General features: G+C 61.1%; 117 protein-coding genes, 1 tRNA gene and 4 pseudogenes (2 of these 122 running past the window's edge). 75 read left to right on the forward strand and 47 right to left on the reverse strand.

Going from position 1 to position 111,782, the window contains the following annotated elements:
- The 3 genes in view from BM234_RS14820 to BM234_RS14830 are tightly spaced (at most 2 nt apart) and all read left to right on the forward strand, a layout consistent with a single transcriptional unit that may run on beyond the window.
- Positions 1-220, forward strand: partial view of a glycosyltransferase family 2 protein gene (locus BM234_RS14820; protein WP_092066372.1) — the 3' end only. It extends 791 nt beyond the left edge of the window; only the last 220 of its 1,011 coding nucleotides appear in the window; its start codon lies off the left edge, out of view; it ends in the stop codon at positions 218-220.
- On the forward strand, positions 217-1,917 hold the full coding sequence (locus BM234_RS14825) for a DUF5927 domain-containing protein (RefSeq protein ID WP_092066374.1): 1,701 nt from the start codon (positions 217-219) through the stop codon (positions 1,915-1,917). The genes BM234_RS14820 and BM234_RS14825 overlap by 4 nt, the downstream gene beginning before the upstream one ends.
- A 2-nt stretch (positions 1,918-1,919) precedes the next feature.
- On the forward strand, positions 1,920-3,323 hold the full coding sequence (locus BM234_RS14830) for a hypothetical protein (RefSeq protein ID WP_092066376.1): 1,404 nt from the start codon (positions 1,920-1,922) through the stop codon (positions 3,321-3,323).
- A gap of 2 nt (positions 3,324-3,325) precedes the next feature.
- Here the strand turns inward: BM234_RS14830 and BM234_RS14835 are convergent, their stop codons facing one another.
- The 11 genes from BM234_RS14835 to BM234_RS17760 form a co-directional block, all read right to left on the reverse strand.
- Entirely contained in the window at positions 3,326-3,790 is a 465-nt protein-coding gene (locus BM234_RS14835) for a PTS sugar transporter subunit IIA (protein WP_092066378.1), read from the reverse strand.
- A gap of 33 nt (positions 3,791-3,823) precedes the next feature.
- A complete protein-coding gene (gene hpf, locus BM234_RS14840) occupies positions 3,824-4,396 on the reverse strand; it encodes a ribosome hibernation-promoting factor, HPF/YfiA family (protein ID WP_092066380.1) in 573 nt (190 codons plus the stop codon).
- Between the two features lie 222 nt (positions 4,397-4,618).
- Positions 4,619-5,371 (reverse strand): LPS export ABC transporter ATP-binding protein, encoded by a 753-nt coding sequence (gene lptB / locus BM234_RS14845; RefSeq protein WP_092066382.1) that lies wholly within the window; start codon positions 5,369-5,371, stop codon positions 4,619-4,621.
- Positions 5,371-5,859 carry a lipopolysaccharide transport periplasmic protein LptA gene (gene lptA / locus BM234_RS14850; protein WP_342714732.1) on the reverse strand — a complete coding sequence of 163 codons (489 nt, stop codon included), beginning with the start codon at positions 5,857-5,859 and terminating at the stop codon, positions 5,371-5,373. Before lptA ends, lptB begins: the two co-directional genes overlap by 1 nt.
- Positions 5,856-6,500, reverse strand: coding sequence for an LPS export ABC transporter periplasmic protein LptC (gene lptC / locus BM234_RS14855; RefSeq protein ID WP_175501287.1), 645 nt, complete (start codon positions 6,498-6,500; stop codon positions 5,856-5,858). The genes lptA and lptC overlap by 4 nt, the downstream gene beginning before the upstream one ends.
- A gap of 67 nt (positions 6,501-6,567) precedes the next feature.
- Positions 6,568-7,179, reverse strand: a complete 612-nt coding sequence (locus tag BM234_RS14860; protein ID WP_092066386.1) for a ribonuclease D — start codon at positions 7,177-7,179, stop codon at positions 6,568-6,570.
- Between the two features lie 71 nt (positions 7,180-7,250).
- Complete coding sequence (locus tag BM234_RS14865; RefSeq protein WP_092066388.1) at positions 7,251-8,003, reverse strand: ABC transporter permease; 753 nt, start codon at positions 8,001-8,003, stop codon at positions 7,251-7,253.
- A 3-nt stretch (positions 8,004-8,006) separates the two neighbouring features.
- The gene (locus BM234_RS14870) at positions 8,007-8,804 is read right to left on the reverse strand and encodes an ABC transporter ATP-binding protein (RefSeq protein WP_092066390.1); all 798 of its coding nucleotides are present in this window, start codon (positions 8,802-8,804) and stop codon (positions 8,007-8,009) included.
- Entirely contained in the window at positions 8,791-9,549 is a 759-nt protein-coding gene (locus tag BM234_RS14875) for an ABC transporter permease (protein ID WP_092066392.1), read from the reverse strand. The genes BM234_RS14870 and BM234_RS14875 overlap by 14 nt, the downstream gene beginning before the upstream one ends.
- A 58-nt stretch (positions 9,550-9,607) precedes the next feature.
- Entirely contained in the window at positions 9,608-10,582 is a 975-nt protein-coding gene (locus tag BM234_RS14880; RefSeq protein ID WP_217645984.1) for an ABC transporter substrate-binding protein, read from the reverse strand.
- Between the two features lie 66 nt (positions 10,583-10,648).
- Positions 10,649-11,338: a FadR/GntR family transcriptional regulator gene (locus tag BM234_RS17760; protein WP_092066394.1), complete on the reverse strand. Its 690-nt coding sequence runs from the start codon at positions 11,336-11,338 to the stop codon at positions 10,649-10,651.
- Positions 11,339-11,506: 168 nt separating this feature from the next.
- Between BM234_RS17760 and BM234_RS14890 the strand changes: the two genes are divergently transcribed.
- Together BM234_RS14890 and BM234_RS14895 are read left to right on the forward strand one after the other, a co-directional pair.
- Positions 11,507-12,193 carry a fumarylacetoacetate hydrolase family protein gene (locus BM234_RS14890; protein ID WP_092066396.1) on the forward strand — a complete coding sequence of 229 codons (687 nt, stop codon included), beginning with the start codon at positions 11,507-11,509 and terminating at the stop codon, positions 12,191-12,193.
- Positions 12,194-12,214: 21 nt separating this feature from the next.
- Positions 12,215-12,817 (forward strand): hypothetical protein, encoded by a 603-nt coding sequence (locus BM234_RS14895; RefSeq protein WP_217645985.1) that lies wholly within the window; start codon positions 12,215-12,217, stop codon positions 12,815-12,817.
- Positions 12,818-12,888: 71 nt separating this feature from the next.
- Here the strand turns inward: BM234_RS14895 and BM234_RS14900 are convergent, their stop codons facing one another.
- Positions 12,889-13,704: a response regulator gene (locus BM234_RS14900; protein ID WP_092066699.1), complete on the reverse strand. Its 816-nt coding sequence runs from the start codon at positions 13,702-13,704 to the stop codon at positions 12,889-12,891.
- A gap of 102 nt (positions 13,705-13,806) precedes the next feature.
- Here BM234_RS14900 and BM234_RS17295 point away from each other — a divergent pair, with 102 nt between their 5' ends.
- From BM234_RS17295 to BM234_RS14920, 5 genes are read left to right on the forward strand one after another with little or no spacing between them, the layout of a single operon-like run.
- Positions 13,807-13,986 carry a NepR family anti-sigma factor gene (locus tag BM234_RS17295; RefSeq protein ID WP_139226811.1) on the forward strand — a complete coding sequence of 60 codons (180 nt, stop codon included), beginning with the start codon at positions 13,807-13,809 and terminating at the stop codon, positions 13,984-13,986.
- Positions 13,983-14,534 (forward strand): RNA polymerase sigma factor, encoded by a 552-nt coding sequence (locus BM234_RS14905; protein ID WP_092066400.1) that lies wholly within the window; start codon positions 13,983-13,985, stop codon positions 14,532-14,534. Before BM234_RS17295 ends, BM234_RS14905 begins: the two co-directional genes overlap by 4 nt.
- A gap of 2 nt (positions 14,535-14,536) precedes the next feature.
- The gene (locus tag BM234_RS14910) at positions 14,537-16,288 is read left to right on the forward strand and encodes a sensor histidine kinase (RefSeq protein ID WP_092066401.1); all 1,752 of its coding nucleotides are present in this window, start codon (positions 14,537-14,539) and stop codon (positions 16,286-16,288) included.
- Positions 16,281-17,783, forward strand: a complete 1,503-nt coding sequence (locus tag BM234_RS14915) for a phospholipase D family protein (protein WP_092066403.1) — start codon at positions 16,281-16,283, stop codon at positions 17,781-17,783. Before BM234_RS14910 ends, BM234_RS14915 begins: the two co-directional genes overlap by 8 nt.
- Positions 17,761-18,441, forward strand: coding sequence for a DUF1045 domain-containing protein (locus BM234_RS14920; RefSeq protein ID WP_175501289.1), 681 nt, complete (start codon positions 17,761-17,763; stop codon positions 18,439-18,441). Before BM234_RS14915 ends, BM234_RS14920 begins: the two co-directional genes overlap by 23 nt.
- 4 nt (positions 18,442-18,445) lie before the next feature.
- Here BM234_RS14920 and BM234_RS14925 read toward each other — a convergent pair whose 3' ends face one another.
- Positions 18,446-18,649, reverse strand: coding sequence for a hypothetical protein (locus tag BM234_RS14925; RefSeq protein WP_092066407.1), 204 nt, complete (start codon positions 18,647-18,649; stop codon positions 18,446-18,448).
- A gap of 221 nt (positions 18,650-18,870) precedes the next feature.
- Between BM234_RS14925 and BM234_RS14930 the strand changes: the two genes are divergently transcribed.
- The 21 genes from BM234_RS14930 (at position 18,871) to BM234_RS15030 (ending at position 37,414) form a co-directional block, all read left to right on the forward strand.
- Entirely contained in the window at positions 18,871-20,409 is a 1,539-nt protein-coding gene (locus BM234_RS14930; protein ID WP_245752673.1) for a sensor histidine kinase, read from the forward strand.
- A 9-nt stretch (positions 20,410-20,418) separates the two neighbouring features.
- Positions 20,419-21,099: a response regulator transcription factor gene (locus BM234_RS14935; RefSeq protein WP_092066409.1), complete on the forward strand. Its 681-nt coding sequence runs from the start codon at positions 20,419-20,421 to the stop codon at positions 21,097-21,099.
- Positions 21,100-21,215: 116 nt separating this feature from the next.
- The gene (pqqA, locus tag BM234_RS14940; RefSeq protein ID WP_092066411.1) at positions 21,216-21,311 is read left to right on the forward strand and encodes a pyrroloquinoline quinone precursor peptide PqqA; all 96 of its coding nucleotides are present in this window, start codon (positions 21,216-21,218) and stop codon (positions 21,309-21,311) included.
- Positions 21,312-21,333: 22 nt separating this feature from the next.
- Positions 21,334-22,230, forward strand: coding sequence for a pyrroloquinoline quinone biosynthesis protein PqqB (gene pqqB, locus BM234_RS14945; RefSeq protein WP_092066413.1), 897 nt, complete (start codon positions 21,334-21,336; stop codon positions 22,228-22,230).
- A complete protein-coding gene (gene pqqC / locus BM234_RS14950; protein ID WP_092066415.1) occupies positions 22,227-22,976 on the forward strand; it encodes a pyrroloquinoline-quinone synthase PqqC in 750 nt (249 codons plus the stop codon). The genes pqqB and pqqC overlap by 4 nt, the downstream gene beginning before the upstream one ends.
- Positions 22,973-23,251: a pyrroloquinoline quinone biosynthesis peptide chaperone PqqD gene (gene pqqD / locus BM234_RS14955; protein ID WP_092066417.1), complete on the forward strand. Its 279-nt coding sequence runs from the start codon at positions 22,973-22,975 to the stop codon at positions 23,249-23,251. The genes pqqC and pqqD overlap by 4 nt, the downstream gene beginning before the upstream one ends.
- Positions 23,248-24,357, forward strand: coding sequence for a pyrroloquinoline quinone biosynthesis protein PqqE (gene pqqE / locus BM234_RS14960; protein WP_092066419.1), 1,110 nt, complete (start codon positions 23,248-23,250; stop codon positions 24,355-24,357). Before pqqD ends, pqqE begins: the two co-directional genes overlap by 4 nt.
- A gap of 67 nt (positions 24,358-24,424) precedes the next feature.
- The gene (locus tag BM234_RS14965; RefSeq protein WP_092066421.1) at positions 24,425-25,345 is read left to right on the forward strand and encodes a hypothetical protein; all 921 of its coding nucleotides are present in this window, start codon (positions 24,425-24,427) and stop codon (positions 25,343-25,345) included.
- Between the two features lie 94 nt (positions 25,346-25,439).
- Positions 25,440-26,387 (forward strand): AAA family ATPase, encoded by a 948-nt coding sequence (locus BM234_RS14970; protein ID WP_175501294.1) that lies wholly within the window; start codon positions 25,440-25,442, stop codon positions 26,385-26,387.
- Positions 26,384-27,286 carry a DUF58 domain-containing protein gene (locus tag BM234_RS14975; protein ID WP_092066425.1) on the forward strand — a complete coding sequence of 301 codons (903 nt, stop codon included), beginning with the start codon at positions 26,384-26,386 and terminating at the stop codon, positions 27,284-27,286. The genes BM234_RS14970 and BM234_RS14975 overlap by 4 nt, the downstream gene beginning before the upstream one ends.
- Positions 27,287-27,288: 2 nt before the next feature.
- Positions 27,289-27,660 (forward strand): hypothetical protein, encoded by a 372-nt coding sequence (locus tag BM234_RS14980; protein ID WP_092066427.1) that lies wholly within the window; start codon positions 27,289-27,291, stop codon positions 27,658-27,660.
- Entirely contained in the window at positions 27,653-28,606 is a 954-nt protein-coding gene (locus tag BM234_RS14985; RefSeq protein WP_092066429.1) for a VWA domain-containing protein, read from the forward strand. Before BM234_RS14980 ends, BM234_RS14985 begins: the two co-directional genes overlap by 8 nt.
- Positions 28,603-29,496 (forward strand): VWA domain-containing protein, encoded by an 894-nt coding sequence (locus BM234_RS14990; RefSeq protein ID WP_092066431.1) that lies wholly within the window; start codon positions 28,603-28,605, stop codon positions 29,494-29,496. Before BM234_RS14985 ends, BM234_RS14990 begins: the two co-directional genes overlap by 4 nt.
- Positions 29,493-30,185: a tetratricopeptide repeat protein gene (locus BM234_RS14995; RefSeq protein WP_092066433.1), complete on the forward strand. Its 693-nt coding sequence runs from the start codon at positions 29,493-29,495 to the stop codon at positions 30,183-30,185. The genes BM234_RS14990 and BM234_RS14995 overlap by 4 nt, the downstream gene beginning before the upstream one ends.
- Positions 30,182-31,384 carry a BatD family protein gene (locus BM234_RS15000; protein ID WP_092066435.1) on the forward strand — a complete coding sequence of 401 codons (1,203 nt, stop codon included), beginning with the start codon at positions 30,182-30,184 and terminating at the stop codon, positions 31,382-31,384. The genes BM234_RS14995 and BM234_RS15000 overlap by 4 nt, the downstream gene beginning before the upstream one ends.
- 81 nt (positions 31,385-31,465) lie before the next feature.
- Positions 31,466-32,110, forward strand: coding sequence for an S-(hydroxymethyl)glutathione synthase (gene gfa, locus BM234_RS15005; protein WP_092066437.1), 645 nt, complete (start codon positions 31,466-31,468; stop codon positions 32,108-32,110).
- A 104-nt stretch (positions 32,111-32,214) separates the two neighbouring features.
- Positions 32,215-32,940: a LuxR C-terminal-related transcriptional regulator gene (locus BM234_RS15010; RefSeq protein WP_092066439.1), complete on the forward strand. Its 726-nt coding sequence runs from the start codon at positions 32,215-32,217 to the stop codon at positions 32,938-32,940.
- Between the two features lie 4 nt (positions 32,941-32,944).
- Positions 32,945-34,108, forward strand: coding sequence for an FIST N-terminal domain-containing protein (locus tag BM234_RS15015; RefSeq protein WP_092066441.1), 1,164 nt, complete (start codon positions 32,945-32,947; stop codon positions 34,106-34,108).
- Positions 34,105-36,360 (forward strand): ATP-binding response regulator, encoded by a 2,256-nt coding sequence (locus BM234_RS15020; RefSeq protein ID WP_092066443.1) that lies wholly within the window; start codon positions 34,105-34,107, stop codon positions 36,358-36,360. Before BM234_RS15015 ends, BM234_RS15020 begins: the two co-directional genes overlap by 4 nt.
- A gap of 44 nt (positions 36,361-36,404) precedes the next feature.
- Complete coding sequence (locus BM234_RS15025; RefSeq protein WP_092066445.1) at positions 36,405-37,073, forward strand: hypothetical protein; 669 nt, start codon at positions 36,405-36,407, stop codon at positions 37,071-37,073.
- The gene (locus BM234_RS15030) at positions 37,070-37,414 is read left to right on the forward strand and encodes a hypothetical protein (protein ID WP_092066447.1); all 345 of its coding nucleotides are present in this window, start codon (positions 37,070-37,072) and stop codon (positions 37,412-37,414) included. The genes BM234_RS15025 and BM234_RS15030 overlap by 4 nt, the downstream gene beginning before the upstream one ends.
- Here BM234_RS15030 and BM234_RS15035 read toward each other — a convergent pair.
- Entirely contained in the window at positions 37,411-38,214 is an 804-nt protein-coding gene (locus BM234_RS15035) for a quinoprotein dehydrogenase-associated SoxYZ-like carrier (protein ID WP_092066449.1), read from the reverse strand. The genes BM234_RS15030 and BM234_RS15035 overlap by 4 nt on opposite strands.
- A 130-nt stretch (positions 38,215-38,344) precedes the next feature.
- Here BM234_RS15035 and BM234_RS15040 point away from each other — a divergent pair, with 130 nt between their 5' ends.
- Positions 38,345-39,373 carry a quinoprotein relay system zinc metallohydrolase 2 gene (locus tag BM234_RS15040; protein WP_092066451.1) on the forward strand — a complete coding sequence of 343 codons (1,029 nt, stop codon included), beginning with the start codon at positions 38,345-38,347 and terminating at the stop codon, positions 39,371-39,373.
- On the opposite strand, the gene BM234_RS15045 is transcribed toward BM234_RS15040, so the two are convergent.
- A complete protein-coding gene (locus tag BM234_RS15045; protein ID WP_092066453.1) occupies positions 39,374-39,982 on the reverse strand; it encodes a hypothetical protein in 609 nt (202 codons plus the stop codon).
- Positions 39,983-40,137: 155 nt separating this feature from the next.
- Between BM234_RS15045 and BM234_RS15050 the strand changes: the two genes are divergently transcribed.
- The 7 genes from BM234_RS15050 (at position 40,138) to BM234_RS15080 (ending at position 46,422) form a co-directional block, all read left to right on the forward strand.
- The gene (locus BM234_RS15050; RefSeq protein WP_092066455.1) at positions 40,138-41,265 is read left to right on the forward strand and encodes an S-(hydroxymethyl)glutathione dehydrogenase/class III alcohol dehydrogenase; all 1,128 of its coding nucleotides are present in this window, start codon (positions 40,138-40,140) and stop codon (positions 41,263-41,265) included.
- Entirely contained in the window at positions 41,259-42,104 is an 846-nt protein-coding gene (gene fghA, locus BM234_RS15055) for an S-formylglutathione hydrolase (protein WP_217645990.1), read from the forward strand. Before BM234_RS15050 ends, fghA begins: the two co-directional genes overlap by 7 nt.
- An 11-nt stretch (positions 42,105-42,115) precedes the next feature.
- Positions 42,116-42,517, forward strand: coding sequence for a c-type cytochrome (locus BM234_RS15060; protein WP_092066458.1), 402 nt, complete (start codon positions 42,116-42,118; stop codon positions 42,515-42,517).
- 122 nt (positions 42,518-42,639) lie between these two features.
- Positions 42,640-44,442, forward strand: a complete 1,803-nt coding sequence (locus tag BM234_RS15065; RefSeq protein ID WP_092066460.1) for a methanol/ethanol family PQQ-dependent dehydrogenase — start codon at positions 42,640-42,642, stop codon at positions 44,440-44,442.
- Between the two features lie 84 nt (positions 44,443-44,526).
- Positions 44,527-45,063 (forward strand): c-type cytochrome, methanol metabolism-related, encoded by a 537-nt coding sequence (locus BM234_RS15070; RefSeq protein WP_092066462.1) that lies wholly within the window; start codon positions 44,527-44,529, stop codon positions 45,061-45,063.
- Positions 45,047-45,889, forward strand: coding sequence for a substrate-binding domain-containing protein (locus BM234_RS15075; protein ID WP_092066464.1), 843 nt, complete (start codon positions 45,047-45,049; stop codon positions 45,887-45,889). The genes BM234_RS15070 and BM234_RS15075 overlap by 17 nt, the downstream gene beginning before the upstream one ends.
- Positions 45,886-46,422 (forward strand): PQQ-dependent catabolism-associated CXXCW motif protein, encoded by a 537-nt coding sequence (locus tag BM234_RS15080; RefSeq protein ID WP_092066466.1) that lies wholly within the window; start codon positions 45,886-45,888, stop codon positions 46,420-46,422. The genes BM234_RS15075 and BM234_RS15080 overlap by 4 nt, the downstream gene beginning before the upstream one ends.
- 81 nt (positions 46,423-46,503) lie before the next feature.
- Here BM234_RS15080 and BM234_RS15085 read toward each other — a convergent pair whose 3' ends face one another.
- From BM234_RS15085 to BM234_RS15095, 3 genes are read right to left on the reverse strand one after another with little or no spacing between them, the layout of a single operon-like run.
- The gene (locus tag BM234_RS15085; protein ID WP_092066468.1) at positions 46,504-47,313 is read right to left on the reverse strand and encodes a quinoprotein dehydrogenase-associated SoxYZ-like carrier; all 810 of its coding nucleotides are present in this window, start codon (positions 47,311-47,313) and stop codon (positions 46,504-46,506) included.
- On the reverse strand, positions 47,310-48,239 hold the full coding sequence (locus BM234_RS15090; protein WP_342714733.1) for a YncE family protein: 930 nt from the start codon (positions 48,237-48,239) through the stop codon (positions 47,310-47,312). The genes BM234_RS15085 and BM234_RS15090 overlap by 4 nt, the downstream gene beginning before the upstream one ends.
- Entirely contained in the window at positions 48,235-48,771 is a 537-nt protein-coding gene (locus tag BM234_RS15095; RefSeq protein ID WP_092066471.1) for an SRPBCC family protein, read from the reverse strand. The genes BM234_RS15090 and BM234_RS15095 overlap by 5 nt, the downstream gene beginning before the upstream one ends.
- 310 nt (positions 48,772-49,081) lie before the next feature.
- On the opposite strand from BM234_RS15095, the gene BM234_RS15105 reads away from it, so the two are divergent.
- From BM234_RS15105 to mnmH, 15 genes are all read left to right on the forward strand, one after another.
- Complete coding sequence (locus BM234_RS15105) at positions 49,082-50,284, forward strand: ABC transporter substrate-binding protein (protein WP_092066473.1); 1,203 nt, start codon at positions 49,082-49,084, stop codon at positions 50,282-50,284.
- An 11-nt stretch (positions 50,285-50,295) separates the two neighbouring features.
- Positions 50,296-51,267: a YVTN family beta-propeller repeat protein gene (locus BM234_RS15110; protein WP_092066474.1), complete on the forward strand. Its 972-nt coding sequence runs from the start codon at positions 50,296-50,298 to the stop codon at positions 51,265-51,267.
- An 11-nt stretch (positions 51,268-51,278) separates the two neighbouring features.
- Positions 51,279-52,244 (forward strand): ABC transporter substrate-binding protein, encoded by a 966-nt coding sequence (locus tag BM234_RS15115; RefSeq protein WP_092066475.1) that lies wholly within the window; start codon positions 51,279-51,281, stop codon positions 52,242-52,244.
- A 9-nt stretch (positions 52,245-52,253) separates the two neighbouring features.
- Positions 52,254-53,003 carry an ABC transporter permease gene (locus tag BM234_RS15120; protein ID WP_092066476.1) on the forward strand — a complete coding sequence of 250 codons (750 nt, stop codon included), beginning with the start codon at positions 52,254-52,256 and terminating at the stop codon, positions 53,001-53,003.
- Positions 53,000-53,590 (forward strand): ABC transporter ATP-binding protein, encoded by a 591-nt coding sequence (locus BM234_RS15125; RefSeq protein WP_092066705.1) that lies wholly within the window; start codon positions 53,000-53,002, stop codon positions 53,588-53,590. Before BM234_RS15120 ends, BM234_RS15125 begins: the two co-directional genes overlap by 4 nt.
- A gap of 55 nt (positions 53,591-53,645) precedes the next feature.
- Positions 53,646-54,371: an ABC transporter ATP-binding protein gene (locus BM234_RS15130; RefSeq protein ID WP_092066477.1), complete on the forward strand. Its 726-nt coding sequence runs from the start codon at positions 53,646-53,648 to the stop codon at positions 54,369-54,371.
- Positions 54,368-55,165, forward strand: coding sequence for an ABC transporter permease (locus BM234_RS15135; protein ID WP_092066478.1), 798 nt, complete (start codon positions 54,368-54,370; stop codon positions 55,163-55,165). Before BM234_RS15130 ends, BM234_RS15135 begins: the two co-directional genes overlap by 4 nt.
- A 107-nt stretch (positions 55,166-55,272) precedes the next feature.
- Entirely contained in the window at positions 55,273-55,446 is a 174-nt protein-coding gene (locus tag BM234_RS17515; protein WP_175501290.1) for a hypothetical protein, read from the forward strand.
- A gap of 2 nt (positions 55,447-55,448) precedes the next feature.
- Positions 55,449-56,708 carry an imelysin family protein gene (locus tag BM234_RS15140; protein WP_245752677.1) on the forward strand — a complete coding sequence of 420 codons (1,260 nt, stop codon included), beginning with the start codon at positions 55,449-55,451 and terminating at the stop codon, positions 56,706-56,708.
- Between the two features lie 55 nt (positions 56,709-56,763).
- Positions 56,764-57,006 carry a (2Fe-2S)-binding protein gene (locus tag BM234_RS15145; protein WP_092066480.1) on the forward strand — a complete coding sequence of 81 codons (243 nt, stop codon included), beginning with the start codon at positions 56,764-56,766 and terminating at the stop codon, positions 57,004-57,006.
- 3 nt (positions 57,007-57,009) lie between these two features.
- Positions 57,010-57,501, forward strand: a complete 492-nt coding sequence (gene bfr, locus BM234_RS15150; protein WP_092066481.1) for a bacterioferritin — start codon at positions 57,010-57,012, stop codon at positions 57,499-57,501.
- Positions 57,502-57,578: 77 nt separating this feature from the next.
- A complete protein-coding gene (locus BM234_RS15155; protein ID WP_092066707.1) occupies positions 57,579-59,081 on the forward strand; it encodes a di-heme oxidoreductase family protein in 1,503 nt (500 codons plus the stop codon).
- Positions 59,081-60,064 (forward strand): imelysin family protein, encoded by a 984-nt coding sequence (locus BM234_RS15160; RefSeq protein ID WP_092066482.1) that lies wholly within the window; start codon positions 59,081-59,083, stop codon positions 60,062-60,064. The genes BM234_RS15155 and BM234_RS15160 overlap by 1 nt, the downstream gene beginning before the upstream one ends.
- A gap of 1 nt (position 60,065) precedes the next feature.
- Positions 60,066-61,136 (forward strand): DUF1513 domain-containing protein, encoded by a 1,071-nt coding sequence (locus tag BM234_RS15165; protein WP_092066484.1) that lies wholly within the window; start codon positions 60,066-60,068, stop codon positions 61,134-61,136.
- Positions 61,136-62,203, forward strand: coding sequence for a tRNA 2-selenouridine(34) synthase MnmH (mnmH, locus tag BM234_RS15170; RefSeq protein ID WP_092066487.1), 1,068 nt, complete (start codon positions 61,136-61,138; stop codon positions 62,201-62,203). The genes BM234_RS15165 and mnmH overlap by 1 nt, the downstream gene beginning before the upstream one ends.
- On the opposite strand, the gene selD is transcribed toward mnmH, so the two are convergent.
- Together selD and BM234_RS15180 are read right to left on the reverse strand one after the other, a co-directional pair.
- The gene (selD, locus tag BM234_RS15175; RefSeq protein ID WP_092066709.1) at positions 62,185-64,344 is read right to left on the reverse strand and encodes a selenide, water dikinase SelD; all 2,160 of its coding nucleotides are present in this window, start codon (positions 64,342-64,344) and stop codon (positions 62,185-62,187) included. The two genes, mnmH and selD, sit on opposite strands and share 19 nt — an antisense overlap.
- A gap of 78 nt (positions 64,345-64,422) precedes the next feature.
- A complete protein-coding gene (locus tag BM234_RS15180) occupies positions 64,423-64,995 on the reverse strand; it encodes an SH3 domain-containing protein (protein ID WP_092066489.1) in 573 nt (190 codons plus the stop codon).
- Positions 64,996-65,098: 103 nt separating this feature from the next.
- Here BM234_RS15180 and BM234_RS15185 point away from each other — a divergent pair, with 103 nt between their 5' ends.
- Positions 65,099-66,085, forward strand: coding sequence for a 2-hydroxyacid dehydrogenase (locus BM234_RS15185; RefSeq protein WP_092066491.1), 987 nt, complete (start codon positions 65,099-65,101; stop codon positions 66,083-66,085).
- A gap of 152 nt (positions 66,086-66,237) precedes the next feature.
- Here BM234_RS15185 and BM234_RS15190 read toward each other — a convergent pair.
- Positions 66,238-66,311 (reverse strand) — tRNA-Gly (locus BM234_RS15190).
- 216 nt (positions 66,312-66,527) lie between these two features.
- On the opposite strand from BM234_RS15190, the pseudogene BM234_RS17300 reads away from it, so the two are divergent.
- A pseudogene (locus BM234_RS17300) lies at positions 66,528-66,671 on the forward strand (IS5/IS1182 family transposase); the annotation flags it as partial.
- Here BM234_RS17300 and BM234_RS15195 read toward each other — a convergent pair.
- Complete coding sequence (locus BM234_RS15195) at positions 66,628-67,173, reverse strand: recombinase family protein (RefSeq protein ID WP_092066493.1); 546 nt, start codon at positions 67,171-67,173, stop codon at positions 66,628-66,630. The pseudogene BM234_RS17300 and the gene BM234_RS15195 overlap by 44 nt on opposite strands.
- Positions 67,174-67,368: 195 nt before the next feature.
- On the opposite strand from BM234_RS15195, the gene BM234_RS15200 reads away from it, so the two are divergent.
- The 4 genes from BM234_RS15200 (at position 67,369) to BM234_RS15210 (ending at position 71,362) form a co-directional block, all read left to right on the forward strand.
- Positions 67,369-68,295: a transposase gene (locus tag BM234_RS15200; protein WP_092066495.1), complete on the forward strand. Its 927-nt coding sequence runs from the start codon at positions 67,369-67,371 to the stop codon at positions 68,293-68,295.
- Positions 68,296-68,635: 340 nt separating this feature from the next.
- On the forward strand, positions 68,636-68,833 hold the full coding sequence (locus tag BM234_RS17305) for a hypothetical protein (protein ID WP_139226812.1): 198 nt from the start codon (positions 68,636-68,638) through the stop codon (positions 68,831-68,833).
- Between the two features lie 179 nt (positions 68,834-69,012).
- Positions 69,013-70,290 (forward strand): pentapeptide repeat-containing protein, encoded by a 1,278-nt coding sequence (locus tag BM234_RS15205; protein ID WP_217645986.1) that lies wholly within the window; start codon positions 69,013-69,015, stop codon positions 70,288-70,290.
- A gap of 145 nt (positions 70,291-70,435) precedes the next feature.
- Positions 70,436-71,362, forward strand: coding sequence for a transposase (locus tag BM234_RS15210; protein ID WP_092066499.1), 927 nt, complete (start codon positions 70,436-70,438; stop codon positions 71,360-71,362).
- 614 nt (positions 71,363-71,976) lie between these two features.
- Here BM234_RS15210 and BM234_RS17310 read toward each other — a convergent pair.
- Positions 71,977-72,129, reverse strand: a pseudogene (locus BM234_RS17310) (IS5/IS1182 family transposase); the annotation flags it as partial.
- A gap of 150 nt (positions 72,130-72,279) precedes the next feature.
- On the opposite strand from BM234_RS17310, the gene BM234_RS15220 reads away from it, so the two are divergent.
- A protein-coding gene (locus tag BM234_RS15220) for an IS3 family transposase (protein WP_245752697.1) occupies positions 72,280-73,414 on the forward strand; the annotation gives its coding sequence in 2 pieces (ribosomal slippage) (positions 72,280-72,503 and positions 72,502-73,414; 1,137 coding nt in all).
- A gap of 120 nt (positions 73,415-73,534) precedes the next feature.
- Here BM234_RS15220 and BM234_RS15225 read toward each other — a convergent pair.
- Positions 73,535-74,755 carry a hypothetical protein gene (locus BM234_RS15225; protein ID WP_092066503.1) on the reverse strand — a complete coding sequence of 407 codons (1,221 nt, stop codon included), beginning with the start codon at positions 74,753-74,755 and terminating at the stop codon, positions 73,535-73,537.
- A 454-nt stretch (positions 74,756-75,209) separates the two neighbouring features.
- Between BM234_RS15225 and BM234_RS15230 the strand changes: the two genes are divergently transcribed.
- Complete coding sequence (locus tag BM234_RS15230; protein WP_092066505.1) at positions 75,210-76,397, forward strand: hypothetical protein; 1,188 nt, start codon at positions 75,210-75,212, stop codon at positions 76,395-76,397.
- A gap of 94 nt (positions 76,398-76,491) precedes the next feature.
- Here the strand turns inward: BM234_RS15230 and BM234_RS15235 are convergent.
- From BM234_RS15235 to BM234_RS15270, 8 genes and pseudogenes are all read right to left on the reverse strand, one after another.
- A pseudogene (locus BM234_RS15235) lies at positions 76,492-77,256 on the reverse strand (helix-turn-helix domain-containing protein); the annotation flags it as partial.
- Between the two features lie 280 nt (positions 77,257-77,536).
- Entirely contained in the window at positions 77,537-78,184 is a 648-nt protein-coding gene (locus BM234_RS15240; RefSeq protein ID WP_092066509.1) for a helix-turn-helix domain-containing protein, read from the reverse strand.
- Positions 78,184-78,381 carry a helix-turn-helix transcriptional regulator gene (locus BM234_RS15245; protein WP_092066511.1) on the reverse strand — a complete coding sequence of 66 codons (198 nt, stop codon included), beginning with the start codon at positions 78,379-78,381 and terminating at the stop codon, positions 78,184-78,186. The genes BM234_RS15240 and BM234_RS15245 overlap by 1 nt, the downstream gene beginning before the upstream one ends.
- Before the next feature lie 166 nt (positions 78,382-78,547).
- Positions 78,548-79,606 (reverse strand): hypothetical protein, encoded by a 1,059-nt coding sequence (locus BM234_RS15250; protein ID WP_092066513.1) that lies wholly within the window; start codon positions 79,604-79,606, stop codon positions 78,548-78,550.
- A pseudogene (locus BM234_RS15255) lies at positions 79,599-80,690 on the reverse strand (tyrosine-type recombinase/integrase). Before BM234_RS15255 ends, BM234_RS15250 begins: the two are co-directional and overlap by 8 nt.
- A gap of 246 nt (positions 80,691-80,936) precedes the next feature.
- Positions 80,937-82,010 carry a tricarballylate utilization 4Fe-4S protein TcuB gene (gene tcuB / locus BM234_RS15260; RefSeq protein WP_092066515.1) on the reverse strand — a complete coding sequence of 358 codons (1,074 nt, stop codon included), beginning with the start codon at positions 82,008-82,010 and terminating at the stop codon, positions 80,937-80,939.
- Positions 82,000-83,394 carry an FAD-dependent tricarballylate dehydrogenase TcuA gene (tcuA, locus tag BM234_RS15265; protein ID WP_092066517.1) on the reverse strand — a complete coding sequence of 465 codons (1,395 nt, stop codon included), beginning with the start codon at positions 83,392-83,394 and terminating at the stop codon, positions 82,000-82,002. The genes tcuB and tcuA overlap by 11 nt, the downstream gene beginning before the upstream one ends.
- Complete coding sequence (locus BM234_RS15270) at positions 83,387-84,079, reverse strand: GntR family transcriptional regulator (RefSeq protein WP_092066711.1); 693 nt, start codon at positions 84,077-84,079, stop codon at positions 83,387-83,389. Before BM234_RS15270 ends, tcuA begins: the two co-directional genes overlap by 8 nt.
- A gap of 105 nt (positions 84,080-84,184) precedes the next feature.
- Here BM234_RS15270 and BM234_RS15275 point away from each other — a divergent pair, with 105 nt between their 5' ends.
- Positions 84,185-85,219 carry an AbrB family transcriptional regulator gene (locus BM234_RS15275; RefSeq protein ID WP_092066713.1) on the forward strand — a complete coding sequence of 345 codons (1,035 nt, stop codon included), beginning with the start codon at positions 84,185-84,187 and terminating at the stop codon, positions 85,217-85,219.
- Here the strand turns inward: BM234_RS15275 and BM234_RS15280 are convergent.
- The 4 genes from BM234_RS15280 to BM234_RS15295 all read right to left on the reverse strand — a co-directional run bounded on the left by BM234_RS15280 (position 85,188) and on the right by BM234_RS15295 (position 90,454).
- A complete protein-coding gene (locus BM234_RS15280) occupies positions 85,188-86,168 on the reverse strand; it encodes a D-2-hydroxyacid dehydrogenase family protein (RefSeq protein WP_092066519.1) in 981 nt (326 codons plus the stop codon). The genes BM234_RS15275 and BM234_RS15280 overlap by 32 nt on opposite strands.
- On the reverse strand, positions 86,165-87,253 hold the full coding sequence (locus BM234_RS15285) for a 4-oxalomesaconate tautomerase (protein ID WP_092066521.1): 1,089 nt from the start codon (positions 87,251-87,253) through the stop codon (positions 86,165-86,167). The genes BM234_RS15280 and BM234_RS15285 overlap by 4 nt, the downstream gene beginning before the upstream one ends.
- Positions 87,254-87,263: 10 nt before the next feature.
- Complete coding sequence (locus tag BM234_RS15290; protein WP_092066523.1) at positions 87,264-89,294, reverse strand: tripartite tricarboxylate transporter permease; 2,031 nt, start codon at positions 89,292-89,294, stop codon at positions 87,264-87,266.
- Positions 89,295-89,365: 71 nt separating this feature from the next.
- Entirely contained in the window at positions 89,366-90,454 is a 1,089-nt protein-coding gene (locus tag BM234_RS15295; protein WP_092066525.1) for a type 2 periplasmic-binding domain-containing protein, read from the reverse strand.
- Positions 90,455-90,606: 152 nt separating this feature from the next.
- Between BM234_RS15295 and BM234_RS15300 the strand changes: the two genes are divergently transcribed.
- The 5 genes from BM234_RS15300 to adh all read left to right on the forward strand — a co-directional run bounded on the left by BM234_RS15300 (position 90,607) and on the right by adh (position 96,189).
- A complete protein-coding gene (locus BM234_RS15300; protein WP_092066715.1) occupies positions 90,607-91,278 on the forward strand; it encodes a response regulator transcription factor in 672 nt (223 codons plus the stop codon).
- A gap of 11 nt (positions 91,279-91,289) precedes the next feature.
- Complete coding sequence (locus BM234_RS15305; protein WP_245752679.1) at positions 91,290-92,678, forward strand: sensor histidine kinase; 1,389 nt, start codon at positions 91,290-91,292, stop codon at positions 92,676-92,678.
- Positions 92,669-93,502: a Rossmann-like and DUF2520 domain-containing protein gene (locus BM234_RS15310; RefSeq protein WP_092066529.1), complete on the forward strand. Its 834-nt coding sequence runs from the start codon at positions 92,669-92,671 to the stop codon at positions 93,500-93,502. Before BM234_RS15305 ends, BM234_RS15310 begins: the two co-directional genes overlap by 10 nt.
- A gap of 75 nt (positions 93,503-93,577) precedes the next feature.
- Complete coding sequence (locus BM234_RS15315; RefSeq protein WP_425439246.1) at positions 93,578-94,534, forward strand: GAF domain-containing protein; 957 nt, start codon at positions 93,578-93,580, stop codon at positions 94,532-94,534.
- A gap of 134 nt (positions 94,535-94,668) precedes the next feature.
- Entirely contained in the window at positions 94,669-96,189 is a 1,521-nt protein-coding gene (gene adh / locus BM234_RS15320; protein ID WP_092066531.1) for an aldehyde dehydrogenase, read from the forward strand.
- Between the two features lie 54 nt (positions 96,190-96,243).
- Here adh and BM234_RS15325 read toward each other — a convergent pair whose 3' ends face one another.
- Positions 96,244-96,699, reverse strand: a complete 456-nt coding sequence (locus BM234_RS15325) for an ion channel (RefSeq protein WP_092066533.1) — start codon at positions 96,697-96,699, stop codon at positions 96,244-96,246.
- 175 nt (positions 96,700-96,874) lie between these two features.
- Between BM234_RS15325 and BM234_RS15330 the strand changes: the two genes are divergently transcribed.
- The 4 genes from BM234_RS15330 to BM234_RS15345 are packed head-to-tail and all read left to right on the forward strand — an operon-like array spanning position 96,875 to position 100,405.
- On the forward strand, positions 96,875-97,588 hold the full coding sequence (locus BM234_RS15330) for a GntR family transcriptional regulator (RefSeq protein WP_092066535.1): 714 nt from the start codon (positions 96,875-96,877) through the stop codon (positions 97,586-97,588).
- 2 nt (positions 97,589-97,590) lie between these two features.
- On the forward strand, positions 97,591-98,565 hold the full coding sequence (locus BM234_RS15335; protein ID WP_092066537.1) for a C4-dicarboxylate TRAP transporter substrate-binding protein: 975 nt from the start codon (positions 97,591-97,593) through the stop codon (positions 98,563-98,565).
- A 54-nt stretch (positions 98,566-98,619) separates the two neighbouring features.
- Positions 98,620-99,123, forward strand: coding sequence for a TRAP transporter small permease (locus BM234_RS15340; protein ID WP_245752680.1), 504 nt, complete (start codon positions 98,620-98,622; stop codon positions 99,121-99,123).
- Between the two features lies 1 nt (position 99,124).
- Positions 99,125-100,405, forward strand: a complete 1,281-nt coding sequence (locus BM234_RS15345; RefSeq protein WP_092066540.1) for a TRAP transporter large permease — start codon at positions 99,125-99,127, stop codon at positions 100,403-100,405.
- Here BM234_RS15345 and BM234_RS15350 read toward each other — a convergent pair.
- Complete coding sequence (locus tag BM234_RS15350; RefSeq protein ID WP_092066542.1) at positions 100,371-100,775, reverse strand: DUF4112 domain-containing protein; 405 nt, start codon at positions 100,773-100,775, stop codon at positions 100,371-100,373. The two genes, BM234_RS15345 and BM234_RS15350, sit on opposite strands and share 35 nt — an antisense overlap.
- Positions 100,772-100,930, reverse strand: a complete 159-nt coding sequence (locus BM234_RS15355; RefSeq protein WP_092066544.1) for a YqaE/Pmp3 family membrane protein — start codon at positions 100,928-100,930, stop codon at positions 100,772-100,774. The genes BM234_RS15350 and BM234_RS15355 overlap by 4 nt, the downstream gene beginning before the upstream one ends.
- 252 nt (positions 100,931-101,182) lie before the next feature.
- Between BM234_RS15355 and BM234_RS15360 the strand changes: the two genes are divergently transcribed.
- Entirely contained in the window at positions 101,183-103,156 is a 1,974-nt protein-coding gene (locus BM234_RS15360; protein WP_092066546.1) for an HWE histidine kinase domain-containing protein, read from the forward strand.
- A gap of 15 nt (positions 103,157-103,171) precedes the next feature.
- Here the strand turns inward: BM234_RS15360 and BM234_RS15365 are convergent, their stop codons facing one another.
- On the reverse strand, positions 103,172-104,005 hold the full coding sequence (locus BM234_RS15365; protein WP_092066548.1) for a DUF6473 family protein: 834 nt from the start codon (positions 104,003-104,005) through the stop codon (positions 103,172-103,174).
- 149 nt (positions 104,006-104,154) lie between these two features.
- On the opposite strand from BM234_RS15365, the gene BM234_RS15370 reads away from it, so the two are divergent.
- Positions 104,155-105,030: a 3-hydroxybutyryl-CoA dehydrogenase gene (locus BM234_RS15370; RefSeq protein WP_092066550.1), complete on the forward strand. Its 876-nt coding sequence runs from the start codon at positions 104,155-104,157 to the stop codon at positions 105,028-105,030.
- Here BM234_RS15370 and BM234_RS15375 read toward each other — a convergent pair.
- Genes BM234_RS15375 through BM234_RS15405 form a run of 7 tightly spaced genes read right to left on the reverse strand, consistent with a single transcriptional unit; the run spans position 105,027 to position 110,389 of the window.
- Positions 105,027-105,923 (reverse strand): lysophospholipid acyltransferase family protein, encoded by an 897-nt coding sequence (locus BM234_RS15375; protein WP_425439247.1) that lies wholly within the window; start codon positions 105,921-105,923, stop codon positions 105,027-105,029. The genes BM234_RS15370 and BM234_RS15375 overlap by 4 nt on opposite strands.
- 28 nt (positions 105,924-105,951) lie before the next feature.
- Positions 105,952-106,221 (reverse strand): HPr family phosphocarrier protein, encoded by a 270-nt coding sequence (locus tag BM234_RS15380; protein WP_092066721.1) that lies wholly within the window; start codon positions 106,219-106,221, stop codon positions 105,952-105,954.
- 40 nt (positions 106,222-106,261) lie between these two features.
- Positions 106,262-106,654 carry a PTS sugar transporter subunit IIA gene (locus BM234_RS15385; protein WP_092066555.1) on the reverse strand — a complete coding sequence of 131 codons (393 nt, stop codon included), beginning with the start codon at positions 106,652-106,654 and terminating at the stop codon, positions 106,262-106,264.
- Complete coding sequence (rapZ, locus tag BM234_RS15390) at positions 106,651-107,580, reverse strand: RNase adapter RapZ (RefSeq protein ID WP_245752681.1); 930 nt, start codon at positions 107,578-107,580, stop codon at positions 106,651-106,653. The genes BM234_RS15385 and rapZ overlap by 4 nt, the downstream gene beginning before the upstream one ends.
- Entirely contained in the window at positions 107,577-107,996 is a 420-nt protein-coding gene (locus BM234_RS15395; protein ID WP_092066557.1) for an HPr kinase/phosphorylase, read from the reverse strand. The genes rapZ and BM234_RS15395 overlap by 4 nt, the downstream gene beginning before the upstream one ends.
- Positions 107,996-109,633 carry a sensor histidine kinase gene (locus BM234_RS15400; protein WP_092066559.1) on the reverse strand — a complete coding sequence of 546 codons (1,638 nt, stop codon included), beginning with the start codon at positions 109,631-109,633 and terminating at the stop codon, positions 107,996-107,998. The genes BM234_RS15395 and BM234_RS15400 overlap by 1 nt, the downstream gene beginning before the upstream one ends.
- Before the next feature lie 54 nt (positions 109,634-109,687).
- Positions 109,688-110,389 (reverse strand): response regulator transcription factor, encoded by a 702-nt coding sequence (locus tag BM234_RS15405; RefSeq protein ID WP_092066561.1) that lies wholly within the window; start codon positions 110,387-110,389, stop codon positions 109,688-109,690.
- Positions 110,390-110,721: 332 nt separating this feature from the next.
- On the opposite strand from BM234_RS15405, the gene BM234_RS15410 reads away from it, so the two are divergent.
- A protein-coding gene (locus BM234_RS15410) for a phosphoenolpyruvate carboxykinase (protein ID WP_092066563.1) crosses the window boundary here: on the forward strand, positions 110,722-111,782 show its 5' portion. Its footprint extends 538 nt past the window's final position; the window shows 1,061 of its 1,599 coding nt (coding positions 1-1,061); it begins with the start codon at positions 110,722-110,724; the stop codon falls past the right edge of the window.

Consider the following 111,782-nt stretch of genomic DNA (forward strand, 5'->3'; position numbering starts at 1 on the left):
GAGTGGCGTGTTGCTGCACCCGAAATTTCTCGACAGCTTTGATCGCAAGGCCGCAGAGGAATTGTCGCGGAGCGAACATTATGCCGATGGGCGTGAGTATAAGGCCTACGTTGCGGACGGTACCGAAAACCGATCGCTTTGGTGCCGGTTCTCGGAGCATTACTCAGGTTGGCGGCAGCTTGATGACCTCGGTCTTCTCTCGACGGGGAACTGGGCATGACCGTCGGATTTGTCATGCTGGCGCATACAGCGCTTGATCGCGCGGCTCAGGTTGCACGGCACTGGGCCCGAAACGGCAGCCCTGTTGTGATCCACCTTGATCGAAAGGTTTCCGATCAGGCGGCGGCACGGTTCAGGTTGGGACTGCAGGACGAAGATCGCATTGTGTTCTGCGAGCGGCGTCATTGCGAATGGGGCTCTTGGAGCCTCGTAGAAGCTGCGCAGGCCGCTTCGGAACTCATGCTGGAGCGGTTTCCGGACATCGGGCACGTCATGCTTGTGTCGGGCTCTTGCCTGCCGATCCGGCCGGCGCAGGATCTGTGCGATTTCCTCGAGAACCGTCCCGGGACGGATTTCATCGAAAGCGCCACGACGCAGGATGTTCCATGGACCGTAGATGGTTTGAACATGGAACGGTTTACGCTGCGGTTCCCATTCTCATGGCGCAGACAAAGGGGGCTGTTTGATCGCTGGGTTTCCGTGCAACGCCGGCTCGGCCTGCGGCGCCGCCTCCCCGGGGGGCTGGTTCCACATCTTGGGAGTCAGTGGTGGTGCCTCTCCCGTCGGACCCTTTCAGGCATTTTGAACGACCCGAGGCGCAAGGAATACGATCAGTTCTTCCGCAAGGCCTGGATCCCAGACGAGAGTTATTTCCAAAGTCTCGCCCGCAAGCATTCCCGGCGCATTGAAAGCCGATCCCTGACGCTCAGCAAGTTCGACTTTCAGGGGCGGCCACACATCTTTTATGATGACCACCTCAGCGTCTTGGAGGCGTCGGATTGTTTTGTCGCGCGCAAGATTTGGCCACGGGCGCACGGGTTATACTCGGCCTTCCTCACTCGTCCCAACTTCGCGAGAGGCGTAGACGAATTCCGCCCGCTGCAAGTTACACGTAAATTCACCGCAGCGCGCCACCGCCGCACGCTTGGTCGAACTGGGCTTTATATGCAGAGCCGCTTTCCCCATACCCATTGGGAGAACGGTATCACTGCGCGTGATTATTCCATCTTCAGCGGGTTCGCCGACCTCTTTCCCGGGTTTCACGAGTGGCTGGAACGTTCGGCAGGCGTCCGTGCGCATGGTCGTCTCTATGCGCCAGATGGCGCCCAATTCTCAGGTGGTGCGCAGATGGTCGATGGCGCACTTAGCGCATCGCCGACCTTGCGGGACCATGACCCGCGCGCCTTTTTGACCAACCTCGTGTGGAGTGCGCGAAATACGCGCCAAACCTTTGACTTCACACCAGCGGACTCACAGGCTATCGCTCCCATTGTGGCTGCCGATCCGGGGGCGCAGATTTCGGTAATCACCGGTGCGTGGGCGATTCCGCTGTTCCTCGGGGGAGGGGGGCCGAGCGATATTCGTCATCTCGCGGCGGACCTGCAGCGCAAAGAGGCGGCCTTCGTCAATACGCTGCGCGAACCTTGGGCAAAAGCGCGCATACGGATCTGGAGTCTTGCTGACTTCGTCGAGGCGCCGATCGAACACCTGCAGGAAGTGGTAGACGAAATGGCGGCGCCGCACGCACGGCGGCTGCGAGAGGTCCCCCAAATGCGAGATCTGGACGGGTTTGGCAGCTTCCTGCAAGGGCTGCGCGATACCGGCATGCACCCTTATCTCACGGGCGATTTTGCCAATACCTATCAACAGACCCAATTTTCCGAGTTGGCATGCAGGACGGTGGTCGATAAATTCTGACCATGTCCGGCTCCGTGTCGTCTTTTGTAATTTTCGCAGAAATGCGGACGGGCTCAAACTATCTTGAGTCCAATCTCAACACCGTTCCCGGAGTCGTCTGCCACGGTGAGGCGTTCAACCCACATTTCATCGGCTATCCCAAGCGTTCTGAGCTTTTGCAGGTCACCCAAACGGACCGTGACGCCACGCCGGAGCGCCTTCTCGCCCGGATCCGCGGTGGCGAGGGGTTAAACGGCTTCCGCTACTTTCACGACCATGATGCGCGGATATACAAAGCGGTTCTGGAGGATCGAACCTGCGCAAAGATCCTGCTGCGCCGGCATCCTGTCCAAAGCTATGTGTCGTGGAAGATCGCGCAGGCGACAGGGCAGTGGAAGCTTACGGATCACCGCAGGAGAAAAAGTGCGCGGATCAGGTTCGACGGCACCGAGTATCATCATCGAACCAACATCATCGCTGAGTTTCAGGCCCGACTGCTGCGCGACATCCGCGAAGCGGGGCAGAGCGTTTTTCAGATCGACTATTCGGAGTTGAACGATCTGGACCTTATGAACGGTTTACTTGCGTGGCTAGGGATTGATCAGAGGCTGGAGTCCTTGGCCAATTCACTCAAGGTCCAGAATCCCGAGCCGTTGTCCGACAAGGTCGAGAACTACGAGGATCTGGTCCAAGCGGTCGGTACCGAGTTGCCGGAGGCGGCCCATTGGGAGACTGATCGCGGTGCTTCCGCGCGCGACTATCTCACTGCGGCACGTGCGCCGTTGGCCTTCATGCCAATTCCGTCTGGGCCAGAGGGGCCAGTGCGCCACTGGTTGGCCGCTCTGGACGGCGTGAGCGACGCAGAGCTCGGCACTGGCCTGTCGCAAAAGGATCTGCGGCGATGGCGCCGCAAGATGGGCCCCAGCCGAGCATTCACCGTACTGCGTCATCCCCTGCTCAGGGCGCACCATGCGTTTTTGACGGGTGTCCTTGCTGGGGTTGGGGGAACAGGCATGCCCGGTGTTCGCGCGGCGCTGGCGCGGCATAGCGGTGTCACGCTTCCGAGTGTCGACGAGATGTCTCCGGATGAGTACCGATCCGCGTTCCTGGCTTTTCTGGGTTGGCTGCGGGCAAACTTGGCGGGGCAAACCCCACAGGGGGTTTCTCCGATCTGGGCGAGCCAGTCGCAGATCATTTCGGGATTCGGGAAATTCTGGCCTCCCGACCTTATCGCGCGCGAAGATCGCCTCCCCGAGGCGCTCGACTTCCTGTGCCATGAGGTCGGCGCGGTGCCCACGCCCGCGGTTCTGCCCGAAGCGCCCTTACCGATTTCGCTGGAAAGCATTTATGACGCTGAACTCGAAGCCGCAGCCCGCGCCGCATACACGCGAGACTATGTGTTCTTCGGCTTCTCTGACTATCGCTGACGCTAGGCCGCCTGCGTAGCGGGGCCCTCGGTCAAGATAGCATGGAGCGCAGCGGGATCGGTGTTCGAGCGCAGCTTGGCACAAACTGCCTTGTCACGCAGTGTGCGCGAAACCAAGGCCAGCGCCTTGAGATGCTCCACCCCGGAATCCTCCGGCGCGAAGAGGGCAAAGATAAGATCGACAGGCTGCCGATCGACCGAACCGAAGTCCACCGGCCGCTCAAGGCGCAGGAAGACACCGCGGACCTGATCGCACACACCGAGCCGCGCATGGGGAAGCGCGACCCCATGGCCCACGCCCGTTGGCCCGAGGGATTCACGCTCCATCAATGCCTCAACGGCTTGGGAGCATTTCAGCCCGTAACAGTCCTGGGCGATATCGCCCAGGTCCTGAAACAGACGTTTCTTGCTTGAGGCAGCGTGGATCACCTTGACCGCATCACTGCCGAGTAGCCCGGAAAGCTCCATGATATCCTGTTCGATCGCTCCGGTTCGGCCTCTTCAGGCGCTTGCCGCGTCGATCCATCCTATGTTGCCATCATCCCGGCGATAGACCACGCTGACGCTACGGCTTGCTTCGTTCTTGAATACCAGAACGGGCGCGCCCGCCAACTCCATCTGCATTACCGCCTCACCCACGGACAAAGACGGAATGTTATGCTCCATCTCGGCGACGATGATTGGTTGCAGACTGTCAGGCTCGATCCCCTCGGATTCGTTTTCAGAGGCGAGGATATAGGAGGCTGCGCCGGAGACTTCAACCGGTTGTGAACGATCGCGATGATGGTCTTTCAACCGGCGCTTGTAGCGGCGCAGTTGTTTTTCCATCTTTTGGCAGGCGCTGTCGAAGCTGGCATAGATTTCATGGGCATGGCCCTTGGCCTGCGAGGTCAGTCCGGTGGAAAGGTGAACCACGGCTTCGCAGACGAACTCCGCGCCGCTTTTGGAGAATATGACTGTCGCGTCAGTGGGTCTTTCTGCGTATTTGTTTATCACTTCATTCAGTTCCGATTTCACGTGCGACTGAAGCGCGGTGCCGATGTCGATCTGTTTACCACTGATTTGATAGCGCATGCGTCTCCCTTTCCTGGAAGCCTTCGATGCCCGTCAGGACGTCCGACGGGCGGACCGAATTGTTTGGTAGAATGAAATGCTTGCGGCCTTTCCCGAACCGTCATCGGTGCGGGGGAAGGAGTTCAACGAACGGTAGGCCGCGGATTCCATTTGTCCATTTGGCGACGAGTCGATGGTGTCTGTCAACAAGAACCGCTTGGAGGCGCAACGGCCCGGCAAGTCTTAACCAATGCGGAAGTCCTGCCCCAGATATACTCGGCGGACATTGTCGTCGCGCACGACTTCTTCGGGGCTGCCGCTCATGAGGACGTGACCGTCATGCAGGATATAGGCGCGGTCGACGATTTCCAGCGTTTCCCGAACGTTGTGGTCGGTGATCAAGACCCCGAGGCCGCGCGTCTTGAGATCGGCAACGAGATGACGGATGTCGCCCACGCTGATGGGATCGACACCCGCGAAGGGTTCATCGAGCAAGAGGTATTTCGGATCGGCGGCAAGACAGCGTGCGATTTCAACCCGTCGCCGTTCCCCTCCGGAAAGGGCAAGCGCCGGTGCGCGCCGAAGATGCTCTATCGAGAAATCAGAGAGCAGTTCCTCAAGCCGTTCGCGCCGGCGATGGGGGTCGCCTTGGGTCACTTCCAGGATGGCGGTGATGTTGTCCTCGACCGAGAGACCGCGAAAGATCGACATTTCCTGCGGCAGGTAGCCGATACCAAGGCGCGCACGGCGGTACATCGGCAAGGTCGTGGCATCCACACCGTCGATAAGCACCTGCCCAGCATCGGGCCGCACCAAGCCGGCGATGGCGTAAAAGCTCGTCGTCTTGCCCGAACCGTTCGGACCGAGCAAGCCGACGACTTCCCCACGAGCGAGGCTCATGGAAACGTCGCGGATCACCAGTTTCTTGCGATAGCTCTTGCGCAGATTCGAAATCTGTAGCCCCGCGCTGCCGTCTGTAACGCTCCAGTCCGCCATCACTCGCGTCCGGGTTGCAGCACTGTTCGTACGCGTCCGTCCATCTGGGCGGTGCCGGCCTCCAGATCGAGGCGCATCCGGTCCGAAACAAGTGTGTTGGCGGTTTGCGTCAGCAGCACATCGCCGGTCATGATGACAATCCCGGCCTCTACGTCATAGTCGGCTTCCTGCGCCTCGGCGGCGTCTTCACCGCTCACAAGCGTCACACCGCCAGAGGCCAGAAGACGGGAGATTCCGCTTTGGTCGGCCGTATAGATGACTTCGACGCGAGGAGCGGACAAACGCATATCGTTCTGGCCGATCACGACATTCCCGGTGAAAATGGCGGTATCGTCCGCATCGCTCACTGCAAGCTGATCGGCGGTTACTTCTACGGGCGCGTCGCGATCACCCTCCATCCCGCCAAAAGGCACGGACGTCCCCTGTGCAAAGGCTGCACCGGCGATCAGGAAAAAGAAGAGAGCTATCGAATTGCGCAAATGGATCACCGGTCGTCCGTTGATGACGGGCGGTATATCAGCCTTACCCCGTCCTTGAAAACCATAACTGAGGCATTTGTCACGTCTTCGGTGCGCACCTCCATACGTCCGGCATTGATTTCACCCAAGGGACCGTCAGCGTCGACCTCGGCGCGGGTCGTCAAGCGCGTCATGCCGAGTTCGGCGGTCATTTCCTCGGTGCGAAGCCGATAGCCCAACGACGTGGTAATATCGACATTGCCCCGGAGAATGGCGATCTCATTGCCCTCAATACGCCCTTCCTCGGCGACGGCGTTATATTCGATGCCTTCGCTGGTCTGAATGCGTGCCCAGACCTTGCGCGCGGTGGCCTGATCCTCGCTCGCCGGGTCGGGCGTCGCGGTATCGGCGGAGACGGTAATGGTGGCACCATCGCGCGTCACGGCGGCGTAGAGCGGCGCGGTAACACGCGGTTCGCGGGCGAGCGCCTCTACATCGGTTTTCGCAAATGGAATGGATTTGGCGGGGTCGGCCTGACGCGCCACGAGAAAGACCGTCGACAGAAGCGCGAGCGAGGCTAGTGGCAACAGGATCTTGGCCCATGCCACAAAGCGGGAATAGCCGCTCAGCGGCTGTGTCCTGGATTGTGTGGCATGGAGGCGTGTGCGCATGTGACGACCATAGGGCAGGGCGCATGGCCCCGCCATATGCCAGCCGCCCGCGTTGGCGAGGCTTCGCCTAGTGGGAGAAGATGTCGATCTCCGGCCAGCCTTCGAGGTCGAGGCGGGCACGGGTCGGCAGAAACTCGAAGCAGGATTGAGCGAGGTCCATGCGTCCTTCGCGCTTCAGGCGCTTGTCGAGCGCTTCACGCAGCTGATGCAGATAGAGGACGTCGGAGGCGGCATAGTCGAGCTGCGCCGGGGTCAGGGACTCTGCGCCCCAGTCGCTCATCTGTTGCTGCTTGGAGATATCGACGTCGAGCAATTCCTGAAGCAGGTTCTTGAGCCCGTGGCGATCCGTATAGGTGCGGATCAGTTTGCTGGCGATCTTGGTGCAATAGACGGGGGCGGTGAGAGTGCCAAAGGCATTGTACATCGCGGCGATGTCGAAACGCCCAAAGTGGAACAGTTTGAGGACATCGGGATCGGCAAGCATGCGGCAGAGGTTGGGAGCCTCGGTCTGGCCCTTGGCGACCTGTACCATGTGGGCATTGCCGTCGCCGCCGGACATCTGGATCACGCAAAGACGGTCTCGATGCGGGTTGAGACCCATCGTTTCGCAATCAATGGCCACGATGGGCCCAAGATCGAGATCGGCAGGGATGTCGTTCTGATAGAGGTGATTGGCCACGGGGCGGGTCCTTGGGCTGAAACTGCGTCGCTCCCCCGCATATGCGGAGGAGCGTGCGGTTTCAACGCTGCTCAGCGGCTTGCGGCATAGTAATCCACGCGGCGCTCCAGATAGGCGAGGAATTCCGAGATCGAAAAGGCCAGAGCAAAGAGCACAATCAAGACCGCCCAGAAATGCGACATCATGAAGTTGGCGGAGTAGAGTTCGAAGAGCGCGCCGAAGCCCACGATCGAAATCAGCAGTTGGCCGATGATGACCCCCTTTACCGCCCGGATCACGCCGATGCGTACACCGCCAAGAATTTCTGGAAGCGCCGCCCAGAAGTAGATCTTGACCAGCGCGTCCATTTGCGATGCGCCGAAGCTGCGCGACATCTCGATGAGCGATCGGTTGATCTGCATGACGCCTGCGCGGCTATTGAGGATGATGATCCAGATGGCAAAGAGCGTCGTGGTGATGATGATCGTCTTGGTCCCGAATCCGAAGAGCACCATAAGTACCGGCACAAGCGCCGTGAGCGGCGCGCTCAGGAAAATGTTGACCCAAGGCAGAAGCAACTCATCCAGCAGGCGCGATTTACCCATCAGAATGCCCACTGGGATGCCGATCACCACCGCAAAGAAAACCCCGGCGAGGAAGGCATATGCCGTGTCATAGAGCGCCGTCTGGAATGCGCGGGTGGGCAGCACGCCGAACAAGGTGACGATGACTTCGGACAGGGGGGGGACGAAGAAGGTCAGTCCCAGTTGCCCGATGATCTCCCACAGCAGCGCCCACACAAGGAGCGACGCCATCATGGGCAGGCGAAATCCAAAAACGACCATGACTTACTCCACGTAGGACCGAAGCGAGGCCCAGATTTGATCCACGATATCGAGGTATTCGGGATCCCGGCGGAGCATGTCGACATCCTTGTCGCGCAAACCCGTGGGGCGAATGATCTCCGACACGCGGCTGGGTCGCGGCAGAAGGATGGCGATCTGGTCCGAGACATAGACGGCTTCTTCGATCGAGTGGGTGACGAAGATGAAGGTCTTGTTCTCGTGTTTCACGAGGTTGAGCAGGTCTTCCTGAAACTTGCGGCGCGTCTGTTCGTCCACCGCCGAGAAAGGCTCATCCATCAACAAGACATCGGCATCGACCGATAGCGCGCGGGCAAGACCGACACGTTGGCGCATGCCGCCGGACAGCTCATGTGGGAAGCTCTTTTCGAAGCCTGCGAGGCCCACTTCCTTGATGTACTTCTCGGCAATGTCCTCCCGCTCGGATTTCGCGACGCCGCGCAATTCCAGCCCGAAAGCCACGTTGCGCAGGACGTTGGCCCACGGCAGCAGGGCAAAGTCCTGGAAGACGAAGGCGCGGTCCGGGCCGGGGCCCTTCACGGGCTTGCCGTTGACGACGATCTCCCCCGATGTGGGTTCCAGAAGTCCTGCGATGATCTTGAGCAGGGTCGTCTTGCCGCAGCCCGAAGGCCCCAGCAACGATGTCAGTTGGCCGCGCGGAAACTCCAGGCTGAGGTTCTTGAGTGCTTCGACCTCGCCATAGGTTTTGGAGATATTGCGGGCGGAAACCGCGACCTCGGCCGGAACGGCATCGGTGCGGAAGGCGGCATCAGTCTGAGGCATAACCACGAACGTTTCCTTCGAATAGAGTGATTTCGATTTTTTCGAGCAGGTTCAAGAAGAGCACGGCCAGCAGGATGATCGAGAAGATCGCAGCATACATGCTTGGATAGTCGGCGATGGATCGGCTGAAGGTGATGATGTCACCCACGCCGGTGGGCGTGATCTTCAACTCCGACAGGATCGCGCCGATGAAGCCGGCAGAAACACCCAGCCGCAGCCCCGAGAAGATCAGGGGGGAGGCCGCCGGGATGATGACCTTGAGCAGCACATCGCGATCTGTGGCGAGAAAGGAATGGCTCATGGCCTTGAGGTTCTGCGGCGTGTTGCGCACCGCTCCGGCGGTGTTGAGCACGATGACCGGCATCGCCATGATGCACACGACGAACACTTTGGACGTGAGCCCGATCCCGTAGGCCATCACCAAGAGGGGGATGAGTGCTGCAAGAGGGGCCGCCTGCATCACCACGAAGATCGGTGAAAAGAGCCAGTCGAACCAGGAACTAAGGCCAATCCACAGACCAAGCGCGATGCCGATGAAGGCAGAGATCGCGACACCCAGAACGAGCGGCTTGAGGGTTTCGGCATAGGCCACGAAAAGAGAGCCGTCGAAGGCCATCCGGAAGAGCGCGCTCATCGAGTCGAAGAACGTCGGGAACGCATAGCTTACGGGGATGCGCCCGGCGATCTCCCACGCGCCAAAGACCAGCAGCGCGGAAAGCAGTTTGAGGGCGAAGGAACGTGTCATAGGGGTTCCATTGTCTTGAGGGAAGTGGGGCGGACAAGAGATTGCCCGCCCGCCGGGATTACTTCTCTAGCGCTGCGTCGAGCGGAGCGAAGTACCAGAAATCGTCGAGGTTGAGCTCTGCGGGATCCCCTTCGAGCTGACCGGCCTCGGCATACCATTCCATGTCGGCCTTGGCGGCGGTACGGCCCCCGCCATTTGCGGAATAGAGGCCCCCCTCGACGGCTTCAGCATAGAACTTGTCCAAGCCAGCAATCAGTTCCGGTGGAAGCTGTCCGATCGGACCGTCGGGGTCGGTTTCCCTGGCGATGATCGTGGGATCTTCACTCATGTCTTGCCAAGTGCTCAGCAGAGCGTCGACGAAAATCTGTACGTCCTCATCGTTTTCCTGAATCCAGTTCAGGTTGGCGAAGAGAGCTTCGTCGGAGGCTTCGACCTCAAACATCGGCAGGACGTTGAACTTGTCAGGGTGCTGGGCAACGATCTTGTTCTTGTTGGACAGATCGATGATCGTCGCATCGGCTTGGCCAGACACGAGCGCGACCACCCGGTTCGAAGAGCCGGGCACATAGGAGCGTTTCCCGAACTTGATGCCGACTTTCTCTTCGATGACATTGGCGATCGAGTCAGTGCCGCCCCCGCGGGAGTGCAGCAGGATCGGAGCGTCGTTCATATCCTCAAGCGACTCGTACTTCTTGGTGGTTACCGGGAAGAATTTGAGCTTGGACAGCTGGAAGATGATTCGGATTGGCGCTTTTGATCGCTGCATCGCCGCGTAAGGCGTGCCGAAGCCGATATCCATCTGGCCGGAAAGAACGGCCTGAATGGCCAGTTCCTCATCCGAGAATGCCGTCCATTCATAATCGAGGCCGTTGGCCTTGGCGCGGTCGAGGGCCACGAAGAATGCGGCCAGTTCATCCGATGGTGTTTCAGCCAGTGCGATGCGCAGCGTATCGGCGTGTGCCGCTGTGGCAAGGCCGACCACGAGGGGCAGGGCGGTCATTGCCGCGATGCCTCGCTTGAGCAGGTGTTTCATGTCTTTCCTCCCTTGGGTGTCGTTGTCCGGCGGGTTGTTCCGCTCTTCTGGATGGGCTGTTCGGGGTCAGTACTCCCCGAACAGCCGGGCCGAGACGGAGCTCAGATGCGCACGCATGGCGTTCTGGGCCTCGGCCGGATTGCGGGCCTCTATGGCGGCGACCAGCCGCTCATGTTCGGCGAAACTTGTATGGTCGCGGGGCGGGCGGTGCGAATGGCGGATCACGCTGTTCCACGCGACGGCCCTGCGCACCTGATTGAGTTGGTCAAAGAGCGACACGAGAAGCACATTGTCGCTCGCCTCCGCGATGGCGCGGTGCAGCAGATCATCCTGCGCCTCGTAATCGTCCCAGTTCTCGGCCTCCAGGGCGAGTTGTTCGGCGCGCTTGATGCGGACCAAGGCTTCTGCCGAGGCATGCAGCGCGGCTTCGCGGGTGATCGCGGGTTCCACCGCGAGACGGGCGCGCATCAGTTGGACGGGTGTGACCTGCTGGGCCAGCGCGGCAAGGCTCCCCTCCCCGGTCGCCCCCCCGTGCGCAGCGACGAACGTGCCCTTGCCGACGTGCCGCCAGATGCGCCCTTCGCGCTCAAGCGTATCGAGCGCCTTGCGCAGGGTGGTCCGAGACATTCCCAGATTACCGATCAATTCCCGCTCAGGGGGCAGACGATCACCGGGATGATAGCCGCCCTCGGCAATAAAGGCAGTCAGCGCTGTGAGCGCATCGTCGGTTTGGGTCGTCTCGGTTCTGATCTGCACAGTTTAATCCGAATATTGGTTGATCAATCGTCGCTGATTGGTCTATCTATCGCCTTGTTGGCCCGTTTTGGCAACACAAATTCGATCAAAACCAAAATTGGTTGTGATTGGTCTGCAAATCAAACCGGCCTTAGAGCGCCGGAAACATGAACAACCACGGAGGACTCCATGCCCGAATACGCCATTGAACAACCGCCTGTCGTCGGCTTGCCCGTCGCAGGTAGCGACGCGCTGTTTCCGGTGCGCCGCGTCTACTGCATCGGGCGCAACTATGCCGCTCATACCGTCGAGATGGGCGGTGACCCGGATCGCGAGCCTCCGTTCTTCTTTCAGAAAAACCCTGACAACCTCGATGCGACGGGCGAGTTTCCTTATCCCGACAAGTCGAGCGACGTGCACCACGAGGTGGAGCTTTCGGTCATGCTCAAATCGGGTGGAACGAACATCTCGATCGATAAGGCCCTCGACCACGTTTATGGCTATGCACTCTCGATCGACATGACGCGGCGCGACCTTCAGGGTGAGGCAAAGCAGCTTCGCCGCCCGTGGGAAATCGGCAAGGCCTTTGAGCGGTCCGGCCCCGTTGGTCCCATCCATCCTGCTTCGGAAATCGGCCACCCCGATCACGGGCGAATCGCGCTGACCGTGAATGGCGAGCCCCGGCAGGAAGGTGACCTCAACCAGATGATCTGGAAGGTGCCGGAGATGATTTCCTACCTCTCCGACTATTTTGAGCTCGCGCCAGGCGATGTGATCATGTCCGGCACGCCCGCCGGTGTTGGTCCGGTCGAACGCGGCGATGTCATGGAAGTGACCTGCGACGGCTTGGGCAGCATGACCGTCACCGTCATCTGAACTACTTATCCGGGGGCGGAGTTGATCCGCCCCCGTGTACGGGGTGGTCAGTTGCCGTGCTTTGACGCACTCTGCTCGGCAATGAACACGCCTGCACATATGGCCCTCGGCCTCGCTCTCCTGGGCCGAAAGGCAAACCGACGGGAATGGGCTTTCATTCTTTGCGGGGCGGTGCTTCCCGATCTCTTTCTCTACATCCGTCATCTCGGGGGGAGCACCGGCGAGATACTTGTACCCCTGTTCAACGGCGTGCCGCTTTATGGTCTCAGCCTGCTGGTGGGGCTTGGGTTCGGAATGCGCTGGTTGACCCTGTTGTCGGGTTCAGCACTCCTGCATATCTTCACGGATTTGCCGCTGCATGCGGAAGATGCCCGCCGGCATTTCTTTCCGCTCTCGGACTGGACATATCGCAGCCCGGTTTCCTTTTGGAACGTGAATCACCACGGCAAGGTTTTCGGAATCCTCGAAGGCGCGCTTTTCCTGCTCTGTTGGGTGCTGATCTGGCGAAGACTGGAAACCCAGTGGGGAAGGCTCCTCATGGTAGGGTTCCTTGGGATCTACCTGCTTACTTTCACCCATTTCTGGGGTCATGCCTTTGCCAACGCCCATTGGGCGCCCTGGTAGGATTGCGCCATACAAAAACGCGCCCCGGACGTGTCCGGGACGCGCTGATACGTCTAGCCGTGACGATGCCGTTATGCGTGCAGCGTCTCGGTCGAGGAGAAGAACATTGCCTGACTTACGGCGGAGCGGACCTGTTCCTCGGTATAGGGCTTGGAAATCAGATAGACCGGCTCGCGGCGTTCACCGGTCAGAAGGCGCTCGGGGAAGGCCGTGATGAAGATCACGGGAATATCGCCGTGCTTTGACAAAATGCGACCCACCGCGTCGATCCCGGAGGAATCATCAGCAAGCTGAATGTCGGACAGGATCAGATCGGGCTGCTCGCGACCGGCGAGATCGATTGCCTTGTCTTCGGTGCGGGCAATGCCCGTGACGCGGTGGCCCATCTCGGTGACGATCGCCTCAAGATCCATCGAAATGATCGCTTCGTCTTCGATGATCATGATCTTGCCGCTGGTGGAGCGGCTCATCTCGGTATGCGCGATCTCTACCAATTCAGCTGCCTCATCGTCTTCGATTTCCATGATGGAGGCAACTTCAGCCAGAGAGAACTCTTCGATGGTGCTCAGCAGAAGGGCTTCACGCGTGTTGGGCGTGAGGCCGGCAAGGTGGCGATGTGCGACACTTGCAAGACCGGTATCTTCGGAGGCAGTATCGACCGGTGCACCCGTGGAAGTCCAGATGACATGAAAGGCGCGGAACAACGCAACTTTCGGTCCAAGGGCGCGTTGGTAGGCGTCGCGGTCCGAGAGAATGGTCTCTAGTGTTGCGATCGCGTAACGGTCCCCGCTAGTCTGACTCCCGGTCAAAGCGCGGGAGTAACGGCGTAAAAACGGAAGATTGGCCCCGATTTCGTCGGCTAGGGCTTCACTGGACGGACCTGACATCAAAGTGACCTTTTTTTCATTCCACATGGGAACAATACGCTCAGTGGCGGGTTCGGTTCCAGAGGGTAGCGCAGAAATTTGAACAATGCCAAGATGAAACACATGAGTATGAAAAACCGAGCGGCCCGTATCGACGAGGAAATCGAACGCAATCTGAAGCGTGCGTTCGACAAGCTTGCGAGCGAGCCCGTACCGGACAAGTTCAACGACCTTCTTCAACAGCTCCGCATGTCGGAGGCGACCTCCAAGGGCGCCGGTGAAGAAGGGAGTAACGCTGAATGACACACCGCGATCCTCGCGAAGAACTTGTTGAACACCTAGGTGCCTTGAGGGCTTTCGCGATCAGTTTGACGCGGAATCCGACGCTTGCGGACGATCTCGTGCAGGAGACGATCGTGAAGGCATGGACCAATATGGATAAATTCGAGGTAGGCTCAAACTTGCGGGCCTGGCTTTTCACTATTCTGCGCAATACCTACTACTCGCTCCGTCGCAAACGTAAGCGGGACGTTGAAGACGTGGATGGCTCCATCGCTGACAGCCTCGCGCAAAAGCCTGATCACGACGGACGGTTGCACATGCGTGACTTCCGTGTGGCCTTCGATAAGCTCAGCGATCAGCAGCGCGAAGCGATCATCCTCGTCGGCGCTGGCGGTTTCTCCTACGAAGAGGCGGCGGAAACCTGTGGCGTGGCCGTTGGAACCATCAAGAGTCGGGTCAACCGCGCTAGGGCGCGACTGTCCGAGTTGATGGGGCTTTCTGAAAATGAGAGCATCGAATTGACCGATAGTGTCACCGCAGGGATTGTCACCAAACAGAGCGCCGCCTGAGAATGAAACTGAACCTGGCGGCCGATGGACTGGCTACCAGGCTGGTCGGATTGCTTACCCTTGCGTTGCTGCCGCTGGGGATTGTCTCACTGTATCAAACCAACGCCGTCATTAACGAAGCGGACAGGCTTTCGCGCGCGCTCGTTCTGGCAGAGACCGAGCGCGCGGCGTCTATCCAGCGCGAATTGATGGATCGCGCGATGGGCGCGGCACGTGGTCTTGCCGTATCTGTCGAGGCGACAACCGGGGATAGTCGGGGCTGCGACGCCCTTCTCGAGCGTTTCGTCGGGCGGCAGGATGAGTTTATCTTCGCCGCCTATATCGGGGAGGGCGGTCGGTATCGCTGCGCATCTCATGCCGCTCACGCCGATCTCATACTCAAAAGTGAGTTTCGCGAGGCGCTGAATCGCCAAGTTTCGTTCTTCACAGTAACCGAGCAAGTCGGAATCTCCGGCCAGCAGGTCTTCAGCGCGAACGCCCCGGTCTTCAGCGAGGACGGCTATGCGGGTGTGGTCTCCGTTTCCGTCCCCTTCAACGTGGCAGTGCGATTGCTCCATGAACTGGGAGTGAGCGACGGGTTTCAGGCGGTAACTGTCAACCGCTACGGATTGCTTCTCTCCAATACCGACATGTCCGTCGGAGACCCGCACCTACCTGCGTCCGTCGACGTGGCGGGCTTGCTCGCCCGGTCGGGCGAGGCGTTTATCGATCAGGGGCTCGACGGAAAGACCTACATTTTCGCTGTCGGTACGATGATCCCCGGGCAAGCTGCCGTGGTGGGGAGTTGGCCGCTCCAGAATGCTGAAACCGCGACGGGCGGCTTGCGCTCCCTCCTGCCGCTGGCGTTCCCGATGCTGATGTGGATTTCCGGTATCGTGGTCGCCTATTGGGGACTGCATCGTCTGGTCATTCGCCATATCCGCAGGCTTCGTGACGGATTGAGACGTTATGCGCTGGGAGAGCGGGACGAGGCCGAACTGGCCCTGCGCGATCCGCCAAGGGAATTCGCCGAGGCGCAACAGGCCTTCAACCGAACGGTGATGATCCTTTCAGAAGCTGAGCGACGACGAGAAGAAGACCTGCGCGAAAAGACTGTGCTCCTCCGCGAGGTGCATCACCGGGTCAAGAACAACCTGCAACTCATCGCTTCGATCATGAACATGCAATCGCGCCGCGTCCAATCCGACGAGGCGCGTCTTGTCCTCTCGCAATTGCAGCGCCGCGTTCGCGGTCTCGCCACCGTGTACCGCACGTTGAACTCTGACCCGGAGCGTACCACGCTGGAGGCGGAGACCTTGCTCGATGCAATGTGCCGGGAACTGTCCTCGATGCAAAGCGTCAACGGTAAACCGATCGTCGCGGAGGTTGAGGCGGATCCGGTGCGTTTCACACCCGACCAATCAGTTCTCGTGTCCATGGTGCTGGCCGAAGCTCTGAACAACGCTGTCGTTCATGCGGGCGTTCCGAGCGACGGGATTCCGAGGATAGACGTGAAACTGCGCCGCGATGAGCATGAGGCACAGCTCAGCGTTCGAAACACCCGCGGCGCGCGAACCCGCGATGAAGCTGCGCGTTCATCTGCGCCCTCGGGACTCGGCGCGAAACTCATGGAAGCCTTCGTTGCCCAACTCGAAGGCGAAGCCCATATTTCCGAAGGCGAAGAAGAATATGTTTTGACCATCACGTTTCCCCTGTCAGAGGATCACGAGGAGCCTCATACCAGTGAGACAGGCGGGGGACGGCGGCATGGATGATTTGCCTGACGAAGATACGCGACAGGATTTCGAAGTCATGGTCACCGCCGAACAGGCATGGCCGGTCTTCGAGCGAGAGGTGCTTGCCGCCAGAGAAGAGATTTCCTGTGGATTCCGGGTTTTCGACCTCGCCACGCCTCTTCTGAGTGACGCTGCGCGCGAAGTAGGGGAGACGTGGTTTGACCTGCTCGCCCATGTGCTGAGCCGTGGTGTGCGGTTTCACCTTGTCCTGAGCGATTTCGATCCGGTCATGGCCACGGATCTGCACGAGGCAACGTGGCGCACCATGCGACAGGCCGCAGCGCTGGCGGAGGTTGTCGGTCCAGAGGCCGCCCGTCGCCTGCGGGTGATCCCATCGATGCATCCGACGCGGGCGGGCGCGCTTCCCCGCTTGACGATGATGCCCTTTGCGCTTCGCAAGATGCGTGAACAACTGCGCAAGATCCGGGGGATACGCCGGCGTCGGCAAGCTGTAGGTCTGGACCCCGACACCTGGCCTGAACTGTATTCGGTCAGTCACCATCAGAAGATTGCGGTTTTCGACCGAGAGTCCCTTTATATCGGTGGGTTGGATCTCAACCCGCGCCGCTATGACACGCGCGAACACCACCGGCCTGCTGCCGAGACATGGTCCGACCTGCAAATTCTGATCCGCGGCCCTGAGGCCGAAGAAGCGGCGCGGCATCTGGAAACTTTTCTGGCCGTGATCCATGTTGAGCAGGAGGCGGAGACTGGGGTGCTCGTGAGGCGAACCTTGTCGGCCCCGCGCGCTATGGGGTTCTGGGCGCTTTCCCCGCGGTCGGTGCTGACAGAGATACAGGATGATCACCTTGCCGCCTTCGAGCGAGCGCAGCACCTTATCTATATCGAGACGCAGTTTCTCCGGTCTTCCGTGATCGCCGGCGGGTTGGCCCAGGCTGCGAAAGACAATCCGGATCTGCGGCTGATCTGTATCCTGCCGGGCCTGCCCGAAGATGTTGCCTATGACGGGAATGACGGGCTTGATGCGCGCTTCGGCATGGCGCTTCAGGCACAGGCGATCAAGCGCGTGTCCGAGGCGTTTGAAGATCGTGCGGTCTTTGCCAGCCCTGTTCAACCACGCTTCGCTGCCCGTGAAAGCGATGCCGTGCTCTCTGGATCGCCAATGATCCATGTGCACAACAAGCTGCTCATCACCGACCGGGACTTTGCCATGGTTGGATCGGCAAATCTCAACGGGCGTTCGATGCGATGGGATACGGAGACGGCTGTTCGCCTCGAGGATCCCGACCGCGTTCGCCGCGTTTGGGAGGCTGTTTGCGCGCATTGGTGGCGAGGTGAGCTTCCTGCCGATGCCGCGACGCCCGAGGCTGCACAGCCATGGTGGCGCGACGAGATCATCCGGAACGGTGTCCGTCGGCCTGAGTCGCGGAAGGGGTTTCTCGTGCCGCATGATCCCGAGCGCCGAGAGGATTTGCAGCAGTCGCTGCCCGGTGCAACTGAAGACATTGTCTGAGGCCGAATCCGTCTGGCGCCGCTACGCGGTCTATTATGTTCCACCTCCGGGGCCCTTCTACGATGTGCTGAGCGATTGGCTGGGCTGGGGGCTTCGCGAGGGCGAGGCGCGCTGCCACGACGTGCGCGACATTACCGCGAAGCCAGCCCGCTATGGAATTCACGCGACACTAAAAGCCCCGTTTGAGCTTTCTTCCTCAGCAACTGAGCTTCGCGCGGATCTGGCGCGTCTCACTGCCGAGTTGTCACCCGTTGTCTTGCCCCCGCTCAAGGTTGAGCGTCTTGGCCGCTTTCTCGCCCTCGTCCCGGATGGCCCCGCGCCTGCGCTCTCCAGGTTGGCGGGGAATCTCGTCCGCGGCCTGTCGCCGCACAGGGTGCCGCTTTCACCGCACGAGGTGGCCCACCGCGCGAGGGGCCTTTCCGATGCCGGTCGGCACAATCTTGAGCGTTGGGGCAGCGCCCATGTGATGGAGGCGTTTCGCTTTCATATCACCCTCACGGATCGCTTGCCCAAAGCGGCGCTGCCCGCCGTCGAGGCGGAGCTACTGGGGGCGTTGTCCGGGATCGCGATGCCGACAGCAATCGAGGCCGTGTCACTCTGCGCTGAGGATACCCACGGGAGATTTCATCTGCTCAAAGACTATCCCCTTGGCGCTTGAGCCCTCAGGCATCGAGCGCTGTCTTGTCCCGCATCGCGCACCGCCATTCCCGCACACGCCAGCTTGCATGGCTGCCGACCCACTTGGCGAGTTCAGGTTGCGCGCCCATTGCACATTGCATCGGCGTGATGTCAGTAAAAAGCATGCTTCGATTTTCGCAATGATCGGGGACCGTCACGAGGCAGGCAACAAAAGCAAGTTCAATCATGAAAACCTCTTTGCGCGGCAGGTTTGGCTGCTCCACCAGGGGTAAGTGCGCGCTGTCAATTCCCCCAATGGTCGTAGTCCCTTCAATACAGCGGGAAGGATAAGAGATCCCTTATCGCTGGGCGAAACGAAGGGACGGAGTGCCCAAATGAACAAAAACCGAGCGGAATTGACGGAGTTTGCCGGTTGATCGGTCGCTTTGGCCTCGGCAGGGCGACAAGTTTGAGGGCGCAACTCGGCGTGGGTGCGGCGTTGTTGGCAGTGGCAGCTCTGCTGTCGGCGCTGCTGACGATCGAGGGCATGCGCTACATGGGCGAGCGAATTGACAGCTCGATCGCGGCCGAACGCCGGATCGATCGCTATGCCGCCCTTTCCACGCAGGTTTCGCAGTTTCTGGTGGTTGCGACCGAGGCGGTGCAAACCGGGTTGAGTCCCGAAAGACGAACCGAGCGTCTGCGAGGTTTGACGGAAAACATCGCCGCCACCTTCGGCCATCTTCGGACGGATCTCGTGGAGGCGGTGGCCGAAGCGCAGAGGTTCGGGCTTGATGCGCAATCCCGCCAAGCTACCCAGAGCCTTGCCATCGCCCGGATGGAAGCGCAGTTCAGCCGAATGAGGGAAGAGTTGCTTTCGGGCGATACGAGCCGCGATCGACTTCGCGGCTCCCTCGATACGTTTTCGCTTAACTTCGATCCTCTCATCAATACCGCTGTCCGCGAGGAAATTCGCATGCGTGGGCAGGTTTTGGCGGAAATCGCCGGTTTACGCTGGCGGCTGACATGGATTGCGGTGGCGACGGGGCTTGGGGCCGTGCTCGTGGCGGCCTGGGTGCAATACGGGCTTGTCCGGCCACAGTTTCAGCGTCTCGACATGCTCGAAGAGGCCGCCCAAAGGCTGGGACGTGAGGATTTTGCCGTGGCCTTGCCCGAAGACCGTTCCGATGAGATCGGGCGCGTTATCACGGAAACCAACCGCGCGGCGCGCGTGCTTGGCGCGCGGGCGCGTGAGGTTGAGGAAGAATGGGCACGGTTGAACGACACTGTGGCGCAGCGGACAGAAGAGCTTCGGGCTGCAAATGTAGAACTGTCCCGCATCGACGAAGATCGTCGCAGGTTCTTCGCGGATATCAGCCATGAGTTGCGTACGCCGCTGACTGTCATCCTCATGGAAGCGCAACTTGCACAGAAGACGACCGATCCCGCCGAAGGGCTGAAGATCATTGAGGGGCGGGCGCTTAGACTGAACCGGCGGATTGATGACTTGTTGCGCATTGCGCGGTCCGAAAGCGGGCGGCTTACCTTGTCGTCCGCGCCGGTGGAACTCGCGGAATGTCTGACCGATGCGGTCGTTGATTCCGAAGCGCTGGTGCAAAGCGCGGGCATGTCCCTGACGCTCGATTGCCCGGCAGGGTTCGTCGCGCGCGGCGATGCCAATTGGCTCCGGCAACTGACCACGGGCTTGATACAGAATGCGGTGCGCCACGCCCGCGAAGGCGGTGCGGTGGATATTTCCGCGACCGAAGGAGGGCCCGGCTTTGAGATCCACGTCGCCGACAATGGGCCGGGCATTCCCCCCGATTTGCAATCGGTGGTGTTTGAGCGGTTTCGGAAAGGCAGCGCCTCCGAGGGGTTCGGGATTGGCCTCGCGCTCGCAAAGTGGGTCATGGAGGAGCAGGGCGGCACCATTTCACTGCAAAGCCCGCGTTCGGAAACCGGGCGAGGCCTGCGGGTGACGCTGGGCATTCCCAAAGCTGAGGGATAGGTTCGCGGCATGGCGGAAAAACGCATTCTCATCGTTGACGATGATCCGGAGATCACTTCCGCACTCGCACGGGGGCTCACGCTGCATGGCTATGAACCGGAAACCTCCAACCGTGTCGACACCGCCCTTGAGACCCTGCGCACAGGCGGGCTTGCCGCGGCGATTGTGGACGTAATGATTGGGAATGATAGCGGGCTGGACCTTGTGAGACAGATCCGCGACGAGGGCGGGACGACGCCGATCCTCATGCTCAGTGCGCTGACCGAGGTCGAGGACCGCGCGAGGGGCCTTGAGGCGGGCGCGGACGACTACGTGGTGAAGCCGTTCTCCTTTGATGAGTTGATTGCGCGGGTCAAGGTGCAGGAACAACGCGCGCGTGTGAGCAGGCCGCGCGCGCGTCTCGATCCCGCACATTGGAGCCTGACCTCAGGCACGCGGAGCGTTGCCTTGACGCAGCGGGAATTCTCCTTGTTGCGGACCTTGGCCGAGCATCCGGGTGAGGCATTATCGCGCTACACCCTGTTCGAGCGGCTCTGGGCCGGGGAAGGGGCGAGCTCTGAAAATGTGGTGGATGTCTATGTGGGCTATCTACGGCGCAAGCTCGACCCGGCGACGGATTTTGGGTTTGAGATAAAGACGATCCGCAATCGAGGTTTCCAACTGGACGGCACGCCACCAGATATCTGCTAAGCCTCGGACAAAAAACAAACTTTATTTTTTCTTAGAACATGGGTTTTGACTATGAACCTGCCGTCAGGGAAGCTTTGTTCACTCACCAAGTGTGATTCAAAAAGGGAGTAGATGATATGGCCTGGAGCAAACCCCAGATCCGCGAAATCGAATGCGGCATGGAAATCAACATGTACGGACCTGACGGCGGCGACGACGGCGTCCTGTTCTGATATGAAGCGCGCGGAGATCTGAGTGAACATCCGTGCGCGAATACTTGGGGCAGCTGCTGGTGGTGGTCTGCCCCAATGGAACTGCGGGTGCGAGAACTGCAATCTCGCGCGGGCGGGCAAGATCCCGGCTCAATCCCAAAGCTCCGTCGCCTTCTCCGCGAATGGCACCGACTGGGCGATCCTCAATGCCTCGCCCGATATTCGGCAGCAGATGGCCGATTGCCCCGCATTGCATCCAACCGGATTGCGCGAACTTCCCCTACGCTCGGTGCTGCTCACCAACGGCGATATCGATCACGTGGCTGGGCTTCTGACCTTACGCGAGATGCAGCCCTTCACGGTCTTTGCGACCGAGGGTATCCATGAGGTGCTGGCGGAAAACCCGGTGTTTTCCGCGCTGAATGCCTCCGTGGTCACGCGCGAGACGGTACGCCTCGAACAATCGGTGGAGATTGCCCCCGGACTGTCGGCAGCGCTTTTTCCCGTACCGGGCAAGGTGCCACTTTATAAAGAGGGCGAGGTCGTCGAAACTGACCTTCTTGGGGACCAGACTGTCGGGGTGCATCTGAGCGCGGGGGGGAGCGACGCCTACTACATTCCCGGCTGCGCAACGCTGAACGACGATCTGCGGGAACGGCTTAAAGGTGCGGCGCTCATCTTCTTTGACGGCACGCTTTGGCGCGATGATGAGATGGTGCGCGCGGGACTTGGGCAGAAGACCGGAAAGCGCATGGGCCATATGTCGATGAGCGGCGAGGACGGGTCTATTGCGGCCTTTGCCGGGATGGAGGTCGGGCGCAAGGTGTTCGTCCATATGAACAACACCAACCCGGTTCTGCGCCCGGACTCGGCAGAGCGCGCCGAGGCGGAGGCCGCGGGATGGACCATCGGACAGGACGGAATGGAGATCAGCGCATGACACAGACCCGCGAAGAGTTTGAAGCCCGTCTCCGCCAAATCGGTGCCGAGCGTTATCACGACAAGCACCCATTCCACGATATGCTGCACGGCGGGCGGTGTTCTCCGGATCAGGTGCGTGCCTGGGTCATCAATCGCTATTATTATCAACATTCGATCCCGATGAAGGATGCCGCGTTCATGTCGCGCGTCGAGGATCCCGAATTGCGCCGCATGTGGCGGTCCCGCATCGAGGATCATGACGGGACGGAAACGAACCCCGGCGGGATCAAACGCTGGCTGAAGCTGGCGGAGGCCGTCGGGCTGAATCCCGACTATGTCGCCTCTACCGAAGGTGTGTTGCCCGCGACGAAGTTCGCGGTGGATGCCTATGTTCGTTTTGTGCGGGACAAGACGTTGCTGGAGGCCGTCGCCGCGTCGCTGACCGAATTGTTCGCGCCCAAGATCCACGCCCAGCGGATCGAAGGGCTGTTGCAGAACTACGATTTCGCCGACGACAGTTCGCTCTCCTATTTCCGGAATCGCCTGAAAGAAGCACCCAAGGATGTTGCCTTCGGGCTTGCTTGGGTGCTCGACCATGCGACCACGCAGGAAAAGCAGGATGCCGCGGCGAAAGCGCTCGAATTCAAGACCGACGTACTCTGGGCACAGCTTGACGCGCTTTATTCCGCATATGTCGCGCCAGCTCGCGTACCCCCCGGTGCATGGGTCGCCGGCGAAGGTATGGCATTGGCGAGGGCCTCGTGATCGGTCCTGACGATATCCCCTATCTGCCGCGCGGCGTCCGCCTGCACTTTGATCGGGTGCGCGACACGTGGGTCTTGCTCGCGCCCGAACGGGCCATCACGCTCGATCAGGTGGGGCAAGCAATTTTGGCTGAAATCGACGGAGCCCGCAGCTTTGGTGTGATAACCCAAGCGCTTGCGGCGAAATACAACGCCCCCGCCGAAGAGATCGCCAAGGATAGTGCTGGATTTCTCGGCGCGCTCAAGGATCGCCGCTTTCTGGAGTTGCAGCCATGAGTGCCCGCCCACCCATCGCCATGCTGGCCGAACTTACCCATCGCTGTCCGCTGTCGTGCCCCTATTGCTCCAACCCGCTTGAGTTGGCGCGGCAGGAAACCGAGCTTGGGACCGACGATTGGTGCCGGGTGTTCCGTGAGGCCGCGGACCTTGGCGTGCTGCAGCTGCACCTGTCGGGCGGCGAACCGGCGACGCGCCGGGACCTCGTCGACCTGATTGTGGCGGCACGTGAGGCGGGGCTATATACCAACCTCATCACATCCGGTATCGGTTTGAATGAGCGTCGTTTGCACGCGCTGGACGAGGCCGGGCTGGACCATATCCAGCTTTCGCTTCAGGGCACGACGCCGGAGATGGCGGATGAGATTGGCGGATACAAAGGGGGCTTTGCGCGCAAGATGCAGGTCGCCGCGCTGATCAAGGAGATCGGCTTTCCCCTGACCCTCAACGCCGTGTTGCACCGCCGGAACCTGCATCAGCTTCCCCGCGCCATTGAGATGGCCGTGGAAATGGGCGCGCGCCGTATCGAGGTGGCGACCGTACAGTTCCACGGCTGGGCACTGAAAAACCGTGATGCGCTCATGCCAACGATGGAGCAGGCGCGTGACGCCGATGCAATCGTCAAGGACGCACGCAAATCGCTCAAGGGCACGCTGGTCATCGACTACGTGCCGGCCGACTATCATTCCGATTTCCCGAAACGCTGCATGGGCGGCTGGGGCACGACGGGGCTGAATGTGGCGCCGGACGGGGAGGTGCTGCCCTGCCACGCGGCGCAATCGATCCCCCATCTGCAGTTTGACAACGTGCGGGAGAAATCTCTCAACGACATCTGGTACAATGGCAGCGCGTTCAACGCCTATCGTGGCACTGACTGGATGCAGGAACCCTGTCGGTCCTGCGACATGAAGCTTAAGGATTTCGGTGGGTGCCGGTGTCAGGCGATGGCGGTTGTGGGGGACGCGGCCGCGACCGATCCGGTCTGTATCAAGTCGCCCCACCATGGCGCGCTGCAATCTCAGGCAGACGATTTTTCGCACAACGATACCGCCGATCTCATCTACCGCTCTGCTCCGGGCAAGGCGGTTCCCGAACCTGCTGAATAGGCTTGTGATTGGACGCAGGTTCAATCGGGCGCTAGGTCTGTGACAACGGCCAAAGCCCGGACCCGCCATGCGCACCGCTCTGACAGTCCTCTTCCTTCTGGCACTTTCGCTTTCGGCGCGGGCAGAAACAGATCGGGCGGTCTACCTCGATCTGGCGCGCAAGGGCTGGGTCTATGAGCTTCGGACCGCCATGTGGAAACGCAAGAGCGCCGTGCCCATCAGGATAAACGGGCGGGACATGGCGGGTGCTGCCCTCTGCATCGTGGGGGAGCCGCCGCACCCGCAGACCCGAGCGACCCTCGAAGAGTTCGGCGCACTGATGCGAGAGATCTTCGGCAAGACCCTTCCAATGCGATATGCGGGCAACGATCTGCGGCTCTGCGGGACCGGGCGCTCCATCTATCTTCGGCTGTACTCGGGCCATGCACCGCGGCGCGCGTATAATGCCGACCTGAAGACCTTGGACGATTCCTATCTGATCGGCTTCGCGCCGGGGCGAGAGTATTTCGTGCTCTCCCCCGCGCAGGCCCAGACCTTCTTTGGTGCGCGTGGGCGCGCGACCCATCTGCTCGTGAAGCAACCCGCCGCACCGGGCCCCACGGATCTTGAAAGTCAGTTCTTTGCCTCCATCCTGGTGGAGGAACTCTATCAATCCTTCACCTTCGGCATGGACATTCTGCACTTCGATCCCGAAATCGCCTTTGCCTCGAAGCTGGAGGAACAGCCCTTCGACATGCGCAACCTGCCGTGGGATTCGCCGGTCTTCATGCGGGCTTTGTTGCGATCAAATCCCTCGGGGCTGTGCCGCTTTGACATCTTCATGATGCATGCGCTTGCCCGCGCGCCGGTCGATCGGACCAACAACCCCGATTTCCTCAGCTATATCGACGCCGCGTTCGACGATCTTCTCGGCAAAGCCGATGAAACGGTTGCGCGGTTCGCGGCCTCTTCGCTGCTTGATCGCAGTTGCGCGCTCGTTGCCAACTGAGACCAAGGGCGGTCTTCCCTCCCGGCTTGCCGGTGCTCTACGCTGCGGCAGGAGCGAGGGTCGCCAGACGGCGACGGGGGGGGAAATGGAAACCATGGTGCAAGCGCAACCGGCGCGGCTTCAGGCGCTGAGCGGACATCTGGCAGAGGGACTTGTCGGGCACGAGGTGCTGATCGAGAGGCTGCTGATCGGTGTGCTGACGGGGGGGCACCTTTTGGTGGAGGGCGCGCCGGGGCTGGCCAAAACACGGGCCGTCAAATGGCTTTCCGACGCCATGACAGGAAGTTTCGCGCGCATTCAATGCACGCCCGACCTTCTCCCCGCCGACCTGACCGGCACGCCGGTGTTCCGCCCTCAGACGGGAACCTTTGAGTTCGTTCCCGGCCCGGTGTTCCACAATCTGGTGTTGGTCGACGAGATCAACCGCGCACCTCCCAAGGTGCAATCGGCCCTCCTCGAAGCCATGGCGGAACGGCAGGTCACGAGCGGGAACGAGACGATGGCGCTGCCCGATCCGTTTCTCGTGGTAGCGACACAGAATCCCATCGAGCATGACGGCACCTTCCCACTCCCGGAGGCACAGCTTGACCGGTTCATGATGCACGTTGTTCTGGGCCTGCCGGATGCAGAGACGGAGCGGCGCATACTGGATCTGGTTGAGGCGGAGGGGCAAGGGGCACCGACACCGCCGCCGCCCCTTGCGCTTTATGAAATCCGGGCCGCGCGGTCTGAGGCGATGCAGGTGCATCTGGCGCCCGCGCTCCGTGATTATATCGTGCGTCTGGTGACCGCCACGCGTACCGAGCCGTTCTCCCGCGATATCGAACATCCGGTCTCGCCGCGCGGTTCGCTGGCGTTGGCCGCGTCGGCCAAGGCGCGGGCGTGGCTGCGGGGGCGGGATCACGCCCTGCCCGAAGACGTGGCCGCTCTGGCACCGGATGCACTGGCCCATCGCATGGTCTTGACGTGGCGGGCGGTGGCCGACGGGCGGACTGCCCGCGCACTGATTTCCGACGTGCTCGCCGCGGTCGAGCCGCTATGACCGGGCCGCTCGACGCGCCGGGGGTCACTCTGCGGGCGAGCGACCTGATCGCGCTGCGCCGACTGGCGCTGGAACGGCAAGTGCCGCCCCCGGTCGCCGCGCTTCCCGGTGGTTTCGTCACCCGCAGGCGCGGCCATGGACAGGAGATCGCCGACGTCCGTGAATATGTGGCGGGCGATGATATCCGGCACCTTGATCGTGGCAGTACGGCGCGCACCGGCGTGTTGCATATCCGGTCCTTTCAGGAGGAGCGCGACCGGGTGACGATCCTTGTCGCTGATTTCCGGCCTGCCATGCTTTGGGGGCTGTCGCGTGCGTTCTTGTCCGTCGCTGCTGCCGAGGCGCTCGTGTTGATCGGCTGGCGCGCGGTGGAGGAGGGCGGCCGCGTCGGGTTGCTGGCGCTTGGGGCAGGAGAGCCGGTAGCGCTGGCCCCGCGCGGGCGCACGCGCGGCATGCTGCAGGTGATCGGCGGGCTGGTGCGGGCCCATGAGGCCGCGCTCGGCCTTGCCCTCGCCGGGGAGCGGGAGGATCCTCCCTTTGATGCGGGGTTCCAACGGATCGAGCGCATTGCCCCTGCGGGATGTGAGATCATCATCGCCTCCGGTTTCGATGCGGCTGGAGAAGGGCTGCCCGACAGGCTTGCCGCCCTCAGTCAGCGACGGGTGCCGCGACTTCTGGCAATGACCGAAGGCGCGACGCGCCGTTTGCCGCCGGGATCCTATCCGATCCGACTGGCCGATGGTCGCCGCCGACGCCTTCGGATCAGTGGCCCCGCCGACACCCCGCCCGAAACGTTGGCCATCGCGGGCCAGCAAGCGCTGGTGATTGATGCGGGCGCGCCGCTCTCTGAAACCGCGCTTCGCCTTGCCGGGGCCTTCCCGCCGGACCGAACGCCCTGATCATGGCCGAACGCGCCCTGACCCGTGATGCCGTGCTGCAGGGATTGCAGGATATCCGCCTTCCGGCGGACGCCCCCGGCGGTTTTCTTGCCGAACTTCTCGTGGCGCTCGGGGCCGGTTTGTTTTTCGCGCTGCTGCTTGCGATCCTCGCGCGGGCGGTGCTCCGGTTTCAACCCAAGGCGCGGCCCCGAACGCTTTCGGGGAGGATTGCGGATCTGCGGGGCCTCGGACCTGAGCGGCAGGCCTTGGGCCTTCTGGCGCTGGTGAAACAGCGGCGCCCCGAGGTGTACGCTCGTTATGCCCGCGATCTTTATCAGGCTGATGGAATGCCGAGCGTCGAGGCGCTGGAGAGGGAGCTTGCCGCCTGTGATTGAGCTTGCTGCCCCGCTTGCCTTGTTGCTTTTGCCGGTGCCGCTCCTCGCGGTTCGGCTGATGCCCGGCCGTCGTCATCAAGGCCCGGCGCTCGCGGTGCCCGACTCCGTGGGGCGCGGCCTGCTGGCGGATGCTGGAACGGGGGGCAGGTTACCGCGCGCGCGCGACATCCCGCTATGGGCCGCATGGCTCTGTCTGGTGCTGGCGCTTGCCGGTCCTCGGGATCTTCTGCCTATTCCCGCGCTCAAGGTTTCGGGGCGGGATCTGGCAATAGCGCTCGATCTGAGCGGCTCCATGGTGCGGGACGATTTCTATCTCAATGAGCAGCAGATCACCCGGCTGGATGCGGTCAAACATGTGGGGGCGGATTTTGCCCGGCGGCGCGCGGGGGATCGTGTTGCGCTCATCGTCTTTGGGTCGGATGCTTATTATGCCGCTCCGTTTTCTTATGACACCGAAGCCATTGCACGCCGGATCGAAGAGGCCACCATCGGCATTTCGGGCCGGGCGACCAATATCTCCGACGCACTCGGCCTTGCGCTCAAGCGGATGGAACAGTCGGACGCGGCGACCAAGGTGGTGATCCTTCTGTCCGACGGTGTCAGCAATGCCGGCGCGACCAACCCCCGCGGGGTCGCGCGTCTTGCCGCCGACATGGGGGTACGCGTCCACACGATCGCCTTGGGGCCGAAAGATACCGAAACGGCGGAGGCGGGCGAAAACGGCGTGGTCGATGCGGCGACGCTGCGCGCCATCTCTGATCTGAGCGGGGGCACGAGCTTTCGCGTGCGCACAACCCAGGATCTGGAAGCCGTCGCAGAGGAACTCGACCGGTTGGAGGCAACAGCGGGGGATGGGTTGGCCGCGGAGGTCTACCAGGAGCTTTGGGTCTATCCCGCCGCTCTCGCGGCGCTCTTGTGCCTCTGGATCGCGTGGAGGCCGGAATGACGGGACTGATCCTGCTCCGTCCGGCATGGCTGCTTGCGATTGTGGGGCTGCTCCTTGCCGCATGGGGTCTGCGCCGCCGCCGCGCTGGTGTTGGGGATTGGTCCAGAGTTGCCGACACGCACATGATGAGCGCCCTCCGGGCACTTGGCCACGTAGACGAATCCGCAGGCGCAATACGCGGCTGGCTCGCGCTGGCGGCTGCGGGGATCATCGTTGTGGCCATGGCTGGCCCAGCTGTGGAGCGGCGCGATGCCTCGGCCTTCCGCAATCTGGATGCGGTTGTTCTGGTGCTCGATGCCTCCCCGTCGGTTACCGCGTCGGCTGATTGGTCGGCGATGATGACCATGGGGCGCTTTGCCATCTCATCGCTGGGCAGCCGACCGGCGGGGCTCATTGTCTATGCGGGCGATGCCTATGTCGCCACGGATCTGACTGCCGATACCGGACAACTGGGCCAGACCCTGTCGCTCGTGACCGCCGAAACGGTTCCCGATCCCGGCAGCCGTCCTGAACGTGGCCTGTCCCTCGCGGCGCAGATGCTGGCTGAGGGGCAGGTGCTGGCGGGGGATGTGATCCTGTTGACCGATGGCGGGGGGCTCGGCCCGGCGTCGCTGCAGCAGGCGGCGGCGATCGCGGGGGCCGGGGCACGGCTCTCAGTAATTGCCCCCGATCCGGCAGAGCCCGAGATTGCGGTGTTGACCCAAGCCGGGGAGGGCCGCGCCTTTGGTCTGGCGGATGCCGAAGACTTGGCAAGCTTTCTGAAGGATGACGGGCGCACGCGGCTGGAGCAACAGGACTGGCCGCTTCTTTTCTGGGCCGATCGCGGGCGCCTGTTGCTGCTCTTGGCCTTGGTGCCGATGGTGATGCTCTTTCGGAGGCGGGCAGAATGAAGCGCGCGGGGGTGCTTTCGACTATTGCGGCGGGCTGTTTCGCGCTCGCGGCGCTGCTTGGTGGAACCGGCCCGTTCGGGCGCGTGCTGATGGCGCTTGGCATGCCCGGAATGGCCGCGCAGGTCTTTACCGATCCCGGTTGGCGCGGCGCGGCGCAATACCGGGCCGGGGATCATGCCGCCGCCGTCGCATCTTTTCGTGAGGCAAGAGACCTCCTTGGCCGGGGCAACGCGCTTGTCCACACCGAAGACTACGCCGCCGCGCTCGAAGCCTATGACGTGGCGCGGGCAGGCGGCGATGCCGATGCCGCGGCGAATTTCGATCTGGTCGCGGCCTATTACGCCGGTCTGGCTCTTGATCCCGAAGGCCCGATAGCGTGGTTCGATAACAAGGACGGGGGAGAGGGGGCCATCGTCGAGGCGTCCATCGCGCAAGGGTCTGCCCGCGCGGCGGGGGCCGGGGACGAAAGCACCAACACCGGGGCCTTGCTGGGGTTGCCCGAACTGCTCACCCATGGCGCGCGCCGCGTGCGAAAGGTTTTCGATGACAAGTTCATGGTCGCCAACGAACGCTGGCTGGCCACCTTGGCGGATGTGCCGGGCGAATATCTTGATGCCCGTATCCAGCATGAGCGCAAGCGGCGCATAGAGTTGGGTCTGTCGCCGCCCGAGCCGGAGGATCCGCGATGAGATGGGTCGTGATGTGGTTTCTGGTCCTGACTGGGGTCGCGGGGGCGCAGACCAGTGAGGTTTTCCCCGATGAGTTGCGATTGACCGTAACCGTAGAGCAGTCCGCAGAAATGCCGTTTCAGGGTGAGATGATCCTACTGACCATCCATGGCGCCTATCGCAGGCACATAACACTTGAAAACCTCGTCCAGCCTGATCTGGAAGGGTTCAACTGGATGCAACTGGGCGAAGACCACTGGTACGAAACGCGGGAGAGCGGCCGCCCGGTCAAGAATTTCCGCCGCAGAATGGCGCTCTTCCCCGAAAACGCCGGGGAGTTGACCATCGGGGCCTTTACCCACGAATTGACCCTGACGGACGAGGGCGATGATTGGTTCGATCATGCGATTACCTCCGAGCCTGTTACGATCACGGTACGCGCGGCGCCCGCAACAGAGGGCTGGTGGCTTCCCGTCCGGTCGCTTCGCGTGTCGGATCAGTGGTCGAATGCCCCCGATCAGTTGCAACCGGGCGAGGGCGTGCTCCGGGTGATCCGGGTAGAGGCAGTGGGCGCATCGCCAGAGATGTTGCCGCCGATGCCGGAATTGACCTCCCCAAGCGCGATGATCTTTCCGCATCCGGAAAAGCGGCTTGTCGAACTCTCCCCCGAGGGGCCGATCGCCTATACTTTCTGGCGCTGGACGATCCAGCCGACCAATACGACCTCCGCCATCGTGGAGCCCATCGTCTTTGACTACTTCAATACGCAAACGCGGCAGAGCCATGAGGTCAATATCTCTGCCCAACGCATCGCCTATACCCAATCGGAAATCGCGCCGGTTGCGACGGTCCCGGATTCGGCGAGCCTGCGTCCGGGGGGCGTGATGTTGGGGCTGTGCCTCGGTGTTGGTCTCGCCGGGGTCGCGCTCCTTGCTGGTAGGCGGGTTTCGGTGGTGCCGCAAAACGCGTTCTTCGATCCGTTGCGACGACAGCTTCGCGCGGGCCTGCGCCGAGACGATCCGCGACAGGTCCGCCGGGCAATGGCCGCCCTCATGCGACGGGACGGGAGCGGCAAGGCCGAGAGCGCCCTCTTGTCGGACCTTGACGCTGCCCTTTTCGCGCCGACCCCGACGCACCCCGATCTGCGCCGCCTTGTGCGGGCCTTTGTCACCGCCCGGCGGAAGCGCGCAACGACACTGCCGACCGAGACCATCGGCTGAATTGCGGGGGGACCGCTCCGGGCGCACAGTGATCATTGACGCGGCGTAAAATGAACTGCGTTCGGAAAAAGGGAGTGGCGAATGGGACTATTGTCAAGGCTGTTTGGCGGAGATGGCGGCAACACGGGGGCGGTAAAAGCGGCGCCGGGGCCAAGCAACGTCAAGATTCACCCGGCTGTGGACAACGGCATCAAACCAGCGAAACCGGGGTTTTCGGGCGGCACGTTGCGCTGTCACTGCAAGACCAATCCCGTGGTCGTGAAGGTGTCGGATCAAACGGCGCATAACCACGTTTGCGGCTGCACGAAATGCTGGAAGCCCAAGGGGGCTGTCTTCAGTCAGGTCGCCGTCGTCGGACGCGACAAGGTGCAGGTGCTGGAGAATGGCGACAAGTTGCACGTCATCGACGAAAGCGCCGCGATCCGTCGTACTGCGTGCCGTGAATGCGGTGTGCACATGATCGGCAGGATTGAGGATCAGGGGCATCCGTTCCACGGGCTGGACTTCATCCATACGGAACTGTCGCCAGATGCGGGATGGTCCCCGGTCGAATTCGGCGCCTTCTGCTCTTCGGTCATCGAATCGGGTGTGGAGCCATCGCGGATGCCCGCCATTCGCGCCCGAATCAAGGAGTTGGGGGTCGAGCCTTACGACTGTCTCTCGCCACCTCTGATGGATGCGATTGCCACCCATGTGGCCAAGGCGAAGGGTGTTCTTCCCGCCTGAACCGGTTTGAACCCGGGTTCGAAAGATCCTCTCGAATGAGGGGCGGCTCGTTGTTGCGTGAGCGCGGGTTTTATTGCTAACCTCCCGTCGGGAGGAATTTGGCAATGATACACGGGGGTTTGGGAAACTCACCCAACCGAATGCGGATGCTCGTCATCGACGATCATCCGCTTTATGGGGATGCACTGGCCGCGACCTTGGCGCAGTTGTATCCCGGCAGTCGCATTGTCACCGCGACGAGCCTCGGAGCGGGGCTGCGCGAACTGGGGCCGGACTTCTCGCCGGATCTCGTGATGCTCGACCTGAAACTGCCGGATGTGACCGGGATCAGCGGCTTTCTTCGCCTGCGCGATGCAGTTGACGAAGCGCCGATCGTGGTCGTCTCCGCCATCGCGTCGAGCGATGTGGTGCAGGCGGTCATGGGGGCTGGTGCCTCTGGATTCGTGCCGAAGGAGACGCCGGTGGCTGAGCTTAGTGCGGCCCTCGCCGCCGTGGTCGCGGGAGAGATCTATCTGCCCCCGGAATACCGCGGGGCCTGTTCGGGGCCGGCGCCACGCGCCACCGACATGCAGGATGCGAGCGAACGGATCGCCGCCCTCACGCCGCAGCAGCTTCGGATCATGAAACTGATCTGTGCCGGCAAGCCGAACAAGCAGATCGCCTATGAGTTGTCCTTGGCCGAGGCCACCGTGAAGGCGCATATCACCGCGCTTCTCCGGCGTCTCGGGGTGCAAAACCGAACACAGGCCGCGGTATTGATGGAGAGCGCGAGCTTTGGCGCCGGTCCCAATGGGTCGGCCGATGCCGCGCGGGTCTTCCTGACCCATTGACCCGATGTTGAACGCAGCGCCGCCAGTTGCCCCACTCTTCGGAATAGCCGTCTCGCGCGCCGAGACGGCCGAAGACGTCGTGCGGGAGATGAGTGAGGCGCTGATCGGGCGCGACATCTGTTTCCTGCTCGTCTTTGTGCCCGACCGGCTTGAACTTGCGGAGATGGCGCCCGCGCTCAACCGGCACTTCTCCGGCATTCCGGTCTTTGGTTGCACCACCGCGGGACAGATCGCCCCCGACACCGGCTATGATGCCGATGCACTTGTGGCAATTGCCTTTCCCAAGCGGCATTTTCGCTGCGCTTCCATGTTGATCGACCCGTTGAACCCGCTCCCCATCAAGGAGATTTCGACCAATGCACGGCGGCTGGCGGCGCAGTTTCAGCGTACGGCGGATTGGAACCGGCTGGCGCTCATCTTTGCCGACGGGCTCTCGCGCCAAGAGGACCTGCTTGTTGCCGCCCTCGCGACTGCCCTTGATGATCTGCCCCTGTTCGGCGGCTCCGCTGGCCACGCCCTTCGCTTTGATGAGACCCATGTGCTGCACGGCGGACAGTTCCACCGCGATGCGGCCCTGCTGCTGCTGCTTGAAACCGACCTTGAATATGCGGGGCTGGGGTTCGATCACTTCCTGCCGACCGACAAGCACATGGTCGTCACCGAAGCCATCCCCGAGGAACGGGTTGTGCTGGAACTGAACGGCGCGCCCGCCGCGCAGGAATATGCCCGGCTCGTGGGGTGCGACGTGGATCGGCTTTCGCCCGAGGTCTTTGCGGAAAATCCCGTGCTCGTGCGCAACAGTTCCATGTACCACGTGCGCGCGATCCAGAAGGTACATCAGGGCGGCGCGCTCGCCTTCTTCTCCGCCATCGACGATGGGCTTTTACTGACACTGGGGGAGGGGCAGGAGGTTTTGCGCACGTTGGAAGAGGGCCTCGGGCTGAAGGACGCCGCAGGTCGCCCCCCGGAGATGATCCTTGGGTTTGACTGCTTTCTGCGCTTGCTGGAGATCGAAACCAAGGCCATGCGTCTTGATGCGTCGGAAATCCTCAAACGGCACCGGGTTGTCGGCTTCAACACCTATGGCGAACAGCATTGCGGCGTCCACGTGAACCAGACCTTTGTTGGTGTGGCCTTCTTTCAACCGCGCCGGAGAGACCTCCATTGATCGATCCCGCCGATCCGCTTGAGGTACAGGTCGCCAAACAGACCAAGATCATCGACGCGCTTGTGCGCCGTGCGGGCCGCCAGCATGAGATCGGCGACAGCGCCTATGCCGCGTTTCAATCCGCCATCGCCCTTCAGGGTCAGATCTGGGCGCGAACCCGGGATCTTCAACGCGCCTCGGATGAGTTGGAACAGGTGCGGTTCGACCGGGAACGCACACGCAAGAACCTGACCGACGCTCTGTCGGTGATGGAGGGGGGATTTGCGCTCTTTGCCGATGGCAAGCTTCAGATCTTCAACGACCTCTTCATCTCGCTGCTGCCGGACATCTCGGATCGCATCCTGCCCGGACTGGAGGTGGAGGCCTATTTTTCCGCCGTCGCCCAGAGTCGCCATCTGGTGAGCCGCGACCGCGGGATGCGCCAGGCGCTGGCCGAAGTGCGCGCGTCCGGGCACCGGGCCTTGGCCAACATCGTGATCGAGATCGAAGGCGACCGTTGGTACCAGCTCAGCCAACAGCGCACGAGTTCCGACAATCTCGTGGTGCTCCAGACGGACATTACCGATCTGGTGCGCAAGAACCGGTCCGAAAAGGATCACCTGATCGACATGCAGGCGCATTACCTGCAAGCCGCGATCGATCATATGAGCGTCGGCATCGGCACCTTCAGTCAGGACGGCACGCTCATGATCCGCAACGCGCGGTTCGGCGAATTGCTGGGTCTGCCCATGCGGCTTTTGCAGAGCGAGACACGTTTCGGCGCAATCCTCGATTTCCTGCGCGGACAAGGGGAATTGGCCCGCAGCAGCCTCGCGCTCTTCGACGGGTGGCGCAATCGCCTGCGAGAGGAAGGGCGGTTGCGCAAACGGCTTCGGTATCGGTCGGGCCGGGTTCTGGAATTGCATGCACACCGCCTTCCTGACGGCGGATTTCTGGTGGACGTGGCCGATGCGACGCTGGAGGCGCGCGCCACGGATATCCTTGAAAAACGGGTGGAGGAACGGACCTCCGAGCTCACCGAGGCGAACCGCCGGCTGACCGAGCAATCGGAGCATCAGGCGCAGGTCGAGGAGGAGTTGCGCCTTGCCAAGGAGGCCGCCGAGGCCGCCGTTTCCTCCAAGACCCGCTTTCTCGCCGCGGCCAGCCATGACCTTCTGCAACCGATCAACGCGGCCAAGCTGCTGATCTCCACCTTGTCGGACATGACCGAGGGCACGGAATATTCCGGCGTGGTCGAACGTCTGGAGCGGTCCTTTACCTCCACCGAAAACCTGCTCCATGCCCTGCTCGACATCTCGCGGCTGGAAAGCACGGGCAGCGGGCTGTCCCCGTCGGAATTCTGTCTGGGGCCGATCATGCAGGCGGTGATCGAGGATCAGGCCCCCGTGGCCGCCGCCAAGGGCGTACGGCTCGATGTGATTCCCTCCTCGGCATGGGTGCGAAGTGATCAACGTTACCTGCTCCGCTCGATCCAGAATTTGGTGGTCAACGCGATTCAGTACACCGACCGGGGCCGTGTGCTCGTCGGGTGCCGCAAACGGGGCCCCGATGCCGTGACGCTGGAGGTGTGGGACACCGGGATCGGCATTTCCCACAAGGATCAGACCCGCATCTTCGAGGAATTCACCCGCGCCGAAAACGTACCGCCGGGGTCTGGCATGGGTCTTGGCCTGTCGATCGTGGACCGGACCTGCCGGCACCTCGGGCATGTGGTCGGGGTCCGCTCCAAGCCGGGTGTCGGCTCTGTCTTTTCCATCGAGATGGCGCGCGTGGCGCCGCATCGACTGCGCCCCATGCGCCAACTTACCCTGCCTGAATACGGAAATGGGGTTCTGAACCTGCTGGTGATCGTGATCGAGAACGATCCCGATGTGCTCTTTGCCACGGTGCGCAAGCTCGAGAGTTGGGGGGCGAGCGTCTTTGGCACCCGTTCCACCGTGGAGGCGCTTGAGGTCGTTGCCGATATGGGCATCGCGCCCGACATCATCGTCGCGGACTATCAGCTTGACGGCAAGGATACCGGGGTGGAGGCTATCACCGCCGTCCGCACCGCGAGCGGCGTCCACGTGCCCGCCATCATGGTCACTGCTGACCGGGGTGTGGATCTCGTGCGTATCGGCGAGGCACAGGATTTTTCCGTGATGCCGAAACCCGTGAACCTGGTGCATCTGCGCAGCCTGATCGCCCGCAAGACGCAGGAACCCGCCCACTTTTCCGGTCTTGCCTCGGGCACCGACAAAAGTATCGCATGACAGCAGGGTTCGAGGCCGTAGAGTCGACGTCTGGGAGGAACGGAATGAAGCACGCACTCATCGGAATGGCCCTTGCGGCCGCTCTTGCGATCACAGGTCCCGCCACAGCGGAGATGACCGGATCGGAGGAAACCTACGACTTGCTGTTCCGCGACGGAACGCTCGACGACATCTCCATGGACAGCCGCCTCGTCTATGCCCGCGAGGTGGTCAACGCGATCAAGCCCGAAACCGCGACCCGCGACACCGGCGAGATATCCCTGGCCTTCACCGAAGGGGAGCCGCCACAGGCGGAACTGGAATTCCGGCAGGACGAAAAGCATCGCGGGCTGGGCAGCTTTCCCAAGCGGGTCGGCAACCCGATCATCATGTATTTCGTCGAAACTGTCGTGCGCGACATGGCCGAAACCGCGGGCGGTAGCCCATTCTACATTCGCAACCGTGTGAAGGAATCGCTGATCCGCCCGGCAGAGATCGAAGAGGCCGAAATCGACATCGACGGGGTCGCGACCCCCGCGCAGGTGATCACCCTGCGCCCCTTTGAAAACGATCCCAACGGCGAGCGGATGGCCGGGTTCGACAAGCTGGCGCTGACCGTCACCATGTCGGAGGCCGTACCCGGTTGGTATCAACAGCTTGCCGCCGAAGTGCCGGGAGAGAATGGTCCGGTCTATCGCTCCATATTGAAGATCGAGGAGGCGGATCTGGAATGAAACGCATCCTCCTGACCCTTCTGCTTGTCGCTGGCACCGCCGGTGCCCAGACGACGCGTGATCGGCTCAATGACTATCCGACAGAGGCGCGGGCCGACTATGTGTTCGGCTGCATGGCGGTCAACGGGCAGGGGCGCGACGTTCTGGGCAAATGCAGTTGCTCCATCGACGTGATCGCCGAGATCCTGCCCTATGAGGATTACCTGCAGGCAGAGACGGTGCTTTCGATGCAGCAGGTCGGGGGGGAGCGCATGGCGTTCTTCCGCTCGGCCGCGATGCCCCAAGCCATCGTCGCCGAGCTTCGCCGCGCACAGGCCGAGGCGGAGATACGCTGCTTCTAGCCCTGCGCCGTCTTGGGTAGGGTCTGTTCAAAGACGTTGCCCTCGGTGTCGCGGGCACGGATGTGAAAGTTCGGCGCGCCATTGTCGCTATAGCCAAACCGGAACACCGGGTTTTCGCTGATGGAGATCCCACCCGTCATGGTGAACAACAGATCATCCCCCTGCCGGACTTCAAGCTCGTCGATGAAATGGGCGGGAATGAACAGGTGGGTGACCTGATCGCGCTGCAGGCCCGAGTAGTTGGGATGGCGGATCATGATCTGTGCCTCGCGCCGGGCGGTGGACATCATCGGCTCCCCGAACTGGCGCAGTTTCATCTGGCCCATGGCGTTCAGTGCAAGCGCGGGGTCTTTCGTCGCCGGGGCGGAACACCCGCCCGAGGCCTTGACGAAACGCCCGGTCATGAAGCTGCCCGTGTCGGTCGTGGCGATCACGCGGACATTGGAATACTGGTTCACCCGAACCCGCAATTCGAAATCGAGCGGCACCATAGCGGCCCCAAAGGCCACTTCCGCCGCCAAGGGGGCCGGGTTTTCGTCAATGACCACGGTCACAGACTGTATCGTCGCGTCGGGGTTCGTCTGGCGGATGACCACCGGAACCGTGGCGGCGTCATGCGCGCGATAGGGGGCGTCGACGGAGAATACCCCGTTTCCCTCCGCAGGCTCGATGTCACCCAGAATATCATACTTCATGTCCGTCCAGCTTTCGCTGTCGATCAGTGGATTCTGGATGGTCTCTTCGGCGAAAAGCGGCGTGGCAAGCCCCGTGGCGATGGCTGCGGCGAAGAGCAGTTTCATGGGAAGTCCCCCTCTGCGAACGACATATTGCACGAAGTTATGCCACACTGGCGGGCGCGGCCCTATCAAACTTTGGTCGGGGGTGATGCACGGTTTCGTGTTGCTGCACCGCGGAGAGGGAGGGTTGCAGATGTTCGAGGCGATTATCACACTGTGTCTGGCCAGTGCGCCGGACCACTGCCGGGATTGGTTGATCCCCCAGGCGGGCGCCCCGACGGAGGCGGCCTGTATGGCGCAGGCATCGGGTCTTGCCCCGCCCGAGAGGATGCGCGCCGACGGCGTGGCGCTCTGCCAAGAGGCGCCCCCCGGCCTGCTGATGCAGGAGGTCGCGCCGGGCATCTTCGTGCACCGCGGCGCGGTGGCGGAGCCGGGGCCGGAAAACGAAGGCGGGGTGGCCAATCTTGGCGTCATTATTGGGGAGTCCTCCGTCGCCGTGATCGACGCGGGCGGCAGTCGCACGGTGGCGGAGGATCTCTGGCGCGCGATCCGTGCCCGCACCGACCTGCCCGTCCGACACCTCATCCTGACCCATATGCACCCCGATCACGTGATGGGCGCGGGCTTCTTTGCCGAGGCCGGGGCGGAGGTTATCGGTCATGTGGGGCTGGACCGCGCGCTTGCCGACCGCGCAGACAACTACGCCGAGAGCCTGTCCGCCGCGATTGGCCCTGCCTTTCTCGGCAGCGGGGCTGCGCCCGTGGATATCCCCGTCGAGGGCATGGTGGAGATTGATCTCGGGGGCCGTATGCTGGAGGTTCGCGCGCGGCCTTTGGCCCATACCGGCACGGATGTGACGGTGTTTGACCGCGCCACCGCCACGCTTTTTGCTGGCGATCTGCTGTTCGATGATCACGCCCCGGCCCTCGACGGCTCGCTTCGAGGGTGGAGGGCCCTGCTGAAGGTCATGGGGGGAGAGGCCGCCGCGCGCATCGTGCCCGGCCATGGCGGCCCGGTGCTGGATTGGCCCGAGGGGGGCGCGGCCCTGATCCGCTATCTGGATGTGCTGGCCCGCGATACCCGCGCCGCGCTCGATGATGGGCTGCGGCTGGGGGAGGCAGTGGAGATCATCGGGGCGTCAGAGGCGGGTAACTGGGCGCTGTTCGATCTCTACAACCCCCGCAATGCCACGGTCGCCTTTACCGAGCTTGAGTGGGAGTGATCACTCCAACGCCGCCTGCAACATCTGCGCAATGGCGTATAGGCGTTTCTCGATCAGCACCGGCGTCTCGCAGACATAGGTGAGGGAGCGCTGGCGATCCGTATAGATTCGCTCGTCCCATGCCAACGTCTCCTCCACCTCGTCGATCCGGTCGAAATCCGGCTTGTCGGCCTCCATGAGGCGGGTCATTTCCTGCCGGGCGGATTCAATCGATTCCGACATGGCAATCTGCTGGAAGGAGTAGTTCTCGATCCCCTTGACGATGGCGGTGCGGGTGCGCGCCAACCTGTCGAATGTCCTCTGGAACACCTGCCCGAGCAGTGCCTCGCTGCTGCCATGATCGGCCACGAAGGCATCAAGAGTAGGCTGCACCTCCTCAAGCTCCAGACGCCGCAGAACCAGCCGATCGACCAGATCCGCCTGCGCCTCGGCCGCTTCGGGGGAGAGTTTTACCTCCGCGATGGGAAAGGGCCACATCAGCCCGACAGAGAGCGTTTCGACCTTGCGCTGAATACAGGGCCATGTCGGGTCGGAGAAGTCCGCCGCGTTCGCCGCCCCCGCCAGACAGAGCGCGCCAATCAGTCCTCGGATGAGATGCGATTTGACCATGACTCTTCCTCCCGGCACGGGCCTGTTCCCCCTTCGCAATCGCAGATCGACAGGCTTTTTCTCAATACCAACCAAGGTCGCAGTTGTGAGGTTCCGGACCTGCCATATACTCCCCCCGGACATTGGGAAAAATCGGTAAGCGGGAGGAAATCAACTTGCGCACGCGAGCAGCGGTCGCCCTGGAGGCTGGTAAGCCTCTTGAGGTCATGGAAGTCAATCTGGAGGGCCCCAAGGCGGGGGAAGTCCTCATCGAAATCAAGGCGACAGGACTCTGTCACACGGATGAGTTCACCCGCTCGGGCGCTGATCCCGAAGGGCTGTTCCCGTCGATTCTCGGCCACGAAGGCGCCGGTATCGTTCTGGAAGTGGGCGAGGGCGTCACCACGCTCAAGCCGGGCGATCACGTGATCCCGCTCTATACGCCGGAATGCCGCGAGTGCTATTCCTGCCTTTCGGGCAAGACCAACCTTTGCACGGCGATCCGCAACACCCAAGGGCAGGGCCTCATGCCCGACGGAACCACGCGGTTCTCCATGCTCGATGGCACGCCGATCTATCACTACATGGGCTGCTCGACCTTCGCCAATCACACCGTGATGCCGGAGATTGCGCTGGCCAAGGTGCGTGATGACGCGCCCTTCGACAAGATCTGCTACATCGGTTGCGGCGTCACCACCGGCATCGGTGCGGTGATCAACACAGCGGGCGTCGAGATCGGATCGACCGCCGCAGTCTTCGGGCTGGGTGGCATCGGTCTCAACGTGATCCAGGGTCTCCGGATGGCGGGCGCTGACAAGATCATCGGCGTGGACCTCAACGACGACAAGGAAGAGATGGGCCGCAAGTTCGGCATGACCCATTTCGTCAACCCGTCCAAGGTCGACAACACGGTGCAGGCGATCGTCGACATCACCAAGACCGACAAGGATCAGATCGGCGGCGTGGACTACAGCTTCGACGCGACCGGCAACGTCAAGGTCATGCGCGACGCGCTGGAATGTTCGCACCGCGGTTGGGGTGTCTCGGTCATCATCGGCGTGGCACCGGCGGGGGCGGAAATCTCCACCCGTCCGTTCCAGCTTGTGACCGGACGCGTCTGGAAGGGCACGGCGTTCGGCGGCGCCAAGGGCCGGACTGACGTGCCAAAGTTCGTCGAGTGGTACATGGACGGCAAGATCGAGATCGATTCGATGATCACCCACAAGCTGACGCTGGACCAGATCAACGAAGGCTTCGATCTCATGCACGCGGGCAAGTCGATCCGCGCAGTGGTGGAATTCTGATGTCGCTGGAGGTCGTTTCAGAAAACCGCAGCTTCGGCGGGGTGCAATCTGTCTACAAGCATCCCTCGAGCACCTGTGGATGTGAGATGACCTTCGCGGTCTACACACCGCCGCAGGCCAAACAGGGCCCCGTGCCCGTGCTGTGGTATCTATCGGGTCTGACCTGCACCCATGAAAACGCCATGAGCAAGGGCGGGTTTCAGCAGCACGCCGCCAAGCATGGGCTGGCCGTCGTCTTTCCCGATACCTCGCCGCGCGGCGAGGGGGTGGCCGACGATCAGGCTTATGATCTGGGGCAGGGCGCGGGCTTCTACGTCAACGCCACGCGGGAGCCATGGTCGCCGCATTTCCAGATGTACGACTATGTGGTGTCCGAACTGCGCGCCGAGGTGGAAAACCTCCTCCCCGGCGAGCGGCGGCACGGGATCACCGGCCATTCCATGGGCGGGCACGGGGCGCTGACCATCGCGCTGCGCAATCCTGAGCTGTTTGATTCGGTTTCGGCCTTCGCGCCGATCGCCAACCCGACCCGTTCGGATTGGGGCCGCAAGCAGCTTTCGGCCTATCTTGGGGAAGATGAGGCCGCGTGGTGCCACCACGATGCCACGCTGCTGCTCGAAGAAAAGGGCTGGAAAGACGACATTCTGATCGATCAGGGCGCCGACGACCAGTTTCTTGACCTGCTCAAGCCCGAAGCGCTCGCCGCGGCGATGGCCACCCGCCGTCAGCCCGGTCAGATCCGCCTGCAAGCTGGATATGACCATAGCTATTATTTCGTTTCGACTTTCGCCGGTGACCACGTAGCGTGGCATTCCGAACGTCTGCACGGCTCAAATTGAAAGAGGATCACATGATCGCACGCACGCTTTCCGCCCTTGCCATTCTTGCCGCCGGTGTCACCGGTGCCGCGGCTCAGGATGCGGAATTCGAGATTACCGGCGACGCCGCCAAGGGCGAGCGCGTCTTTCGCAAGTGCATGGCCTGCCATGCGGTCGGCGAGGATGCCAAGCACAAGGTCGGGCCGATCCTGAACGGTGTGCTCGGACGTCAGGCCGGAACGATCGAGGATTTCGCCTATTCCGACGCGATGGTCGAGGCGGGCGCCGAAGGTCTCACATGGACCCCTGAAACCCTTGCTGAATTCCTCGCAAAACCGCGTGATTACGTCAAAGGGACCAAGATGGCCTTTGCCGGTCTGCGCCGCGAGAATGAGTTGACTGATGTCGTCGCCTATCTGGCGCAGTACGAATAGAGGAGGAGGAGACCGACAGACTGAAGACCGGCGGGAGGAGAACTGCCGGACACCGTCATTCGAGTGACCTTGCGGCAAGCATGCGCGACGGATCGGCGGAAAATCAAAAAAGGGAGTAGACCATGAAGAAGCTTTTCGCCTGGACCTCGGTCCTCGCGATCTCGGCAATCGGGGCGGCCTCGGCCAACGAAGCCTTGATGTCAGAGATCGACAATCCCGATCAGTGGGCAATCCAGACTGGTGACTATCAGAACCAGCGGTATTCCGCACTGGATCAGATCAACAAAGACAACGTGGGCGACCTTCAAGTCGCTTGGACCTTCTCGACCGGCGTGCTGCGCGGCCACGAAGGCTCGCCGCTCGTGATCGGCGACATGATGTATGTCCACACGCCGTTCCCGAACATCGTCTACGCGCTGGACCTCGCCGACGAGGGCCGCATCAAGTGGCGGTATGAGCCCAAGCAGGATCCGAACGTGATCCCCGTGATGTGCTGTGACACCGTGAACCGCGGTGTGGCTTATGCCAACGGCAAGATCTTCCTGCATCAGGCCGACACCAAGGTCGTGGCGCTGGATGCCGAAAGCGGTGAAGTGCTCTGGGAAGCCCAGAACGGCGACGCCTCCAAGGGTGAGACCAACACCGCGACGGTTCTGCCGGTCAAGGACAAGATCATCGTCGGCATCTCCGGCGGCGAATTCGGCGTCCGCGGCTCTGTGACGGCCTACAACATGGAAACCGGCGAGCAGGAATGGCGCGCGTATTCCATGGGTCCCGATGAGGATATCCTCGTCGATCCGGAAAACACCACGCACCTCGGTGAGCCTGTCGGCGAGAATTCCGGCACCAACACCTGGGAAGGCGATCAGTGGATGATCGGCGGCGGCACCACCTGGGGCTGGTATTCCTACGATCCCGAAGCGGATCTGGTCTATTACGGCACCGGCAACCCGTCGACATGGAACCCCGCGCAGCGTCCTGGTGACAACCGCTGGTCCATGACGATCATGGCCCGCGACCCCGATGACGGCATGGCCAAGTGGTTCTACCAGATGACCCCGCACGACGAGTGGGATTATGACGGCATCAACGAAATGATCCTTACCGATCAGGAAATTGATGGCGAAGAGCGCAAGCTTCTGACCCACTTCGACCGCAACGGCCTTGGCTATACGCTTGACCGGATCTCCGGTGAGCTGCTCGTCGCCGAGAAGTTCGACCCGGCCGTGAACTGGACCACGGGCGTCGACATGGACCCCGAGTCCGACACCTACGGTCGTCCTGAAGTCGTCGCGCAATACTCGACGGAGCAGAACGGCGAAGACGTCAACTCCACCGGAATCTGCCCGGCGGCGCTTGGCACCAAGGACCAGCAGCCTGCGGCCTACTCGCCCAAGACGGAACTCTTCTACGTTCCGACCAACCACGTCTGCATGGACTATGAGCCCTTCCGGGTCAGCTACACCGCAGGTCAGCCTTACGTTGGCGCGACCCTCGCGATGTACCCCGCTCCGGAAAGCCATGGCGGCATGGGTAACTTCATCGCATGGGACAACATCGCGGGTGAGATCAAATGGTCGATCCCTGAGCAGTTCTCCGTGTGGTCGGGTGCTCTCGCAACCGCGGGCGACGTGGTGTTCTACGGCACGCTCGAAGGCTACCTCAAGGCGGTCGACAGCGAGACGGGTGAAGAGCTTTACAAGTTCAAGACCCCCTCGGGCATCATCGGCAACGTCATGACCTACACCCATGAGGGCAAGCAGTATGTCGGCATCCTCTCCGGTGTTGGTGGCTGGGCAGGTATCGGCCTCGCGGCTGGTCTGACCAACCCGAACGACGGTCTCGGCGCCGTTGGCGGCTATGCAGCCCTGAGCGACTATACCGCGCTCGGTGGTCAGCTGACCGTCTTCGCTCTGCCGGATTGATCAATCCCTGATCTGCGGACCGGCGGCATTGCCCGCCGGTCCGACCCCGTTCATGACCTCAAATCCCAGAAAGGTTCGCGAATAATGGTGCGTCCCGTCAATTCCCTTACCGTGGCGGCCCTCGTCGCCCTTCTTCCCGGCCTCGTCGCTGCCCAATCCTGGACTGACCAGCCGGTCGATCCGTCGGAGCATCAGGAAGAGGTTGCCGTCGATTACGAGGACGAAGGCCGGTACTACACGGCCGATGACGTGCCCACCTATAACATCGCCGAGGACGGCACCGTCGACTGGCTCACCTTTTCCGGATTCCGGCGCTATCACGCGGAATGCCACGTCTGTCACGGCCCCGATGGCGAAGGATCCACCTACGCGCCGAAAATCAAGAATTCGGCCGTCCTGATGGACTATTACGATTTCTACGACACGGTCGTGAACGGTCGCGCCAATGGCAATTCCGTCATGCCCCACTTCGGCGACAACCCGAACGTCATGTGCTACCTCGACGACATCTATGTGTATCTCAAGGCGCGTGGAATGGACGCCGTCGCACGCGGTCGCCCGGCCAAGAAAGCCGCCAAGTCGGAGATGATTCAGGAAGCTGAAAATGCCTGCATGGGCTAGACGCCTCGCAACGACCTGCCTTGCGGTCCTCCTTTCCTCCCATGGGTGGACGGCAACGGCGCAGACCTCGGACCTCGTCTCCACAACGGCGTTCAGGGTCTGCGCCGACCCGGCAAATTACCCGATGTCGACCGAGGATGGTCGCGGGTATGAAAACCGGATCGCAGAGCTTTTCGCCGAAAAGCTCGACCGGCCCCTGCAATACACATGGTTCCCCATGGCCACCGGGTTCATCCGCAAAACCCTGCGGGAGAATCGCTGCGATGTCGTGATCGGCTATGCGCAGGGCCATGAGCTGGTGCTCAACACCAACCACTACATGACCTCCGCCTATGTGCTGATCGTGCCAGAGGACGGACCCCTCACCGGGATCACCTCGCTGTCCGATCCTGCGCTCAAGGATCTGTCCATCGGTATCATCGCGGGCAGCCCGCCGGGCACCCATCTGGCGCGAAACGGGCTGATGGCCAAGGCGCGCGGCTATAACCTCTTTGTCGATCGCCGTGTGGAATCGCCCGCCCCCGACATGCTCGACGATCTGAAGGCCGGAGAGATCGACGCCGCCATTCTCTGGGGGCCGATCGGCGGGCCGCTGGTCAAGGCCGACTACCCCGAGTTCAAGGCGACCGCACTGGTCGAAGAAACCCTTCCGCCGCGCCTTTTCTACCGAATCACCATGGGCGTGCGGCAAGGCGAGAAGGTCTGGCAACGCCGGCTGAACTCGCTCATTCGCCGCCATCAGGATGAGATCAACGCCATCCTGAACGACGCCGGTGTTCCGCTGCTCAACGACATGGGCACAGAGGTGATCGAGGCGGCACAATGATCCGCGCCGTGGCGGCGGCATTTGCCTTTCTCGCCACGGTCGCCTCCGCGCAGGCCCCCGAACCGGACAGCTACCGGATGGATGAGTATCGCGCGCCGGTTCCGGAAACCTTGGCCGGTGCGACGGTCCTGACCCCCACGGAGGCGCATGACCTCTGGACCAGTGGCGCGGCCTTTGTCGATGTCCTGCCCCGCGCGCCCAAACCTGCGAACCTGCCCGAGGGCACCATCTGGCGAGAGAAGCCCCGGCACTCCATCCCCGGGTCGGTCTGGCTTCCCAATGTCGGGTATGGCGCGATTGCGCTCGAAACGGACGCCTACTTTCGATCCGGGCTGGAGGCCGCCACAAAGGGCGACCGCGATGCGCCCCTCGTCCTCTTCTGTCTTGATGAGTGCTGGATGTCGTGGAACGCGGCAAAGCGGGCGCTCGAATACGGCTACACCTCCGTCTACTGGCTCCCCGAGGGGACCGACGGATGGAGCTTTGAGGATTACCCGACCGAGGTGATAGAGCCCGCGCCGCCGGTCGATTGAGGTATGACAAACGTATGCCGTGAAGTCATACACTTGTCATACAAAAGTCATACTCACTTTTCAGGGGCTTAGCCCAAAACCTCAGTATCCGGGCAGGGTGGTTTCCGCGTGGCTCACGGTGCCGTCCGTATCCGTCATCGTGACCGCCGCGCTGCGCGCGTCGCCGGGGACCGACAGGCTCAGTTGCGGATTCTCCGACAGCGAAATGCTGCCCGTCATGCCCACATAAGCGCCCCCGTCGATGTCGATATCGACCGTCTCGACATAGCGCATCGGAATGAACAGCAGCGAGATTTGATCCATCTGCATCCCCGAATGGCTGGGGTGCGAAATATCCACGTCGAGCCGTTTCTGCGGCATTGCAAGCCCGGCCAAACGGTCCCGAAGCGCGCCCCCTTCGGCGGGCAAAAGCGCCAGATCCATCTCGCCCAACGTCATCAGAGCGACCTCAGGATCAGTGCCCGGAGGGGCCGAACAGGCACCCTTGCCGGAGGTTTTCACATAAGCCTCCGCCATATATAGGGTGCCGTCCGTCATCTCCGCCACAACATGCAGTGGTGTAGCCCCGTTGAAGCGCAGCGCCACGTCAAACACGAAACGGGGTACGGGCTCATTGAAATCAAAGACGGCCGATACGGGCATGGGGTTTTCGTCGAGAATGACACTGACCGATCCGATCAGGTGACCCGCCGGGGCGACGACATGCGCGGCGACCTTCGTGCGGGCGTCGTCGTCGGTCCGATAGGGCGTGTCGATCCGGATGAGATCCGCCCCGTCGAGCAGTGTCCTGTCGCCGAACACGTCCCGCGCCAGATCGGGCCAGATGGCCTCCGCAGCGTGGGCGGGCAGGGCGCCTGCAAGACAGACGGCGATGCTGGCAAGACGCATCATGGCTTGTCCTCTCGTGCAATGAAGCGCCCGAAAGCGCGAGGCCCGTCCCCCGTTTCGATCTCCCCCAGAACCTCAAGGGTTCCCGCGTCGATCAGGGTCACGGAATTCGAAAACCAGTTTGCCACAACGATCCGCTCCCCGTCACCCGTCACGTCGATTCCCTCGGGATATTCTCCCACGTCGATCTGGCGGATGACCTCAAGATTTTGCAGGTTTATGACACTGACGCTGTCGGAATACTGATTGGTGACAAAGGCTTGCCCCTTGGCGAAGGCAACCCCATAGGGCCGCTCCCCGACCGGGACGGTGCCGATCACTTCGCCTGCCTCGGGGTCGATGACTGTGACGTCATTGGTGCCCACATTGCCCACGAAGAGCCGCCCATCTGGGGCGAATCCAAGCCCGAAGGGGCGCTCGCCGGTTGGCACGACCCCCCGGCTTGAGAGGTCCGACAGGTCGAAGATCGACACCTGATCCGCATCTCGATTGGCCGCTGCCAGAAGGCCGCTCTGGATGGCCAGCCCCGCCGGCGCGCTTCCCGTCTGCAACGTGTCGATCACGGTGAGCGATAAGGCATCGAGCACCCAGATACGTGCATTGTACCAGTCGGAGACGAAGACCCGCCCGCCCTTCAGATCAAGCGCGATTCCGATTGGCCCCCCATCAAGCAACACCTCGGCCAGAACTTCGCCGCTGCGCGTATCGATCCGCCGGACGGTCTTGCTTTCGGGGGAAACTGTGAAAGCCTCGGTCCCGTGCGCGACGACGCCCGCGGGCTGTCCGGGAACGGAAATGCGACGCAGTTCCGACCTGGTTTCAAGGTCCAGCACGGAAAGATCGCTGCTGCTTTGATTGGTGATGTAGGCCATTTCCCCCGCCGCGACGGGCGCGGCAAGGAGGCTCAGGAAAAGCGTGAGGGCCTTAATTCGACGCTCCGAACCGTTCGGCCAGCGCGGAAAGTCCCGCTTGGAAAACGCCTGTCACCGCTGCAATGGCCGCTTCGTCGCTCAGGTGCTCTGGCGGATCGTTGTTCGGGTAGCCGCGATAGAAGGCACCGCGCCATTCCACCAGCGATCCATCCCCCGATGGCTTGACCGTGAGGTGCGCGGAATAGTTCGATACCGGCAGGACCTCCACGGCCACATCGGTGATGCGATAGGAATAGGTCATCTTCTCCGCGTCGTACTTGTAGAGCACTTCCGCGATGGTGGGATCGCCCTCGCCCTGCAGGGTGAGCACCCGCGTCGCGTCGATCTCGTTGCCGCCGTCCCCTTGGGTAGAGGCGACCGCCGGGTGCCACGACATGTCCTGAAAATCGCCGATCACGGCCCAGACCTCAGCGGGCGAGACGGGGAGTTCCTGTGTCAGGGTCACTTTCTGGCGGGTCGGCCCGTGGGCCATGGCCAGCCCCGGCAGCAGTGCGCTGAAGATCACGGCCAGAAAAGATAGTCGTCGCATCGAAGTCCTCACTCTTGAAAGGTGGTTTTGTTCATGGTGATCGCGCCCGCAAGTCGCGCGCTTTGCCTCAGGCAGTTGGTCGGTGCGCGCCTCACAAATCTCAACCCGTTCAGATCGAGAAACGCACGCCGTTGGCGGGTGTCTCGCCGTATGGCGATGGGCAGAGATGTGATGAGCCGGGCTGACATTCCGCCAGCCTACGCCTGTGCCGGGCGGGTGCAATCAGCCATAAGTATCGGTTGGCCCCGGCGCCCCTTCTGCCAAACTCGCAGACGGGGATTGCCCGTCGGGAAAATCCCGCGAAGACGGGATGGGAGGATTATCGGTGCGACACGGATTGGTCGGGCTTTTGCTTGGCGCTTGGGCGCTTGTCTTGGGATCTGCCGCGAGCGCGGTGGAGGTGAGCTATGCGGTGCTGCGCGTGGATTACCCCGTTCTCGCGCCGATTTCCCGGCTGGAGCGTATTCCCGTGGATATGGGCTTCGCCGGCGCTGAACTCGCCAATCAGGACAACCAGACAACGGGCCGCTTTCTGGGGCACACCTACACCCTGACGACTGTATCGGCCGCACCTGATGACGCGCCCGCCGCGATCGATGCCCTTATCGAAGAGGGTATCCAGTTGATCGCCGTCCTTGCACGGGACGAGGATTTCCTTGCGCTTGCAGATCGGGCCGGGGAAGAGGCCCTGATCTTCAACGCGGGGGCGGGGGGCAGCGCGCTTCGGGATGATGCTTGCCGTGCAAATGTCATTCATGTCACCCCAAGCGATGCGATGCGCGCCGATGCCGTTGCCCAGTTCGCCATGTGGAAGAAGTGGCCCCGGTGGTTCCTTGTAGCCGGATCGAACCCAGCGGATATAGAGCTTGCCGAAGCCTATCGCCGGTCCGCGCGGAAATTCGGTGCGAAGATCGTCGAAGATCGCACTTTCGAAGATACGGGAGGCTCTCGTCGCGCCGATACCGGCCACGTGCTGGTGCAAAGACAGATCCCGGTGTTCAGTCAGGATGCGGAGGACCATGACATCGTGATCGCGGCGGATGCTTCGGACGTTTTCGCGCCCTACCTGCCGTTTCACCTGTGGGATCCCCGCCCGGTGCTGGGCGCGGCCGGTTTGCGGCCCGTGACCATGCATCCAGCGCACGAGGCGTGGGGCGCGACCCAGTATCAGACTCGGTTTGAGGATCTGACCGGTCGGCGCGTTCGGGAAGAGGATTATGACACATGGCTGGCGCTTCGGGTTGTCAGCGAGGCGGTGACCCGCACTGGCGTGTCCGACGTGCCCGCGCTGCGCGACTACATCCTGTCGGATGACTTTGAACTTGCGGCCTTCAAGGGGGTGCCGGTCACTGTGCGTCCCTGGAACGGTCAACTCCGCCAGCCGATTCTGCTATATGATGGCCGAATTACCGCCAGCGTCTCCCCGCAGGATGGGTTCCTGCATCAGGTATCACCGCTCGACACCCTCGGGATCGACCGGCCAGAGACGGCCTGTACGGCCTTCGCAAATTAAGGGAGCACACCATGCGCCATCTTCTTCTCTCGACCGCCCTGCTTCTCGCTGCTGGCCCTGCATTGGCCAACAAGATTTTCGTCAGCAACGAAAAGGGCAACACCGTTACGGTGATCGACAGCGAAAGCTGGGAAGTGCTGACGGAATTCGATGCGGGCAATCGGCCTCGCGGCATCACGATCAGCCCGGATGGGACGCATCTTTATGTTTGTGCGTCGGATGACAACCTCGTGCGGGTCTTTGACACGGAAACCTATGAAGAGTTGCCCTCACTGCCTTCGGGTCCGGACCCTGAACTCTTCGTGCTGCACCCGTCCGGCAACCCGCTTTACATCGCAAACGAGGACGACAACCTCGTGACCGTAACAGATGTCGAGACCCGGCAGGTCCTCGCCGAAGTCCCCGTGGGGGTGGAGCCGGAGGGCATGGGCATCAGCCCCAATGCCGCCTTCGTGGTCAACACCTCGGAGACGACGAACATGGCCCATTTCATTTCCACCGACGACTATCAGATCAAGCACAACATCCTCGTGGATCAACGGCCCCGCTATGCGCAGTATACGGACGACGGCACCCGGCTCTTCGTTTCGTCGGAGATTGGCGGCACCGTAAGCGTCATGGATATTGCTGAGGATGGCACGCCGACCCTGGCCACCAAGATCAGTTTCGAGGTGCCGGGCGTTCTGCCCGAGTGGCTGCAACCGGTCGGGGTCAAGGTGACGAAGGATGGCTCGCGCATCTTCGTGGCGCTCGGTCCGGCGAACCGCGTGGCGGTGATCGATGGCGAGAGCCTTGAGGTGCTCGATTACATCCTCGTCGGGCAACGGGTCTGGCAACTCGCCTTTACCCCCGATGAGAAGTATCTGCTGACGACGAACGGAAATTCCAACGACATAACGGTGATTGACGTCGCCGGTGAAAAGGCCTTGCGTTCCATCCCGGTTGGACAGCAACCTTGGGGCGTTGTGGTTTCACCCAACTAATGGAGACTTCCATGCTTAAACGTGTCGCCGCGGCGCTCATCGCAATCGCCGCAGGGACGTCCGCTACGGCGCAGGACGTGCCAGAAATCCGTGCGGCCGTGCTTCAGATCGGCACCGTCAACTGGGAACTGTCCACCATCAAGGACAACGGCTTCGATACCGACCACGGGTTCGAACTGGTTGTGCAGGGCTATGCCGACAATGGCGCTACCCGTGTGGCTCTCGAAGGGGATGCGGCCGATGTCATGGTGGCGGACTGGATCTGGGTCGCGCGGCAGCGCGCCGCGGGCAAGGATTATGTCTTTGTGCCCTATTCCACGGCCGTGGGCGGCCTTCTCGTCCCGAAGGACAGCGACGCCCAGAGTCTCGAAGACCTGAAGGACGGCAAGATCGGGATCGCGGGCGGGCCGCTTGATAAAAGTTGGCTGATCCTGCGCGCCTATGCGGAGCGGGAGCATGGGATGGATCTCGCGGGCGAAACGGAACAGGTCTTTGGAGCGCCGCCGCTCATCTTCAAATCCGGCATTTCGGGCGAATTGGACGGGGCGATCAACTTCTGGCACTTCCTCGCCAAGATGAAGGCCGCCGGCATGCGTGAGTTGATCTCTGTAACCGAAGCGTCGGAAGCGCTCGGGCTTGATCCGGATGTTCCGCTTCTCGGCTATGTCTTCAAGGAAAGCTATCTGGAGGCCAATCCCGGCCTCGCACAGGCCTTCTACGGGGCTTCGCGTGATGCAAAGGATTTGCTGTCGCAGGACGATGCCGCATGGGACGCGATCCGGCCCGAGATGAACGCAAGCAATGACGCGCAATTCGAAACCCTGCGCGACGACTGGCGTGCCGGAATCCCCTCTCGCGGCCCGATCGATCCGGCTGGCGCCGACGCGCTCCTGCAGCTTATGGCCGATCTCGGCGGGGAAGAACTTGTCGGTCAGGCCACCACATTGCCCGACGGGCTCTTTGCAGAGATTGAGTGACGTTTTCCGATGAGCGACAGAGTCAGTGTACCGGCGGCGTCGCTCATCGGGCTGTTGATCCTCTGGGTCGTGGCCGCCGCCCTGACGGCCGATCCGCAGATTCTGCCCTCCCCGGTCTCGCTGCTCGGGCCGATCTGGAAGGAGACGCTTTCCGGCAAGCTTCCCTATCACCTCGGGCAGACGTTGATCCGCGTGGCGTGGGCCTTCTCGCTCGCCATGCTACTGGGGCTCGTGCTCGGGCTCGCGATGGGGCGGTCGGAACGTCTTGACCGCTGGCTTGATCCTTGGCTTGTGGTCTTTCTCAACCTTCCGGCGCTTGTGCTGATCGTCCTGTGCTATCTTTGGATCGGCTTGAATGAGACGGCTGCAATCGTTGCCGTAACGCTCAACAAGATCCCGAATGTCACCACGGTGATCCGAGAAGGCGCGCGGTCGCTCAGCCCTGATCTCGATGCGATGGCCAAGGTGTACCGCATGGGGTTCGTCGCCCGGATGCGTCACGTGCTGCTTCCGCAACTCGCGCCGTTCATCGCTGCGGCGGCGCGTTCGGGAATCGCGGTGATCTGGAAGATCGTGCTCGTGGTGGAGTTTCTCGGCCGCTCGAACGGCATCGGGTTTCAGATCCACCTCTATTTCCAACTCTTCGATGTGCGGATGGTTCTGGTCTATGCGCTCAGCTTCATCACCGTGATGCTGATTGTAGAATGGGCCGTGCTGCAACCGTGGGAGCGGCGCGTGCGCCGTTGGCGGGCCGCATGATCGACGTTGAGATCCGGCAAAAGGCCTTCAACGGCGTACAGGTGCTCTGCGATGTGGCGTTTTCCATCGCCTCGGGAGAAACCGTTGCGATATTGGGGCCATCCGGCATCGGGAAATCGACTCTCCTTCGCATCGTAGCGGGGATTGACACCGCTTTTGACGGGCGGGTCACCCGCCCGGAACGCATGGCGATCGTCTTTCAGGAACCGACGCTGTTGCCGTGGCGCAGCGCGCTTTTGAACCTCACGCTTGTGCATGAGGGCCTTGGTGATGCTGCCGCGCGGGAAATGCTCGCCAAGGTCGGATTGGCTAACAAGGCCGACCAGTTTCCCGGGCAACTCTCGCTTGGCCAGCAACGTCGCCTCGCCCTCGCACGGGCCTTTGCCGGGCAACCGGAGCTTCTGATCATGGATGAGCCGTTTGTGTCGCTCGACCCTGAAACTGCGGAAACCATGCTCGCCCTGACAGAGGCACTGATCGCCGAAGCGCGTCCCTCCACGCTCTTTGTCACCCATGCACGGCCCGAAGCGGAAAGGCTGGCCGACCGCATACTGGAGCTTCGCGGCAGCCCCGCGCGCCTCGCATGATCGGGCTTGCCTCCCCGAGGGCCACTGGCGCACCCTGCCGCCACGGGGGTGAATGATGGCACAGGCGCTCAAGGTCGAGAATGTGAGCTTCAACTACGGGGAGAAGCGGGCCCTCAAGGGGGTGAACTTTGCGCTTGAGAAGGGGCGCTTCTGCGCACTTCTCGGGCCGAACGGGGCGGGTAAATCGACGCTCTTTTCACTGCTGACCCGGCTGTTCGTGACCCGCGAAGGTCGCATCGAAGTGGCGGGGTTCGACCTGGCCAAGAACCCGCGCAAGGCACTCTCGCGCATGGGTGTTGTCTTTCAACAACCCACGCTCGACCTCGACATGACGGTTGCGCGGAACATGAGCTATTTTGCGGCGCTCCATGGTCTTGCGGGCCGGGAGGCACAGCGCCGCATAGACGAAGCGCTCGACCGTCTCGATATGCGCGCCCGCGCGGGGGAAAAGGCGCGGGCCCTCAACGGTGGGCACCGGCGCCGCATGGAGATCGCCCGCGCGTTGGTTCACCAGCCCGAAGTCCTCCTGCTTGATGAGCCGACAGTGGGGCTTGATACTGCAAGCCGCCGGGCCATCACCGACCATGTTCACGACCTCGCCGGAGGAGGGCTGACAGTTTTCTGGGCGACCCACCTTGTCGATGAGATCTGGCCGCAAGACGATTGTATTGTGCTGCATCGCGGAGAAGTCCTGATCCATGACAAGGCCGCCACTGTGGCCGGCGATCGGCCTCTCATCGACGCGTTCATCGACATGACCGGGTCGGAGACCGCCGCATGAGACCGTGGATCACCTCCATGAATGCGATTGTCGGGCGTGAATCCTCACGGTTCCTCAGCCAACGCAGCCGGTTTTTCGCGGCTCTCGTGCGCCCGCTCGTCTGGTTGGTCGTCTTTGCCGCAGGCTTCCGCGCGGCGCTCGGCCTGTCGATCATTCCGCCATATCAGACCTACATCACCTATGAGGTCTATATCGTTCCCGGCCTTTGCGGCATGATTCAGCTGTTCAACGGAATGCAGTCATCGCTCAGCCTCGTCTATGATCAGGAGATGGGTTCGATGCGATTGCTGCTGACCTCCCCGCTGCCGCGATGGTGGTTGCTCCTGTGCAAGCTCTTTGCCGGTGTCGCCGTTTCCCTGCTGCAGGTTTACGTGTTTCTCGCCATAGCTGCGGCCATGGGGATCACGATGACGCCGCTGGGTTATCTCTATGCGCTGCCATCGCTTGTCATCACGGGCCTCATGCTTGGTGCGCTTGGATTGCTGTTTTCTTCGACAATCAAGCAGTTGGAGAATTTCGCGGGGGTCATGAATTTCGTTATCTTCCCGATGTTCTTCCTTTCAAGCGCGCTCTACCCGCTTTGGAAAATGGCGGAAAGCTCCTCCTTGTTGCGCGACATCTGCGCGGTAAATCCCTTCACTCACGCGGTCGAACTCATCCGGTTTTCGCTCTACGGCGCGTTGAATTTGCCCGCGCTCGGCATCGTGACTGGCGCATTCGTGGTATTCTTTCTGCTTGCCCTTTGGGGGTACGATCCCGCGCGCGGCCTGATGCGTCGACGCGGCGGGGCCTGAAAAGTAGATTACCGAAAGACTCGGAATTGACAATTCCTAGGTAAACAGTCAGTTTCTCCGGGACGTCCACGCTTGAGGGGGCGAACCCGGCCGGGGAAGCGTACCACATGGATCAGACCGCACATGCCAGCCAACCAGAGGCGGACCGCACAACTCGCGAAGATGTGCTGCGGGTCGCTTTGAACTGGCAAGACGAAGATCCGGCCGGGCTACTTGAATTCATGTTGGATACGCGCCGGGACCGCCCCGTTGGTACTCCGGCGAAACTGGGGAAAGAATGACCATGATCCGCACTATGACGGCCACCGCGGCCCTGATCCTTTCGACGGGCGCACCGGTGCTTGCCGGGAAGGCGGAGGTGCTCTCGACCTATGCCGACATCGCCGCCGCCGGGTACGAAGACAGCCTGATCAAAGCGCAGGAGTTGAACGCGGCCGTCGACGCGCTTCTGGCCGACCCCTCCGCCGCGACGCTCGCCGCTGCCCGTACCGCATGGCTCGAATCGCGCGTGCCTTACCAACAAACCGAGGTTTTTCGTTTCGGCAATCCCATCGTCGATGACTGGGAAGGCAAGGTGAACGCATGGCCGCTTGATGAGGGGCTGATTGATTATGTGGATGCCTCCTATGGCGGACCGAGCGACGAAAACGAACTTGCGGCCCTGAACGTCGTCGCCAACACCAGCTTTACCCTCTCGGGGGAACAGATCGACGCGTCGGAGATCACGCCGGACTTCCTCGAAGAGACCCTGCATGAAGCCGATGCCGTCGAATCGAACGTCGCCACGGGGTATCATGCGATAGAATTCCTGCTTTGGGGGCAGGATCTCAACGGGACCGAACATGGCGCGGGGGATCGCCCCTGGACGGATTTCGCATCCGGCGATGATTGCACCAACCAGAATTGCGAGCGCCGCGGGGAATACCTCAAGGCCGCCACAAGCCTTCTGGTGTCGGATCTCGAATGGATGGCGGCACAGTGGATTGAGGGCGGTGAGGCGCGCTCTGCCCTTACGGCGGATGAATCCGCGGGGATTGCGGCAATTCTGACCGGTATGGGATCGCTCTCCTATGGTGAGCAGGCAGGCGAGCGGATGAAGCTTGGCGTCCTGCTCAACGACCCCGAGGAAGAGCATGACTGCTTCTCCGACAATACCCACAACAGCCATTACTACGATGGGATGGGCATCCGGAACGTCTATAACGGCGAGTACGTGCGCGTGGATGGCTCGACCGTGTCCGGCGAAAGCCTGTCGTCGCTGGTCGCAGAGGCGGATGAAGGCGTGGACGCAGCGCTGCGCGCCGATCTCAACCAGACGATGATCGAACTTGCCCAGATCAAGACCGCAGCAGAAGCGGGTTTCTCCTATGACCAGATGCTGGAGCGCGGGAACAAGGCTGGCGAAGACCTGATCATGTCGGCGGTTGGTGCACTTGTCACCCAAACGCGTTCGATCGAACGCGCCGTGACGGCCCTCGGGCTTGATCAGATCGGGTTTGAAGGCTCCGACAGCCTCGACGATCCGGACGCCGTTTTTCAATAACTTCACTGCGGGGCGGGCTGCCCGCCCCCAAACCTGACCGCACTGAGGAAACGCCATGATCGTTTGTCATTGTATGTCGATATCCGACAAGGACATCCTTGCCGCCATGGCCTGGATGCGGGCCTCCGACCGTCAAACGATCATCACGCCCGGCAAGATTTACCGCGCGCTTGGTAAGAAACCCGATTGCGGAGGCTGCCTTCCCCATTTCATCGCAACCATGAAGGGAAGCGGAGACCTTGAAGTTCCCCACGAATTGAGACACCTTCGTCAAAACAACAAGCGCCACAAGGAGTGAGCCATGAAGGGCGACGCGAAGGTTATTGAATACCTCAACGCAGCATTGCGAAGCGAGTTGACCGCGGTCAACCAGTACTGGCTTCACTACCGTCTTCAGGAAGACTGGGGCTTTGGACGCATCGCGGACAAGTCGCGCGAGGAGAGCATCGAGGAGATGCACCACGCCGACAAGCTGATCAACCGCATCATTTTCCTCGAAGGTCACCCAAACCTGCAGAAGCTCGACGCGCTCCGCATTGGTGAGAACCTCAAGGAAACGCTCGACGCCGATCTGGCCGCCGAGCATGACGCGCGGACGCTCTACATCGAAGCGCGCAACCACTGCGAGCAGGTGGGGGATTACGTGACCAAGAACCTCTTTGAGGAACTGATCGCGGACGAGGAAGGTCATATCGACTACCTCGAGACGCAGATCGACCTCTATAGATCGCTCGGTGAACAGCAATACGCGCTGCTGCAAGCCAAACCAGCGAACGAGGCAGAGGGGAGCTGATCCCCAGCGGAGTGGCCCGGGCCAGAAGAGACGACATGCGCCCAAGGCTCCTTGCGCTATTTTTGCTCGCAATCGCGATGCCGTCCTACGCCATGGATGGCATCGCCGACGATCCGCACCTGAATGTATCTCCACGCACGGCGGAGGAGATTGCGCGCATTGCCGCAGTCACCGCGCCGACATCAGACTTCAGTGCGCCTGAACCCTTTGAGGGCAACCCCGCAGGCGGCGCCACGGTTCGCGCCCGAACGGATGCGAATGCCTTTTCGCAGTCGTCAGGCAATATCTCCTTTGAACGAGAGTTGGATTTCAAGGTCGGGAACGGGCTTTTCCGCAAGCTCTGGGTCTCCTCCCCGTCTTCGACGCTCGCCTCGGATGGCCTTGGCCCGCTCTACAACGCCCGCTCTTGCCAGCGCTGTCACCTCAAGGACGGGCGCGGTCATCCGCCCGAGGGGCCGGACGATAGTACCGTGTCGATGTTCCTCCGCTTCTCCGTTCCCGCGTCAGGAGAAGAGGCGCTTTCCGATATTGAGGCTTTCTTGCTTTCTGCTGGAGCGGAGGGGCCAAGGGCGCGTCCCGAACCAACCTATGGCGGTCAACTGCAGGATTTTTCGGTGGCCGGTCATCCCGCCGAGGGGCAGATGGCGATCACCTATGTCGAGGAAACCGTTGCGCTCGCCGACGGAACCGAAGTCTCCTTGCGCCGTCCGGAGTATTCGGTCGCGGATCCGGCCTATGGGCCCTTGCATCCCGACGCCATGCTGAGCCCCCGTGTCGCGCCGCAGATGATCGGCCTCGGGCTGCTGGAGGCGATCCCGGCATCGGACATTCTCGCACATGCGGACCCGGAGGATGCCGACGGTGACGGGATCTCCGGCAAGGCGCAGGTCGTCTGGTCGTTCCAGCACGAACGGGCGATGCTGGGGCGGTTCGGTCTCAAGGCGGGTGCGCCTACGGTCAAGGAGCAGTCCGCCGCAGCCTTTGCAGGCGATATTGGCATTTCGAACCCGATCTTCCCCTCGCCGGGTGGGGATTGCACCGACCGTCAGGCTGAGTGTCGTGCCGGCCCGCACGGGGATGGCGACGACCGGGTATTTGAGATCGACGACACCGGCCTTGAGCTTGTCACCTACTATAGCCGTAACCTTGCCGTTCCTGCGCGTCGCGACGTGGACGACGCCGAGGTGCTCCGCGGCAAGCAGGTTTTCTATGATGCGGGCTGCACCGCTTGTCATACGCCGAAATTCGTGACCCACCGCCTGCCGGATCAACCGGAGCAAAGCTTTCAACTGATCTGGCCCTATTCGGACCTGTTGCTTCACGACATGGGCGACGGGCTGGCCGATAACCGGCCCGAAGGGCGCGCGACCGGGCGGGAATGGAGAACGGCACCGCTCTGGGGGATTGGCATGACCCAGCAAGTCAGCGGTCACACCTATTTCCTGCATGATGGACGCGCGCGATCGCTTCTGGAGGCGATCCTGTGGCATGATGGCGAAGCGCGGATGTCCCGTGATCATGTCGCGAACCTTCCGGAGCCGGACCGTGCGGCCCTGATCCGATTTCTGGAGTCACTCTGATGCGTCTTTTGCTTGCCCTAGCCCTTCTCTGCCCCCTGACCGCGCAAGCCGGTGTGAAGGACGTGGTTGATGGGCATGTCCTGCCCGGCACAGCTCGTTTTGCAAAGGCGACCGCCCAGCTTGACGTGGCCGCGAGCGCTGATTGCACGGCGGAGGCGATCCGGCCCGCGTGGAATGACGCCTATGACGCGTGGCTCGGGATTTCCCATCTGCAGCTTGGCCCGATCGAGGCGAAGGGGCGGGCGCTCGCCATTGCCTTCTGGCCTGATACGCGTGGTCTGGTCCCGCGCGCACTCGGCTCCCTCATCGCCGCCGAGGATCCTATCGCTTCCAATGAGGAGAGTTTCGGTGAGGTTTCCGTTGCCGCGCGCGGACTTATCGCTATGGAGCGACTGCTCTACGACGAAGACTTCGCGTATGACGCCGGGGAGTACGAGTGCAATCTCGTTCGGGCGATCACCCATGACCTTTCCCGCATGGCGGTGGAGATCGACACAGAGTGGCGCGAGGATTTTTCACGGACCTTGCTCACCGCGGGCGAGCCGGGCAACGACACGTTCCTGACCTCGCGCGAGGCGGATCAGGCGCTCTATACCGCGCTTCTCACGGGCTTGGAGTATAACGCCGACCAGCGGATTGGCCGCCCCTTGGGCAGCTTTGATCGCCCGCGCCCGACCCGCGCCGAGACGTGGCGCGCTGGCCGGTCCCTCCGGAATGTCACCTTGTCGCTCGAAGCATTGAACGACCTTACCGAGAAATTCGCCGATACTGATACGACATGGACGGGGCTGGCTTTTGCTGACGCGCTCTCTGTCGCCGTTGATCTTGACGATCCGATATTTCGCGGGGTCGAGGAGCCGGCGGGATGGCTCAAGGTTGAGATCCTTCAACAACGAATCGAACTGGTCGAAAGCTCGGTCGAAGGAGAGATCGGCGCGGCTCTGGGGTTGGCGGCGGGGTTCAATTCGGGCGACGGGGATTGAAATGACCACCCGCCGTGGATTTCTGGCCAGCCTTGCAGCCGCTGCGACCCTGCCCCGGGCGAGTTGGGCGGACATGGGTGCCCCTGCGTTTCTGGGGGTGGCCCGGGTCGCGTCAGGGGCCTATTCTCTTTACGGCCTTGATGCCGAGGGGAGCGATCTGTTTGCCATCCCCCTGCCGGCGCGCGGCCATGCCGCAGCGGCCCATCCGACCGCGCCCGAAGCCGTCGTTTTCGCGCGCAGGCCGGGGCGGTTTGCGCTCGTGCTTGATTGTGCGACGGGCGGGGTCACCCACCGGCTCGATGCCCCACCGGGCCGTCACTTCTACGGTCATGGGGCGTTCATCGCCGAGGGGCAAATCCTCTGTACCACCGAAAATCACATCGACAGCGGTGAGGGTCGGATCGGACTGTGGTCGCGTGCCGAAGGCTGGCGGCGGATCGGGGAGTTCGCCACGGGGGGGATCGGGCCGCATGATCTGAAGCGCTTGGATGGGGATGTACTGGTGGTGGCCAATGGCGGGATTCGCACCCACCCGGATCATGGTCGTGACAAGCTGAACCTCGAGACCATGCGGCCTAGCCTTGCCTATGTTGATCCCGATGGCGCGCTTCTGGACCAAGTCGAGCTTCCCTCGGCATTGCACCAAAATTCGATCCGTCATCTTGCGGTCGGCCGCAGCGGCACGGTCGCCTTTGCGATGCAATGGCAAGGAGCGCCGACCGATGCCATTCCGCTGCTCGGAATTCACAGGCGCGGCACCACGCCGGTTCTTGGCAAGGCACCTCCCGAGGAGTTGCGCGCGATGAAGGGGTATGCCGGCTCTATCGCAATCGATGCTGGAGGGCGCATCGCGATCACCTCACCCCGCGGCGGGCGGGTGCAGACCTTTGGGGCGGATGGAGCATTTCTTGACGCGTATGAGCGTGCCGATGTTTGCGGGGTCGCGTCACATGGTGCGGGGTTTGTCATCTCGGACGGCCTGGGGGGGCTCAGTTTCTTGCTCGAGGCTCCGGTCGCCTTGCGCCGTGCCGCAGATCGCGCGTGGGACAATCATCTGGTTCCGCTCGTCTGATGGTACGCCGCTTTGAGACATTGGTGGAAATGCTGGGGCATGGTTTCGACACCGTCATCGATGTGCGCAGTCCGGCGGAGTTTGCCGAGGATCATGTGCCGGGGGCGATAAACCTGCCGGTTCTGGATAACGAAGAGCGGGCGCGCGTCGGCACGATCTACAAACAGGAAAGCCCGTTCCGCGCGCGCAAGATCGGTGCGGCGCTCGTGTTTCGGAATGCGGCTACACATATCGAGCAGAGTTTGGCGCACCACGAGGGCGACTGGCAGCCGTTGGTCTATTGCTGGCGCGGCGGTCAACGGTCCGGCACGCTTGGCTGGATGTTGCGGGAAATCGGTTGGCGGGCCGAAGTGGTCGAGGGCGGCTATCGCAGCTATCGGCGTCTCGTTCACGAAATGCTGTATGAGGGGGCGCTGCCCTTTCGGATCATTTTACTCGACGGGAATACCGGAACGGCCAAGACTGATGTGCTGCATCGGCTGGCTTCACGCGGGCGGCAGGTGCTGGATCTTGAAGGCCTTGCAAACCACCGGGGATCGCTGCTTGGGATTCGTCCCGAAGGGCAACCCAGTCAGAAGATGTTCGAAAGCCGTATTGCGCAAGCTCTCGCAGTGATGGACCCGGGGTTGCCAATTCTCGTCGAGGCGGAATCAAGCAAGATTGGCCAGCGGATCATACCGCCCGCCCTTTTTGCCCTGATGAAGTCCGCACCCCGGATCGAAGTGACGGCGCCGGTAGAGGCGCGCACCGCCTATCTGGCCAAGGAATACGCCGACATCCTGTCGGATGTGGCCTTTCTCGAAGGCGTCTTTGGATACCTCATCGCCCTGCGCGGACGAGAGACGATAGACGGCTGGCTCGCGATGGCCAGAGCTGGAGAGCGCGAGGCTCTGACCCGGGCGCTCATAACCGAGCATTACGATCCAGCCTATCGCACCTCGCGCCGCGCCAACGGACAGGACCCCGCAGAAGAGATTGCGGCAAGCTCGCTCGATGCGGCGGGTCAGGAAGTTCTGGCCGATGGGGTGGAAGCCGCGCTTGACCGTATTCAGGCAAGCGTGACGTAGGGCGGTCCGGCTTCGAGGTGTCCGATGCGCGCGGCGGGATAGCCAGCGTCGATGAGCGCGGCGCAAAGCGCGTCCGCGCGATCGGCGGACACGGCGGCGAGCAGGCCGCCCGCCGTCTGGGGATCAAAGAGCAGGTCGTTGCGCGGGCTTTCGGTGATCCACGGGGCGATGCGTCGGTTCTCGGGGAACAGGGTCGATCTGATGCCAAGGGCGGCAAGCGTTTCCGCCCCGGCTAGATACGGGATCTGGCCCGGATCAATCACCGCGGAGGTGCCCGATGCCTCGCACATGCCTGTCAGATGGCCAATCAGGCCAAAGCCCGTCACATCTGTCATGGCATGAGCCCCGGCCAGCACCCGCGCGGCGCCGGTTTGCGGTTGCTGCATATGGGTCAACGCGGTCGCGACCCATCCACCTTCTGCCTCTCCGCTCATTTCCGCGGCCATGATCACGCCGGTCCCAATGGGTTTGGTGAGGATAAGCGCGTCGCCGGGCCGTGCACCCCCGAGGGTGATGGGCGCGCTGTCGCACAGGCCGGTGATCGAAAATCCGATCGTCAACTCAGCCCCGACCGATGTGTGGCCGCCGACGATCTCTGCCCCGGCTTGGGTCATGACGTCGCGTGCGGCTTCCATGATTTCCCTGAGGGTGCGCTCCTGAAGTGGGGGTGCCAAACGAGGCAGAATGAGATTGGCCGTGGCCGCCTGCGGCGCCGCGCCCATCGCCCAGATATCCCCCAAGGCATGAATTGCGGCGATGCGCGTCATCACGACAGGGTCATCGACAAAGGCGCGCAGGTGGTCCGTGGTCAAGACCTGACGCACCCCTCCGGTTCGCAACAGCGCGGCATCGTCGCCGGGCAATAGCTCCACATCGCTCCGACCGGGCCGCTCGGGCCTTCCGATCTGCGCCGCGAGAGCCGCGCGGCCCACTTTTGCGCCGCAGCCGCCGCACATCGGTTTGGGCCCTAACGTCGCGGCGAGGTCGGAGGTGCGGTCCCTTGGCAGCGGCGGGGGCGTCATCGCGGGCAGGGTTCGGAATTTGTCCATGAACTTCTGGTCGATCCGGTCTTTCCATCGCCACATGAGCGGGCCGGAGGAGGTCAGTCCGAACCGGGACCCGATGGCCGATTTTCCGCCTAGCGAGACAAGCTTGAGGTAATCCCCCTGAGGGCGATAGCTGCGCATTCGCGCCCCGGTGCAGGCCGCGCGGAGGTTGTCGAAGAGGACCGGCGCTTGCCGTACGGCATAAACCCCGGCCTTGGGTCGCGGCGCATGGGAGAGGTGCGCGCAATCCCCTACGGCGAAGATGGCTTGATCGCTTGTCTGCAGCGTTGGGTTTACACGAAGGAAGCCCGCCTCAGTCGCAAGGCCGCATTCGCTGAGCCATGGGGCAGGGCGAGCCGCCGCCGCACCGGTCACGAACTCCGCGGGGATCGTATCAGCGTTCGCAAGCGTGATGTGGTCCTGTGCAACCTTGGTAATCTCAACATGTTCCCGCAAGTGAATGCCCGCGTTCCCAAGCGACTCAAGCAGCTGTCTCCTGCCAGACGCGTTAAGTCCGGTAAGCGCGCTCTCCCGCTCGAGCAGGGTCAGGTTGAAGGGACGTTCCGCGCGTCGAAGGGCATGCGCCATGGCGAGCGAGAGTTCGGCACCGGCCACACCCGCACCTATAACTGCGACATTCGCGGGGCCTTCGCCGCTGAGGAAGTGTTGCCAAGCCGTGGCAAACGGGCCAAGCGGCTTTGCCGGAACGGCATGTTGGCGAAACCCCGGAAGATCCGGCATTGCCGAAGTGATGCCGATGTCGATCGAGCAGAGGTCAAATCCAACGGGAGGGCGGCTGGGCACATGCACCTCGCGCGCATCCCTGTCCAGCCCGTTTGCCGCGCCGAGAATCACCCGCGCCCCTGCAAAGCGGGCAAGTTTGACCAAGTCGATATCAAGCTGGTCCCGCGCATAGTGACCTGCGATATGGCCAGGGAGCATGCCGGAGTAGGCGGCCGTAGGACCGGGGTTGATCAGGGTAAGCCGCGCGCCGGCAAGTGGCCGCATTCCCCAACGCCGCAGGATCAGCGCATGGGTATGGCCTCCGCCCACAAGGACGATGTCGCGTGTCGCGGGAAGATCGGGGCGGTTCATCATGGCGGGCATAGATGCCTTCCCGGGGGCGGTTGGCAAGGGGTTAGCAGGCCCGTCACTTTTGGTCGCGTGCCGCGCCTACTCGCGTACCTCCTCCGCATCCACGCCCCAAAGCCCGGTCTTGAGCGCCCATCCGCGATAGCCGCCAGCCCCGATACGGCACCAATCAATGTCACATCGACCAAGCTCCGCGATGACACCCGCTTCGAACTGCGCCGCAACGGCGGCCTCCTCGTCAGGGTTTACCCGCACATCGAGTGGATCGGCATCGACGATGACGTAGCGAACCCCGGACAACAGCGAGTAATGCACCCAGCCTCCCGCCCCGTCCCGGTCGCGGACGCGGCGCCAATGACCATATTCGGCCGTGATCTCTACGGGAAGGTTGCGGCGTTTGAACACCCAATCGATGCGGTGGGTCAGCGAAGGACCGCGCCGCACGTTGGCTTCGCTGGCCTTGATGGAGACAAAACGGGGCAGGGGCAAATTCGTGATCGGCCCACGGGTCGGCGGCGCGACCTCCTGCGGAACAGGCTCTTCCACGGCTTCGGGAGGGGTTTCGGGCACGGTTTCCTGCGCCCCGAGCGCCCCGCCCGTGGTCAGCAGGGCCAGAATCACGCCCGCCCGTATCGCGCTGATAACCGCCCTCATCACCGTTCCGCCTGTATCTGCCCGCAACCGGTTCTTGTGCCGCCTGCCGTCATGCGGCACCTTGCCAAAAGCGCAGGGTCTTGGAAAGACAGGGAGAGCCTCAATGCCGCCGGAACGCCTCAGTGTTGTTGTCACGCGACGTTTGCCCGAAGTGGTGGAAACGCGCATGACGGAGTTGTTCGACGTCAGCTTGCGCGACGACGATGTCCCGATGACCCGCAGCGCGCTCATCGAGGCGATGAAGACTTGCGATGTCCTCGTGCCGACGATCACGGATCAAATCGACGCGGCGATGATCTCGGGCGCTGGGGATCGGCTCAAGCTGATCGCCAATTACGGCTCTGGGGTTGATCATATCGACGTGGCGACGGCCCGGCAGCGGGGCATTCTGGTGTCCAACACGCCCGGCGTAGTGACCGAAGATACTGCCGACATGACGATGGCACTGATCCTCGCGGTCACACGGCGCATCCCCGAAGGGCTCGCGCTGATGCAGGGCGGCTCCTGGACGGGCTGGGCGCCCACAGCGCTCATGGGCGGGCGCGTCGGCGGTCGGCGGCTCGGGATCCTGGGTCTGGGGCGAATCGGTCAGGCCGTAGCCCGCCGTGCCAAGGCTTTCGGGATGCAGATCCATTATCACAACCGCCGCCGGCTTCGCCCCGAGATCGAAACCGAACTGGAGGCGACCTATTGGGAAAGTCTCGATCAGATGATCGCCCGCATGGATATTGTCAGCGTCAACTGCCCCCATACGCCCTCTACGTTCCACCTTTTGAATGCCCGGCGCCTTCGGCTCATGAAGCCGAGCGCGGTTGTGGTGAACACCTCTCGCGGGGAGGTCATCGACGAAAACGCTCTTGTGAGGCTGTTGCGCGATGGTGGCATCGCGGGTGCGGGGCTTGATGTGTTTGAACGCGGGGCGGAGATAAACCCCGGCCTGCGTGAATTGGGCAACGTGGTGCTGTTGCCGCATATGGGATCGGCCACGCGCGAAGGGCGCATCGAGATGGGGGAAAAGGTGTTGCTGAACATCAAGACTTTCGCCGATGGCCACCGTCCGCCCGATCAGGTCATTCCGGCAATGCTTTGATGAGATCTGGTGAATTGGAGCGGGCGACGGGAATCGAACCCGTATCATCAGCTTGGAAGGCTTGTGCTCAAAATAGGAACAACTTTTCCACTTCAAACACTTAAGTCGCGTCATCCGAAGATTTTGTCGGCGGTGTGTCGGGAATGAAATTCTGGAGCGGGCGACGGGAATCGAACCCGTATCATCAGCTTGGAAGGCTGAGGTCTTACCATTACACAACGCCCGCCCAGTAAACTAAGCATGTATTTCATGGTTCGAGTGAGGTCAAGTGACCCTTGGAGGTGCTCGGAAAACTTGGTCTAACATCGAGACTTCGCGTGACCGCTCTTGGTGACTCAGGTCAGCTATAAGCTTCACAGGGTGCTGAAAAACTCGGACCTCGGACCTCGACGCCCATTCCGGAACATGGTTCATCGCCATCAGGGTTTGGACGGAGGTGGCGATGCGCGTATCGGACGAGGTTGCAGGATCACTGTTCTGCTACGTCGATATCGAGGAACGGATTCTGACGCGGCATCCGCTGCGCACGATCCGGGCTGTCGTCAACGACGCACTGCGTTCGCTGGATGACGACTTTGATCGGCTCTAAGCAGGGGAAGGTCAAAGCGTCGGCCTTCCTCATCGCGCATATGGCGCACCTCGTCACGCTGAGCGACCGAGAGGGCAGGGGGGCTGCCTCCCACGCGACCGCGCTTCTTCGCGGACTCCTGTCCCTCCCTGGTGCGCTCAGAAATCCTCTCGCGCTCAAAATGAGCGATAGAGGCGAAGACATGGAAGATCAGACGGCCTGCGGGCGTCGTGGTGTCGATGTCCTCGGCCAGCGACCGAAACCCGCCGCCGCGCTCCTTGATGGCCTCTACGATGTCGAGAAGGTCACGCAGCGACCGTGCAAGGCGGTCGTACTTGGTGACGACGATCACGTCGCCCTGGCGAATCTGATCGAGGAGCTGGTCGAGCTGCGGGCGCTTCCTGGTCGAGCCGCTGATCTTGTCCGCGAAGATGCGCTCCGCTCCTGCGACTGTCAGGGCGTCGGTCTGTGCATCGAGGATGCTGGTGTCTGTGGGGACGCGGGCATAGCCAAAGATCATGATTCATGCTGCCATAAACGTCCCAAAACTCAAAAGGTTTTGTCAGAGGGTTTTGTCCCGCTCAAGCCATTGGTTCTGCGTGAGGCAAGGGAGAGGGACAAAACCGACATGGTGTGATTGCGGCGACCGTTCTCCGGTGGCGAACGAGGTCCGGTATGTTGGCCTCATGGATAAAAGCCGTGAGGAGAACGACCTATGGAACACTATGCCGGCTTGGATGTGTCGCTGAAAGAGATTTCGATTTGTGTCGTCGATGGGGATGGAAAGACCGTCGCGCGTGGTGCCTGTCCTGCTGATCCCGAAGGCATGGCAGGCTGGTTTCGCAACCGGTCGCTAAACCCTCTTCGGATTGTGCACGAGAGTGGGATGCTCTCGATCTGGCTACAGCGCGGTCTTGCACGGCTCGGCCTGCCCGCCACCTGCATCGATGCGCGCAAGGCGCACAAAGCCCTCTCTGCGCGGCTCAACAAATCCGATGCCGCCGATGCAGAAGGGCTGGCGCAGCTCGCCCGCACCGGCTGGTTCACGCCGGTCCATATCCGCATGACAGGCATCAGTCAGGGGCGACAGCGGCAGGCGTTCCGTGACCAACTGGCTGCGGCAGGTGAGGCGAACCCGGTGCTGCGTGTCATTGCCGATGGGTTCATTGTCGCCCATGACACCCTGTGTCAAGCGGCAGACGACCTAGACAAAGCCGTGAAGAGAAAAGCCAAAGAGCACCCCGTGGCACGCCGCCTGATGAGTATTCCCGGCGTCGGCCCGGTCAACGCGCTCAGCTTCATCGCTTTGGTCGACAATCCAAACCGCTTCAGCCGGACCTCGGACGTAGGAGCTTTCCTCGGGTTGACGCCCCGACGCCACCAGTCTGGGGAGGTGGACTGGTCTGGGCGTGTGTCGAAATGCGGCGACGGTGCGATGCGCGGTCTGCTGTTCGAGGCGGCGTCTTGCGTGATCCGTCAGGTGAAACGCTTCTCGCCTCTGAAAAGCTGGGCTGTACGATTGGCCGGGCGGCGCGGAATCCGCAAGGCCGCCGTCGCAACCGCGCGCAAGATCGCCGTGCTGATGTTGACCCTCTGGAAGAGCAAGATCTCATATCAATGGACAAAGGAGGCCACCGCCTGATCTGAGTTCCCGCCAGGAGCGGCGGGAAGCGAAGTCCCGACGGGACGGAGGTTGATCGATCTCGTAAAAACGGTTGGGATGCAGGCTCGCCTGCTCACCCCGCAAACGACATTGGAGACGATCCACCACCGAACACCATCATGAGGCGCATCCGCGACCTCGGAGAGAACCATGACCCCGGACGGACAACCCGCTCACCCGCTTGACAAAGCCGCAATCAGAGAACCGTTTTTGCCGATGTGGTTTTGGCATGGGGTTTCTGTCAGTAGGTGATAGCGGTTATCTTCGCCAACCTCCCTATGTTAGTCTGTAGGAGTCGCTGAGAGAGGCCTAGGACGCTATGGGTGGAATCATTCTTGAAAAATGGAAACATATCATAGCCCTATGCGGCGTGATTGTAGCTGCCGTAGGTATCTATCTCTCTTATTCTGCTGGCGAAGACGACCAAAAGCTATTTGCACCTGAAGTAATCGACCAAAGTGAAGGAAGCGGAAACTCCGTGGTTATCGGAAATAGTAATAAAGTTGATCGGCAATGAGGCTGTGGAACCAATCACTTTTTACTCTGGCATTTCTAATGGTTGCTGTCTGGGCGCACGCACAAAGCATTGATCAAGGTGGTTCTCGATGTTCCAGCGTAGTAATAGGGTCGGAGAATACTGTTACACTGCACTGTAGCTCTCTTGATGACGAGACTCGCCAACAGCTTGAAGAGCTTGTGGCTAGCACCGTCAACATAAGAGCCTCATCAGAAGAACTGACTCTTGCTGTTGCCAACCAATTATTACCCAGATTGCGAGAAATCAAACGATCCATAAAAACGCTGCAGTTATCAAGTACAGACAATGCCCAACTCCTAGAACTCGTCCGAACAGGCCAAGTCGACCTAGCAAACCAAGTTCTTGAATCAATGCTTCAAACACGAAATGAGATCAGCGGGCTGCGGGATATGATTGATCGTAGAACCACATTGGATCGCTTCAATACTGCGTTGGAAAGCCGCGATGGTGCGGCACGAAACTACGGCGAACTGTTCTCCACGATGAACTACTGGGGCGAAGCTTTCACCGGACGCGATTTCGCTTCCCTAAATTTTACAGGTCAAGATCTGTCAGGAAACGATTTCACCCAAGCAAATCTGGAATTTTCAAAAGGAGCGGAAGCTAATTTTTCCGATGCAATTCTGACGCGATCGGCATTCGAAGTGGCTGATTTTTCCAACGCTATCTTCCGTAACACGACGCTACAGGATGTAACTGCCCGTTTGGCATGGTTTAACGGTTCGGATTTCTTTCGCGCCAATCTGCAAGGGTCTTCGATTCTTTTCTCAGACCTGCGAGGCGCTGACTTCAGCGAAGCGGATTTAAACAACGTAACCTTAGCTTTTTCCGACCTTCGGGGTGCCAAGTTCGATGGCGCCAATATGTCCGGCGCTACCCTGTTGGGCTCCAACGTCGAAGGTGCAACATTTGCTGGCACGATATTGTCCAAGACGGATGTAATGGGCGTTCTTGGCCTAGCGAGCGAGGTGACATCCCACGAGGGTTTATGCGAATCGAGAGCGCGTCTTGATGAGCGAGTGTTGACAGGCGCTGATGCTCAAGAAGGACTCGGGCAAGCATGGGATGATCTGGAACTCTACTTCTTTGAAGTCTGGGAAGCTCCTGATCTTCAATCGCGTTGGAAGCGCGATCTCTATTTTAGCAAGTTCCTGACCTTGTTCGGTTTCCACCCAGGAAAGTACCCTGACTGCGGCTTTCTCGGTGGCTTCGCCGACGGCTACGCTCCAAGTATCAGGCTCGGATACAATATAAATTTGGCCGCTGATCTGCTTGAAAAGCCACAGTTCGAAGCTGAGTTCATGAGAGCTCGAAGCGAGATACTCGGTGAGTTGGTGCGATTTCGCGTGCCTGCACGAGTGTGGGAGCAAAACAAGGCCTGTGGCAATCGCTCGCTACTCACGCGCAATGAGTGTAGGGGATATGGGTTATACTAGCCAAAATCTCTGGACTTGCCGCCAAAACTCAACCGTTTCTGTCACCGGCAAAACCGACATGGTGTGATTGCGGCGACCGTTCTCCGGTGGCGAACGAGGTCCGGTATGTTGGCCTCATGGATAAAAGCCGTGAGGAGAACGACCTATGGAACACTATGCCGGCTTGGATGTGTCGCTGAAAGAGATTTCGATTTGTGTCGTCGATGGGGATGGAAAGACCGTCGCGCGTGGTGCCTGTCCTGCTGATCCCGAAGGCGTGGCAGGCTGGTTTCGCAACCGGTCGCTAAACCCTCTTCGGATTGTGCACGAGAGTGGGATGCTCTCGATCTGGCTACAGCGCGGTCTTGCACGGCTCGGCCTGCCCGCCACCTGCATCGATGCGCGCAAGGCGCACAAAGCCCTCTCTGCGCGGCTCAACAAATCCGATGCCGCCGATGCAGAAGGGCTGGCGCAGCTCGCCCGCACCGGCTGGTTCACGCCGGTCCATATCCGCATGACAGGCATCAGTCAGGGGCGACAGCGGCAGGCGTTCCGTGACCAACTGGCTGCGGCAGGTGAGGCGAACCCGGTGCTGCGTGTCATTGCCGATGGGTTCATTGTCGCCCATGACACCCTGTGTCAAGCGGCAGACGACCTAGACAAAGCCGTGAAGAGAAAAGCCAAAGAGCACCCCGTGGCACGCCGCCTGATGAGTATTCCCGGCGTCGGCCCGGTCAACGCGCTCAGCTTCATCGCTTTGGTCGACAATCCAAACCGCTTCAGCCGGACCTCGGACGTAGGAGCTTTCCTCGGGTTGACGCCCCGACGCCACCAGTCTGGGGAGGTGGACTGGTCTGGGCGTGTGTCGAAATGCGGCGACGGTGCGATGCGCGGTCTGCTGTTCGAGGCGGCGTCTTGCGTGATCCGTCAGGTGAAACGCTTCTCGCCTCTGAAAAGCTGGGCTGTACGATTGGCCGGGCGGCGCGGAATCCGCAAGGCCGCCGTCGCAACCGCGCGCAAGATCGCCGTGCTGATGTTGACCCTCTGGAAGAGCAAGATCTCATATCAATGGACAAAGGAGGCCACCGCCTGATCTGAGTTCCCGCCAGGAGCGGCGGGAAGCGAAGTCCCGACGGGACGGAGGTTGATCGATCTCGTAAAACGGTTGGGATGCAGGCTCGCCTGCTCACCCCGCAAACGACATTGGAGACGATCCACCACCGAACACCATCATGAGGCGCATCCGCGACCTCGGAGAGAACCATGACCCCGGACGGACAACCCGCTCACCCGCTTGACAAAGCCGCAATCAGAGAACCGTTTAAGATAGCCGCTTTCTAGGTTTAGACAGGCGATTGAAATGACCTATCTTTTAGAATTACTCCAAAAATGCGTCGATTTAGTCGGTAAAACTGTTTTTGGCAGCACGGAAATTACCAAGTCGGCGGTGGATATACGAACACTATTGTGTTTCGTTCTGTTTGCTGTGTTTTTATACTCTAGCTTAGGAATGGTTGGATTCTTAGAATCAGAATTTATTGAATTTTGCGTGTGGGTTGTCGCAAGCACACCTCTTGCACTAGTTTTTGTCGCGCGCCATCAAAGATTAAAAAACATAAAGTAAAATCATGGAGACACAGTATGGGTTTGATCGGCATTGTTGCAGAACTCACGCGTGAGGCATGACTTCCCCTTACCCCGCTGGCGTTATGCTACGCGAATGATCTCGGCAGTGCCGAGGGCATTGAAGCGGTTCATTAATGCAATGCGGACGTGGATCTCGGCGGTTTGGCGGTCGGGGTCTCTCGCGGCGATGCGTTCACCGAATGCCTCGAGACATCGCATCTTGGCCTCGACCCGGTGACCTTCCCCCCGGTATCCGGGCCATTGCGAACTGGAATTTTCCACCTTTGATTGGACGAAGGAGGAAGACCCATGAAGCGGAAGCGTTTCACAGAGTTGGAATGGGACCGTGGCCCCAGCGGGGCCGCGTAAGCCCATGTAAACGAGATCATCGGCGTGCTGAAGGAGAGCGAGGCTGGCGCGAAGACGGACGACATCTGTCGGCGTCACGGCTTAAGCTCAGCGACGTTCTATAGCTGGCGCAAGAAGTACGGCGGTATGGAAGCTGGCGATGCCAAGCGTCTGAGAGCCTTGGAAGCGGAAAACGCCAAGCTGAAGCGGATCGTCGCGGACCAGATGCTCGACATGTCCGCGATGAAGGATCTGCTGCAAAAACATTGGTAAGCCCATGGCGAAGCGACGAGCTGTGGGCTTTCTGATGGCCGAGCGTGGGTTCAGCGAGCGGCGCGCCTGCCGGATCGTTGACCTGGCGCGGTCGGTGCAGCAATACCGACCGCAGCCGAAAGGCGACGAGGCCGCAATCAAACGCATGAAGGAGCTGGCCTCTGACAACCGGCGCTATGGCTATCTGCGCCTGCACGCGATGCTGCGTCGGGAAGGTCTCGTCGTGAACCACAAGCGTACGTACCGGCTTTACACCGAGCATGGCTTGCAGGTTCGCACCAAGAAGCGCCGTAAGCTGCCCAGGCGGGATCGCGTCGCGCCTCAGGTGCCCGACAAGCCTATGCAAAGATGGTCATTGGACTTTGTCAGCGACCAGTTGGCTGACTGCCGCCGGTTTCGTGTGTTAAACATCGTGGACGATCACAGCCGGTTCTGTCCCGGCCAGATCGTCGATGTGTCGATCCCCGGGGCTCGCGTTGCTCGGTTCCTCGATGACCTGGCTTTGCGCGTTGGGCTGCCCGAAGAGATCATCCTCGACAACGGGCCCGAGGGCACCAGCAAGGCGATGTTCGACTGGTCCGAGCGGACCGGCGTGTGCCTGCGGTTTATCGAGCCAGGCAAGCCGGTGCAGAACGCCTTCGTGGAGAGTTTCAGCGGCAAGTTCCGGGACGAGTGCCTGAACTTGCATTGGTTCCGATCACTACGCCATGCGCGCGAGGAAATCGAACGATGGCGCAGCCACTACAACACCAAGCGCCCACATTCGGCGCTCGGATACCTATCCCCTATGGAGTCCCTGATGAAAACCACCGCGCCAGCGCTTGAGACTCTTGCGGTCTCGACGCTGCTGCTCAACACTCAAACCCAACCGGAAGATTCCAGATCAAACCGGTCCTAACCGCGGGGGAAGGTCACACGCACTTAGGCATTCCTTTCCAGCGGCGGCCCAGACCCTCAGAACCAAGGCGTGCCGATGCGGTGTATTCTTTTGATGGCTATGGCGTTTAGGTCTCAGTCTTCAGATGACCCTTAGCAGAAATTGAAAGCACGGCGTCGGTTGCTGAAGAGCGCGTTCCAGTCGGGAGAATAGATGTCCGTCAAATGCCTCTAGCAGCGTTGAAGACTTTGAATGCTTGTGCAAAACGGTGGCTGCTTGCGCGACCCGGAACAATTCCTGCGGGTCCAGAATTTGCAGGCAAGCGCCGTGCTCACGTGCAAAGTTCAGCAAGAAGCTTCCGCCAAATTCATCGCTATGTTCCAATAACGTGAGGTCTGGAACGAGCACGATCGCGTGGGCCGGTTTGGTGCGTTCTACCTGAACGAGCTCGCCGTTTTTCCGCGTGACAGAATGGCCTTCGCGTATGGCCGCAAGCCCACCGGCCAGTTGCCGGACGGCCTTTCGCAGATGACCCTCCACGTCCTTAGTAAGCTTGTCTCGAGGGGGGACGCGTTTCCGCGCAAAGATGGAAGTGGATTTCGACTCAACTAGAACCGCACCGTGCTCGTGCGGAAGCAAGAGATCGCAGAGCTCTCGTCTACCGTTTTCCAGATCGATCTGTGGGCTATGGACGACGCCACCAGTTGGTTTGAGCTGATCTGTTAGCCAGACGGCCAGCTGCTCTTGTTGCCCCCCCTCATCGGTCTCAGCAAACGAGATCAAACTCGGTTCAACGGAATTGGTATAGTAAATCTCATTTCCCGGCGTCCAGTCGCCTAGGAAGTGCAACTGCATGAGTGCAGCAGTTGGGCCGGGGTCGTTGGTTTCCATGCCGACCATGATAGGCCTCACCTCATCTCGTGGCAGATCGGTGTCACGAGAGCAGGCCCGGATACCGCTCTGCGCCCAATTCGATAACTGTTCAGGATCAATCGATAGTTTGACCTGAAACCAAGCGGTGGAAATTACTGCTTCATTGAATAGAAAAACTTCGAGTATTTCGTCCGGTTGTGTGAGCGCTGAAAGCGTATCCAGCTCGTCTTGTTCCGCCACAGCAGACCATACGAGCATTGGATGGGCAGGATCGTCATAAATACGGACACCATAGACGAGGTGACTTTCCCAAGTGGGTGCGATGAATAAGTCGAAGCGTCTGCTCGTGAGTAGATACTTCTGGCTCAAACTCGGTACTTTGATCAGGAGCGTTGGCTCAAGCCCGCCTTCGCCGTGCGCCAGCGTCAGTCGAACGAGTGAAGGCCGAGAATGAAATTCGCGCCTATTATCTTCCGACAGCAGATGCATGCGCTGAGCTCCAGTGACAAGGGCTCTAGTTGAAACTCGTTTTTGGAGGCTGGCAACCCTGCATTGACAGCCGCACAGAGCGCGGCGATGATCATGCGGCCGACATATGATCGGTTTATCTAGGCATGCCCGCTAAGGCCGTTACCGGCAGCGGGACATTTCTGTCGCCGCAAGGCGCTAGCAGAAGGCCGGGTCGGGCTACTTCGAGAGCATCGATCCCCATATTGAAATGTTATTGACGGTCTATTTTCCGTTCACAGATTTTCGCTCGCTCCGATACCCGGATCATTCCCGAGTACCGCGCCCAAGCTTGCCTCTCTCGCATGCAGACTATGGATCCCATCTTCGTGGCATTGGTGTTGTCCAAGGGAGAAAGAGGGCGGGGCTCGACGGTTGGGCAGGCGAAGAGGTGCTCGCAGTTGGCCTATCTTCATTCCGACTGAGCTTGCCACCAATGGATCGACATGGGCTTGGCCGCGTTCGGCTTGTTCGCAAAGCATGCTATTTCGACGGATTGCTGAATGGCAGGTTCGAAGTACTGATTTCGACGGAGAACGATCCCAAGACCTATGCCGCAGCTGAGCGTTTCGTCGGCGACATGCTCTCGGCGACACTGCACGTTCGGGACGGCAGCGGAGAAACATTCTATTCTGGTGCACTTGTCCGGGGAACGCGGGCGGTCCCGTTGATTTGGTCGCGCGCTCTAACTCTACACGGTTCCGAGTTGCACAGTGACGCCGTGATGGCACGTAGGTGTCTTTGCGTGATCGAAAGCGATAGTCCGATTAAGTCGGCCAGGACCGCGACTTTGCCATTTAAGGGGCCAGGTGACGATTGGGCGAGCGATTTCAACGTCTACGTGCAGGTAGATCGGGTTACCGCGGTAAATCAGAGCGTTGAGCTCTGCACTTTCACTACCCATGCGACAACTTGGAACCAAGGACGATACTCCGCATCATGGAGCGCGACACGCTATTTGCGAACATATACCTTCAGAATGCTGCAGGATATCGAGGCAATGTCCCAGCTGCTCCTTCATGAAGACATCGACTTGGAAGACGATCGGGTCCAGTTGATCTTCAACGCCTACACGCGGCATGTCCTGAGGTCCCATCTCAAACTCTCACAGAAATCTGCCGAGTATCTCGTTGAAATGGGGTATGCTGCCTTTGAGAGTTTGCACCCGGGAGAACTGGAAACGCTACGTGTTCGCATCGTCACGTCATCCGTTCGGCCGCAAGTTGCAAAGAAATTGCTCAATATGTTGGACGAAGTTCGCAACGCGAAGACCATCGTAAACGTCGAAAGGCAGGAGATAATCATGGGCGACAAATTCGAAGGCAATACAATCTCGGGTACTGGCAACGTCATTGGCTGCGGAAATGTTGTTTCCGTCCATCAGCAAGGAAAAGAGTTGGCTGTGTCTCTCGCCGCCGTGGCAAAATTGATGCGGGAGAAGACTGAGTACGATGACGCGGAAACTCAGGCCACACTCGCTGAAACTGCGGCGGAGAAGCTCAAAGACGGTGATGAGAAAACGGCGACAACTTTGCTCGGAACGATGGCAAGTTGGTCGCTGGATCTCATCAAGACCGCTGGCACCGCGGCCCTCACTGCTTTTGTCAAGGCTAAGTTCGGCTGATACGCGAATAACTGATTTAGATCTTTCATGCCATCACTAGAACCTGAACTGGTTCAAGTCAGTCATTAGGCTCTGGTTCGTTTGCGTGATTGATGGTCTTGTCTGTGAACTCATCGGCGGCCTTGATCACGACACAGTCGGGGGCAGTGATCAGATCGGCTTCTTTCAGAAACCGATAAGCGGATGATTCAGATATGAAATACCGCTTCTCGTCAGTATATTTGACCGCCGACTCCCGTGTCGTGAGGGCTTCATGTTCCAGCGCGAACTCGATCAGTTCATCCCGCCTGGCCTGCGGAATACGGTTCCAGACCGACTTTGGCCAGGACGAGATTTCTGTCAGGGCATCAAAGCCAACCTCGACGTAGCGATCATACCAGCGGTAGAATGTGGGGCGCGGAACACCCAGCATGTCCAGGGTCTGCTTGGTGGACAGGGGCGATGCCTCGACAGTGTGAATGATCTCCAGCTTCTCGGTTGCGGGATATCTCATTCCTCGAACTCCCCAGCCCCTGCCATGCTTTTTTTGAGCAATCGGTTTTCGAGGGTAAGGTCTGCGACGCATTCCTTCAGGGCCACGGTCTCTGAACGAAAATCCTTCACCCCGGGCGATGTCTCCTGACGCGCCGCGTCGCCCGACAGTCAACGCTTGCCCGCTTCCAGGAATTCCTTCGACCAATTGTAATACAGGCTCTCGGAAATCCCCTCGCGGCGGCGCCGCGATGCTCTCCTCGCCACGCAGGCCCGCCAGAACAATGCGGATTTTCTCCTCAGCCGAATAGGTCTGACGGGTCTTGCGGCGGATGTTCTTGACCGGCTTGACAGCTGAGGCTTTCGACGTTCCGGATTTCTTGTCCATCTTCACTCCATGAAGGTTACGATGAACCGGTAATTCTCCGTTGTTCAAATCCTCAAATCTGTCCCAAAGGTGCTGACGTCAGACACTCTGAGGGGGGCTTTTTTCTCCAAATTGTGACGCGCAAAAACTTAGGTATCAGCACCGGTCAACCGCAGAAGCATGAGATTTTGGGATACCCCCCCGGGGGGGGGGGGGGGCAGGGGAGGGCCACTGATGCTTTCCCCGAACGCGAGAGGGTCAGAGCGACATGCTCATGGCAATTCATCCCGTTTGTTGACCTCTAGGATGCCTTGCGGATTGCCTGCTCAAAGAATGCGTTGTAGCGAGCTATGTGCTCTGGGCCTTCCTTCGGGTATCTTTCCGGCAAGTGGTAGCCATTGCGACTTCTCAGCAATTCAAGAACCTCAGAGCATTTGAAGTCTATGTAGGCTTCGATCCAATTCCGCCAGCGCTGGATCACCTCTACCTCGTTGTCCGAGACAAAGATGCATTTGGTAGGGCTACCAGTCTGGCCACTTTTTTCTTGGTTATTCTCTAGGTTCTTATAGGGAGCGACATTTCTGTCATGTTCGAACGACTTTGCTGTCACCTTTTTCAGATTAGTCGTGTCGTCCTTACTGTCGTGTTCGCCCGCGTGAGGGTACCGCAACAGGATCACCCTGCGACGCCCAAGCGTTTTCATGGTTGTGATCCAACCCTGCTGCTTCAGCGAGAGTACGTGGCGTTGGATTGTGCGCACATCCACCGCTAGCGCTTGAGCAAGCGTCTTGTTTGATGGCCAGCAAGCGCCGTCATGCTTGCGGGCATACTGGTCGCAAAGAAAGCACGCGAGACACTTGGCACCGGGCGTCAGGTGCTGACTATGATGAACTTTCTTCTTCCAGACAAAGCGTTCTGTCCTCCAGTCGATTTGCACTTGGTCGAGCATCACTGCACCTCCGTGGAAACGCAGTTGGCATCAATCCAGGCCTCGACGTCTTTCGCCCGGTAGCGCACGAGGCGGCCGATCCGAACAAAGCTGGGACCATCGCCGCGCAATGCGGCCGTTTCCAGAAAGCGCCGCCCGATCCCGTAAACATCCGCGACTTCTGTTCTGCTCATCAGGCGCTTGTGGTCGTCCGTCATCGCGCTCTCCTTCTTCTTACGCCATTCAACTGCACCGAATGTCGTCCAAGAACGGGCTTTTTTCTTTGGAGAAAAACTGGAGAGATCTGGAGAATAACCACAGCTTTATCAGCCCGATAGACCTGAACCTTGCGCAGGGTTCTGTAATTGATACGCTTTTGATCAGCTATCCGTTGCTTGGATACATTTCGCGGTAGCGTTTTCGCAATCGAGTCAGTGTCGATTCTTCCGTCCCTTCGCCGGCGACATCCTCACTACGACGCTCAACCAACTGTCGAGCGGCATCTCGGACCGACTTGGCCCACCCGTTTGCCATAAGCTCGTGCATTTCTTCGATGGCTGGCAGATCGGCTTCTTTGAATCCGGTACCTTTAGGTCTGCCGCCTGAGCGCCCCGCTCGTTTGCGTGCCTCCTTTTTCTCGTCGAGACAGAACTCCGGAATGTCGCTCGTCGGCAGGAAGACCAGAGCTTCAGGATCGAAGGCCAGAGGTCTCGGCGGAAAGATCAGCTGATCGAGTTCGTCGTCATGATATCCAAACCCTCTCGCATAGCTCGCGCGCGGAATACGGTAGTTGCTTAGCTGATCAAATCCTTTGCCCGGAAGCAGCAAAACCTGATTGTTTGTCGAGGTTGTGCGGAATGCCAGCCACATCCCGGCTCTGTGGGTCTCTTCGATCTGACGGAAATAGATTTCGACGGCTCTTCGCCGAGCCGCATGATATGGCCTCAAAACGGCGTTGATGAAGTCGTCTGTCAGCAGTTCACGATCTGGAATGGGCAAATCCGGTATCAGGAGAGCCCCCCGCTTTCGTGCAGTTTCACAGCTGGCGGATTGATCATATGTCGGACCGAGTGCAACTGAGTCCACCTGTTTGCTCGCGAAACGATACAGCTCCAGACAGACATCGCTGTGGGACGCATTCAGTCCGGCGATGATGTGGTCATTGTCAACTTGCCGGCAGAAAGCACTGAGCCCGGATATCCAGTTGAGTGGTTGTCCTTTGAGTTCCCAGACAAGAACGCCATCTGGGGCCAATGCCTTCAACAGCTTTGCCACCTTGGCAGGGTCCAGCCGGGGCGCAGTCAGCGTCTGCTTGTCATACTCTGCAAGAATGCTCTTGTACGCACCCCCGAAGGGAGCTCTTTGATCTTCAGCGACCCCCAAATCTGCCCAAAGCTGCCGGAACACGTCGTTGGGTTCCGCGCTCTCGTTTTCGTCACTCACCGTTTCCCACCTTGCCTAGTCGCGCGCTCAACTCATCGCACACAGTTTGCATCGCAGGCCTCAGGGCATCCAGAGAAGGTTTTGCGTAGCGTTGCCCGGTGATCGACAGCGGCGTGTGATTGAGGAGACGGCCGACAATTTCTTCTAGCAGACCTGCCTCAATGGCGACCGTGGCATAGGTTCGACGATGCGCATGCGGCGGCCATGCCATCCGCTCTGGTGACGTCAGGTAGCCTGACGGGCTCTTCGGAGATGGAAAGACCCACTGACGGCTCAGCCCCCGCATTGGCGCCAAGATTTCGTGATGGACCTGCACAATCGGGAGATCAAAGCTCCGCCCGTTCTTGGTCATCGGAAGATGGATATGGTCCTCGTGAACGTCGGACCATTCCAGGGCGAAAGCTTCGGACTTCCGCAAACCGGTGAAGAGGATGAACTCGTAGAAGACTTGGTGAATGGGATTAAAGATACCGTCCACCTCCCGTTTCCAGGCGGCAAAGTCTTCGATGATCCGCCCGTCTGGCTTTTCGTCAAACCACTCAATGGCCACGGTCGGGCTTTCGGGAAGGTCGTAGGTTCGGCGCGCGTGGTTCCAGACCGACCGAAAGTACTTCAGCGTGTGGTTTGCTGCCGAGGGTACTTTTGCCATGGACCGGTGACGCGCTGCAACCATGGATTTCGATATCTCGTCCAATGGAAGGCCCATCCAGTCCTTCAGATGCCTGTCGAATTGCTGTCGTAGACCTATTCGATGGGCGTCTGACCGAAGCTAGGGTCTAGCCAGGTAGGACACCATGGCGTTTGCTAGGGTAGGGGCCCCGATCTGGATCGTCTTCCCCGAGCCACGCCCCCATTCAACTGCCAGACCGAGTGCGGTCTGACGTGCCGCTTGAGCGGAGATGATGGGGAACCACCTTATGAGCTCGCGACGCGTATAGCCGCCCACATCCTTCTGGAAGTACCAAGTCTTGGAGCGCTTCCCGACGAAGAGGACGAAGCCTTTGATCTCCGGGTCCCAGAACTTTTGGGTGCCGTTTTTTGCAGGTGGAAGTTTGCGTGCGAAGGTCTCAGTGAGCTTTGGCATTTTGTCGGGAACGGCATGATAAATCACGGAACTCAGCGTGGCTGCATGCGAGTAAGAATTGATTGAAATGAAAAACTTAGCAAGAGTGCGATACGTGATGACACTCAGAACACTTCCTTGGAAGGCTGAGGTCTTACCATTACACAACGCCCGCTCGGTGATTACGGGTGTTATTTCACGGCGCTCCGAGGGTCAAGAGAGGGATCGTAGGCCAAGCGGAAATCTGTGAGATCCAAGGGCCGGGGTCTAGACCTGCCCTCCATCCCGCGCCGCCGCTTCGCGGGTCAGCGCAGTCATGCGGTAAAAACCATGCGCCATCTTGGAATAGGGCGTGAGCACGAAGAAGGTCAGCACCGCCCCGAGGTGCAACGGCAGCAGCCAACCCACGTGTCCAGTGCCGGTCGCGGCATAGAGCAGCAGCCCGCTCGACCCGACCGTGAAAAGCAGCAGGACAAAGGCCATTTCCCCGCCCCAGGCGGCAGGGGCGCTCAAGTCGCGATCCGCCCGCGTCTTGAGCCATGCCAGCCCGGCGGTCCCGATACTCAGCAAGATCCCTCCCGGCACACCCAGCAGTTTGGGCAGTGAGAAGAGGCCATACGGCGCTTCCATCCCAAAAACATAGTGCAGGATTGTGCCGCTGGCGGTTGAGGCGAAGCATAGCAGGAAGCCGTAGAGCACAGCCTGATGCAGGTGACGCCGCGCATGGGTGAAGCGACCCTCGTCCTCGAAGTTGCAGCCATCCCCATGCCCGCCTTCGAGGTTCCTCATCCGGCCTGCGGAGCGTGTGGCAGCCAGCAGGTCGCGCAATCTCAACGGGCCACCACCAACCTCCCGCCAATAGCTGCGTAGCGATGCGGCAAGCGCAAGGAGGGGCAAGACGAAGGCCGGGGCAAAGATCGCGACCATCATACCGTGCGACATGACGGCATAGAAGCCTTCGCCCTCCTCTGGGCGGAGTCCTCTTGCGAGCGAAAAGAGCAAGGCGAACCCCACGACCAATCCCACAGCGATGAGCAGTCCGCTGCGGTCAAAGACCCCTGCGAACCCGTTGGGCCATGCGTGCCGCTTCCAACTCTCCTGTCGCACTTCGGCGAGGGCGCGGGGCAGGTTCAGGTCGAACTCATGCGGGGCCGTGTATTGGCAGGCATAGTAGCAGCCCCGGCAATTGTGACAGAGGTTCGCAAGCTGTGTGAGATCGCCGTCAGAGAAAGCCCGCTCACGGTGCAGGGCGGGGAAAACGGCGCAGTAGCCCTCGCAGTAGCGGCAAGCGTTACAGATCTCCGCTTGGCGGCGGGCTTCTCCGAGAAAATCAGTTTGCATGTGATGCGGCCTCCTTGCCGGCAATGCGCCCAAAGACGGTGCCGATGGTCATGCCAAAGCCAGCGAGATAGCCTTGGCCGAGGATCGAACCCGCCATCGTTTCACCCGCAGCCCAAAGGTTTTGCATGGGCGTCCCGCCGATGGAGCATTGCGCACGCTCGTTGATCTTCAGGCCGAGGTAGGTGAACGTGACACCGGTCCGCAGGCTGTAGCCATAGAAGGGCGGTTCGGTGATGGGCCGTGCCCAGTTCGTCTTGGGGGGCGTCAGCCCGGTGGTGGCAACACCATCCAGTTCGGTCGGATGAAAGGCGGATGTATCGCCGCATGCTGCGTTGAAGTCGTCCACAGTCGTGCGAAGTTTCGCGGGCGGGAGTCCCATTTTCTGTGCGAGTTCCTCAATGGATTGGGCCGCGATGGGCGGGAAGACCGAAGGCATGAATAGCTCGAGCGACTTGGCGTCGATGATGACGTAGCCAACCTGATCGGGCTCTTCGGCAACAAGCCGCCCCCAGATCGCATAGCGTTTCGGCCAGACGTCTTCGCCCTCGTCATAGAACCGCTCGGCGTTCTTGTTGACCACGATGGAAAAGGGCACGCAGTCGAGGCGCGTAACGATCCCCCCGTCAAACTTCGGCGCGCGTCCGTCGATCGCAACGGCGTGGCATTGAGTCGGATCGCCGACCTGATCGACGCCCTGTTCCAGAAGGTCCGCCAGTACGACACCGCGGTTATAGGGCGTCCCCCGGATCAGAAAGTTTTTCGCGGCTGGACCCCAGGCACGCGCAAGCCAGTCGGTATCGGCCTGAAACCCGCCCGCCGCGACGACGACGGAGCGCGGGGCCACGGCTTTGTCCTGCCCGTCATGGCTATACGCGACACGCGTGACCTGCCGATCCTCCAGGGTGAGGTGCGTAACGTTGGCCTCATAGAGGACGCGGACGCCAAGCCGTTGTGCCGTTCGGTAATAGGCATTCACGAGGCTTTTGCCGCCGCCAAGAAAGAATGCATTGGTCCGTGCGAGCGACAGGGTGCCGGAGAGGGAGGGTTGAAACCTGACACCATGCGCTTCCATCCACGGCAGGCATTCCTCGGAGGTGCGGATTGCGAGCCGGGCGAGGCGATCATCCGTCCGGCCCCCCGTCACCTTCATGAGATCGGCGAGATATTCCTCTTCGGTGTAGTCTTCTATGAGCGGCCCGAGCGGCCCGTGATGCATGCACCTGAAGTTGCGGGTATGGCGGGAGTTTCCGCCGCGATAGGCCTTTGGCGCGGCCTCGAGGATCAAAACGCTTGCCCCTGCTTCGGCGGCAGTGATGGCCGCGCAGAGCGCAGCGTTTCCGCCGCCGATCACCAGCACATCGCAGGTTTCGGGTGCATCATTCATGATCAATCTCCCCGAGGTCGCCTGCTGCCTTGCGTTCGCGCAGCGCGCGGATGCGCAGGCGTTGTGAGGCTTCGATATGTTCGCGCATCGCCGTTTCGGCGGCCGCCCCATCGCGGGCGCGCAAGGCTTCGATGATGCGGCGATGTTCCGTATCTGCGGCATGCGCGCGGTCGTGGTCCGACAACGTGGTGGGCCCAAGGATCATCAGGGCCTTTTGCAAAGACAGCATCGATTTGGAGAGAAACCGGTTCTTGGCCGCATCCAGCAAGGTGGCGTGAAAGATGCGGTTCAACCGGGTCGCCTCTGGGGTCGCCCCGGCTTCTGTCAGGCGGTCATTGAGAGCGGCCAGCTCGTCAATCTCCACATCCGACCCCGCACGCGCCGCGAGCCGGGCCGCTGTCCCTTCCAGTACGGCGCGCATCTCATACAGTTCCATGACTTCGGCGTAGCCAAGACTTCTGACCGTCGCACCCTGACGGGGGACATGGCTCACGAGGCCGTCGGCCTCCAACTGACGGATCGCTTCGCGCACCGGTGTCCTGCTGACGCCGAGCCGCTCGGCAAGGTCCGTTTCCCTCAAGCGGTCGCCGGGTTGGAGCGCGCCCTCGCGTATATCTTCAAGCAGTCGCGCATAGGCTGAATTGCCCTGCGGAAGAGTTAGCTGAAGATCGTCGATGTCGGCCATGTCGGTTTCCATTGCATTTTGTATCCATTTGGATACTGATGGATACAACACGAGTCAACTCTACAGGAGCAAGCATTGCACCCGGCGCTCAAAAATCCCTCCCCCATGGGGCGGCGTGCCCTCACTTTCGGCACGGCGGCGGTCGGCACGGGGGTCTTCTGGCTGCTGCATTTACCCTTGCCGTTTCTTTTTGGCCCGATGACCGCCTGCTTGATCGCGGCGCTGGCGCATCTGCCAATGAAGGGTTTTGGGTTCATATCTGTCGCTGCGCGTACGATATTGGGCGTGGCGGTCGGGGCTTCGATCACGCCAGAGCTTTTCTCCGAACTGCCCAAGATGGCGGGTTCGGTGGCGTTGGTTCCGCTTTTCATCCTCGTGATCGGATGCGTCGGGGTGCCGTTCTTTCGCATCGTCTGGGGCTTCGATGCCCCGACGGCCTATTACGCGGCGATGCCGGGCGGGCTGCAGGATATGGTGATCTTCGGGACCGAGGCAGGAGGCAATCCGCGGACCCTCTCCTTGATCCATGCGACGCGGGTGCTTCTGATCGTGACCTTGGCCCCTGCCTTCCTTACGCTTGTGTACGGTGCCGGTCTGACCAATCCGATTGGCGCACCAGCGAGTGAAATTCCGCTGCGCGAACTGGCCTTGATGGCCGTTGCCGCATTCGTTGGATGGAAGGGGGGCGAGCGGATCGGGCTTTTCGGCGCGTCCATCCTCGGGCCGATGATTGTCACCGCCGCCTTGTCGCTTGCCGGGTTCATCCATGCCCGCCCCCCTCGGGAGGCTATTCTCGCGGCGCAGTTCTTCATCGGCTGCGGGATCGGGGTACAGTTTCTGGGCGTGACCTTGGCCGAACTGCGCCGCGTCGTGATCGCAGGTGTCGCCTATGTGTTGCTCTTGGCGATACTGGCGGCGGGATTCACGCTGGTTGTGACCCGGTTGGAGCTGGGCCACCCGGTCGAGGCGTTTCTGGCCTTCGCGCCGGGGGGGCAGGCGGAGATGACCGTCCTTGCAATTGTCACGGGGGCGGACCTCGGGTTCGTCATCACGCATCACCTGACGAGGATCGTGCTCGTGATCATGGGGGCGCCCATCGTGGCCGCGCTTATCCGGCGTTGGGCCAAACCTCAGGGTTGATCATGTGCAGCGGCGTGCCTGCAGCATAGGCCGCGATCTGTTCGAAGATATCCGCGAACTGCACTTCGAATTCATCTTCGGTCACGAACCCGATATGCGGGGTGCAGATGAGATTGGGGTGTGCCAAAAGGGGATCGGATGCGTCGGTCATCGGTTCGGTGTCAAAAACGTCGACTGCTGCCATGCCCGGACGACCCGCGTTCAGCCCCTGCAACAGCGCACCCGGCGCGATGAGACCCGCCCGTGACGTATTCACGAGAAGTGATCCCGGTTGCATCTGGTCCAGATCGTACTGAGTGATCAGGCCTCGGGTTTCTGGCTTGAGGCGGACATGCAGCGAGACGATATCGCTTTGGGAAAAGAACGCGGCGCGGCTGTTGGCTACCGTGGCGCCCTCAGCCGATGCCCGGGCGCGACCCTCCTCGGAGCCCCACCAAACAACCGACATTCCAAAGGCGTCCGCGAGCTTGGCGACTTCCCTGCCGATCCGGCCATAGCCATAGAGGCCGAGCACACGTCCGCGCAGGGTTCGCCCGACACCGATCTGCCACTGACCCGCCTTGGCTGCTGCTATCTGTTGGGGGATCTGGCGCATGGCCGACAGCATGAGGCCGATCGTCAATTCTGCTGCCGCGTGGTTCGGCCCGTTGCCACCGCTCCGCGAACAGAGCAGCACGCCATGCTCGGTGCAGGCGGCCACGTCCACATGGGGATAGACGCCGCGCTGTGAGATTAGCCTGAGGTTTGGAAGCTGGCTTAACAAGGTGCGGGTTACCTTGGTGCGCTCGCGAAAGAGCACCAGCGCTTCGGCCTCCCTGAGGCGATCTGCCAAGACCAGCTCATCCTCCACATGATCCGTCCAGACGGTGGTGTCGTACCCGTCGAGCAGGCGAAAGCACGGGAGGTACGAGAGCGTGTCGAACCAGTCGTCGAGAATGTGTACCTTCACGCCCCGCTCCAGATGCGGCGCGGCACATAGACTTGCCCGTCGGCCAACTTGCGCGCGGTGCGGAGCAGCCCGGCAGAGTTGAGCGCAAACCCATCCGCCGCGTCGAAATCCACCAGAACCTCGATCGTGCCCGAGGGATGCTCCAACACAATATTGGCCGGACTTTGATCCGGACGTTGGAGCAGGTCATCAGCGATAGTGCCGGGGGTCAGCGCGCAGGAGGCCATGCATTGCGATCCGGTGACCGCCATGCTCGGGTGTGTATTCCACGGCATGAAGTACCGCGTGCAGATGGTTCCGCCGTCCTGCGCCGGGGCAAAGATACCAAATTTGGGTGTGACGGACTGGCTGACGTCGCCCATCCCCATCAACGCGCCCGCCTTGATCCGTACCGCCTCCATGCGCTCGAAGAACTGCGGATTGTCATCAAGCTCAGCCGCGCTTTCGTATCCTGACAGGCCGAAATCCGATGCGCGGGCCAAGACCATGGGCATTGCCACATCCATGCAGGTAACGTCGATGCCGTCGATTTCATCGCGCAAAGCACCGGTGGGGAGGAATTTCCCCGTGGAGGAGCCGACAACACCCATGAAGTTGAGCGCGATGGGCGCGGCCGTGCCGGGCACGCCGGCGATAGCGGCCTCCCCGTCGTAGCTCAGCGTGCCGCCCGGTGTCTGGATCCGGGCCAGAACGCGCGCGCCGGTATTGACCGCGCGGATCTTGATTTCCGTCTCCTCGCCCGTCGGGGTGACGAGGCCCATCTCTATTGCGGCGGGGCCCACGCCCGAGAGGATATTCCCGCAAGTCGGTTTGAAATCGACCAGCCTGTCCTCGACGGAGACCTGCGCAAAGAAATAGTCCACGTCGGCCCAGTCGTCCTCAGAAGCCGAGAGCATCGCAACCTTTGTGGTCACCGCGGCCCCACCGCCAATCCCGTCGATGTTGAGCGGATGGCCGGAACCGATGGCCGCAAGCAGAACCTCGGCCAGCGTTTCGCGATCCTGCGGAAGATCGGCGCGGTTGAAGTAGGGACCGCGCGAGGTTCCGCCGCGCATGAAGATAAAGGGGATCGCCGTCTGGGTCATCACGCGCTCCTTAGTTCAATGGCCATGGCAGATTGGTCACATCCTGCAGCAGGCCGGGCGGGAAATCGCGGTTCAACGCGCCTGCCATGAGGCACATGAAAGCGATGCCGCAGGCGGTCAGGATCAGCGTCTTGGCCCATCCGGCCCGCGCGCGGAGACGGAGAAAGCTGAGCAGGAAGGCCAGCAGTGCAAGGATGAACCCCACGAAGAATGTCCCGAGGATCAAACCGCCGAACCATGCGAGCGTCGACCAGAGACCGTAGGGCGCCTCGGCGTCTTCGCCCGAGACTTCCTTGTCGGCAAAGATCACGTTCCCTTCGGGGCGGAGCATCATCTGGACCAGCATGATCGCACAGCAGAACAATGCGATACCACCCACAACGAGCGGAACGATCTTGTCCGTCAGGTTGTAGTCGGGGATCATGTGCGCATTGACCAGCGCCGTGACCAGATAGGCCATGATGATCAGAAGGAACACAACCGGCGCACGCTTGGAGCCGGACTGAACATCGCCTTCGGCCATGATCGACTTGGCTTGCCGAATGCCGAGCACCACAGAGACCACGGTCACGATGAGAAGGATGATCACGATGGGCGAGAAGATATAGTCCATCCCCTCCTCAAAGCTTTTGCGGAAGCGGAAGGAAGCGATCTGAAACGCTTGGTTGGAGAATTTCTCAACCGGGTTGGACAGGACGAACCCGATGAGGAAGGCCGGGCGTGACCAGTCGAAGCGCCGCAGGAAGATGCCGATCAGACCAATCGCCAGCAGGGCCAGCAGGTCTTCGAAGTTTTGTCCGGATTGAAACGCCGCAAAGCTGATCAACATGAACAGGAATGGCGCGAGATAGGTGAAGCGGATCGTCGTGAGCCGCGCGATGCCGCCAGACGCCGCGATGCACAACAAGGTGCCCACGACATTGGCCAGCGCCAGCAGCCAGACGATGGAATAGGTGATGTCGAGATTGTCACGCAGCATCGAGGGGCCGACTTCGATATCGCCGGACCCGAGCAGGGCAATCGCCCCGATAAAGATCGCCATCGAGCCGGAGCCGGGGATCCCGAAGAGGAGGGTGGGAACGAGCCCGCCGCCTTCTTTTGCGTTATTCGAGCTTTCCGGCCCGATCACGCCGCGGATTTCACCCTTGCCGAAATTCGACTTGTCCTTGGTGGTCTGCACCGCATGACCATAGGCGATCCAATCGACGACCGAGCCGCCAAGGCCGGGAATGATCCCGACCAGCACACCGATCAAGGAGCAGCGCACCGACAACCATTTGTTCTCCATCCAGTCACGCACACCGTCCATCCAGCCCGCGCCAAGCGACGCGTCCTTTGCTATGGAGCGATCCTGCCGCAACAGCGACACGATTTCGGGTACCGCAAAAACGCCAAGCCCCACGATAACCAGCTGGAGGCCATCGGTCAGATAAGGAATGTCATAGGTCGCCATCCGCAGTGAACCGCCGGCGTCGGCCTCCCCGATCGTTCCGATCATGAGCCCCAGTCCCGCCGCAGCGAGCCCCTTGAGGGCGACCCGCCCCGCAAGCACCGCCACCATCGACAGGCCGAGTATGGTGATCATGAGCATTTCGGGCAGCCCGAAGGCCAGCACGATGGGCCGTGCCACGAGGATGAACAGGGTCAGGAAGAGCGCCCCGACCAAACCGCCAAAGAGCGACGAAGTGAAGGCCGCGGCAAGCGCACGTGCGGCCTGACCCTTCTTGGCAAGAGGAAAACCGTCGAGCACCGTGGCCTGAGAGGCGGAAGAACCGGGTATGCCCATCAGGACGGATGCAAAGGTGTCGGAGGTGGGTACGACCGCCACCATCCCGATCATCAGGGCAAGGCCCATGACCGGGTCCATGCCGAACATGAACGGAAGTAGCAGAGAGAGGCCGGCGATGCCCCCCAAGCCGGGAAAGACCCCAACGGCCAATCCCATGACGACGCCCAGCACCAGATAGCCGAGCACGGCAGGTTGCAAGATCAGGGCCCATGCGTCACCGAGTGCGGGCAGGGCGGTTGCGAGCGCATCCATCGCTGCGGCCTCCTCATGTTGGAATCAGAAGGCGGCCCCCAGACGAACATCCAGAGGCCGCGGGCTGCGCTTTAGTTGAGCGACACGCCATAGGCTTCTTGAAGCCAGTTCTGCACGAAGGCCTTTGCCTCTGCGGAGACGGTCGTTCCCGCAACGGTGGCCTTGGCCGCGCCTTCGCCTACGAAGACGGGATACTTGCCGACCTGCAACGCCGCGAGGGTCGCGAAATCGTCCCGCTTGCGGACCGCGTCAAAAGCGTCCGAATAGGCTTGTTTGACGTCATCCGGCGTACCGGCGGGAAGGAAGGCGATTTTCTGCACCGGGAAGCCGGCGACGAAGAAGGCTTTCCAAGCGTCCCATTGCTCGCCCGACGTCTCACACCCGTCCGTCGCTTCACAGACTTCCTTGAAGGAGGCAATTTCGGGGAAGGTCGGATCGCGGACGATGTTGCCCTCTTCGTCAAGCGCGCCCCAGGTCATCATGGGAACCGCAGTGCCGCTTGCGACCAGATCGGCCGATGCGCCCAAGTAGCCCGACGATGTCTGATAATCGATCGTCGCCTCGCCGCGCTCAAACATAAGGCGGCCATCCCCGCGGCCCTTGATGCCAAAGACCGGCTCTACGTTCATGCCCAGCATTTCCCAAGCCAGAAGCGGCACGAGGTCGAGACGCGTGGCACCCTGCGAGCCATAGATGAAATCGATATCCTTCAGCGCATTCGCCGAACCGTCGAACTTGGCCCCATCTTCGGCATTGAGATAGGCAACACCGCCTGTGCCCGATGCCATCACGGGGATCCAGTCGCTGTACTCATACCGCACGCGCGGATCATCAAGCAGATAGGGGAACTGGGTGGAGCCGGAGGTGCCGAACAGCACGGTTCCGTCCTCGTGGACCTGTTCCTGAAACCAGTTTGCGCCCTTGGTCGATCCGGCGCCGGGCATGAATTTCACGACGACGGTCGGGTTGCCCGGCAGCTCTTCGGAGAGCAATGGCGCAAAGAAGTTGGCCCACTTCGCCGATCCGCCGGTTTCCGAGAAGGGGATGACCCACTCGATCGTCTCGCCGGAAAAATCGACTTCGGCGATGGCGGGGGCAGCCATGCCCGCAGCGACGAGCGCGGCGGCGGCAACGGTGGATGTAAGCTTCGAATTGTTCATTGGTGTCCTCCCAGACGGCTATTATTTGCCTGTCCGAGCCAAAGGGCCCAGACGACAGTATCGTGTTTCGGGAACGAATCCCTCCTCCAGTGTCCGTGACCTTGTGGTATTAACCTTGCACCAAACTTGCGCATCGTGACAATCTTTTGACCATGCGGATTGCCATCGTCGAGGACAACGTGGAACTGGCCCACGGGATTGCATACCGCTTGCGGGACCGGGGCCATGCTGTTGACGTGCTGCATGACGGGCGCGAGGCCGATGCCTTTCTGGCCCGCGATGGCGCGGATCTTCTGGTGCTCGATATCAATCTCCCGGGGTTGGACGGGCTCGGGGTCTTGCGCTCTCTTCGCCGTCGGGGCGACGGCATGCCCGTCATTCTGCTCACCGCGCGCAGCGAGACCGAAGAACGGGTCGCGGGGCTTGATGCCGGGGCGGACGACTATTTGACCAAGCCCTTCGAGATGGATGAGTTGGAGGCGCGGCTGCGGGCCTTGGCCCGACGCAAGGATCTTGAATTCACCGCGCGTGATCCACTCGGGAGGCTGGTGTTCGATCGCACGAGCCGTCAGTTGATGGATGGGGTGCAGGCGCTTGATATTCCGCGCAAGGAGATCGCGACGCTGGAATGCCTGTTGGAGCGTCGTGGGCGCATGGTCTCCAAGGCGCAACTCATGACCCATGTCTACGGCACCGGCGCAGGGGTGGAAGACAGTGCGATAGAGCCGCATGTCTCACGGCTCCGGCGGCGGCTCGAAGGGTATGGCGTGCGGATCAAGACGGCGCGGGGTTTGGGATACATGCTGGAAGTCGAGGAGGGATGAGCCGCGGCCCCATGTCCCTGAGGCTTCGGCTCTTCTTGCTTATCCTCTCGCCCCTTCTCATCGTCTCTGTCCTGTTGGGGATGTGGCGCTTTGCGGTGGCGCAAGCTACGGCGGAGATGCTGTTCGACCGGGGGCTTCTGGCGGCGGCGCTGGCCATATCCCGCGATGTCTCGATTTCGGAGGGCGATGCCCTCTCTCCCCGTACACGCGCGCTCATCTCCGATGCGGGTGGGGGGGAGGTCTTTTATCATGTCACGGGGCCGGGTGGGATCTACGTCACGGGCTATGCCTATCCCCCCATCGACAGTATCACCGCCTCGGGTCCCGGTCCGCATTATCTTCAGGCGAGCTATCGCGGCCAACCGGTCCGGGTGCTGCGCATGTCGGAACCAACCACCATCGGGAATATGACGGGGGAGACCATCGTGACCGTGTGGCAGCGTTCGGCCGAACGAGATGCCTTCGCGCGGGCTCTTGCCCGCCGGGCGGCTGCCCTCATGATTGCGCTCATGGCGACTGTCGCGATCGTGGTCTGGTTCGGAGTGCAGCGGGGCCTGCACCCGATCCGATCCTTGCACGATGCTATTGCCTTGCGTTCTCCCAACGATCTGAGCCGCATCCAGCGGCGGGTTCCGGCGGAGGTCTCGGGTATCGTCGCGACGCTCAACCGGCTTTTCGGACAACTCGACCAAAGCCTCAAGACGCATCAGGCGTTCATTTCCGACGCCTCCCACCAGCTTCGTAATCCGGCCGCTGCGATCCTGTCGCTTGCGGAATCGCTGCCAGAGGTGGATGACCCCGTGCAGAAGCGATTTCGGGAACAGGAACTCATCGCTGCCGCTCGGAAGTCCGTCCGGCTGACGGAGCAGCTTTTGTCGTTAGAGCGGTTGCGATATGGCGGGGCCCTCAGGGAAGAACCATTTGACCTGAACGACATTGCCGAGGCCGTTTGCAACGATCTTGGCCCCGAAGTGCTGGTCCGGGACCTGCGGTTTGGTTTTGACCGCGTCGACGGTCCGCTTGCCCTTCGCGGCGATCCGGTTCTCGTGGGGGAGGCGGTGCGCAACCTCATCAGCAACGCGATGCAACATGGGGGGGAGAGCCTGACCGAAATTGCCGTGCGCACGGCGGCGGAAGCGGGCTTTGCGATGATCGAAGTACGAGATGACGGTCAGGGGCTTTCCCCAAATAACGCGGAAACGGTCTTTCGCCGATTTGGGCAACTGGAACCCGGCACCGGGAGCGGCCTTGGCCTCGCCATTGTGCGCGATGTTGCCCACCTCCATGGGGGTACGGTCACGTTGGAGAAGGTCTCTCGGGGCGCCTGCGTGAGGATACGCTTTCCTCTGCCCCAGTCGAATGCGAATCTGCGGGAAAACGGGAGATCGGGATGCGCGTGAATGTGGTCGGGGCCGGACGGGTCGGGCGGAGCTTCATGACGTTGCTGTCCGATCTGCCGGGCCATGAGGTGGGAGACGTGCTGAGTTCAGGGTTCGCGAGCGCACAAGCCGCAGTTGCGGACGCAGGGGCGGGGCGCGCGGTTCGCGCTCTTGATGAGATGACGCCCGCGGACCTGTGGTTGTTGACCGTTCCGGACGATCGGATCGCCGAAGTGGCAATTTCGCTTGCCGCCTCGTCCCGCTTCAGCGGCACGGGGCAGTGTCCAATGGCCGTACATTGCAGTGGTTTTCTGTCTTCTAACATCCTCGCCCCGTTGAGAGACGCCGGGTGGTCCGTAGGAAGCTGCCATCCCGTCCGCAGCTTCGCTGATCCCGCGCTTGCAGCGCAGCAGTTCGCGGGCACCTTCTGCGGGATCGAGGGGGACAGGCCTGCGGTCACAGCGATGTCGCAACTGGTCTCAGCCGTGGGCGGCGTGCCCTTCGACGTTGGGACCGAGAGCAAGGCGCTCTATCACGCGGCGGCAGTTTTCTCGAGCAACTTCACCGTGGTCCTGCAGGCCATGGCGCAAGAGGCGTGGCGCTCTGCCGGGGTCGAGGCCGGGATCGCGGAGGCGCTCTCGCGGAGCTTGCTTCACTCCACGACCCAGAACCTAAACGACTTGTCCCCGCGAGATGCCCTCACCGGACCGGCCGCGCGGGGCGATACAGCGGTTCTGTCTCAACAAGCCGAGGTGCTAGAGGCGTGGCGCGCAGAAGCGGCCGAGGTCTATCGCGGGTTGAGCGCTCTGGCCATGCGGCTCAAGCAGGATGGCACGACGGGATAGAGCAGACCCCCCTCCCATTGTCGCTCTCCCCTCCATCCGCGAGCGCGATATGGTATGGTGGGGAGAAGGAGGAGCATGGTGGCGAAGGTATCAGGGCATGTTGACCGGGTCTTGAAGGCCGCGACCGACCCGCGGGCTGCGGCTCAATCGCGTCTGGCGGCTTCGTGGCGGCGTTCTCTCGACCATCACGGGCTTAATCCGGCCAAGGAATCCGGGGTGGAGCGGGTTTCACCAGAGGCGCTGACCGAGCGTCGCGATCGGGCAGAAGCCATGCTGCGCATCGCAGCGCCAAAGCTTGACGCGCTTTATCAACTGGTGGGCTCTTCGGGGTGCGGCGTGCTGCTCACCGATGCCGAAGGTGTCGTGCTTGATCTGCGTGCCGCCGACGGTGATGTCGCGGTATTTGATACCTGGGGGCTTACGCCGGGCGCGGATTGGTCCGAGGCATCGGAGGGAACCAACGGGATCGGGACATGCATCGCGGAATCGCGGCGTGTCATCATCCACCGCGAGGATCATTTCCATGCCCGCAATACTGCGATGTCCTGCATGGATGCGCCAATCTTCGGCCCGGAAGGGGAACTCATCGGGGCGCTCGATGTCTCTTCGGCCCGCGCGGATCAAACCGAAGCCTTCAACCGCCTGATTGCGGCCATGGTCGCCCAGACCGCGCGACAGATCGAAGTCGACAGCTTTCGGGCCGCGTTCTGCGGGGCGCGGATCATCGTAGCCGACAATGACGACAGCGAAGCGGCGATGCTGGTCGCGGTTGACCGGGATGACCTTGTGCTCGGGGCGACACGCGGCGCGCGCAAGGCCTTTGGCCTCACGTCGAATGGTCCGATCAGCTCGCTGCCCGCCTCCGACCTCTTTGGACGGGATGATGGCCCGACGGGGTTCGAAAAGGCGGAGCGCGCAGCGGTGATTCGTGCCCTGTCTCGTGCTCATGGCAACGTCTCGGAGGCGGCGCGTTCTCTCGGCGTAGGCCGGGCGACGCTTTACCGCCGGATGAAACGCCTCGGGATTACGTAATTCGGTCCCGACTGTCTCACTCCTGAGACAGTTGCTGATGCGGCTGGTTTTGACCTGCCTGACATCTGTCTCGCACTTGGCGCAGATTGCTCCTCGCCCCGGTGGAGGACTGGGGCAACCCAAGGAGGACACCTATGAACGAGATGACCGAAGTCACGAGTGCCTATAGCTCGCCATTCAAGAATCGCTATGACAATTTCATCGGCGGCAAGTTCGTCGCCCCCGTAAAGGGCCAGTATTTCGACAACATCACCCCGATCACCGGGGCCAAAGTCTGTGAAGTGGCACGTTCCACCGCAGAGGATGTCGAACTGGCTCTCGATGCAGCGCATGCCGCCAAGGGTGCCTGGGGCAAGACCTCCGCCGCGGAGCGTTCCAATATCCTGCTCAAGGTTGCAGACCGGATCGAAGAGAACCTCGATCTCATTGCGCAGGCAGAGACATGGGACAACGGTAAGCCGATCCGTGAAACCACTGCTGCGGACATTCCGCTCGCCGTCGATCACTTCCGCTATTTCGCCGGTACCCTGCGCGGCCAAGAAGGCACGATGTCGGAGATCGACAACGACACCATCGCTTATCACTTCCACGAGCCGCTGGGCGTTGTCGGGCAGATCATCCCGTGGAACTTCTCGGTGCTGATGGCCGCATGGAAACTGGCCCCTGCGCTTGCGGCGGGCAACTGCGTCGTTCTCAAGCCGGCGGAACAGACACCTGCAGCCATTCTGGTGGTGGCCGAACTGATCGCGGACCTGCTTCCCGCAGGCGTTCTGAATATCGTAAACGGGTTCGGTGCCGAAGTCGGCGGCGCGCTTGCCAAGTCGTCCCGGATTGCCAAGATCGCCTTCACCGGATCTACGGAAACGGGCCGTCTCATCATGAAGGCCGCAACCGAAAACCTGATCCCTGTAACGTTGGAATTGGGCGGCAAGTCTCCCAACATCTTCTTCTCCGACATCATGGCCGCGGATGACGCTTTCTTCGACAAGGCGATCGAAGGCTTCGTGCTCTTTGCCTTCAATCAGGGCGAAGTCTGTACCAGCCCATCCCGCGCGCTGATTCAGGAAGACATCTATGAGGAGTTCATCGCGCGCTGTATCGAGCGGGTGAAGGCCATCAAACAGGGTGATCCGCGCGATATGGACACGATGGTTGGCGCACAGGCCAGTCAGGAACAGCAGGACAAGATCATGTCCTACCTGACGATTGGCGTCGAAGAAGGTGCCGAAGTTCTTGTTGGTGGCGGCGCAAAGTCGATGGATGGAGAGCTTGGCAACGGGTTCTATATCCAGCCGACGATCCTCAAGGGACACAACAAGATGCGTGTCTTCCAAGAGGAAATCTTTGGGCCGGTTGTATCTGTGACGACCTTCAAGGACGAAGAGGAGGCGCTCGCCATCGCAAACGACACCATGTACGGCCTCGGGGCTGGTGTCTGGACGCGTGACGGCACACGTGCCTATCGTTTCGGCCGCGCGATCGAAGCGGGACGTGTCTGGGTCAACAACTATCACGCCTATCCTGCGCATGCGGCATTTGGTGGATACAAGCAGTCCGGCATCGGGCGCGAGAACCACAAGATGATGCTCGACCACTATCAGCAGACGAAAAACATGCTGGTCAGCTACAACCCCAACAAGCTCGGGTTCTTTTGATAGCAGGCCTCGCCGACCGGTTCTGCCGGTCGGCGATCACAACCTGCGCGAAGGCTAGTTTTTGGCCTTCGCGTCCTCGGTGTTGATCAGGCGAAAAGCGCGTTGCCACGCCGAATAGATGTAGGTCGCCGACCACGTCAGAACCATGAAGCCGCCAAGCGATTGCATCAGCGCCACGAGCCGGATTGACCCATCGGTTTCAATCTGCGTGTAGCCTAGCGTGGTAAATTGCACCCCCGAAAAATAGATGAGGTCGGCCCAGCCACCGTCGAAGTCGCCCACAAGGCCGCCGAGGAAACCGAACGCGGGGAACGACAGGATCACCCGGTAGGCCGCCGCCCATCCGACGATCTCCAGCGTGTGCAGGCTTAAAAGCCCGAAGAAGACAGTCTGGATGGTGCGATTGGGTTTGTTCTTGTCGTAGCCGCTTAGCCGTTCGAGCGCGCGGAGAGCGAAGTGATGGATAATCCCCATCGCGGTCACAAGACAGAAGCCGATCAAAAGTGCCATAGCGCCTCGCTTTGCCGTTGAGTCCTAGGTGAACGAGCGCGGGCGCGATTGGTTTCCTTCCGCTGCGAAACTGCCTTCCTTGGTCTCGCACCAAACTTGGCTAAACTCCCACTCACGCAAATTTGTTGACTAGTATGGTAACATACCGCATGCTGCCTTCCCAAGGGAGACAGACATGCAGATGATCGCGGAAATGGTGAAGCTCGATACGAGTCAGCCCATCGGGGCACAGCTCTACGCGATCTTGCGGGGGCGGATCGTGCAGGGAGAGCTGGCACCGGGGACGCGCCTTTCTGAAGCCGGGCTGGCCGGTGACTTTCAAGTCAGCCGCCAGCCGATCCGGGAAGTATTCATCAAGCTATCCGAAGAAGGTCTGCTGGAGATCCGTCCACAGCGGGGCACGATCGTACCCCGGATCTCCGTCGCGATGGTGGAGGATGCGCGCTTTGTCCGGGAGGCTATCGAGGCAGATGTGGTGCGTCTTGCTGCCGAGCAATTCGATGCGCGGCAAAAGGCAGAGCTTGAAGACCTGTTGTCCGAGCAACACCGGACGGAGGATGTACGGGCCTTCATCGAACTGGACGACAGGTTTCATCGGCAACTCGCTCGGGGGGTGGGGCGCGCTTATGCGTGGCATGTGATCGAGGGGCTCAAGGCGCAGCTTGATCGGGTGCGCTATCTGAGCGTCGCGCAATTTCCCAGAGCCAAGATCATTGAGCAGCATGCAGCGATCGTGGAGGCCATCGGTCGGGCGGACCCGAAAGGGGCCGAGAGCGCGATGCGGCTGCATCTTTGCATGATCACGGAGGACTTGCCCGAGATCGTGGCCGGGCATGCAGATTATTTTGAAGACGCGCCACAAGGCGTGCCAACATCATCGGGAGGATAATCATGTTGGACTTTTCCAAGGCTGTCGCCGCGGCGATTGCCGTTTCACTCATCGGCGGGGCCGTCGCGGCACAGGACTATACGTTGAGCGTCAATACCGCCCTTGCGGAAAGCGATCCGCTCTACAAGGGGCTGGAAGCCTTCCGCGAAAACGTTGCCGAGGCGACGGAGGGGCGCGTGGCCATCGTGCTGTACCCCAATTCGCAACTCGGACCCGATGAAGATGTACTGGAGCAGGCCCGCGCTGGCGCGCCTGTGGCCGTCGTTGTCGATGGTGGACGGCTCGCCGTGTTTCAGAACGAGTTTGGCGTTCTGGGCGCGCCCTTCCTTGCCGCCGGCTATGACGGCATTCGCAAGGTCGTCACCTCCGACAAATTCGAAGGCTGGGTAGATGCGCTCGCCGACAATGCAGGGCTTCAGGTCCTAAGCTTCAACTGGTGGCAGGGGGAGCGTCATCTGCTGACCAACGTTCCGGTCTCTGTCCCTGCGGACCTCGCGGGAATTCGGATGCGGACACCGGGCGCTCCGGTTTGGACCGGCACCATCAATGCCATGGGCGCCACCCCGACGCCGATGCCATGGGGAGAGGTCTATTCCGCTCTGAGCTCCAATGTGATCGATGGGGCTGAGGCACAGTTTCCTGCAATCGTGGGCGCAAACCTGCATGAGGTTATCAGCCACGTCACCAAGACGGGTCACATCAACCTGATCACCGGCCTTGTGACCTCAGCGGGGTGGTTCGAAAGCCTTCCCGAAGATCTTCGCACAGCCCTGCGGGACGAAGCGCTGGAGGCGGGGGATATCGCATCTTATGGAACCCGAGACAGTCTGGAGGCCATCGAGGCACAACTCCAAGAGGCGGGCGTAACGGTGAGCGAAGTCGACACGACCCCGTTCCGCGAAGCCACTGCTGCCGTCTATGACGAGCTTGGATATGGCGCGCTGCGCGATGAACTGCGCGCGATGGCTGCTGAGTAATCCGGCTGGCAGGCACGCTCGGTGCCTGCCGTCCACACCCATGGGAGGGCCATCGTGGCACAATTCTATCGGCAGGCGGAATTCGCGGTGGGTGCTCTCATCCTGGCCACGATCACCGGGCTGGTGTTTCTGGCAGCGGTGATGCGCTTCTTTGGTCATCCACTGATCTGGTCCGTCGATCTGGCGCAGCTCCTGTTCATCTGGCTGTGTTTCATCGGCGCTACCCGTGCGTTGCGAGAGAAATCACATCTCGGGGTGGATCTCGCGGTGAGACTGCTGCCCTTTGCATGGCGGCGCTGGGTGGAAACGGCTCTGGCGCTGTTGACCATTGCATTCCTCGCCGTGTTGGCGCGGCAAGGTCTCAAGCTCACCCTGCTGAACATAGAGCGTCAATTCGGGGATAGTGGCTTGAGCTATGCCTGGGTGACGATAGCCGTACCGGTAGGCTGTGTCCTGCTGGGGGCAGGGATCATCGTGAACCTCGTCCAATCCTGGAAATCTGCTGATCAACTGGTGTTTACCCGCCAGTCCGGTAATGGCGCGGTTAGCGAGCTTTGAAATGGGATTGATCTCAATCGTTTTCATGGTTCTGCTGATCGTAGGCGCCCCGGTCGCTATCGCAATCGGCATGGCTGGCTTCACCTTCTTTTTGACCTCCCCCATCATGCCGTTGTCCATCGGGGTGCAGAAGATCGCGACCGTCAGCCAGAGCTTTCCGCTCTTGGCCGTGCCATTCTTCGTTCTCGCCGGGCATTTGATGAATGCAAGCGACATCACGGATCGCCTTTTCAAATTTTCCCGGATCGCGGTGAGTTGGATGACTGGCGGACTCGCGCAGGTGTCTATCATCCTCTCGACCCTCATGGGCGGGGTGAGCGGTTCCGCCGTCGCCGATGCCGCGATGCAGAGCCGGGTTGTCGGGCCACAGATGCTGCAGGCGGGCTATGCGCGTGGGTATACCGCCGCAGTCATTGCGCTCAGTTCTCTCATCACGGCCACCATCCCTCCGTCGATCGGTCTCATCCTCTATGGCTATGTCGGTCAGGTCTCCATCGGGCGGCTCTTCATGGCGGGAATCGTGCCGGGGCTCTTGATGATGATCTTTCTCATGGTCGCGGCATGGCTGGTGGCCAAGCGGCGCGGCTATGGCACGGTGGCGCGTGAGCGGCCCGAAGCGGGCGCACTGGGGCGGGCCGCGTGGGATGCGAAATGGGCGCTGCTCTTTCCGGTACTGTTGATCGTGTCGATCCGGGGCGGGCTTTTCACGCCTTCCGAAGTCGGGGCCTTTGCCGTTGTCTATGCGCTGTTGGTCGGCATGCTGGGACACAGGGTATTGAGCGTTGAGCGGATCAAGCGCGCATTCGGGCATGCGTTGTCGGATATCGGGATGATCATGCTCATCATCCTCATGTCCGGAATGCTGGGGTTTGCGATCATCTTCCTGCGTGTGCCACAGGATGTGGCGGATTTGCTGCTTGGCGGTTTATCCAACCCCCATGTCATTGTCGCAGTGATCCTGATCGGGCTTTTCGTCGCGGGCTTGTTCGTGGAAAGTACGATCCTCGTCCTCTTGCTGACGCCCATTCTGGTGCCAGTGGTCAAGAGCGTGGGGGTCGATCCCGTCCATTTTGGAATTCTGATGATGACGATCGTGACGCTGGGGGGGATGACGCCGCCGGTCGGTGTCGCGATGTTCACGGTGTGCAGTCTGCTGGATACCCCGATCGAGGACTATGTGCGCGACAGCCTGCCGTTCTTTGCTGCGATCCTCGCGCTGATCCTCGTCCTGCTGACTTTTCCAGTAATCACACTGTTTTTGCCGAACCTGATGTTTGGGTGAGGTGCCCGGTGGATTGCAGGTGTTTGCGCAGCAGCGCCGCGTTCCTCCGGTTCCCCTTGAAGCCGATGTCGAAGATATCGCCGACAAGCGGGATACTCCCCAACAGCCAATCGGCCGCGGTGTTGATCCCCATTCGCCCGAGCACCGCCGGAGGGGCGCCCAGACGATAGGATTTGTGCAAGATATACGCCGCAGGCAGGAGCGCCGCAGTATCCCCGACACCGGGGATCAGGCCAAGGATGGAATCCCAGCCGATCCGAATTCCGGTCATCGGGATGCGAAACGCACTGTCCATTCGTTCGGCCAGCCGCTCGATCCGGAGCAGTTCCGCTTCGCTTGCCTGCGGGGATATGGTTTTGGCCGGAGTCATTTCCGGGCGATAATGTAAATGGCGTGCACGATACCGGGGATATACCCAAGGATGGTCAGCAGGATGTTGATCCAGAAGTGCTTGCCCAAGCCCTCCTGCAGGAACACGCCAAGCGGTGGCAGAAGGATGGCAACGATGATGCGTATGAGGTCCAATGTAGGTCTCCTTTCCGCGTAACAACGTCCCCACCGACGGCGGGTTCCATGAAGCGTCGCGTCGCGCGCGCGAATGCGTTCGAAATTCTCTTTTCAAGTCGTACATTTGCGCTAAATTCGCAGGAGTGATCCACTGGACGGGCAAGAGCAAAGGTCGGCAGATCATCGTATTGTTTCATTCGGCAGGAACTCGGTGTCGCCCATGCTCAGCTTAACCAACCTATCACCCGTCCACCGCAGCGAGCCGCTCGCATGCTGAGGCGTCAGAATCCCAACCTCGACCCGATGAGCTTTCTCTCCGGCCCGAGCGAGATGGCCCAGAGAATACGTGAGTTCGACTGGACCGGACATCCATTCGGCCCCCCCGAGACTTGGCCTCAATCCCTGCGCTCGGCGCTTGCCATCGCGCTCAACTCGACCTTTCCCACGGCGATCTATTGGGGATCGGATTTGCGCCTGCTCTACAACGACGCATGGTCGAGCATACCCGGCCCCCGTCACCCGGGCTGTCTGGGGGAGCGCGCCGAAGATGTCTGGTATGATATCTGGCATGTGATTGAGCCGCAGTTCACCGAGTTGATCGTCAGCGGAACGGGCATTTTTCTCGAAGATCAACTTCTCCCGATGAAGCGGTATCGCTTTGAGGAAGAAACCTACTGGACCTATAACTTCAGCCCGATCCGCGGTGAGGATGGCGCAATCGAGGGCGTGTTCAACTCCGGCATGGAGACCACTGCCAAGGTGCTGGAGGGGCGTCAGTCGAGCTTTCTTCTGGGGCTGAGCGACAGTCTGCGCGGAGCTACGGGCACAGATGACCTTGGGATGATCGTCTGCGGCGCGCTCGGTAAGTATCTGGGTGCGATCCGGGTGGGAATACGCGAAGTTCAGCGCGCCAAGAGCCCGGGCTACCGGACACTAGCGGAATGGACCGCCACTGATATCGATCCTGTAGGCGATCAGTTCGCCATGGAAAACATCGGGCCGGTGGCGCTGCCCCTTGCGGCGGGGAAGGTGGGGCAGATCATTGACACCTCCGAAGTCAGTGAGCCAACGACACGAGAGGCTTTTCATAGCGCGGGCACCGGATCACTGCTTGCGGTTCCGTGGATGAAGGATCACCGGCTGGAGGCATCGCTGTTCATCCATCGGGCCAACGCGGGTCGGTGGAGCGATGCGGACATCGCGCTCACCGAACAGGTTCTGGAACGGTTCTTGCACGAGATTGAACAGCAGCGATCCCTTGAGCGCGAACAGATCATGGCGAGTGAAATCGACCATCGCGCTCGTAACCTGCTGGGCGTTGTTCGGGCGCTGGTAAATCAGAACAGCGCCGATGACGTGCCAAGCTACAAGGCCAAGCTACTGGATCGGCTTGCTGGGCTCAGCAATACGCACAGTCTCCTGGCGGGGAACCGGTGGAGCGTCGTGTCACTTGACGACGTGCTGCGAAATGAGCTTTCGCCCTACCTGTCTTCTGATACCCCCCAAGCCACCCTCGAAGGGCCGGCGGTGGAGCTTTCGCCTGACATGGCACAGGCCATCGCGATGGTCGTGCATGAACTGGCCACCAATGCCATGAAATACGGGGCGCTTACCGGGGTCACGGGCAAGCTCGATGTTGCGTGGGAGGTGTCGCACGATGAGATCCTGCGCATCAAGTGGCAAGAGCGGACGGTTGATGCGGGCCGTACCTTGCGCGAACTCGACAGTTCTGGCTTTGGTACAAACCTGCTGGTGCAGATCATCGAACGGCAGCTTGGCGGCGAATTCTCCCGCGGGTTGGATACCGACGGGTTCAAATGCGAGATCGTGATCGACCTGCGCCGCGACGCGGGCATCCCCGAAGAGCGTGAAGTGCCCAATTGCCCCGAGAATGGGCAGGGGCGCACCCGTATCTTCATCGTGGAAGATGATCCGATCATCTCGATGGATCTCGTCGATACGGTGGAGGCCATGGGGTATGAGGTTGTCGGGACCGCGGGATCGGTCAAGGCGGGGCTTTCGCAACTTGCCAAGGTAACACCCGATCTCGCCGTGGTGGATATCAACCTCGGTAAGGAGACGTCCGAGGCCATTGCCAAGCATCTGGTGCTGCGGGGGATACCCTTCCTGCAACTCACGGGCTACGAGTTCGACGCCACGGCCGGGAGTGTCTTCGACGGTCGGCCAAGGCTCATGAAGCCGATCAGTGAGGACAGTCTGGCCGAGGAGTTGCGAAAGCTCTGAGGGCCGCGCCGGGTATCAAGTGCGTTTGCTCAGGACGTATGACCTGACCGGCTCGGCAAGGGCCTTTGCCGCTGCGTGATGCGCCGACGTTCCCGGAATGGTGGCTGCGGCGCTCCGTTGAAGGGGTGGAAAGATGAGACCCGTCAGATGTTCCGCCTCCGGCTCTGTGGTCGCGGGGACTTCGATGAGGTCGTTGGCGAGGAGTGCGACTTCCGCGACCATCTCTTCGGTGACAAAGAGCGGCTCTGACCCAAGCGCGCCCTGGTCGCGTGCGGCGCGGCGCATATCGAGCAGCACAACTGGGCAGTCGAAGGCACCGATCAATTCACTCATGCGCGTGGTCCAGACGGTCTGCAATTCCTTCCGAAGGCGTTCGAAGGGCTCTGGCGCTTCGTGGTGCAGCACCCCCAGCATATGGCGGACAAAGCTGAAACCGGTGAAGTCGTGATCGGGAAAAACGGTCCGCATCAGCGGGGAGGCTTGCAGAAAGCGGTCGTTGCGGCGTCTATGCACCGAGTAGAAGCAATTGCTGTTGCCCTGCGCGCCCATGATCTGCACCACGGCCAAACGGGCCCCACCACACAATCGTCGCAGGCCGGGGTCACCCAGAAACACGTCACATCCCGCGTGTGGCACCCCAAGATTGAAACAACTCAGGCCAGTGCGCTCCTCAAGAAGTGCGGGCCATGGATGAGCGACAAAGGTGCCGAAGGTTTCGCCCGCGCCGAGGCATACCGCGTAGTCGCCGACCTCCGAGAGTTTGCGCGGGCCGCGCAGATCAACCCGGCAGCCGTCATATCGACAAAGCTCATAGTCCAGATCGCCCGGTCCGGGAGATGCGAAACTCACTGCGAAACCCCAATTCTGTTCACCCGCAAGGCACCATGCAGGCAAACTTTTGCGGAATCGCTAATGGCTGCGTGCCGGGAGCAGGAGCGCTTGCACCTTCGCGCGGCCCGTGACTATGGTCGCCACCATCACGAGGAGAGGCAGCACCCATGGAGATCCAGAAAATCGGCGTCGTCGGCGCAGGCCAGATGGGCAACGGCATCGCTCATGTGGCCGCGGTCGCGGGATACGATGTTTGGATGAGCGACATCAGTCAGGACGCGCTCGATGCCGCGATGACGCTGATCGACCGGAACATGGAGCGGCAGGTATCGCGCGAGTTGATCGCAGCTGATGCCAAGGCCGAGGCGATGGCACGCATCCGCACTTCGCTCAAGCTTGCCGATCTGGGGCAATGCGATCTGATCATCGAAGCCGCGACGGAGCGCGAATCCGTCAAACAGGCGATCTTCGAGGATCTGATCCCGCATCTGCAACCCCACACGATCCTGACGACCAACACCTCCTCGATCTCGATCACCCGGCTGGCCAGCCGTACGGATCGGCCGGAGCGATTCATGGGGTTTCATTTCATGAACCCCGTTCCGGTCATGCAGTTGGTGGAGCTTATCCGGGGGATCGCAACGGACCGCGAAACCTATGACTCCTGCCTCGCGGTGGTAGAGCGGATCGGCAAGACAGCGGCCAGTGCCGAGGATTTTCCCGCTTTCATCGTGAACCGCATCCTGATGCCGATGATCAATGAAGCGGTCTATACGCTCTATGAGGGCGTCGGAAACGTGCGTTCGATTGACCAGTCGATGAAGCTGGGCGCGAACCACCCCATGGGCCCCTTGGAACTTGCGGATTTCATCGGGCTCGATACCTGTCTTGCCATCATGAACGTGCTCCACGAAGGGCTGGCGGATACGAAGTATCGGCCGTGTCCCTTGCTGACGAAGTATGTCGAGGCCGGGTGGCTGGGCCGTAAGGCGAAGCGTGGTTTTTATGACTATCGCGGGGAAGAGCCCGTCCCCACCCGCTAGGCGGAGTTGCCAAGCGACAGGGTATGGGCCCGTAGCCACGCCATGAAATCGCGGGGGCTGGCGGAGCGCTCCGCGACTTCCGCCGGATCGAGCGGATGGCCGATGAGCGGCGATTGCGCCGTGTTGCAGGCTTTCACGATCTCATGGATGAGAAGACCCTGCCGCAGTGTCGGCGATACGCGGCTCGCGATCTGATACCAACGGGAGTTCTGCCCGGGAAAGAAAACCGGCACGACGCGCGCGCCGGACCGGCGGATCATCTTGGCGGTAAAGACATTCCATTCGCGCTCGACTGCGGGGCCGAACATACGATCCGCGGAGGCCACGACCCCCGAGGGAAACAGGCCGATGACACCGCCGGCCTCAAGCTGGGCCATGGCGGCGTCACGCATCTCTATGCTCTTTTGCTGCGCATCGGGCTCATGCGGAAAGGGGACTGAAATCAGAAAACGGTCCGCGACGGCATCAAGCTGGGTCAGAAGAGATCGGGTCAGGATCTTGTAGTCCGGGCGGCGCTTGCCGATCAGTTCAGCCAACACCATTCCATCCACCAGCCCATGCGGATGATTGGCCACAACGACCACGGGCCCTTCGGATGGAATACGCTCCATCTGTTGGCTGGGCGTCTGGAGGGGGATGCGCATGACATCGAGCACAGCGCGAAAGAAGCTTGCGTCCTGCGGCGCGCCCATCCGCTCAAACTCACGGACCATGCGCAGGATGGAGATCTTGCCCGTGGACCATTCGAGCGCATGGATCGCGGCGACCTTGGCGGGATTGGTGAAGGTGTCGGCATAGGTCAGGCTGCTGCGATCATAGTGGCGCGTGCGCGTTCCATTGCCCTCAGGCTGGCCAGCCCGGGCCGCGCGGCGTTCTTCGACGTTTCGTGCCACGTCTATATCGCCCCGCCCGGCGCCATGATCAGAAACCTTCGCCGAACTTGTCGGCAAGCAACGACTCGAGCGCCTTGGCGAGCTTTTCGGCATCTTCGCCGCGGGTCTCGATCTCGATGTCACAGCCCTTCGACGCGGCCAGCATCAAAAGCCCCATGATGCTGTCGCCGGAGGCATTCATGCCATCGTGCGAAACCTCCGCCGTGGCATCATGCGCCTCGACGACTTCCACGAACTTCGCCGATGCGCGAGCGTGCAGGCCTTTTTCGTTGGTGATAGTGAGGGTTTGCTTGACCATGCTTGTCATGTGGCGGAAAGGCTCTCCTGACGATCGCGCCCTATTGGGCGGACACGCTTCTTGTGTCAATGTATTTCCGACCGGCGGTCAGTGCCTGTTCAACGGCTTCGTCGACAGGAAGTTGCCTGCTTTTTGCAAGTTTGATCAACATTGGCAGGTTGGCGCCGTAGAGAATACGGCGGCTGGCCTCATGACAGGCGAGCAAAGACAGGTTGGATGGTGAGCCCCCGAACATATCGGTGACAACCACCACGCCGCCCCCTTCGTCCACGGCATCGGCCGCATCACAGATTTCGCGCTGCTTCGCAGCCCGATCATCATCGGGGGAAATACCTATGGCACGCACACCGGGTTGGACGCCGACAACATGTTCGACGGTCGCGAGATATTCTCTGGCCAATCCCCCATGCGCGACGATCACGACGCCGATCACGGTTTTTCCATTCTGTCCGGGGAACGGGCGCTTGTGTCCGCGGCGCGCCGTTCCAGTTCACGGTGTCTAGTTGACACCTGCCATCCCTCTTCCGCAAGAGCCTTGCCAAGCTTTTCCGTTACGGCAACCGACCGGTGTTGCCCTCCGGTACACCCCAAGCCAATCGCAAGATGCGCCTTGCCCTCTTCGGTATAGGCCGGAAGTAGCAATGAGACGAGCGCACGCAACTGAGAGAAGAACGGCTCGAAGCGCGGGTCGTCGGCAATGTAGGCAGCTACAGCCGGATCGCGCCCGTCAAGCGCGCGCAACGGCGGGTGCCAGTAGGGATTGCGCAGGAACCTCACGTCGAACACCGTATCGATGCCGCGCGGAAGGCCCCGCTTATAGGAAAAGGAATGCAAGGAGATCGCGAGGCTGCGCTCTGCATCAGGGGCAAACCACCGATCCATTTCGGCGCGCAAGTCATGGGGCGTGAATTCGGTCGTGTCGATCAGGATATCGGCGCGGGTGCGGATCGCGGAAAGCAGGTCGATCTCGCGCGCGATACCGGCCTCCGGCCCCTCGGCTGGGGCAAGGGGGTGTCGGCGCCGGGTCTCCGAAAACCGGCGTAGCAATACATCCGGGGCGCAATCCACATAGACAAGTTGAAAACTCACGCCGGGATGCGCCGACATTTCCTCGATCAGGTTGATGAGGGCATCGGACGAAAACTCCCGGTTGCGCGCGTCGATGCCAAGGGCCATGGGGTGATCAAGCGGCGCGACGGCCAGAAGGCGGGGCACCAGGCTCAGCGGCAGATTGTCGATCGCCTCGAAGCCCATATCCTCAAGCGCATTGATCGCAGTGCTGCGCCCCGCGCCCGACGGGCCGGTGATCAGGATAAGCTTATGGGCAAGGTCTAAGGGGGGCATGGCAATCGGGTTCATTCGTAGCGTCCTTCTCTAAGATAGAGAAGAAGTGATGCAGCGAAATGCGGAATGCCTGGATTGTGAAGCAAAGGAAGCACGACGCCGAGTAGCGTCTCTTTGTGCCAAGGCGGAAGGCGTTCAGTCTCGGGCCGGTCAAGGTCGACGATACAGGCTATATCCGCTGAGCAGGCCGGCGCGCGCAGAAGGCCCATGCCGCGCGCTTCGATGAGCCCGGAGATAGGCGCCGGGGCTTCTGCATGAAGCATGTCGCCCCTGCGGGTGATCCTGACGCGATCATCGCTGACGAGTCGCGCGCCCCAAGCCATCAATTCGATAGACAGCCTCGATTTGCCAGACCCGGACGCACCCCGGATTAAAACGCCGCGCCCATCAACGGCGACACAACTGGCGTGGAGGATGGTTTCCTGCGCCATCAGATCGGCAAGCCCACGACAAAGCGCGCCCCGAGCGGGCCTGAAAGCGGATCCGCCTCGGTTGGCAAGATGTTCTCGGCCCAGATTACCCCGCCATGCGCTTCGACGATCTGCTTTGAAATGGCGAGGCCAAGACCGGAGTTGTCACCGAATTGTCCTTCGGGGCGTTCGGAGTAGAACCGGCGGAAAATCTTGGTAAGGGCCTCCTCGGGAATACCCGGCCCGGTATCCTCCACAACAGCGAGCACCCGGTTTTCGCGAACCCTCACCCACACGCGGATCGCGTCCCCGTCCTCGCAAAAGCTGATCGCGTTGGTGATGAGGTTGACGAAAACCTGCGCGAGCCGTGCCTGAAGGCCATGGATCACGACCCGATCCTTGGGGAAATCAATCGTGAAATCGATACCCGCCTCCTGGGCCTGTCCGCCAAGATATGTGGTGATGTTGCGCAGCATATGAAGCAGGTCGAATGGCTCTTCCTCTTCGCGTACGAGTTCGCTGTCGAGCCGCGAGGCGTTGGAGATGTCACTCACCAGACGGTCCAACCGCTTCACATCGTGCTCGATCACTTTGAGCAGCTTCTCCCTCTGATCCTCGCGCGGGGCGACGCGGAGCGTCCCCACCGCAGATCGGAGCGAGGCGAGCGGGTTCTTGATCTCATGCGCGACATCCGCTGCGAATTGCTCGTTGTTCTCGATCCTGTCATAGAGGGTGGCCAGGAGGCCCCGCAGCGCTCCGGAGAGGCGTCCAATCTCGTCCGGGCGGGCAGTCAGATCCGGAATGCGAATGCGCGACGGACCCATCGAGCGCGACCCACGAGCATGGCCCATCTCTGCGGCGGCGGCCAGATCCGCGATCGGGTTGGCAATCGTCGAGGCGAGCACAAGGCTCAATCCGATGGAGACCAGCACCGCGATCACGAAGATCTGTAGGATCTCCTCGCGTTCCGCCCGAACCAGCCTGTCGATCTCTCCCGCGGCGGAGGCGACCGCGAGGGTTCCGGCGCGCCGGTTATCGTAGTCCAGCGGAGTGACGACCACGAAGGATTTCAGCCCTTCCGCGTCGTTGAGATGCGTGACGTGGGTTTGTTGGTCGGCGGCAAGCGGCAGGAGTTCGCGTGCGATATCCGGCATGTTCCGGCCAGCGTTCTCGGTGCCGCCAAAAGCGCCCGAAAGGCGATTCATCCCCTCCCAGAGTGAGTGGAGCATATCGGTGAGCAAGGTGCTTTTCGGACCGTTCTCGGGGAGCGCGGGCTCGGGCCCCGTCACTGCCGCGACGAGGGTGTGGGCATGATCAAACACCATGATCTGAATCCCCCCCCGCAGGTTGAGACCGGCCATAAGCTCATCGATGTTTATACGGGCGGAAAACGGGGCGTCGGGGAGCCCTCGGGGCAGTTTTGCCTCGATTACCTCCGCGATCAGCAGAGCTTCGGAGTGCAGCGCATTGGAGCGTTGGTAGGCAAGGCTGTCGCGCGAGGAATTGAGGTAAAGGGTGCCGACGACCAGCACGAGAATTGCGATCAGATTGAACGTGATGATCTTGCGGGCGAGGGGGGAGCGCCCGCCATGCGGCCCCACGGCCCCGCCGGTTCCCGGTGCTTCGCGCACCGCGCCATCGCTTTGCGCGAGGATCATGCCAGACCGAGGCTTCCGGGAGCGTCGCACATCAGCCCTTTCGCGCGCGTAAGATCACGCCTCGTTGTAGCGATAGCCGATTCCATAAAGCGTCTCAATCGCGGAGAACGCCGCATCCACGCTGCGCATCTTCTTGCGCAAGCGCTTGATATGGCTGTCGATGGTACGGTCATCCACATACACCTGATCGTCGTAGGCGACATCCATCAACTGGTCGCGGCTCTTGACGAAACCGGGCCTCTGGGCAAGCGCTTGGAGCAGGAGGAACTCCGTAACCGTCAGGGCCACGTTCTGGCCTTTCCACTTCACCGCATGGCGCAGCGGGTCCATTATTAATTCTCCGCGTTCAAGGGTTTGCACTTCTTCGGGGGCCGGACCTTCTGGTGCGGCCAGTGCTTCTTGACGACGAAGGATCGAACGAATCCGCTCCACTAATAGCCGTTGGGAAAAGGGTTTGGTCACATAGTCATCCGCACCCATCCGCAGGCCAAGCACCTCGTCGATCTCATCGTCCTTGGACGTGAGGAAAATCACCGGCATGGCAGATTTCTGTCGCACCCGCTGAAGCAGGTCCATGCCATCCATGCGCGGCATCTTGATATCGAACACGGCCATGTCGGGCATGCGCCGAGTGAACGCGTCCAGCGCGCTTTGCCCGTCGGCGTAGGTTTCCACGTCAAACCCCTCCGCCTCCAATGTCATCGACACGGACATCAGGATATTTCGATCATCGTCCACAAGCGCAATCGTCGCCATGGCAAACGCCTCTCTCTTGCCCCTGACATGCCAACCGTTCGGTGGTGTCGGAATTTGATAAGGTCTGGGTGCGAATCACCCCGCCGTTGGGTGCAGTTGAGCCCATCAATCGTGAACACCCGCCTAAACTCCGGCGAATTGTTGCCGCGCGGACAACCTTGGTTGCGCTAACCTTCGGGTGGTTGCGCTAACGAACGTCTCAATCACTGTTCACGAAACAAAATGCCATGTTAAGACCACCAGGCTGCGGGATTATTTCTCAGCATAGGGCTTTGCCTCTTCGAGGCGGTCGAGAAACTGACGCAACGTAAGGCGGCACTAGGAGGCTGGACATGACAATCGGACGGGTCAATCCGCAATTCACGCTTGAGGACCAAGGGATAGGCGGCATCGCAAACGTCTATTACAACCTTCAGGAGCCGGGCCTTATCGAAGAAGCGATCAAGCGCGGCGAAGGGCGCCTTGGCAAGGGGGGCACGTTGCTGGTCGAGACGGGCAAGTTCACTGGCCGCTCTCCCAAGGACAAATTCGTCGTCAAGACGGACTCCGTCGCTGACAAGATCTGGTGGGAGAACAACCCCCCGATTTCCGAGGACGCCTTTGAGACGCTGTATCAGGACATGCTCGCTCATATGCAGGGCGGCGATTACTTCGTGCAGGACCTGACCGCCGGCGCCGATCCCGCCCACGCGCTCAACATTCGCTTCGTGAATGAACTTGCGTGGCACGGGCTATTCATCCGGCACATGATGCGCCGCCCGACGCGCGAGGAACTGGACAACTTCTCTTGCGATTTCACTGTCATCAACTGCCCCACCTTCAAGGCGGATCCGGCGCGCCACGGCTGTCGCACGGACACGGTGATCGCGCTTAATTTCGACCGCAAGATGATCCTGATCGCGAACACGGAATACGCGGGTGAGAACAAGAAGGGCATCTTTACGGTGCTCAATTACCTTTTGCCGGAGAAGGGTATCATGCCGATGCACTGCTCCGCGAACCACGCGCATGGCAATCCGGTCGATTCGGCCGTTTTCTTTGGGCTTTCGGGAACGGGCAAGACGACGTTGTCAGCCGATCCGGGTCGAACCCTGCTGGGCGATGATGAGCATGGTTGGTCGGATCGCGGCATCTTCAACTTCGAAGGGGGCTGCTATGCCAAGACCATCTCCCTCAACCCAGAGGCGGAGCCTGAAATCTTCGCGACGACGCATACCTTTGGAACCGTGATCGAAAACATGGTCTATGACGAAGAGACGCGCGATCTCGATTTCGAGGATGACAGCCTCACGGCCAATATGCGCTGTGCATATCCGATGAGCTATATCTCCAACGCATCGGAATCCGCCATGGGCGGCCATCCGAAAAACGTCGTGATGCTGACATGCGACGC

Source organism: Poseidonocella pacifica, assembly GCF_900111875.1.
Classification (GTDB): domain Bacteria; phylum Pseudomonadota; class Alphaproteobacteria; order Rhodobacterales; family Rhodobacteraceae; genus Poseidonocella; species Poseidonocella pacifica.

Excerpts from the sequence above, each read along its gene's own strand:
- BM234_RS15315 (WP_425439246.1), top strand. The coding sequence starts at position 93,578 with ATGGTGGCGAAGGTATCAGGGCATGTTGACCGGGTCTTGAAGGCCGCG.
- BM234_RS15155 (WP_092066707.1), top strand. The coding sequence starts at position 57,579 with ATGCCGTCCTACGCCATGGATGGCATCGCCGACGATCCGCACCTGAAT.
- BM234_RS14970 (WP_175501294.1), top strand. The coding sequence starts at position 25,440 with ATGGTGCAAGCGCAACCGGCGCGGCTTCAGGCGCTGAGCGGACATCTG.
- BM234_RS15210 (WP_092066499.1), top strand. The coding sequence starts at position 70,436 with ATGGAACACTATGCCGGCTTGGATGTGTCGCTGAAAGAGATTTCGATT.
- BM234_RS15200 (WP_092066495.1), top strand. The coding sequence starts at position 67,369 with ATGGAACACTATGCCGGCTTGGATGTGTCGCTGAAAGAGATTTCGATT.
- tcuB (WP_092066515.1), bottom strand. The coding sequence starts at position 82,010 with ATGCAAACTGATTTTCTCGGAGAAGCCCGCCGCCAAGCGGAGATCTGT.
- BM234_RS15290 (WP_092066523.1), bottom strand. The coding sequence starts at position 89,294 with ATGGATGCGCTCGCAACCGCCCTGCCCGCACTCGGTGACGCATGGGCC.
- BM234_RS15285 (WP_092066521.1), bottom strand. The coding sequence starts at position 87,253 with ATGACCCAGACGGCGATCCCCTTTATCTTCATGCGCGGCGGAACCTCG.
- BM234_RS15360 (WP_092066546.1), top strand. The coding sequence starts at position 101,183 with ATGCTGAGGCGTCAGAATCCCAACCTCGACCCGATGAGCTTTCTCTCC.
- BM234_RS15045 (WP_092066453.1), bottom strand. The coding sequence starts at position 39,982 with ATGGTCAAATCGCATCTCATCCGAGGACTGATTGGCGCGCTCTGTCTG.
- BM234_RS15115 (WP_092066475.1), top strand. The coding sequence starts at position 51,279 with ATGCTTAAACGTGTCGCCGCGGCGCTCATCGCAATCGCCGCAGGGACG.
- BM234_RS14980 (WP_092066427.1), top strand. The coding sequence starts at position 27,289 with ATGGCCGAACGCGCCCTGACCCGTGATGCCGTGCTGCAGGGATTGCAG.
- BM234_RS15060 (WP_092066458.1), top strand. The coding sequence starts at position 42,116 with ATGATCGCACGCACGCTTTCCGCCCTTGCCATTCTTGCCGCCGGTGTC.
- BM234_RS15140 (WP_245752677.1), top strand. The coding sequence starts at position 55,449 with ATGATCCGCACTATGACGGCCACCGCGGCCCTGATCCTTTCGACGGGC.
- BM234_RS15330 (WP_092066535.1), top strand. The coding sequence starts at position 96,875 with ATGCAGATGATCGCGGAAATGGTGAAGCTCGATACGAGTCAGCCCATC.
- BM234_RS15335 (WP_092066537.1), top strand. The coding sequence starts at position 97,591 with ATGTTGGACTTTTCCAAGGCTGTCGCCGCGGCGATTGCCGTTTCACTC.
- BM234_RS15270 (WP_092066711.1), bottom strand. The coding sequence starts at position 84,079 with ATGGCCGACATCGACGATCTTCAGCTAACTCTTCCGCAGGGCAATTCA.
- BM234_RS15040 (WP_092066451.1), top strand. The coding sequence starts at position 38,345 with ATGTTCGAGGCGATTATCACACTGTGTCTGGCCAGTGCGCCGGACCAC.
- hpf (WP_092066380.1), bottom strand. The coding sequence starts at position 4,396 with ATGCGCTATCAAATCAGTGGTAAACAGATCGACATCGGCACCGCGCTT.
- BM234_RS15010 (WP_092066439.1), top strand. The coding sequence starts at position 32,215 with ATGATACACGGGGGTTTGGGAAACTCACCCAACCGAATGCGGATGCTC.
- BM234_RS14865 (WP_092066388.1), bottom strand. The coding sequence starts at position 8,003 with ATGGTCGTTTTTGGATTTCGCCTGCCCATGATGGCGTCGCTCCTTGTG.
- BM234_RS15300 (WP_092066715.1), top strand. The coding sequence starts at position 90,607 with ATGCGGATTGCCATCGTCGAGGACAACGTGGAACTGGCCCACGGGATT.
- BM234_RS15125 (WP_092066705.1), top strand. The coding sequence starts at position 53,000 with ATGATCGACGTTGAGATCCGGCAAAAGGCCTTCAACGGCGTACAGGTG.
- BM234_RS15160 (WP_092066482.1), top strand. The coding sequence starts at position 59,081 with ATGCGTCTTTTGCTTGCCCTAGCCCTTCTCTGCCCCCTGACCGCGCAA.
- BM234_RS14870 (WP_092066390.1), bottom strand. The coding sequence starts at position 8,804 with ATGCCTCAGACTGATGCCGCCTTCCGCACCGATGCCGTTCCGGCCGAG.
- BM234_RS14890 (WP_092066396.1), top strand. The coding sequence starts at position 11,507 with ATGCCCGAATACGCCATTGAACAACCGCCTGTCGTCGGCTTGCCCGTC.
- BM234_RS15380 (WP_092066721.1), bottom strand. The coding sequence starts at position 106,221 with ATGGTCAAGCAAACCCTCACTATCACCAACGAAAAAGGCCTGCACGCT.
- BM234_RS14975 (WP_092066425.1), top strand. The coding sequence starts at position 26,384 with ATGACCGGGCCGCTCGACGCGCCGGGGGTCACTCTGCGGGCGAGCGAC.
- BM234_RS14825 (WP_092066374.1), top strand. The coding sequence starts at position 217 with ATGACCGTCGGATTTGTCATGCTGGCGCATACAGCGCTTGATCGCGCG.
- BM234_RS15400 (WP_092066559.1), bottom strand. The coding sequence starts at position 109,633 with ATGATCCTCGCGCAAAGCGATGGCGCGGTGCGCGAAGCACCGGGAACC.
- BM234_RS15180 (WP_092066489.1), bottom strand. The coding sequence starts at position 64,995 with ATGAGGGCGGTTATCAGCGCGATACGGGCGGGCGTGATTCTGGCCCTG.
- BM234_RS15070 (WP_092066462.1), top strand. The coding sequence starts at position 44,527 with ATGGTGCGTCCCGTCAATTCCCTTACCGTGGCGGCCCTCGTCGCCCTT.
- BM234_RS14875 (WP_092066392.1), bottom strand. The coding sequence starts at position 9,549 with ATGACACGTTCCTTCGCCCTCAAACTGCTTTCCGCGCTGCTGGTCTTT.
- BM234_RS15075 (WP_092066464.1), top strand. The coding sequence starts at position 45,047 with ATGCCTGCATGGGCTAGACGCCTCGCAACGACCTGCCTTGCGGTCCTC.
- BM234_RS15035 (WP_092066449.1), bottom strand. The coding sequence starts at position 38,214 with ATGAAACTGCTCTTCGCCGCAGCCATCGCCACGGGGCTTGCCACGCCG.
- tcuA (WP_092066517.1), bottom strand. The coding sequence starts at position 83,394 with ATGAATGATGCACCCGAAACCTGCGATGTGCTGGTGATCGGCGGCGGA.
- BM234_RS15370 (WP_092066550.1), top strand. The coding sequence starts at position 104,155 with ATGGAGATCCAGAAAATCGGCGTCGTCGGCGCAGGCCAGATGGGCAAC.
- pqqA (WP_092066411.1), top strand. The coding sequence starts at position 21,216 with ATGGCCTGGAGCAAACCCCAGATCCGCGAAATCGAATGCGGCATGGAA.
- lptC (WP_175501287.1), bottom strand. The coding sequence starts at position 6,500 with ATGCGCACACGCCTCCATGCCACACAATCCAGGACACAGCCGCTGAGC.
- BM234_RS15015 (WP_092066441.1), top strand. The coding sequence starts at position 32,945 with ATGTTGAACGCAGCGCCGCCAGTTGCCCCACTCTTCGGAATAGCCGTC.
- BM234_RS15105 (WP_092066473.1), top strand. The coding sequence starts at position 49,082 with ATGGGAGGATTATCGGTGCGACACGGATTGGTCGGGCTTTTGCTTGGC.
- BM234_RS17305 (WP_139226812.1), top strand. The coding sequence starts at position 68,636 with ATGGGTGGAATCATTCTTGAAAAATGGAAACATATCATAGCCCTATGC.
- BM234_RS14995 (WP_092066433.1), top strand. The coding sequence starts at position 29,493 with ATGAAGCGCGCGGGGGTGCTTTCGACTATTGCGGCGGGCTGTTTCGCG.
- BM234_RS15000 (WP_092066435.1), top strand. The coding sequence starts at position 30,182 with ATGAGATGGGTCGTGATGTGGTTTCTGGTCCTGACTGGGGTCGCGGGG.
- BM234_RS15395 (WP_092066557.1), bottom strand. The coding sequence starts at position 107,996 with ATGGCGCAGGAAACCATCCTCCACGCCAGTTGTGTCGCCGTTGATGGG.
- selD (WP_092066709.1), bottom strand. The coding sequence starts at position 64,344 with ATGAACCGCCCCGATCTTCCCGCGACACGCGACATCGTCCTTGTGGGC.
- BM234_RS14935 (WP_092066409.1), top strand. The coding sequence starts at position 20,419 with ATGGCGGAAAAACGCATTCTCATCGTTGACGATGATCCGGAGATCACT.
- BM234_RS15240 (WP_092066509.1), bottom strand. The coding sequence starts at position 78,184 with ATGCTCGACCAAGTGCAAATCGACTGGAGGACAGAACGCTTTGTCTGG.
- BM234_RS15065 (WP_092066460.1), top strand. The coding sequence starts at position 42,640 with ATGAAGAAGCTTTTCGCCTGGACCTCGGTCCTCGCGATCTCGGCAATC.
- BM234_RS15080 (WP_092066466.1), top strand. The coding sequence starts at position 45,886 with ATGATCCGCGCCGTGGCGGCGGCATTTGCCTTTCTCGCCACGGTCGCC.
- BM234_RS14835 (WP_092066378.1), bottom strand. The coding sequence starts at position 3,790 with ATGGAGCTTTCCGGGCTACTCGGCAGTGATGCGGTCAAGGTGATCCAC.
- lptB (WP_092066382.1), bottom strand. The coding sequence starts at position 5,371 with ATGGCGGACTGGAGCGTTACAGACGGCAGCGCGGGGCTACAGATTTCG.
- BM234_RS15120 (WP_092066476.1), top strand. The coding sequence starts at position 52,254 with ATGAGCGACAGAGTCAGTGTACCGGCGGCGTCGCTCATCGGGCTGTTG.
- BM234_RS15085 (WP_092066468.1), bottom strand. The coding sequence starts at position 47,313 with ATGATGCGTCTTGCCAGCATCGCCGTCTGTCTTGCAGGCGCCCTGCCC.
- BM234_RS14925 (WP_092066407.1), bottom strand. The coding sequence starts at position 18,649 with ATGATTGAACTTGCTTTTGTTGCCTGCCTCGTGACGGTCCCCGATCAT.
- BM234_RS15130 (WP_092066477.1), top strand. The coding sequence starts at position 53,646 with ATGGCACAGGCGCTCAAGGTCGAGAATGTGAGCTTCAACTACGGGGAG.
- BM234_RS14910 (WP_092066401.1), top strand. The coding sequence starts at position 14,537 with ATGAAACTGAACCTGGCGGCCGATGGACTGGCTACCAGGCTGGTCGGA.
- BM234_RS15225 (WP_092066503.1), bottom strand. The coding sequence starts at position 74,755 with ATGCATCTGCTGTCGGAAGATAATAGGCGCGAATTTCATTCTCGGCCT.
- BM234_RS15345 (WP_092066540.1), top strand. The coding sequence starts at position 99,125 with ATGGGATTGATCTCAATCGTTTTCATGGTTCTGCTGATCGTAGGCGCC.
- BM234_RS15275 (WP_092066713.1), top strand. The coding sequence starts at position 84,185 with ATGGGGCGGCGTGCCCTCACTTTCGGCACGGCGGCGGTCGGCACGGGG.
- BM234_RS15135 (WP_092066478.1), top strand. The coding sequence starts at position 54,368 with ATGAGACCGTGGATCACCTCCATGAATGCGATTGTCGGGCGTGAATCC.
- BM234_RS14880 (WP_217645984.1), bottom strand. The coding sequence starts at position 10,582 with ATGAAACACCTGCTCAAGCGAGGCATCGCGGCAATGACCGCCCTGCCC.
- BM234_RS15030 (WP_092066447.1), top strand. The coding sequence starts at position 37,070 with ATGAAACGCATCCTCCTGACCCTTCTGCTTGTCGCTGGCACCGCCGGT.
- BM234_RS15295 (WP_092066525.1), bottom strand. The coding sequence starts at position 90,454 with ATGAACAATTCGAAGCTTACATCCACCGTTGCCGCCGCCGCGCTCGTC.
- adh (WP_092066531.1), top strand. The coding sequence starts at position 94,669 with ATGAACGAGATGACCGAAGTCACGAGTGCCTATAGCTCGCCATTCAAG.
- rapZ (WP_245752681.1), bottom strand. The coding sequence starts at position 107,580 with ATGAACCCGATTGCCATGCCCCCCTTAGACCTTGCCCATAAGCTTATC.
- BM234_RS15110 (WP_092066474.1), top strand. The coding sequence starts at position 50,296 with ATGCGCCATCTTCTTCTCTCGACCGCCCTGCTTCTCGCTGCTGGCCCT.
- BM234_RS14915 (WP_092066403.1), top strand. The coding sequence starts at position 16,281 with ATGGATGATTTGCCTGACGAAGATACGCGACAGGATTTCGAAGTCATG.
- BM234_RS15325 (WP_092066533.1), bottom strand. The coding sequence starts at position 96,699 with ATGGCACTTTTGATCGGCTTCTGTCTTGTGACCGCGATGGGGATTATC.
- BM234_RS14965 (WP_092066421.1), top strand. The coding sequence starts at position 24,425 with ATGCGCACCGCTCTGACAGTCCTCTTCCTTCTGGCACTTTCGCTTTCG.
- BM234_RS14990 (WP_092066431.1), top strand. The coding sequence starts at position 28,603 with ATGACGGGACTGATCCTGCTCCGTCCGGCATGGCTGCTTGCGATTGTG.
- BM234_RS15095 (WP_092066471.1), bottom strand. The coding sequence starts at position 48,771 with ATGCGACGACTATCTTTTCTGGCCGTGATCTTCAGCGCACTGCTGCCG.
- BM234_RS15185 (WP_092066491.1), top strand. The coding sequence starts at position 65,099 with ATGCCGCCGGAACGCCTCAGTGTTGTTGTCACGCGACGTTTGCCCGAA.
- mnmH (WP_092066487.1), top strand. The coding sequence starts at position 61,136 with ATGGTACGCCGCTTTGAGACATTGGTGGAAATGCTGGGGCATGGTTTC.
- BM234_RS17295 (WP_139226811.1), top strand. The coding sequence starts at position 13,807 with ATGAGTATGAAAAACCGAGCGGCCCGTATCGACGAGGAAATCGAACGC.
- BM234_RS14830 (WP_092066376.1), top strand. The coding sequence starts at position 1,920 with ATGTCCGGCTCCGTGTCGTCTTTTGTAATTTTCGCAGAAATGCGGACG.
- BM234_RS15145 (WP_092066480.1), top strand. The coding sequence starts at position 56,764 with ATGATCGTTTGTCATTGTATGTCGATATCCGACAAGGACATCCTTGCC.
- BM234_RS15305 (WP_245752679.1), top strand. The coding sequence starts at position 91,290 with ATGTCCCTGAGGCTTCGGCTCTTCTTGCTTATCCTCTCGCCCCTTCTC.
- BM234_RS15310 (WP_092066529.1), top strand. The coding sequence starts at position 92,669 with ATGCGCGTGAATGTGGTCGGGGCCGGACGGGTCGGGCGGAGCTTCATG.
- BM234_RS15405 (WP_092066561.1), bottom strand. The coding sequence starts at position 110,389 with ATGGCGACGATTGCGCTTGTGGACGATGATCGAAATATCCTGATGTCC.
- BM234_RS15245 (WP_092066511.1), bottom strand. The coding sequence starts at position 78,381 with ATGACGGACGACCACAAGCGCCTGATGAGCAGAACAGAAGTCGCGGAT.
- BM234_RS15230 (WP_092066505.1), top strand. The coding sequence starts at position 75,210 with ATGGATCGACATGGGCTTGGCCGCGTTCGGCTTGTTCGCAAAGCATGC.
- BM234_RS15165 (WP_092066484.1), top strand. The coding sequence starts at position 60,066 with ATGACCACCCGCCGTGGATTTCTGGCCAGCCTTGCAGCCGCTGCGACC.
- BM234_RS17515 (WP_175501290.1), top strand. The coding sequence starts at position 55,273 with ATGGATCAGACCGCACATGCCAGCCAACCAGAGGCGGACCGCACAACT.
- BM234_RS14905 (WP_092066400.1), top strand. The coding sequence starts at position 13,983 with ATGACACACCGCGATCCTCGCGAAGAACTTGTTGAACACCTAGGTGCC.
- BM234_RS14900 (WP_092066699.1), bottom strand. The coding sequence starts at position 13,704 with ATGTCAGGTCCGTCCAGTGAAGCCCTAGCCGACGAAATCGGGGCCAAT.
- BM234_RS15195 (WP_092066493.1), bottom strand. The coding sequence starts at position 67,173 with ATGATCTTTGGCTATGCCCGCGTCCCCACAGACACCAGCATCCTCGAT.
- pqqC (WP_092066415.1), top strand. The coding sequence starts at position 22,227 with ATGACACAGACCCGCGAAGAGTTTGAAGCCCGTCTCCGCCAAATCGGT.
- gfa (WP_092066437.1), top strand. The coding sequence starts at position 31,466 with ATGGGACTATTGTCAAGGCTGTTTGGCGGAGATGGCGGCAACACGGGG.
- pqqE (WP_092066419.1), top strand. The coding sequence starts at position 23,248 with ATGAGTGCCCGCCCACCCATCGCCATGCTGGCCGAACTTACCCATCGC.
- BM234_RS15025 (WP_092066445.1), top strand. The coding sequence starts at position 36,405 with ATGAAGCACGCACTCATCGGAATGGCCCTTGCGGCCGCTCTTGCGATC.
- bfr (WP_092066481.1), top strand. The coding sequence starts at position 57,010 with ATGAAGGGCGACGCGAAGGTTATTGAATACCTCAACGCAGCATTGCGA.
- BM234_RS15350 (WP_092066542.1), bottom strand. The coding sequence starts at position 100,775 with ATGACTCCGGCCAAAACCATATCCCCGCAGGCAAGCGAAGCGGAACTG.